We start from the raw sequence: 115,343 nt of genomic DNA, 5'->3' as shown, positions 1-115,343 counted from the left end.
GGTGTTAGATTTATCTAGTGCTGTAGAGCATAAGGTGATGATGCTTAGCAAGCCCGACCGCATCGTGGTGGATATCAGCGATACGGTTTTAAAATCACAAACCCAGCTCTCGGCCCTAGATTTAGCGAATACCCCCATCACCCGTGTACGCAGCGGGGTACAAGATAAAACAAACCTGCGAGTGGTGTTAGACGTTAAGCACGGGGTTAAGCCACGTAGTTTTATGTTAAAAGCCAGCGGCGAATATGGTGACCGCTTGGTGATTGATTTGTTGGACGTCAATCAGCAGCAGGCTACCGTTAAACGGGTTAATAACAGCGGTAAAAAGCGCGACATTATTATTGCTATAGATGCCGGCCATGGCGGTGAAGACCCCGGTGCCACCGGCCCCACTAAAGTGCGTGAAAAACATGTGGTGTTAGCTATAGCCAAAGAGTTGAATAGCTTGTTTGAGAAAGAGCTGGGTTATGAGCCGGTGATGATACGCAGTGGCGATTACTATGTGGGGCTAGAGAAGCGTCGCAAGTTGGCACGCAGCGCTCAGGCCGATTTATTTGTTTCCATACACGCCGATGCATTTAAAAATCACCGCGCCAAAGGCTCCTCGGTGTACGCGCTATCCAGCCGAGGCGCTTCCAGCACCACTGCACAATTTCTAGCGAATGAGGCTAACAGTTCTGATTTGGTGGGCGGCGTTAACCTAGGCGAAAAAGATGAGTTGTTGGCTGGCGTATTAGCTGATCTCTCCATGACGGCCACGCTGGATTCCAGCTTGCAGGTAGGCAGCAAGGTGGTGGGTCAAATGGGGCGCATCTCGCATTTACATAGTAAGCGTGTGGAGCAGGCGGCGTTTGCGGTATTAAAGTCGCCGGACATTCCTTCTATCTTGGTGGAGACAGGTTTTATCTCTAACCCCACCGAAGAGCGCAATTTAAAAAGTAGCAGCTACCAGCGTAAAATGGCCGCTGCTATTTTTAATGGTATAAAAACATTTTTTGCCGCTAGCCCGCCTTCAGAGACTTTGATCGCCTGGCAAAAAAATCAGCGCAATAAAACAGTGGCCTACACCATTAGCCGCGGCGATACCCTGTCCGATATTGCCAAGCGCTTTAGAGTGAGTGTGGCCGATATACAAAAAACTAATGGTTTGGCGTCTTCGTCTATACGGGTAGGCCAAAAAATTATTATCCCTTCTTCATAAATAGAATATTTAATGTCACGAATAAAATTATTAAGCCCTCGTTTGGCTAACCAAATTGCCGCCGGTGAAGTGGTAGAGCGTCCCGCCTCTGTTATTAAAGAGTTGGTGGAAAATAGTTTAGATGCCGGTGCTAGTCGCATCGATGTTGATATAGAAAGCGGCGGCGTCAAACTCATGCGAGTGCGTGATAACGGCGGCGGTATCGCACAAGATGATATGCCGCTGGCGCTAAGCCGCCATGCCACCAGCAAAATATATGAGCTGGATGATTTAGAAAATGTCACCAGTATGGGCTTTAGGGGCGAGGCGCTGGCGAGTATTAGCTCGGTATCGCGGCTGTGTATTTTGTCTAACACGCAAGTGCAGGGCGCGGGCTGGAAAGCCGAAACCGAAGGCCGCGATATGAACGTAGAGGTGGGGCCTGCGCCGCACCCGCAGGGTAGCACGGTAGAAGTGCGCGATTTATTTTTTAATACCCCTGCTAGGCGCAAATTTTTGCGCGCCGAAAAAACCGAATTTAATCACTTAGAAGAAGTGATCAAACGGCAATCACTGGCGCGCTTTGATGTGGGTTTTCATCTGCGCCACAACGGCAAGGTGATACACGCCTTAAAAGCTTGTGACAGTCAGCTAGAGCAAGAGCGCCGGGTGGCCTCGGTATGTGGCCCCGCCTTTATGCAAAATGCCCTGTATATAGACACCGAAGCTATGGGCCTGCGCCTATGGGGTTGGGTGGCGTTGCCTACCTTTTCCCGCAGCCAAGCCGACCTGCAGCACTTTTATGTTAACGGCCGGGTGATACGCGATAAGTTGGTGACCCATGCGGTGCGCCAAGCCTATCGCGATGTATTGTTTCACGGTCGCCACCCCGCCTTTGTTTTATATTTAGAGTGCGACCCCGCCATCGTCGACGTTAACGTACACCCCACCAAGCACGAAGTGCGCTTTCGCGATGGCCGCACCGTACACGACTTTTTATTCCGCAGCTTACATCGCTTGTTAGCGGATGTGCGTCCCGATGCGCAGCACATGCCCACCGGCGACAATAATGCTCAACCCGCTAGTGGTATTGGTGCCGGAGAGTTTGCTGGCCAAGCGGCGATGTCGCTGCGTAATGATGCCCGTCCCAGTATGGGCCAAGTACAAGAACAGCTGACAGGTTATGGCGAATTGTATAGCAGCAATACAGCCGATGCTGGCAACTTGCAGTCACGGCAATCTGGCGCTGGTGATAGAGGCGCTTATTCATCGGCCAATTTTGCCGCGGGCAATGCAACACCTATTAATTTAAGTGATTTAGAAACTGATGAAATTCCGCCCTTGGGTTTTGCCATTGCCCAGTTAAAAGGTATTTATATCTTGGCCGAAAACGCCAACGGCCTAGTGTTGGTTGATATGCACGCCGCTCACGAGCGCATTACTTACGAGCGTATGAAACAGGCCCGTGCCGGCGAGGGTATTAAAGCCCAGCCTTTATTGGTGCCCGAGAGCGTAGCGGTAAGCCAGCGCGAGGCGGATTACGCCGAACAAAATGCTGAGCTATTTTCTCAGTTAGGTTTGGCGGTAGAGCGTGCGGGTCCCGAAACTATAATGATTCGACAAATTCCCATTATTTTACAAAATGGCAATGTTGAACAACTGGTACGCGATGTCTTGGCCGACTTAATCGAACATGGCAGCAGCGATAGAATCGAAGCGCATATTAATGAAATACTAGGCACCATGGCTTGCCACGGTTCGGTGCGCGCTAATCGTCGCTTAAGCATTACCGAAATGAATGCACTGCTACGCGACATGGAAGAAACTGAGCGCAGCGGTCAATGTAATCACGGCAGGCCCACGTGGACGCAAATGAGTTTGGATGAGTTGGATAAATTGTTTTTGCGGGGGCAGTGATCATCAGTCTCTAGTACGTAGTCTATAGTCGCTAGTGTTTGTGATGCGAAATTTTCTTCTTAGTCATGCAGGACTTGATCCGGTATCTAACCTTTTTCTGCTAGTTTAATCGTTACTGAAATATTCATTTCCTTCATGCGAATCAATTAATCCCATGCATTCCAAATACGCCCGTTTAGATCGTTATCTTAGTCAGAAGTTGGGCATTAAGCGCGGCGATGTGCGCTTGATGTTGGCGCGTGGTCGGGTGCGGGTTAATGGTGTGGTGGCGGTGGATATTAACCAGCGGGTGGGTGAGTTTGATCATGTCGTGGTTGATGGTCAGGTGTTGCAGGTGCGGGAGCCTGTATACATCATGATGCATAAACCCATGGGGGTGGTGAGTGCGACTAAGGATGAAAAAAATAAAACGGTTATCGATTTGTTGCAGCGGTCCGATAAAAACGCTTTGCATATCGCTGGCCGATTAGATTTTAATTCCACGGGTTTATTATTGCTTACCAATGATGGTCGTTGGTCGCGGCGTTTATCGGAGCCGGCGACTAAGGTGATGAAATGGTATCGCGTGAGACTGCAAAAGCCAGTAACTCCCGATTACATCGCGGCCTTTGCGGAAGGTATGTACTTTTCCTTTGAAGATATCACCACACTACCTGCCGAGTTAAAGATCGTTAGCGACTATGTGGCTGACGTAGGTTTGATGGAAGGGCGTTATCATCAAATAAAACGCATGTTTGGTCGTTTTCAAAACCCGGTGCTGGAGTTGCACAGAATGGCGGTGGGAAATTTGCAGCTTGATGAGACGCTAGCTGCGGGCGAGAGTCGGGAGTTGTCGGCTGATGAGCTTGAGGGTATATAGCTACCGGCGCTAGGCCGGTACGATGACCGGAACGCTGGCCGGTACGACAGACCGGTACTACGGGCTGAAAGCGAGTATTACAGCTCCGTCCCATGCTCAACAAAAACCTTGTTTGCCGCAGGATGGCGGGTCACTTTTTCAAACAATAACTGCAGTCGCGGTAGGCGTGCAAATAAAGCCGCTCTATCTTCCTGCCAGCTGATTAAGGTGGCTAGATATAAATCGCAGGCCTGGATGGTATCACCTAAGCAATAGGGGCCTTGCTCCAGCCAGCTATCAACGATGTTGTAATGCTTGTCTATGGCTTGCTTGGCCATTTCTTTGACTTCATCGCAGGCTTGTTTAGAAACGGCATATTTATTGGGGTAGTACACTCGCAAATAGGCTTCGTGCATAGACGAGTTTAAAAAGTGCATCCATTTCAAATAGTGGCCGCGCTGTGGGGCGTCTAACGCAGGGCTCATGTTTAACTGTGGCCATTTGTCGGCTAGGTAGGTGGTGATGCCTACGCATTGAGTGAACACTTCGCTGTCCTCCACTAAGGTGGGCACTTGGCCGGTGGGGTTGAGCTTGAGGTAGTCCTCGGACAAGCCTTTGTCAAAACTAAGGTAGACATTTTGGTAGGCTTGGCCGCTCATTTCTAAAATGATTTGTGCGGGTATGCTGCATGAGTCTTTAGCGCCGTAATAGGTCAACATGGTATAGGCTCCATTGTTGTTTTATGGTTATTGTTAAAAGCTGTTTATAAGCTGTAGCAGGATAGAGTGACTTTGCAATAGTTTGCTCATTTTGTCACATGATTAAAAGTGATCGGTTACAATGCCGTTATGAGTGAAACGAACCTACCCCCAGCCATTTTTTTAATGGGCCCCACCGCCTCGGGTAAAACCGCTTTGGCGATAGAGTTATGCCAGCGGCTGCCCTGCGACATTATTAGTGTTGATTCCGCTTTAGTGTACAAAGGCTTGGATATAGGCAGTGCCAAGCCCAGCGCTGAAGAGCAGGCCTTAGCGCCACACCGTTTAATTGATATACGCGACCCGGCGCAGGTGTATTCTACCGCTGAATTTAGGGATGACGCCCTGCGTGAAATGGCTGAAATCAGCAGTCGTGGCCGTATTCCATTGTTGGTGGGCGGTAGCATGTTGTATTTTAAAACCTTGCTAGAAGGCATCGCCGATATGCCGGAAACAGACTTGGCCTTGCGTGCACAGATAGAAGCCGAGGCGGCGCAAAAGGGCTGGCCCGCCATGCACGCTGAGCTGGCTGCGGTAGATCCGGCCTCGGCGGCGCGCATACACCCCAATCATACCCAGCGCATAGAGCGGGCCTTAAATATCTATCGCGGCAGTGGCAAAACCATGACGGCGTTGCATCAGGCGCAGGCCGATGAAGCGCAGGCGCAACTCCCTTATCAGCTCACCCAGTTGGCCATTGCGCCCGTCGATAGGGCGGTGTTGCATCAGCGTATTGCGCAACGTTTTCGACAAATGATGGAACAAGGCTTTGTTGATGAGGTCATAGCCTTGCGCTCGCGGGGGGATTTGCATTTGGATTTACCTGCTATGCGTGCGGTAGGGTATAGGCAGGTCTGGGAATACTTAGAGGGGCGTTGGCGTGATGATGAGGTTGTGGAGCGAGGTATAATTGCTACCCGGCAGCTGGCTAAACGCCAGCTTACTTGGTTACGCAATTGGTCTGAGCTTAGCTGGATACACACCGATGCTGACAACCGCTTATTGTCTAGCCCTGAAACGGCTGCGGCAGTGGCGGGTTTGGAAGGAGAAAATCCTATCGCCTTGGCGATAAAATATCTGGACAAAACAGCTCACTTACGGTGATTTGAGTTATACTTACCCTCGTCTGGTATTAGTGGCTGCGCGTTAAGCCACGCCGGACTGCGATATTCGGGTTGCTTTTTGGCAGTCCTAACAATAATAGTTATTGCCATTATTATTTTGGATAACTATCAGGTCTCACACATTATTTTACGGCCCGAGTTGGGCTTAGAAGGAGAGTCACATGTCAAAGGGGCATACGCTACAAGACCCTTACCTAAATGTTTTGCGCAAAGAGCGCATTCCAGTATCAATTTACTTGGTGAATGGCATTAAGCTACAAGGCCAAGTTGAGTCATTTGATCAGTTTGTTATTTTACTTAAAAACACTGTGAGCCAAATGGTTTATAAGCACGCTATTTCTACTGTTGTCCCCTCTCGTGTGGTACGTATGCCACAGCCTGATGCGGATGAAGAATAAGCTGAGGTATTTAATTGTTATTTGAACGTCCAGATTCCGGTGAGCGGGCCGTTTTAGTTCATTTAGATTTGAGACGGGAAGATGAGCGAGAAAATCTCGGTGAGTTTAAAGAGTTAGTTCTATCGGCAGGCGGTGACCCCGTGGCATATGTCAGTGGTCGCCGTGATGCACCCCATTCCAAATTTTTTGTAGGCACTGGTAAGCTGGAAGAAATACGCCAGCACATCATCGATCACGATGCTGAATTAGTGCTGTTTAACCATGCCTTATCCCCCAGTCAAGAACGTAATATAGAAGCCGCACTATCGTGTCGGGTGCTGGATCGCACCGGTTTAATACTGGATATTTTTGCCCAGCGCGCCCGTACCCATGAGGGTAAGCTGCAGGTAGAGCTGGCCCAGTTACACCATATGTCTACCCGCTTAATACGGGGCTGGACCCACCTTGAGCGGCAAAAAGGTGGTATAGGCCTGCGCGGCCCTGGTGAAACCCAGTTGGAATCGGATCGTCGTTTGCTACGCGGCCGTATTAAAACCATTACTAAGCGTTTGGCCAAAGTTCGCAGCCAGCGCGACCAAGGCCGGCGCAGCCGCAACCGTAATGAAATTCCCACCATAGCGTTAGTGGGTTATACCAATGCCGGCAAATCAACCTTATTTAATAAAATGACGGATTCTGCTGTGTATGCGGCTGATCAGTTATTCGCTACCCTAGATCCTACGCTCAGGCGCTTAAAGGTGCCTGATTTGGGGCCTATCGTGTTGGCTGACACCGTGGGCTTTATCCGCCATCTGCCACATAAATTGGTTGAGGCCTTTAGGGCTACCTTAGAAGAGGCGGCGCAAGCGGACTTTTTAGTGCATATTATTGATTGTGCCGATGAAGACCGCGCCGCCAATATTGAGCAGGTAGAGTTGGTATTAAAAGAAATAGGCGCCCATAAAATCCCCCGCTTAGAGGTTTACAACAAGGTGGACATAGTTACTGCCCAGCCGCATATCGATGTTAACGATATAGGCGAGCCGCAGCGGGTATGGCTGTCGGCGCAAACGGGTGAGGGTATAGAGCTATTACTGCAAGCCTTGGCTAAACGCCTGAGTGAAGAGCAGATAACAGGGACGCTGTCGCTAATGCCCAGCCAAGGGCGTTTACGTGCTACGCTCTACGAGTTGAATGTAGTCTCTAGCGAACATTACAGCGAACAGGGTTTATGCGAGTTGCAAATACGCTTACCCAAGAGCGACTTTAATCGTATCGTCGCAGCTGAAAACCTTAACGCCGCCGAGTTATTAGCGACGCAACAACTAAAAGTTTGTTAGACTTCGCGGCAATCATTGACGTATTACTCACGGCGCTCATAAAAGCGCAGTATGATAGGAGAAAATAATGGCCTGGAATGAACCGGGTGGTGGCGATAATAAAAATCCATGGGGCAGTGGTGGTAACAACAACCAAGGTCCCCCGGATTTAGATGAAGCCCTACGCAAATTTCAAGAAAAGCTCAGTGGCATCTTTGGCGGCAAATCTGGCGGTAATGGTGGCCAGTCGCAACAAATCGGTGGTGGCCTTATAGTCGCGGCGGTGGTGGTGTTAGCTATCGTGTGGGGGCTTTTTGGCATTTACCAGGTTGATGAAAAAGACCGCGCCGTAGTGTTGCGCTTTGGTAAATATCTTAATACCAACACCCCTGGCTTACAGTGGAATCCGCCTCTAATTGATAAAGTGCTTACCGTAAGAGTCACCGAAGAGCGTCAATATTCTTCGCGCGGTATGATGCTTACCGAGGACGAAAATATTGTTGAGTTGCCGCTAACCGTGCAATACAACATCTCCGACCCCAAAGCCTTTTTGCTTAATGTCAAAACCCCGGAGCTAAGCTTGCAACAGGCCAGTGACAGTGCGCTGCGTCATGTCGTGGGCGGCACTACTTTGGATGATGTTGTATCCAGTGGCCGTGCTGAAGTGGGTACCCGCGTTAAAGTGCGCCTGCAGCGTTACTTAGATATGTATGGCACCGGCATTAACGTGGTGAAAATTAACATTCAAGAGGCTAAGCCGCCTTCAGAAGTTAAAGAAGCCTACGATGACGTTATTAAGGCTCGCGAAGACCAAGAGCGCTTTATTAATGAGTCGCAAGCCTATGCTAACGGTATTATTCCCGAAGCCCGCGGTGCGGCACAGCGTACATTAGAAGAGGCCACGGCCTATCGCGCTAAAGTTATTGTTGAGGCTCAAGGTGAGGCTGCGCGTTTTGAAAAGCTGTTAACCGAGTATAAAAAAGCACCTAGGGTAACTAGAGAGCGTTTATATATATCCGCGGTTGAAGAGGTCATGAGTAACACCTCTAAGGTCATGGTCGATGTTGCCGGTGGTAACAATATGATGTATCTACCCTTAGATAAGCTCGTGCAGCAGCGCTCCAATGTTAAGGCTGATGATGGCCATAACCCACAAGATATAGACAGCATTGCTGAACAAGTGATTAAAAAGCTACAGCGCCAGCAAGATGCTAGTCGCAGACAGCAGCGGGGGAGTCGCTAATGAATAGATTTATACCTTTACTAATAACTCTACTAGTGGTGATTATCGCCGCTAATAGCACCTTATATGTGGTGGATGAAACCCAAACTGCGGTCAAGCTGCGCTTTGGTAAGTTGGTCCAAACCGGGATTACGCCGGGCATGCATGTAAAAATGCCTTTTGCTGACGATATCCGTAAGTTTGATGCGCGTATCCTCACCTTAGATGCGCCACCAGAAAGCTTTTTTACCGTAAACAAAAAGCGCTTGATCGTTGATGCCTACGCTAAGTGGCGCATTATCGATGTGGACACCTACTACCGGGTAACCGGCGGTATAGAGTCTGTGGGTCATAGCCGCTTAACCAGCCGGGTAACCGACGGCCTGCGCAACCAGTTTGGTACGCGTACTCTGCACGAAGTGGTGTCGGGTGAGCGTGACATGCTGATGACCCATATACGCGACGATCTCAATGAAAACGTGCGCGAAAGTCTGGGTATAGAGGTAGTGGATGTGCGGGTTAAACGCATAGATTTACCGCCCGAGGTGAGCGAGCCGGTATTCCGTCGTATGCAGGCCGAGCGTGAGAAAGAAGCCCGCGAGCTGCGCTCCAAGGGTCGCGAAGAGGCCGAAAAAATCCGCGCCTTAGCTGAGCGTGAACAGACCATACTGTTGGCCGAGGCTTATAGTACGGCTGAGCAAACACGTGGTGAGGGCGATGCTCAAGCCTCTGCGACCTATGCCGCTGCTTATAGCCGCGACCCGGAGTTTTACTCCTTCGTGCGCAGCCTTAATGCCTATAAGTCATCGTTTAACGATAAAAGCGATATCTTGTTGGTAGACCCCAAGGGTGACTTCTTTAAATACCTAAAAAGCAGCGCTGTTCAGTAAGCGGCTGCGCCCTGACCTAGTCGCTCATAGCAACTTATAGCTGCTCATAGTCACTAGGTTTACCGGGTTTTTCTATGGTAGAATGCGCTAACCGGGCAACATTATGCGAGAGCATAGGGTTGCGCGGTTTTTTTATGTGTAGATATTGGGGTATTACACCTCAGCATACCGATAGAGGTGACTATGTGGCAGGATCTGGCCATCGCACTAAGCTTGGTGTTGGTGATCGAGGGAATGTTGCCATTTTTAAGCCCTCGCTCGTGGCGCGATATGGTCATACAAGTGACCCGGCTGAACAATAAGCAGCTACGCATCATGGGTTTAATGAGTATGCTGGCAGGGCTAATCCTGCTAACACTACTAAAATAGCATCTAATTTTTACTATCAAAGGCTTTATCAATGACCATAGCTGATCGCTGGCTGCTGCCCGATGGTGTGGAAGAACTGTTGCCCGAACAGGCCGAGCAGGTAGAGGCCCTACGCCGAAAATTATTAGATTTATACCACGCCTGGGGCTATGAGCTGGTGATGCCGCCGTTGCTGGAGTTTACCGACTCATTATTAGTGGGCTTAGGCACAGACGTAGACCTACAAACCTTTAAAGTGGTGGACCAACTCAGCGGCCGCACCATGGGCATACGCCCAGACATGACCATACAAATTGCTCGTATAGATGCCCATTGCCTAAAGCGCGATGACGCTGTGCGCCTATGCTACGCCGGCAGTGTTTTACATACCCGCCCGAAAACCTTAATGGCTTCACGCTCGCCCATACAATTAGGCGCCGAGCTGTATGGCGACAGCAGCATCAATAGCGATATAGAAATTATCTGCTTAATGCTGGAGACCCTGCGTGCCAGCGGCATACAAAACATCACCCTAGATCTGGGCCATGTCAGCATATACCGCGCCCTGCTCGCCGAAGCGGGTTTAGAGGAAGAGGCCAAACAGGCTTTGTTTGATGCCCTGCAGCGCAAGTCAGGCAGTGAAATTAACGCCCTGATTGCCAAGCATGTTGCGCAGCCGCAGCTGGCAGCCATGATGCAGGCATTAACCCAGTTAAACGGTGGCCGTGAAGTATTATCCGAGGCGGCAGAGTTGCTAGCCCATGCCGGTGAAACTGTGCAGCAGGCTTTAGCCGAATTGGCGAAAGTGGCCGACAGCATCGCCGCCAGAATGCCCGATGTGAATATCTATTTTGATTTAAGCGAGCTACGTGGCTATCACTACCACACCGGCCTAGTGTTTGCTGCCTTAGCGCCAGGCATGGGGCAGGCAGTAGCCAACGGCGGCCGCTACGATGATGTAGGTAAAGTTTTTGGTCGTGCCCGTCCAGCTACCGGTTTTAGCACCGACTTAAAAGCGCTGTTGCAACTGTTGCCGGCACAAGAGCCTAGCGATATCGCGGCGATAGCAGCGCCTAATAGTGATGATGTTGCCCTGTGGCAAGCCATACAGCAGTTGCGCGCCCAAGGTGAGCGCGTGCTACAAGCCTTATCCAAGCAAGCGGCGGTTACCGGATGTGATCGTCAATTAGTGTTAGAGCAGGGTGCATGGGTTGTGAAACCGCTATAGGGTTTAGCAACTGCCTGAGAATTTTGAAAACTTGAGAATTGAACATGAGTAAAAACGTAGTTGTACTAGGTACCCAGTGGGGTGACGAAGGCAAGGGCAAAATCGTTGATTTGCTAACCGATCAAGCGCAGGCCGTGGTCCGCTTCCAAGGTGGCCACAATGCTGGCCACACCTTGGTTATAAGCGGCGAAAAAACCGTTTTGCATTTAATTCCTTCCGGTATTTTACGCGAAAATGTTATCTGCTTAATTGGTAACGGCGTGGTGGTTTGCCCTACTGCCTTATTAAAAGAAATAGCAGAGTTGGAAGAAAAAAGCGTACCGGTGCGTGAGCGCCTACGTTTAAGCCCGGCTTGCCCTATTATTCTTCCCACCCATATCGCGCTAGACCAAGCTCGCGAAATAGCCAAGGGTGAAGAAAAAATCGGCACCACTGGCCGCGGTATAGGCCCTGCCTACGAAGATAAAGTCGCTAGGCGCGGCATACGTTTAGGTGATCTAAAACACCCCGAACGCTTTGCTAAAAAATTAAAAGAAGTGATGGAATACCATAACTTCCAGCTGACCCAATATTACAAAGTCGACGCGATTGATTATCAGCAAGTGTATGACGAGATCATGAAAATGGCCGAGCAAATTGTGCCCATGATTGATGATGTTAACGGCATTTTGCACGCCTACCGCGAAGCCGGCAAAAACATTATGTTTGAAGGCGCGCAGGGTTCACTGCTGGATATAGATCACGGTACCTATCCCTATGTTACCTCATCAAATACCACCGCAGGCGGCACCGCTACTGGCAGTGGTTTTGGCCCCTTGTACTTGGATTATGTATTGGGTATTACCAAGGCTTACACCACCCGTGTGGGTTCTGGCCCTTTCCCCACTGAGCTATTTGACGACGTAGGCAAGCACTTGGCCGAAAAAGGCCATGAGTTTGGTGCTACTACTGGCCGTGCTCGTCGCTGTGGTTGGTTTGATGCCATGGCTTTGCGCCAAGCCGTGCGGGTTAACAGTGTGTCGGGTTTATGCCTAACTAAGCTGGATGTGTTAGATGGCTTAGAGACCATTAAAATTTGTGTGGCTTACAACGATGCTGACGGCAATCCTGCGCCGGCGCCTGTTGATAGTGACGACTACGCCAAACTAGTACCGGTTTACGAAGATGTACCAGGCTGGACTGAATCGACTTTGGGGGCGCAGACTTTAGAGGCTTTGCCGGCAGCGGCACGGGCTTATATTAAGCGTATAGAAGAAGTGGTGGGTGCGCCTATCGATATTATTTCTACCGGCCCCGATCGGGTAGAAACTATCGTCCTGCGTCACGCGTTTGATTAAAGTTTACGTTGCCGCACAAGCGTAAAAAAGCCCTGCATTGCGGGGCTTTTTTTTGCGCAGCTGCCAGTAAATAAATACTAGCGTAGGGGGTTAAATACGTCCAAGTCGCTCTTTACCGAGTTGCGGCCGGTGCGCTTGGCTTCGTACATACAGTTATCGCCACGGTCTAGTAATTCTTCAGCATTGTCTAACAGACGGTATTGGGTGACGCCGGCAGACATCGTCAGCCGGCCAATAAGCTGGCCGTTACGGCCGGTGGATAATTGCTTAGCAGAAATTGCCTTGCGCAAGTGCTCGGCAACTTTTATGGCATTTTCTAGGTCGGTATTGGGCAGTATAATCGTGAATTCTTCACCGCCGTAGCGGGCTAAAAAATCGCTGCTACGCAAATTTTTTTTCATGATAGAGGCAACCAGTTTTAATACTTTGTCACCAGTGCTATGGCCAAACTTGTCATTAATGGTTTTGAAGTGATCAAGATCGACCATAATTAACGATAAATCGCGGTGCTTATCTTTGGCTTCGCTTATGGCTGCTTGTAAGCGTTCATCCAAGCCGCGCCTATTAGCTGCCCCGGTTAAGCTATCCGTGATGGCTTCACTGCCAGCCTGCTCTAAATCTTTGCGCAGCTGTTTAACTTCTCCGTTGAGTGAGCTGAGCATGCTGTTAATATCGTTGCTGGCCGAGCTTATCGTTAAGGTTTCTTGGGTGAGGTCGGTAATGATATCTTTTATTTCGCTAATGCTGGGGTCGTTGTTGAGCCTAGTGGTGCATTTTTCTAAGGCCTGGCAAAAGTCGTTACTGCTGTCGCTCCAGTTAGCAATCTGGCTAATCATGATGTTGAGCAAGTGGCTAAAGGCTAAGCGCGCGGCATCAAAATCTTTTTGTTCGTCGCTAACAAAATACTTCTTTAATAATTTGTGGCAGATTTCTTCACTAATAGCTATTTGCTGAGCAATCAGTGCATCTATTTCGTCGTTAAGTTGGGGGGTGCTGGTACTGGTGTATTCGTACCAGACTTTATAGTTTTCGGGAATGGGGTGCAGCTCGTGCTGCTTGAGGTGCTCAAGAGTGGTGTTAAGAAAACTCTGTAATTGGTACTGGTTATACATTCTAGCGTTGGCTCTGCGGTTATAAATTGGCTAAAGCTAATGATAGCTTATATTACGGATATATCGGCCTGACCTTTTTATCTTACTGTAAAAGCTGTATGACGACAGCTTGCGCAGACGCTAATGTCAGCTAAGGACTAGGGTTGTTCACAGGTAGCTAGTGACTCTGCTACAATTAGCCGCTTTTCTGAGCCCCTGCGTATAATGCTGAGGGCCACACCTACAAGGCCTAGCCTTGATGCTTATTGAGAGAAGCAATTATGACTGATGCAGTCGTCGCCGTTGTTATGGGTTCACGCAGTGACTGGGAAACCATGTCTGCAGCCTGTGAAATGCTAGATACCTTTGGCGTGCCGTATACCGTTGAAGTGGTATCGGCTCACCGCACCCCTGAAAAACTGTTTTCGTTTGCTAGCAGCGCCAGGGATAAGGGTCTTAAGGTGATTATCGCCGGTGCCGGTGGCGCTGCCCATTTACCGGGTATGATTGCGGCCAGCACACCCTTGCCCGTGCTGGGCGTGCCAGTGCAAAGCAAAGCCCTCAATGGTATGGACAGCTTGTTATCTATCGCACAAATGCCCAAAGGTGTTGCCGTAGGCACCTTGGCCATAGGTGCCAGCGGTGCGGCCAATGCCGGTTTATTAGCCTCACAAATTATTGCCTTGGGCGATGCCGAAGTGGCGGCCAAAATCGATGCCTTCCGCCAGCAGCAAACCGATACCGTATTGGCTAATGCCGACCCTCGCTTACCCGCATAAATAGAGTTAACTACATGAAGTCACTGCTGATATTAGGCCATGGCCAATTAGGTTTAATGATGGCTGCCGAAGCTGCCCGCCTAGGCTTGGTAGTTGATAGGCTGGATATGCAAACCGGCGAGTTGCTGTGCGGCACGACTGCGCAAAGGCTGAAAGTGGATGCTGCCGCGTTAATCGCGGACTACGATGTTATCACCGCCGAGATAGAGCACCTACCCCACAGCGAGTGGCTAGATCGTATCTATGCCTCAGATAAGTGGGCCAACCGTTTGGCCTTTGAGTTATTGCCTAACCGCTATAGCCAAAAAACCTTGCTGGATCAGCTGCAAGTGCCCACCGCCCCTTGGTGCGTGTTAGAGAGCCGTGCTGATGTGGCTAAAGCCCATCAGCAATTGGGTGAAGCGCTAATCGTTAAATCCACCACTGGTGGTTACGATGGCAAAGGCCAATGGCGCGTTAGCCCTGACAATGGCGAGCAATTGCCCGAGGCCATGTTTGGCCAATTAATTGCCGAACAAAAAATCCCCTTTCAGCGCGAAGTGTCAGTTATCGGTGCCCGCGATGTCAGCGGCCACAGCTACTTTTTACCCATGGCTGAAAACATACACCGCGAAGGTATTTTACGTTATAGCCTAGCCAATGTGGCGGTGGATGACGTGCTGCAACAGCAGGCCGAAGCGGCCTTGGGCAACATACTCGACCATCTTGATTTTGTGGGTATTATGGCCATGGAGTGTTTTGTCACCGAGCAGGGCTTATTAGTGAATGAGCTAGCTCCGCGAGTACACAACACCGGCCACTGGACCCAAATGGGTGCGGTGACTAATCAGTTCGCCATGCAGGTATTGCCTTTAGTTGGCTTGCCTTTGCCACAAAGCCAAAACTGTAAGCCAACGCTGATGCTGAATTTAATAGGCTGTGAATTTTCCCCCGCCTGTATCAGCCTGCCCTGCGTAAGCTACCACTGGTATGGCAAAGAGGTGCGCCCTGGCCGCAAGCTGGGCCATATCAATATTGATGCCTCCTGTTCTGCGGCTTTGAAAAAGGCGGTGACTGTACTCAGCCCCCACTTAGACGCTGAGCATCAAGACCTGCTGGCCGAAGCGGTAGAGCTGCATAGGCAGCGCAGCGCTGCATAACAACAGCTAAGGCCGGTAGTGCTGGCCTTTTTTATGTGTTTTTATGGTAGTGTTGCCATTGCTAACTTTACTGTATTTATATACAGTAAGTGGCGCTTATGTAAAAAGATTCAATACCGCGTTTTATTAACAACTAACTATAAACATAGAAGGTGAGCTTATGGCCGTTGTGGCAATGTGGAAATGTGACCGGGATGACAGTATGTTTGATAACAAAAAAGACGCCGATGCCTACGATAAAATGCTGGAGCTGGCTGAGAGCTTTACCCAGTTTTTAGAAAAGCATGCAGAAGGTATTAGCGAAAAAGATGCCGAAACTATAGGCTTGTTATTAGCCCACAATAAAGAGCAAGTCATCACTGCCTGCAAGGGCAAGCCAGAAGTGTTACTTAGCTTGGGTGAAGGTGAAGGCGAGTCTAATATTACTGAACTATCGGCAGCCAGCTAATATCTAGGCACTAATCCCTAGCTTCTAGCTGCCGGATACCTGATTCATCAATAAAATGCCGGACTAGCGTCGGCATTTTGCTTTTTTACTAATCATTAAACGCTGGTTGTGATTAAATGCACCTTTATTCTTTTTAGGTGAATTTGTAAAACCATGGATGCACCCGCGCAGCAACGCCAGCATGAAATTCAAAAAGTCACCCTGATAGGCGCAGTGCTAGATGCCTTATTAGGTTTCGCCAAAGTTATTGTAGGGGTATTGGCCAACTCCCATGCCTTGATTGCCGATGGCATACACTCCTTCTCGGATCTACTTACCGATGCCATGGTGATCGTGGTGTCAAAATTTTCTCATCACGGCCCCGATGAAGATCACCCTTACGGCCACGGCCGCTTTGAAACTTTTGCCACCGTGGTCTTAGGCGCATTACTCATTGCCGTGGCTGGTGCCATGGCTTACGACAGCGTTTACCGGCTGTTATATAGCGAACAATTATCCATCCCCGCCTGGCCTGCGTTAGTGGTTGCGGGCATCTCTATTGTCAGCAAAGAGTGGATATATCACTACACCAAGGCCGTAGGCGAAAAATATAATTCCAAAATGCTCGTCGCCAACGCTTGGCATAGTCGCAGCGATGCTATCTCATCGATCGTCGTGTTAGTGGGTGTGGCCGGGGCCATGCTGGGCATTAGTTGGTTGGATAATGTGGCCGCCTTAGTAGTTGCCATTATGATAGCTAAAATCGGCTGGGACTTGGCCTGGGAGAGTGTGCAGGAGTTAGTCGACACCGCCCTATCGGCAGAAGAAGTGGACGGGATGAAAGGCATCATCATGCAAATTGAGGGAGTAGTCGGCGTGCATGAGTTGCGTAGCCGAAAAATGGGTGCCGATGCCTTGCTCGATATACACATACAAGTAGGCTCAAAAGTCAGCGTATCCGAAGGCCATAATATAGGCGTGTGGGTTACCGATAGCCTATTAAAAAATGTGAAGAGCATTACCGATGTGACTGTGCATATAGACCCAGAAGATGATGACAACGACGACGCTCGTATAGAGGGCAAGGTAGTGTTACTGCCCCTGCGTGGCGATGTCATGGCCGCCCTTAATGAAACCTGGGAAGGCATAGCCTACACCGAAAGCATCAAAAAAATTAACCTACATTACCTGCGCGACAGCGTGCAGGCAGAAGTATTTATGCCTGCCGACGTGTTAAATGGTGAAGCCTTTGATAGGGCTCAGTTTCAAGCTGAGCTGCAAAAAGGCACTAGCCATTTACCTTGGCTGAGCCATATTAGTGTGTGGTTTGGGTGATTTTTTATAGCTGCTTAGTGGTTAAACGCTTGAGCAAAGGCGCAGACAATATCAAGAGTAAGCTTAAGCAGCTCAAGCCTATCGCTAAATAGATGGCTGAGTTGTAATTGGCGCTACCTACTAAAAATGCAGCGAGTGCCGCCCCGGCTGAGTTGCCTACCAAATTACTAAATTGCCCGGCTACGACGACGGTGCCGGTATGATCCAAGTTGGCTTGTATGCTTAAAAAGTAAGGCCAAGAGAAAGCCCAATCCATAGTGAATACCGCTATGCCTAGATAATAACTCAATGCCGTTTGTTTGCTGAGTAAAATCACCAAGCCACAAATTTGTAAGGCAACGCCAAAGCTTAATGGCTTGTTATAACCCCATCGATCACCTAAAAAATCACCGCTAAAGCGCCAGATATTGAGATGGCGGTGATATAAGACAGGGCATTACCCGTGTCTAGTGAGCTTAGCCCCGCAGCTAATCCCATACGGTCCGCGTAGGCCCAAATGGCCGCTGTGGCTGCGCCATAAATGCATAAGCTCAATAAAGATAGAAGGGCGGGTGGTTGTAAAATAATACTGCTTTCTAGTCGGTCAATTTCTGCAATATTATGGTTAAGTGGATACTGGGTGAAAACAGAGCTGGCGCAAAGTGCAACCACCTCTAGCAGAATGATGATGTACATCATGCCGTTAAATCCTAGGCTTGGAAGGTGTTGTGCTAAGTAATAAATGGCAATAGCAGGTAATAAAAATTGAAAGCCAATGTAAATTCCATAACCTTTTTCAGGTTTTTCTAGGTGGGCAATAGCCGCAGCGGTAGCGGCGCCAGCAAGGCCCGATAAAAAACGAATAAAACTAAAAGCTGTCAGAGAGTGAAAGTAAAGGCTGGCAATGTCTAAAAAAATCATTGCTGCCAAGCCTATGCGGGCTACCTTTTCTAAAGGCCAGTGTTTAGTTTTTAACGAGACGATCAAGGTGATTATCGCAATGCCCGCTAAGTTAGCGGAAGACACCCAGCCAGCACTGCCTTCATCAAAACCTAAATAATCAATATACGCCCCTACAATAATGGGCATAACCATTAGTGGCCATAAACTGATGGTGGCAACAAAGCTAATTAGGCAAAGGCTGAGGTTGTTACCTGATGCTAAGGTCGTCGTTGGGGCTTTATTCATAGCTTATGGTCGCCTGAAAGTTTGGTGAATGACGGTAGGCGATTTAAGTGAGTGTTATCGCATGTAGTGCTTGCTTAATAATTTCAAAATCTACACAGCCTTTTTTGGCAATCATAATCAGTGAGCTGTTGCGTGTTTGCTTGTTGTTCGCTTGTGTTGACGCAATCTATGCGTTTACCTACCATTTGCATTACATGACTTTGCTCTGGTGCTTCATGGTTGATAAAAACACCTTTTGCTCTATAAATAGCTGTGGGTAGGTCTTTGATCAGCGCTTTTAGCGCGGTTATATTAATAGGCTGGTCACTTTGCCAGGCTATGCTTTCAAACAAGTCACCGTGATTGTCATCGCTATGATCATCTTGGCAATCGTGTGTTTGGCTGTCATGCTCATGCGGCTGGTGCAAATCTACATTAAGCATTAATGATAGCGGCACATCGGCGTGGCTGGTTGCAAATACGCGAGCATGTTCAGGTAGCCATTGTTGTTTGAGTTCCGCTATGGTTTCTGCATCGCAGAGATCGATTTTGTTAATCACGACCAAGTCAGCCTGCTTGAGCTGCCAGGCCGCCAAGTCGCGGTATTCTTCGAGGGTGTGATTAAATTGTGCGGCATCAATAATATTAATAATGGCGTCTATTCTGGCTCTGTCGCGAAATAGCCGGTAGTTTAAGATGCGGGCAATGCGGCCAGGGTCGGATACGCCGCTGCATTCAATTAAAAAACATTCCGGTGGGTTTTCTTGTGAGATCAGTTCGTCTAGTTGGCCGATTAAATCGTCAGAAATATTGCAGCATATACAGCCATTGGCCAGACTCATTACATTACCATCGTGATTGCTGATGAGTTGGCTGTCTATATTAATGCTGCCAAAATCATTGACTAGCACCGCCGCGCGCAGGCCTAAGTCTGCACGCAGTATGCGGTTCAATAATGTTGTTTTCCCCGAGCCTAAAAAACCACTGATAATGGTGGCAGGGATTCGATGTGTATTTACATGCTTTGGCTTATTCATTGCCATGCCCTTTAGGGTAACGATAATCTTGTTTACGGCTTAGCGTTGGTAGACGTTTTTACCGTTCATTACGGTTAATTGCACTTGGGTTTTAGCAATATCTGCTGCGGGTATTTCAAACAGGTTTTTATCCATGACTATCAGGTCGGCGACTTTCCCTACTTCTAAGCTGCCCAAAATATCCTCTTTGAAGTTCACGTAAGCGCCATTGATGGTGTAGGCCGCTATCATACTGGCTAGCTCCACACGCTCGCTGTCGTTATAGATGGGCGCTGCGCCGTCGGGCAGCTGTGGGTCCATGCGGCGTACCGCTACGGCGATAGCTTCTAGCGGATTTAAGGTGGTGACAAACCAGTCACTGCCGCCTACCAAGCGGCCGCCAGCGCGATGCACGCTGCCTATCACCAAACTTCTTTCGCGCACTCTGTCGTCACCTACGGCCTTGCGTAAAAAGTTTTTATACTGGTCTTCAAAAGCCCAAAAGGATTGGAAGGTAGCACTAATATTGAGTTCGGCAAAACGTTTGCAGTCATCGGGGTGTATCATTTCCAAGTGACAAATTTGGTGACGGTTATCGGTATTGCCGTTGGCCTCTGTTGCCGCTGCAAATGCATTTAAAGCCATGCGTACGCCTTTGTCGCCTATGGCATGTAAGTGGACCTGTATGCCTTGGCTGTCTAGCCAACACACATATTTATTTAAGCGTTCTTGGCTGTGGAAGGGCTTACTTTTTTTGTTGAGGTCATCCAGCAGGTAGGGCTCTAGCATGGCAGCAGAGCCGTATTCAATGACACCGTCTATGTAAATTTTTATGGAGTTAACGGTAATATCGTCGCGCTGATATTGGCTAATATTATTTACAAAGTCATAAATCTCGTCACCAAAGGCGCCGGGCTGCCAGTTAATCGGTGACATGGCTGCGCGCAGACGTATGTTTAATTCGCCCCGGTCGGACAAGTAGTGATAGGGGGCCATCATGTCACCATCTAAGCCGGGCTCGGTGATGGTGGTGATGCCAAATTGATGAGCGAGTTTAATGCCGGTTTGTAAGCCTGCGACTTTTTCCTCTAGGGTTTCAACGGGCATGGCGTCTTTAACGATTTGCCCGGCAAAGTCGAATAATAAACCCGTAGCTTCACCTGTTGCTGGGTCGCGTTGAATTTCGCCAGCTAGTGGGTCTTGGGTGTCTTTATCGATACCAGCCAGCTCTAGTGCTTTGGAATTTACCCATAAGGAGTGGCCGTCATTGCAGTTGAGGTAGATGGGGCGGTGAGGGCAAATTTCATCTAACCATTCTTTTCGGGGTTCGGGTATATAGCCTATGCTCCAGCCCGAGCCTTTTACCCAGCCGCTGGCGTCGGGGCCTTGTTTATCTATATAGCTTTTTACTGCGGCCAGTATCTCATCCTTGCTTTTTAAATCATCCATGCTGCATTCGTTCTCCTGTATGCCGCCTGAGGTTAAATGCACATGGCTGTCGATAAAGGCAGGTAGCACCAACTTGACGCCTAGGTTGTCTACCTGGGTGTGCTCCCCCCAAAAAGCCTCGGCGCCATTGTTGTCGCCCACATAAATAATTTTTCCGTTTTTGATGGCTATAGCCTCGGCCCAGCTGCGGTCAGGGTCTACGGTATAGATAGAGGCATTGGAGAAGATGCGATCGGCGATAATGGCGCTCATAGTGAATATCCTGCAATGGAAGGTTATTAATACAATGCGCCCAGCTTAGTGCGATGGTCGTTGCGGTAAAATCAATTTGTTCTTATCATGCCATTACCTCAGCTTATGACAGGGCCTCTAGGCCTGAGAATAAACATGACCCTACGCAACCCCAAACTTGACCTACTCAACACCTTTGCCCGCGCCGCCTACCACGGCAACTTTACCCGTGCCGCTAACGAGCTGTGTATTACTCAGGCGGCTGTTAGTAGGCAAATAGGGATATTGGAAGAGCAATTAGGCATAGCGTTGTTTGTGCGTAGCAATAGGGGGATTAGCCTCACCGAAGCTGCCAAACCGCTGTATGCGATTTTGCAGCAGTCACTGGCGGATATAGGGCAGGAGGTTAACCGCATCCACCAGATGAGCAACCAAGAGACTATGCGTTTGAGTTTGGCGATAGACTGCGCCTTTGCCGACACTTGGTTTAAAAAACGCTTTGCCCAATTTCGCCAGCAGCACGCCAATATGCAAATTGAGTTGCAGTTAATCACCGATAGCAGGCCTAAGCCCAATGTTGATGTGCAAATTATTTATGCGATAGACGATAAACCGCTGCAGGGGCCGGGTTTTGTTAGTGAGGGTATTTATCAGCCCATGGACTTTGTAGTGTGCAGCCCCAATATCATTAGTAAGGCCACGCCTTTACAGGCACTGAGTGATTTAAAGCAACACAGCTTATTGCATGAATTTACCACCGAGCTTTGGCCTAATTGGTTGCAGCATATGGGGGTGAGCGATATAGAGACTAGCCAAGGCGCTATCGTGCATGACGCCTTATTGTGTTTAGAAATGGCCGCCAATGGCGAGGCGGTAATACTCAGTGATGATTTGGTAGCGGCTGATTACTTAGCCGATGGCCGTTTAATCAAACCGCTGCCCCATGTACGCGCCAATGAAGCCAAAATTTATTTAGTGCAAAACACCCAGCAAGCTCACAACCCTGCAGCTTTTGCTTTTAGGCAATGGTTGCTGGCGGAACTGGCTAAACACCAGCAGGTGTTTGCCGAACTACGGCAACAGGCGGTTTACACTTAGTCTAGTCTTAGTCTTAGTGTTAGTGTTAGTGCAAGGGCAAGGGGGCGCAGAACTTAGTCTTTATTCATCTTTGCTAAAGCTCGTAATGTCACCAAGGGCTTAGAGTGAAACTCGCGGTGATAGAGCACCGCAACAACTAGCGCGGTAGCGCCCATAAATAACCACTGGCTGATAAACCAAGGGAAGATGGCCATGGCAAAATAATAAGCGCGCAAACCGTAGTTATAGGTATGGCTGGCTTGGTCTATCAGTTTGGCAGTATAGCGTGCGTATTGGTTGCGATGTTGTTCTGAGATGGCTTCATCTTTACGCAGCGGGGCGGCACCCATCAGTACGCTAGAAAATCCAAACTGGCGCATGGCCCAGGTAAAGGTGAAAAAGGCGTACACAAAAATACAGCACAGCACCATCACGCGCAGTTGTATTTCGGATTCGCTAGTCTGCTCAAAAAAAGGCACTTGCGCCAGCAGTTGGTAAATGGTGCTGATATTGGGGATAACCGCTAATAAACCTGCCAACACCAGTATGGTAGTCGAGGCAAAAAAACTCACCTGCCGCTCTATATTTGAAATTAACGCGGCATCGGCTACCAGGGATTCGCGGTTGAGCAGGGTTTTCATCCAGCTTACCCGGTGGTCGTGTAATACCGACGACAAGCTATGGCTGCGCTTAGCCATATAGTGGGCAAAATAGCTGTAACCTACCCAGCACAATAAAAACCAGCCCAAGCTTAGGGCATTACTCCAATGAAAGGTTTGTAAGAAGCTTAACGTCATTTTGCACCCTGTTTTTGTGTCGCGTTAGTGTATCAGCTCCACTTATTATGCCAATAGACTGTGAAGGTTTTATGTATGGCCCCGGCCTGTGGGTGTTAGGGCGAGTAACGAAATGGTGTTATATAGCGCCAGCACAATCTTCTATATCGTTTTTGTTTTAATCATAGTGGCATATTGCCTAAGTGCAGCTGCCAAATAATAAAACGAATAGGGGAATAAGCATGGCTCAGTCTATCCTTAAGCGCTCGGTATTAGCTACGGCTGTGGGTGTCATTAGTGCTGCCAGCGCAATGCCTGCGTACAGCGCAAATTTACTAGAAGAAGTCACCGTTACGGCCACGCGCCGTGCCGAAAGTACTATGGATGTGCCCTACAATATTTCTGCCACCACCTCCGATGCCTTAGAGCAGCAAGGCATTACCGACTTTAGCAAACTGGCGCGCAGCGTGGCCGGCCTAACCTATGTGGACTCCGGCCCTAGGGAAGCCGGTATAAACAGCGGCTTAATTATTCGCGGCCTAAGCAGCGGCGGTGATCCCTCCAGCGATACCGCCTCCTTAGCATCACCTACCGTATCGGTATACATAGGCGAAACGCCTTTATTTGTGAACCTGCATTTAAAAGATATAGAGCGGGTAGAAGTGTTGCGCGGGCCGCAGGGTACCTTATATGGCTCTGGCTCTTTGGGCGGCACGATACGCCATATTCCGGTAAAGCCAGACCCCAGTGAGTTTAGTGCCGAAGTAGGCACGCGGCTATCGACTACCGATGAAGCCAGCGGTGTTAACTCAGACACTTACGCCATCGTCAATCTGCCGTTAGGGGATAGCGTTGCCCTGCGTGCGGTAGCGGGTTATGTAGAAAATCAAGGTTATATAGACGCCAATAATTTGCAGCGCTTAGATGCGAATGGCCAGCCGCTGTTACAAGGCGGTTTTTTTAACCCCGCCGCGGCCACACAAAACAGCCGTAAAAAAGACAGCAATGGCGATAATGTTAAACACGTGAGACTGTCTGCACTGTGGGATGTTAGTGATACCGTACAGCTATTGTTAACCCATCAACAGCAAGAAGATGAAGCCGATGGCCGCGCTGCTGCCGGGGCAGAGGCTTTTGGTGGTGGTGACTTGGCTCATGCCAACCGTTACTTAGAACCCTTAGAGCGCGAACTCAGCCTAACGGCCTTAGACGTGGAATGGGATATGGGTTTTGCGACCCTAAGCTCTAGCAGCTCTAGCTACACCAATGAAAGCAGCGTGCTTAGCGATCAAAGCGGGCTGTATTTAAATGCTGATTTTTGGGCGGCTTACTACGCCATAGGGCCGCGCGATTCGGTGTATGGTGATTACCCGCAAAAAACTGAAGCCTTTGCCCAAGAGTTGCGCATGGTGTCTAACAGCGACGGCCCAATCAACTGGGTGGCCGGTGCGTTTTATCAAAAGCAAAAACAAAATAACGAAACCAATGATATATCCCCCGGCTTTTGGGATTACATGGGTTTTCCTGGGGACTGGGGGCCGGGTTATGCCAGCACCGTCGAGCTAGCTGCCGTGGGCATAGTGAAAGATCAAATTTATAAGCAAATACAAAAAACCGAGTTTACCGACCAAGCGCTGTTTGGCGAGCTCAGCTATCAGTTTAACGATGCCTGGCAGGCCACCTTAGGTATGCGTGCCTTTGAGCAAGAGTACCTATCTACCGGTACTATTTATTTGCCTCAATGCGGTGTGGCTTGCTCTAACGATAATGCCAGCCCCTTGGGTTTAACCGGTGGTAGCATTAAAAAAACCTTTAACGATCAAATTTTTAAATTTAATGTTTCTTATAATATTAACGAAGATATGATGGCCTACGCTACTTGGGCGGAAGGTTTTCGCCACGGTGGCACCAATGGTATACCGACCTCGGACGTTACCCCTAACGCGCCTTTTGCTGAAGCGGCGGCCTTGGCCGGTTATGAATCAGACTTAGCCACCAACTGGGAGGCCGGTATTAAAGGCACCTTAATGGATGGCAGTGTGCGCTTTTCGGCGGCGGGATTTTTCATCGAGTGGCAAGATATACAGATTGATGCCGCCTCACCGGTGGGTGCCTTTCCGGTAATTGTTAACGGCGAAACCGCTGAATCTAAAGGAGTGGAGCTGGAGTTAATAATGGCCGTTACCGAGTCATTAACGGCGACAGTGGGCTATGCCTATACCGACGCACAGCTTAGCGATGATTTTGCCGCGGGTGGCGTGGCCGGTTTTGATGGTGATAGCTTGCCGGGCGTGCCCGACCATGCTGGATCCTTATCGTTTAATTATTTGCAGCCTATCAATCAAAATCTGGAGTTGAGTTATAACCTCAATGGCTCGTTTATTAGCAGCACCAAAACCGCGCTTAATAAACAAGACCCTAACTACAGTGAAACAGCCGGTTATGCGCTATGGGATGCTTCTGTTATTTTGCAGGCGGAGCAATGGTCGGCGACCTTGTTTGTAGATAACCTAGCCAACAAGCAAAACTACAGTTATGGCCGCGGTGCGTTTTACAATAATACGGCCGATAACGCGCAAGCAGGCCGCGACCTGTATAGCTTTGTCAATCGCCCGCGCACAATAGGCTTAGGTTTTAAATATAAGTTTTGAAATACCAGTTTTAAAATATAAGTTTTAAACAATTAGTTTTAAAGTAATAATTTTAAGATATGCAAAGTAAAAAGGGAGGCTGATCAGCCTCCCTTTTTTTATGCCAGATTAACCGTGCTGTTAAATATAATCTTTCAAAGGGTCTACCCCTAATTGTTTTTCGCCGGAGGCCAGTGAGCCTATAAATAAGGAAAATAATTCTGGCTGCGAACTGATGTCCAGTTTTTGATAGAGATGGCGCCTATGCACCTTCACGGTTTCCATAGAGATGAGTAATTTGCTAGCCATAGCCTTGGTGGAATAGCCATGCAGTATATGTTGGGCAACTTCACATTCTCTGGCGGTGAGCACGCTGCTACCAAAGTGAGTAAACGCCGAGGCGATATTTTGGTGAAAACCGGGTTTGCCCTGGGGCTGCGGCTGGGCGCTAAAGTGCTGTGCTATTACGCTAGTCACCCAAGGGGCGATGACGTGGAGTACTTCTGCCTGCTCATCACTAAAAGGGGTTTTGCTGGCCAGCGACAGCGAGGCGGTTTGCTGCTGTGGCAATTGCACTAAGTAGTTGAACTCATCCACTAATTGGCAGTGCTGATAATAATTAAAATAATATTCACTTTTGTGAAATAAGTCGGGCACCACCTCGCTCAAACGATACAGCTTAGTGGCGCAGCCGCTGCGGCTGGCTTGGTAAAACGGGTCTAGCAAATAAGCCCCTTCGTAATAATTATCTAGGCTGGCGGATGGCGCCCAAGGGCCATCGTTATCGGGCAGGTAAACCGTGCTGGGTGCACTATTATGGGGGTAGATGATTAATACCGGCGCATCGGCCGTCACCAAAAATCCTATGGCGTCTAATAGCTGCTTACCCCATAGCTCGCTGCCTATGGCCTGCGTGGTGCTGGCTATCTGTTGGTACCACTGGGGGCTACAGAGCTTATCGCGTATCAGTTGGCTCATGGTTAGGGGCTCGGGTTAAGGCTCAGAGTTAAATCTACATAGGGGAGCTAGGTATGGATGATAGCACTGCCCTAAGCCTAGGCTAAAGGCTGCTACCTCACCCTAAGGGGTTATACCCACGGGTTGGCGCTATCCCTACATTAGCTCTACATTGGCGGGCTAGCCTGTTATTGCGAACCGTCACTCTATAGATGTTGAATTTAATAATGAAAAAAAATACTACTCTGTTTGATAACCCCAAGGCCATTACTGCTGCCATAGTCTTTAGTTTTATAGGCAATGCCGTATTTATGGGTATGCCCATGTTGGTGGGGGCGCTGTCGGATAATTTAGGATTTAGTGCTCAGCAGGTGGGGTGGTTGGCCTCGGCGGATTTAGGCGGTATGTGCGCCTCATCCATACTTACCTCACTGCTGGTGGCTAGGGTTAATCGCCGTTACTTAGTGGCGCTGGGGGTGGTGATAGCGGTATTGGCTAATTATGCCGCCAGCCTGTTTCACGATTTTGAAACTTTATTTTCTTTGCGTGTATTGGCGGGATTTGGCAGCGGTATTTGCTATGCCACGGGAGTGGCTAGCTTAGCGGGTAGCCATAATACCGGCCGCAATTTTAGTATTTTGATGTTTGCCCTAGTGGCGATTAATGCCATAGAGCTGTATTCCTTTCCTATCTTGTCGGCGCGCTGGGGGGTGAATGGTATATTCTTGGCTTTTGCTGGTTCGTTTGTGTTGGCGCTGTGCTTCATCGGCTGGTTACCTGCGCGTGCAGCTGAGCAGGCTTTGGTTGAGAAAGGTACTAAGCAAGCCCCGGCAGTGCCCGCCTATTTACCCTGGTTATGCTTGTTAGCCGTAGCCTGTTTTTATATCACCATAGGTTCTTATTGGTCGTTTATAGAAAGGGCGGGGGTAGATGCAGGTTTGAGTGATAGCTTTATCGCTAATGTGCTAACAGCCGGTACGATTTGCACCTTATTAGGTTGTTTTGCGGCTACTGCATTAAGCACCAGGTTGGGGCAGTCCAAGCCTTTAATTGCGGCCCTAGCGGGCATGACCTTAACCTTGCTGATGCTATCCACGGGTATAAACGCATTAAGCTATATAGCTGGCACCATGTTGTTTAATTTTATGTGGTTGTTTACCGACATATATCAACTGGGCACCTTGAGTAATATGGACCACAGTGGCCGCTATGTCGCCTTGGTACCCGCCGCTCAAGGGTTTGCCCAAACCTTAGGCCCCAGCATGGCTGGCGGCATGTTAGCGGCCAATATGGGTTATGGATCAGTGATGATTATGGGGGCTTTGGGTAGCTTTGCGGCGTTTTTACTTTATATTTTTGTTTATTCCATTTTGAAGCGGACCACCCCCGCGATTGCCGATGCACAATAAGCTATGCGGCGAATAATAGGCCACGTTGCAGCTATTAATTGCTTGGTGGGCAATATATCTATGTAACAAATTAGGCTAAGCTAATAGGCATTAATCATCATTTACAGCACACAAAGGGTGAGCTGTTCATAGTTTGAGCGCTCCCTACACACTTTATGCCGAATTCAGATACTGTTCATATTAATTACCTCAGCCATGCCCTGCGAGCTTTACGTTTGTCGGTACCGATGAGTGTTGCTGAGCTGTCAGCATGTATTGATATTGCTGAAACCAAGATAAAAGACTTTGAGAGTGGTAAGCCTTCTCTTAGTGATATTGAGTTAAAGAGAATGAGCCAGTTTTTAGAGTTACAAAGCCATAAACCTGCGCTGCCAGAGTGTGGTGTGCCGCAGCAATCCTTACAGCAAAGAGTGGTAAAGCAAAATGAGGCTTTGCGATTTTTAGGCAAGCATGACGATATAAATAAAGGGCATGTAAATGCCGCTATTGAGCTGATTTGTGTAACTGCGGCAAAAGTTTTTCAAAACGAATATACCGGTATTTGGTTGCTAAACGATAACAGGGATTATTTAGAAGCCATCGATGAATATGTGCTTAGTAAAGATAATCACGAACCAGAAGATCACTATAACCAAGAGCAGTTTCCCGAATGGTTTGCCAAATTTGATGGCCAGCGTAGTGTTATTAGTGACTCTTCTGTTAATGACGACGAGCAAGAATTTGATGAAGAGCGCGAGAGATGGCAGATAGAAGCCACCATAGATACGCATATTTCTTTTGAAGGCGAAATAGTTGGAATTATTTCTAGTGAGGATATTAAGCCCAGGCAATGGCAAACAGACGAGATTAGTTTTCATACGCAGCTAGCAGATCTGGTGTCGCGGGTGTTAACTAACAATAATAATAGAGAATTAAAGCAGCAGATTCTAGATCAAAAGAAAAGAGTGGCCGAGCAACAAAAAGCAATTATGGCTATTATTGGGAATCCTTCTATTGTGGCCGGCAAGGTAGAGCCGGCTTTTGATTTTATTTGTACGCAAGTTGGCCGTTTGTTGAATTGTAGCGTGTATATAGGCTTGATTGATGAACAGACGGATATTTTGGTTAACCGATCCTCTTATGGCTATAAGGAAAATAGCATTCTAGATAAGAGTGGTAATTTTGATTTATCGTTAAAAGACGTACCTGTTTATAGAAATGCCTTGGTTAGAGATAGAACAATTACCTCTAGTAATGTGAAGGAGGACTCGCGTTACAATGAGCTGGCAACAATAGCCATGATTGATCAAACTGTTGTTTCATCGGTGGACGCTGGTATACGCATAGAAGGATTATTAGTCGGCGTTTTGACTGTAGACTCTCACGTATATAAAGAGTGGCAGAAAGATGAAGAGGCTTTTATTGGTGAAGTTACTGAGCAAATATCACAGTGCTTGATTAACCAAAAAACTCGACAGGCCGGCTATCAGCTTAAGAGGTTGTCGCGTGCGGTAGAAAGCTCAAGTTCAGCGCTGTTAGTCGTTAATGACACCCTAGATATAGTCTACGCCAATCACAAGGCGGGTGATTTGTTCTCTGCTGAAGGTCCTACTTTGCAGGGTGTTAGTTTAAGGGATATGGCGGTGGCTAGTGAGTCATCGGCAGAGCTTTTTCACTTATTAACGGCTATTAATAAGAAAAAATACTGGCGCGGCGAGTTAGAGATAGTTAGCGAGAAAGGTGAAAAGCAATGGGTGTCCGCCACTGTTTCACCGGTAAAAATTGCCGATAGTACCACTAGTGAATATGTCGTGGTCTGCGATGATGTCAGTGAGCTAAAAGCCGCCCATAAAGAGATGGAGCGCATGGCTTTTTATGATGCGTTAACCGGTTTAGTCAATAGGCGTTTATACAAAGAGCGCTTAGAGCAGAGCTTGTTAGCAGCGCAGCGTCATGACAATCAATTGGCGGTATTATTTTTAGATTTAGATAGATTTAAACTTATTAATGACACACTGGGTCATGAGGTAGGCGATAAACTACTTAAGATTGTCGCTAAGCGCTTGGAAAGTTGCGTGGGCGAGGGTGATACAGTTGCGAGATTAGGTGGTGATGAATTCACGATATTGCTAAACGATGTGCTTGATAAAAATACTGTGTCCAGCATAGCTAAAAAATTGATAACAGCCATACGTGCGCCCATTATTATTGAGGGTGAAACCATTAGTGTTACCACCAGTATTGGTGTGAGTTTGTTTCCTGCCGATGGCGAAGAAGGCTCGCAGTTGATGAAAATGGCTGATATGGCCATGTATAACGCAAAAACAAAAGGTAGAAACTCCTACGAGTTTTACCATAAAAACTTGGATATCTTTAGTAAAGAGCGCTTGGGTTTAGAGCATGATTTGCGACAGGCATTAGCGCAAGATCAGTTTTTTATAGAGTACCAACCCATTATTAACGCCAAAACCCAAGCCATTAACTCGGTAGAGGCATTAATACGTTGGCAGCATCCCGAGAAGGGTTTAATAGAGCCCTTAGCGTTTATCCCTATTGCTGAAGATATAGGGCTTATTAATGATATCGGTGCTTGGGTATTGTTGGTAGCCTGTAAAGATTTAAAAAGAATGCAGCAACAGCAGCCGCATTTAAAAATGTCTGTGAATATCTCCGCCAATCAATTCAATGCCCTTAATTTTGTGGAGAAGGTTTCAGGGGCGCTAGCGACAGCGGATGTTGAGGGTAAGTATTTGGTGTTAGAAATTACTGAAAGTATGTTAATTAACGATATAGACAGATCGGTAGAGTTACTGGAAAAAATCCGCACACTAGGGGTGACGATATCGATTGATGACTTTGGTACCGGCTATTCCTCGTTAGGGTACTTAAAGCGTTTGCCCATTGATAATATAAAAATTGACCGATCTTTCGTTGAGCATATACATACCGATAGCCATGACTGTGATTTAGCGACAGCAGTTATCGACATGGCCCATAGCCTGAGCCTTGATGTAATTGCGGAAGGTGTAGAGGATAAACAGCAGGAAGATATATTAAAGAGCCACGGCTGCGAATATTACCAAGGGTTTTTGTACGCTAAGCCCTGTAGTTTTGAATCGCTGAGTGAGTTTTTGAGCCTAAACCCTGCAGAGCACGTTAAAAAAACTGCAGGTTAAGCTAGGTTTATATCTGAAAATTAGCCTTGCAGAAATCCAAGAATACTTCTGAACGCTTAGGCAGGCGCACATTGGCTGCTCTGGCTACCACCAACGATAAGGGTCTAGCATCTTCAGCCAAAGGAATGGTGACTATGCTAGAGCCGTCGTAACAAATATTGGTTTGCGGCGATAGGTTTACTATCGAATAACCGTAGCCATTACCCACTAAACTTCGCACTAATTCAAAGCTGCCAGTGCGGTGGCGAATCAGCGGTTTAAAACCGTGGCCGTCAAACAGCGATTGAAAGTATTCGCGGCTGTGAGGCAGGTCCAGCAGCACCATGGGTTCGTGTTCTAAGTCTTTAAACGTTAAGGTTTTTTTCTTGGCGAGCCTATGGTCTGAAGGCAGTATCACCTTGGGGGTGAGCTGCGCTAACTCGTGTATTGCTATCCTATCGCTAAGCCCTAAGTCATACACAAAAGCCAGTTCGGTTTTACCCGAGAGCAGGGATTGGCTGATTTCTTCTATATTACCTTCATTCAGTGCAAAACTAACATCGGGATAAATTTCATTAAACCGGTTGATCAGCTTGGGAATATACAGCGGTGCCAAGGTGACAAAACAACCTAAATTGATGGCCCCGATTAACGACTCGCTGTGTTCCTTAATATGGCTTTGCACTTCTTCTGCGTGGCGTATCAGTTGGCCGGCCTCAATTAATAAATCACTGCCGGCTTGGGTGAGTGATACCCCTTTGGCGTGGTGACGTATTAGCAACTGCACGCCGAAATATTCTTCCAACTGATTGATAGCGTTAGAGATGGCGGGTTGGGATACAAACAGATGCTCACTGGCGACAGTGACGTTGCCGTGTTCCGCAACAGCGAGGAAATAACGTAATTGTTTTAGGGTAAATTTCATAATATTTAGTTATTTCTTAGGCGAATATGATCAAAGAATATTATCTATTGAAGGATTTAGCTAGTCGGCCTGCATAATAAAAAGTTATCTATCGTAATGATATTTAATATTTTACAGATTTAGCGGCAGTATTCACACTCGAGCATAAACCTTACTTCCATACTGTGAAATAAGGGCGACAGATGATGATTAACCCATACTAGGTGACACAATTGAAAGACTTCTCTAAGTATCAAACCAGCGAGCTGCATGCCAAAGACATAAAACACAATATGCACCCCTTTACCGACTTTTCCACCTTTAAAGACGAAGGCTCTTTAATTATGGCGGAGTCAGAAGGCGCCTATGTGTATGATACCGAAGGTAATAAGTATCTAGACGGCATCGCTGGGCTTTGGTGTGTAAACATAGGTTACGCCAATGCGGAAATGGGCGAGGCCATGGCCGAGCAAACACGCCGCATCCCCTATTACTCCAGCTTTGGTCACCTGACCACACCGCCTGCTGCTGAGTTGGCAGAAAAGTTAGTCTCATTAGCTCCCAGTAATCTAAATCATGTATTTTTTGGTACCGGCGGCTCTATGTCTAATGACACCGCCGTGCGCATGATCCATTTTTACTTTAACCGCCTAGGTAAAAAAGACAAAAAACAAATTATTACCCGCACCGATGGCTATCACGGTAGCACCTATTTGGCGATGAGCTTAACCGGCGTTGAGTTCGATCACATAGGCTTTGATTTAGCCCCTGACTTAGTACACCGGGTATCGGCGCCCGACGTTTACCGTCGCCCCGATGGTATGACAGAGGCTGAGTTCTGTGACTTTTTGGTGGATGAGCTAGAGCAAAAAATCCTAGCCATAGGCCCCGAGCGGGTTGCCGCTTTCTTCGCCGAGCCTATAGCGGGTGCCGGTGGTGTATTAGTGCCACCCGAGGGCTACCACAAACGCATTGCCGACGTGTGTAAAAAGTATCAAGTGTTTTTGGTGTCGGATGAGGTGGTTACCGCCTTTGGTCGCTTGGGCGAAATGTTTAGCTCTGAGACTATATTTGGTTTTCAGCCAGACATTATTACCTGTGCCAAGGGTTTAACCTCGGGTTATATTCCACTATCTGCCAATTTAATCTCTGATGAAATTTACGATGTCATTAGTGTGCCACAAGCTAAGGGAGCCATGTTTACCCACGGCTTTACCTACTCTGGTCACCCGGTTAGCTGCGCAGTCGGTTTAAAAAATATAGAGATTATGGAACGCATGGATTTATGCGGCCATGTTAAAAAAGTCGGTAAGTATTTTGAAAACCAACTGAAAGAAAAGATATCTACCCTGCCTATAGTGGGTGATGTGCGCGGTAGCCACTTTATGATGTGCGTAGAAAACGTTGCTAATAAAGAAACTAAAGAGCTACTACCTGCCGAAGCCGAGATAGGTAACCGCATAGCCGCCAAGTGTGAACAAGCCGGTGTGTTAATACGCCCCTTGGCCCATAAAAACATTATGTCACCGCCGTTAATCTTAAGTGTGCAAGAGGTGGATACCATAGTGAATACCTTACACAAAGGAATTTGTGATGTGCAGGATGAGCTGATCAGCGAAGGTTTGTGGAAGGGCTAGAAAAGATTAAGGTCCGTTAGGCTCATAAGTACATTGTGCTTATGGGCCTTTTTTTATTTGGCTTCAACGGGCTAACAGGGGGAGTAGTTTTTTATTGTATGTGCGTAAGGCGCTTTCTTGCCAGAAAACGCCTTACGCACTGAGATATCACGCTTTCTATATAAAGTTTTAACTCAGTTGTTTTAGTGCGTTATTGATTCTTCAAAAAAATTCGCTAAAGGCGTTAGCTCTTTTTCGTAATGCCGCCAGTGTTGCTGGCTGCTGCGATATATTTTTTGTTTTACCTGCGCTGCACTGGGGGTAGAGACCGCCTGCTTGGATAGATGAAAGTCTAGTAATTCGGGGTGCCACTCTAAGCCTAAAAATTGCATTAAGGCCTGGCTTTGCGTTACAGGATCACTAACTAAGTCATCGTAGCTTAGGGTGTAAAAACTATTGGGTAGGCATTGCTGCCAGTGGTCGGTGAGCGCTTGATAGCCTAGGTAGTAGCGCCCTAAGTCCTCTAGTGAGTAACTGTAGTTAGCCGAGTTAAAACGAAACAGATGTTTGAAGTTGCTAAAGCAGGCGTCCATAGGGTTACGCTGTATATGTACAAATTTAGCCTGCGGTATAGCTTTGGCAATAGCGCCTACGAGCATAAAGTTAAAGGGGTATTTGTCTATAAAGTAGGGTGTGTCGCCCGTTAAAGGCGCACAGCTTTGTAAATATAATTGGCCTAATTGGTCGTAGTCTAGCGACTCTAAATGCTGGTATCGCGCTAGGCCAGTTTGGCTGGGGTTGCGTTGGCTGCAGGCAGCTTCAAAGAAACGGTTAAAGTGTAGTAGCTCGCCGGCGCTGCTCACTTGCGGGCTGCCATTAATAATTTGCTCTACCAACGTAGTGCCGGTGCGAGGTAGGCCGACAATAAAGATAGGGCAAGCTGCTGGCGTATCACCGGCGCTGCTGTGGGCTAAAAAATCTTGTGTATAACTGTGTGCCAGTTGTTTGAAATAGGCTAAGTCTTCATCAACCTTATAAGGGTGTATTTTTTTATAGGCTAGGCTGCCTTGCTGTAAGTGCTTGAAGCTAGCGGCATAGTCTTGTTGCTTTTCTTTAATTCTGGCAAGGGCGTAATGTAAGTAGATTTGTGCATTAGTGTCGTCACTATAACGATCTAGTACTTTATTTATGTGTGTGATGGTTTTCTCAGGCTGCTCAAGTGTTAGTTGGCTAAGCTGCCAAAAAGCCATGTAATCCTGCGTATTATTCGAGATAGCAGCATTAAAATGCTCAAGCGCCCGTTGGTTGTGATTGTAGAGCTGGTACACCACGGCTAAGTCGTTGTGTATGTTTTTGATAGGCTTTTGCTGGTTACTGTGACTAAGGGCTTTTTCATAGCACGTTAAGGCGCGATCAAAGTCTTTTAACTTGCGGTATACCGTAGCGATAATCACTAGGGTTTCTGGCGTGTCTATCTGTGCGATCTCGAGTTTGTCGACTATCTCTTTTGCCATGCTTAATGCGTGGCATGAAATAGCAATAATACCGTTGCCATGGCTGAGTAGTTTCGCTTGGTAGGCTAGGTAGTGTGTGTTGTTGGCTTGTAAGGCTAGGGCTGACTCTAGGCAAAAATAAGCCTTGCTCAGGTCATTCATTCTTTCATACACAATAGTGGTTAAAAACCACAGGCCGTCATTGCCGGGGTTATTTTTCAGGGCAACTTGTAGCTGGCTTAGGGCTTCCTCTAATAGGCCTTGATCAATAAGTTTTATGATTTTATTACTCATATGTATGCCATGCTGTCGCTGTTATTTTATTATTGATTGTAGGCCAGTATAAACACAGGATGTTATTTAAAGGCAATAATATTGAAGGTCAGCGTTTCGGTTATGTAAATTGTTGCATACATAAGATTAATGTATGCAGACTCCAATAAAATAGTATTTTAAAAAACTCTATTCTCTCCGTAGTCTAAAAATATTGCAGAACAATTAGTAATCAGTTTGTTGATGTTGTTTTGCATCACTTAAAAATATTCCCGCTAGATGTTTTTTTATGTCTAGAGGTGGTTTTTATATAAAAAATAAGATGGGATAGATGATGAAAAAAACGATGACTTTTAAAAAGCTGTCACTGGCAGTTTCTATGGTGGCGGCACAAGCAGCGTTAATACCCGCTGCGTATGCTTTACAAATGGAAGAAGTGGCAGTAACTGCTCGTAAACAAACCGAGTCAGCCCAAGATGTACCTATTGCTATTAGCGCGTTTTCTGGCGCTTTAATGTCGGATTTAGGTGTGTCAGAGTCAGGCGATATCGCTTTGTTTACTCCTAACTTTACTTGGCATACTGAGTTTGGCCGCGCTTCGCCACAGCCTTATATGCGCGGTATAGGTACCAATAACTTCTCGCCTATTAACAATGGCCCTATCGCTATTTATCAAGATAATGTGTTTATAGGCCCCAACGTAGCGCAGGGTTTTGCGACCTTTGATGTAGAGCGCGTAGAAGTGTTAAAAGGCCCTCAGGGTACGCTGTATGGCCGTAACTCTACTGGTGGTTTAATCAACTTTATCTCTGTTAAACCGCAGTTGGGTGCTGGCACGGTAGGTTATTTAAATGCTGAAGTGGGTAGTCATAACACCCGTAACCTTGAAGGTGCGGTAGGTTTTGATTTAGGTGAGTCGGCTGCAGGTAGGTTCTCGTTCTTACGCGCTACCAATGATGGTTATACTGAAAACGTTAACCCAGAAAGCAATGGCGATGCTGGCATAGTTGACGACATAGCCTTGCGTGCCCAGGTGTTAGTAGAGGCGGCTGATGGCCTAAGCATATTAACCAATGTGCACTACGGTAAAGCGGAGCCCGATACGGCGCCGTTTAAAAACGTAGGCCTACAAGATCCCAATAGCTACAACCCAGCTACATATTCTTATGAAGATGCCTGCGCTAATCCTGGGCTAGGTAGCGGTTGTACCGATTTGTATACCGGCTTTGTTGATAATAAAGACTTATACAAAACCTCTAAGGCCGATGACTCTGAAAAAGTAAAAACCATCGGTATTTTTGTTAACGTGGATTACGACATTGATGGCGAAAAATCGCTGCACTCGATTACCTCCTATGATGAGGCCGAGTTACGCCGTTTTGATGATGTAGACGATGGAGCCGTAGGTTTAGAGAATGATTACTACGCCGATGACTTTACCTGGTATAGCCAAGAGCTACGTTTATCTAGCAATACCGATGAAAGCATCTGGCATGCCGGCGCTTACTACTACCATGAAACCGCCGAAGGCACACAAATTTGGACCAATCCTATCTTTGGTGCTGGCGAAGGTAATGAGCATGAAATCGAAACCACTAGCTACGCATTCTTTGGTCAGTACGGCCAAGACCTAAGCGAACGCTGGAGTGTTACCGGTGGCCTGCGTTGGACCTACGAAGAAAAGGACATCAAAAAGTATAATGGCTTTATGCCCTTGGTTAACAACCCCGGTAACTACGGTGACGGCACCTTGTATTCCATGAGTGATGTTTTGGCTGCCGGTGGCATTGATGAGTCTTACGGTATTACCGTAGGTACACCACGGGCAAAAGACTGGGACGAGATTACCGGTAGGCTTTCTTTTGATTACCGCACCGATAACGACAACTTAATCTATGTCTCATTGTCGCGCGGCTTTAAAGGTGGCGATGTTAATGGCGCAGCCTTTTTAGATGACTATATCCCCACTACTGCAGGTGATAATGGCCTAAACCCGGGTTGTGAATTGGCAGCAGGCTCAACTCGCTGTGCTGACTCTGTAACAGCTTTTAATGCCAAGTTAGACCCAGTAGATCCCGAGCTATTAGATGCCTTTGAGGTAGGTTTTAAGGGTGACTTCTTAGACGGCAACCTGCGTGTTAACGGTGCGGTGTTTTACTACGATTATCAAGATCAGCAAAACACTATCTTGTCTCAAATACCCGGTGTGACAGGCCCGCAAGGCAGCACTACCGTGTTGGCCAATGCTGCTAGCACGCAAATGCCAGGTCTGGAATTTGAAATTATTGCAACGCCATCTGAGTCTTGGTACCTGCAATTTAATGGTGGTTGGTTGGATGCGGAATATGATGACTTTGGTGATAATACCGGTAATCAAATTTCACTAACGCCTAAAACCCAGTTCTCAGGTTTAGTACGCTATGACTTTAATCTAGAAGGCGGCGCTATAGTGGCTGTGCAAACCGATGTGTCATGGCAGAGTAAGACCTACTTCCAGCCGACTAATGCCGAGCATTTAGAGCAGGATGCTTATGCCCTGTGGGGAGCAAGAGTATCGTATACCTCATCGGATGATCGCTGGACTACAGCATTATTTGCCAAAAACTTAGGTGGTAAAGAGTATTTTGGTTCAGGTTTCGATGTTAGCTCACTAGGTTACCTTGCTCTTAAACCAGGCGCGCCTCGCTATATTGGTTTAAGTGTTGACTATCAGTTTGGGGGGTAATACGTAGGTATTAGCTGAACGATAGTTAGCAACAAAATGTAAGGTTTTGGGCCAAGGTTAATTTGCTGTGAGGGTAAATGCCTTGGCCCTTTTTTATTCAGGTTTATGTCGATTAAAGTCCGAAAAACTATAGGAATAAGATAAATTAAAGTTATCTTATTCCTATGTATTTTGTATTTTACCTATCTCTTGAACTGATGCACCCTCATAAGGGTACACATGGGGTTAAGCGTATTCTTAATGTCAATAACAGCTCATAAAGAAGCCGCTATAACCACCAAATAATAAGTAAAGGGTGGGGATATGATGAAGACAGTATTCAATAAGCAATTACCGTTAGTTATGGCCATAGGTTTGGCGTCACAAGCCTTGATCGCGCCTCTGGGTCATGCACTAGCATTAGAAGAATTAATAGTTTCTGCGCGTAAGCAGGTTGAAACATCACAGAGCGTTCCAATCGCTATAACGGCTATTTCAGGTGAGATGATGACTAGCCTGGGTGTTAATGAGGCTGGTGATATCGCCTTATACACCCCTAACTTTACCTGGCACACTGAATTTGGTCGTGCGTCGCCCCAGCCGTATATGCGCGGTATAGGCACCAATAACTTTGCGCCTATCAACAACGGCCCTATCGCTATTTATCAAGATGGCGTGTTTATAGGCCCCAATATCGCGCAAGGTTTTGCCACTTTTGATGTAGAGCGTGTTGAGGTATTAAAAGGCCCGCAGGGTACGTTGTATGGTCGTAACTCCACCGGTGGTTTAATTAACTTCATTTCCGTTAAGCCAGAAATTGGTCAAGAAGCTTCGGGTTATATCAATGTAGAGGTGGGCAGCCACGATACTAGAAATTTTGAAGGTGCCTTTGGTTTTAGCATGGGCGATAAATTCGCTGGCCGCTTATCTTTACTGCGTGCCACCAGTGATGGTCCTTTTGATAATATTAACCCCGAGAGCAACGGCAAGGCCGGCATAATTGACGACTTTGCAGCGCGTGCTCAATTGTTATTTGATAATGGTGAAGGCCTAAGTATATTAACCAACTACCACTATGGTAAAGCTGAGCCCGATACCGCGCCCTTCAAGCAAGTAGGCCTGCAAGATCCTAATAGCTATAACCCTGCTAGTTATTCTTATGAAGACGCTTGCGCCAACCCAGGTATAGGCAGCGGTTGTACCGATTTATATACGGGTTTTGTCGAAGATGATGATATTTATAAAACTCAAAAAGCAGATGACTTTGAGCACGTAGATACCGAAGGCGTACTGGTACGGGTAGACTATGAACTGACTTACGATATGTCACTGTATTCAGCGTCTTCATATGATGAGGCTTCTTTGCGTCGTTATGACGATGTCGATGACGGCCCATTTGGTTTAGAGAATGATTACTATGCTGATGATTTTCGTTGGTATAGCCAAGAGTTGGGTATAGCCAACCAAAGTGATGTTTCCATGTGGCACTTAGGTGTCTATTACTACAACGAAAAAGTAGATGGCGCCCAGTTATGGACTAACCCCTTGTTTGGTACCGGTGAGGGTAATGAGCATGCGGTAGAAACCACCAGCTATGCCTTATTTGGTCAATACGATTACGACTTCAATGAAACCTGGGGAGCCACTATAGGTTTACGCTGGAGTTACGAAGAGAAAGATGTTCAGAAGTACAATGGCTTTTTGCCATTTATCAGTAATCCAGGTAACGAAGGCGATGGCCCAATATTTTCTTTAGCGGACGCTAGAGCAGCCGGTGGCATAGATGAGGCGCACGGTGTAACCGTGGGTACACCTAATAAGAAAGACTGGGATCAAATTACCGGCCGTTTCTCAGTGGATTACAATACCGAACAAGGTCACTTAATTTATGCTTCTATAGCTAGAGGCTTTAAAGGTGGTGATGTTAATGGTGCCGCATTCATGGATGAATACGTGCCCGCAGGTGCTAATGGCTGTAGCGCAGGCGATGCCACTAACCCTACGGCAGCGGGGTCAACGCGTTGTCAAAGTTCAGTAGACGCCTTCAATGCCAAATTAGAGCCGGTAGATCCCGAGTTACTTGATGCCTTAGAAATAGGCTTCAAAGGCGACTTTATGGATGGTTCCTTACGGGTAAACGGTGCGGTGTTTTATTATCAATACACCGATCAGCAGAATACCAACTTAATACCTGTGCCGGGCGCGTCTGGGGCTGCTGGTAATACCGCTTCATTAACCAATGCGGGCGAAACTAATATGCCTGGTGTTGAAATAGAAGTGATTGCTACCCCTACTGATGAATGGTATTTGCAGTTTAATGCAGGTTGGGTAGATGCTGAGTACGATAAATTTGAGCCAGATAATTCAGGTAATCAAATTTCTCTTACACCTAAAACACAATTCTCGGGCTTAGTTCGTTACGACTTTGAACTAGAAAGTGGTGCCATTATTGCTGTGCAGGGTGATGTGTCTTGGCAGGGTAAAACCTACTTTCAGCCTACTAATGAGAAGTACTTAGAAGAAGATGCCTATGCAATTTGGGGCAGTAGAGTATCGTATGCCTCTGCCGATGGCCGTTGGACTACGGCGTTGTTCGCTAAAAACCTAACTGATAAAGAGTACTATGGCTCAGGTTTTCAGCTGGACTTCTTAGGCTCTAAGCAGCTTAAACCAGGTTCGCCACGCTATGTAGGTTTAAGCGTTAACTATCAGTTTGGTGGCTAGTTAAGTTTATAATATAAGTGTTAGTAAATAACCAACGGTGACTGATAAAATCGCCGTTGGTTTTTTATTTTTAATAATTTGAGGAAAAGGTGTTAAAGGAAATGGAAAGTTATTTGTTTTTTATAATAACTAAAGTGTCAGATAATACTATTCTAGTTATTGCTCTGATGCTTATATTATTAGGCCTGTATAGTTTTTAATAGTTCTTTCGGTGTCACACTTTCATCGGCTAGCAACTTCGATGGTAAAGATAGTTGTTGGTTAATTAATTTCTTAGCTACCATAAATTCTTGTGGCCTATTAATACAGTCAGCAGCAATTAATGTACCTTCTTTTAAGTAAAATGCTGCAAAGCTTCGACCTCTATTTGGGTTCCCTCGTAAAACCACTTCATCATAGCCTTGATTAAGTCCAACAATTTGCAGTTTTAAATCATATTGGTCTGACCAAAACCAAGGTGCGGTATTATATATTTTGTTTTTTCCGCAGATAGTTGCAGCTGCTGTTTTGGCTTGTTCATTCGCGTTGGCTACCGATTCTAAGCGTAGGTGTTTCTGAAAAAAAGGGTTGAAGTAATTGGCGCAGTCGCCGGCAGAAACAATATCAGGGTCTATGGTTTGACAGTGTTCATTAACGGCCATCCCATTCATTATCTCTAGGCCTGCCTCATTGGCTAGTTCTATGTTCGGTGTTACACCTACACCTATTATAACTAGGTCGGCATCAAATGATTGACCATCTTCGCATATGACCTTACTTACACTCTCCGTTCCTATTAACGCTGAAACAGTCACATCTGTTTTAATTGTTACGCCCTGTTCCTCATGTATGCGAGTATAAAAATCGGATAAAGCAGGTGCGGCAATGCGGGCCAGTATGCGGGGTGCCATTTCTAGCACGGTAACATTAAGTTGCATTTTATGCAGCATAGCGGCGGTCTCTAGGCCTATATATCCACCACCTACAATAACAATATTCTTGGATTTATTGATTTTACTTTTAATGTCGTTAACGTCATCTATTGTACGTAGATACTGTACGCCTTCTAATTGAGCGCCTGGTATTGTAATTTTTCTTACCCTTGCTCCTGTGCAAATAGCAAGTTTATCATAGCTTAGTGTTTCATCGTTTTCTAATTTTAAGATTTTATTTGATCGATCAATAGATTTGACGGTGGTTTCTAATTTGAGATCAATGTTGCTGCTTTCGTAGAACTCTTGTGGTCGTATAAATAATTCATGCGCCGTCTTTTTGCCTGAAAGAAAATCTTTAGAGAGTGGGGGTCTATGATAGGGGGGGATAGATTCATTGCTAATAATTATAATTTTCCCCTCCCAGCCTTCCTGCCTAAGGCTAGGTGCTAGTTGCGCGGCGGTATGACTGCCGCCAATAATTATGCATGTTTTAGGCATCGTGTGTCCTTGTCGTTAATGTTGTAAGGTGGGTTTTATGATAGATACTATCTATGTAAAATAATGCTAGTCTGCGTGATATTTATGTTCTTGTATAATATTAAATTACATGTGTAGCGATAACTTTTTATTATTGTTTTTTCTGTTTTTTATTATAAAAACTTATTATGACAAGTAGAATAAAATAGTATTTTACAGCTTCGTTATGAGTGACGATACTGGTACTTATCATTAGTTTGGCTTCTTAAAATTCTTGTAAAAATATTTTATGTTTAGATATTAAATAATTTTAAAGTGACGTTAAGCTGCTGATAAAATTATAAATTATTGAGGTTGTAATTATGGTCGCTGTTAAATACATTCAAGCTGACGGGGTTGAATATAATGTGAGTGTTCCGGTAGGCAGTACGCTTATGCAAGGGGCTGTATCAAATATGGTAGAAGGTATACTTGCAGAATGTGGAGGCAGCTGTGCATGTGCAACATGCCATTGCTATGTGGGCGATGAATGGTTAAGTAAGCTTAGCGAGGCTGATGAGTTAGAGAAAGAGACGTTGGAAATGGTTGATAATGTAATGCGTGGGAGTCGGTTAAGCTGTCAAATAACAGTTACAGAGGCTATGGACGGAATTACAGTCAATATACCTGAGTCACAATGTTAGTGATTGATTGTTATTAAATCTATCTCGATACTATGCTGGCATGATGGATAGATTTATATGGTGTAAGGCCTATCTGATAGTCAGGAATGTGTTAGCGTGCACTAAAGTTATTGTTATTTGGGGCTGCAACATGTTATTTAAAGTCCATTAAGAGGAGGGTAAGATGAACCTCTTAATGGACTGCACGTATTAGTCTTTTGCTAATGCCTCAAGTACTTGCATATGAAGCCAGTGTAGCTGGGCTTCGGTAAACCATGACTGCTCAGCGTCACAAATATAGCGACCTTGATCATAGCCTAAGCTAGACAGGCCCCTTTGCACGCTTTCTACAATGGCAATATCTTCCTGATTAAACATGTTCATAAATAAATCCCTAACGGCTAATAGCTTAGGATCATTTTCTGCATCACCTTTTGGGGTATACACATCCACACGTTCAGAACATTTGCCAACGCCATTTGGACTCATGCGTAAAACAATCAAATTCTCAGAACCTGGCAAGCTCAACATGCAGATGTTTGGCCATGCTTGCCACGCGCAATAAGGTAACCCGGGCTCTAGCTCTAGCCCCTCAAATCCCGTACGACTGCGAAAGCCATTAAAGGTCCAGCGGTCCTCTAACATGATATCTGCCGCTTCCTGCTCTAATACCTTCGCTAGCTGTGGGTGGGCAATCGGGATATGGTAAGCTTCAGAAAAGTTATCAACCACCACTTTCCAATTAGCATTTATATCGTAGCTTAGGCGGTGGGCAGCCACAAAATTTTCAATATTGGGTAAGTATTTTTGAAGGGAAGGGCCAAATCCGCTCATAGACTTATCAAACGGTTCACAATCCTTATCAAGATTGACAAAAATTAAGCCTGCACTGAATGCGATAGATATCTCACGCAGAGAGTACTCAGATGTATCGAAGTCCTTAATATGCTCGGTAAGGCGTGCCCGCTGTAAAGTACCGTCGGTTTTATAAAACCAAGCATGATAAGGGCAAACAATTCCCTTGCCTTTAAGTTTTCCTTTACCGGTTAAAAGCTCATGGCCGCGGTGCGCACATACGTTAAAAAAAGCACGAATAATATCATCTTGCCCTTTCACGATAACTATAGGTTGCCCAGCGACTGTGTCTGTAAAGTATGATCCTCGTTCAACCACGTCGGTGACATGACCTGTATAATTCCAAGCACGCTGGTGTACTTTTTTTAGCTCATCGTCGTAGATATTATTGTCAGTATAATATCTTGATGGTAAGGTCGGTGAGTTCAGAGAGTCAGTGCTAAACTTTCCTCTGTCTCCTGAAGGTAAATCGATAATTTGGATAGTGTTACTCATAATTAATCCTATTGCTAATGTGATAAGTAAAGCGATTTTGTTTTGTATATTTTAATGGTTTTAAAAATAATGTATAAAAAGTGAATTTTTAGAGTCCACCTCCTTATGTTAATGTGTTGATGTTTTCAACAATTTTATAAATATAAAAATTGAATATTATTTTTTATACTACAAGTAATGTTTACTATTGCTATTGACTATATTCATTTTGAAATAGGCATGATTAAAGCTTCGAGGCTGAGGTGTTCTTTAACCGGTTCAACACGGGTGCAATGCTCAGGGTAGAGGCGGTCAGTAGCAACATACCAAAAATTAGTACGGGGTAATAGGATTGGCTGATGAGTTGTTGTCCGTTATTGTCGCCGATAATAAGTGCAGCTATAAAAGGCCCTGATACTAGGGCTATACCTATGGCACAATTGCCTAAAGCTAGTGCTCTGCCGCTGGCGTCTAACTCTGAAAGTACGCCTAAAAGATAAGGCAATACACAGTTCCATACGCCAAATAATAAGAAAATAGCGACAGCATAATTATAAAAATTTTGCTGTTCTACTTTAAGCATGAATAGTGAAATTATTAATACTGCATTACCTATTAAAATAGGAATTATGCGGCCGTATTTAGTGCTTAGCTTGGCCGTAACTAGGCCACCTAATATGCCGCCTATCATAGATAATGATAGGCTAAAGCTTGTTTCCTCTAGGCTTAGCCCGCTTGCTCTACCTAACAGCTCTGCATAGGTATATGGTGCCATTAAGCCACACTCAAATAAGAATAGCGCTAGCACGCCGCAAACTGTCATTTTGAAACTGACAGTCATTGTTGATAGAGGCTTTTCTGTTATTGGTTGAGGCTTATCGCTAGGCACATAATTCATAAAAAATAGTCCGACTATGCATAAAAAACTAAATAAGAAAAAAACACCTGCGATGCCGAAATGCTGGCTAATGCTAGGGAATAAATAAAAACAAATGCCAGAAATTACACTCTGGGCCACTAGCCACCAGCCATATGCCGAATCGGCATCGCGCATGCGCCCGATAGTGGCTAGCAAAATAGCAGTTGTAGTACCTGCGCCTAAGCCAGAGAGTAGCCTAGTAGCCATTAAGGGATAATAATCATTACAAATCACCGACAAGGCATTGGCTACGACCATTAATGTTAGGGCTGCGGTACACATGGATCGCCAGGTAATCTTAGGCATTAAAAAGAAAGATAAAAATGTACCTAAGGTATAGCCGGCCATATCTGCACTGGCTACAAAGCCTGCTTTTTGTGGGCTCACGTTGTATGATTCAACAATGCCAGAAACCAGCACCGGCACCATAATAATAATGACGAAGGGTATAGAGCATAGCGTGGTAATGATTAATATTGCCGTCTTGCTGTTAAGGTCGTGGTTGTTAATGTTATTCATTCGCTTAAACCTTGTGATTTATTATAATAGTTATCGTCATGTTTTTTCTGGCGATAGCCGATATACCTTAGTTGTTATCTAGCGAGCTTCAATTTTCTTGCCAAGTATTGGTAAAATTCTAGGTTGGATTCCTCTAGTCGGCATAGCGGTCCGCCGCTAGCCATTATGCCTTTGGCTCCTCTAAAAATACCTTCTACCACAACTCGATCTTCTTCATTAACGGATTCGAAAAAAGCTATTGTTTTTGCTATAAACTCTTTTTGTTCTTGTACATTCTTTGTGGCCAATACTTCAGGCGCAATGCTCACGCCATAACGTACTTGTACTTCACTTATCCCTTTGGGCTGCAAAGATAAGTACCAAAAATAATCGGGTGCAACGGCAATTAAGTGAGAAGGGTAAATACTGGCCAATACGGTGGTGTTACGCCAAGGGTCTAATAGGGAGGTGTTGTCGGGATGGGCAATGCCAGCAATCCCTTCTTTTTTTCTGATTAGGTGATAGTTAAAGTGTTCCGTGCCTGGTGTCATTTCCATATCTGCTAAGGGTGATATGGGGCCTATGGTGCCCCTGTGAGCTTTAGGCAAGTGATAACTTTCCATAAAGTTCTCAGCTAAGCATTTCCAATTGGTAGACCAAACGCTGTCGGATTGGGTTATTTGTATATAATCTTCCATATGGTAGGGGGCTAATATTTCGCGTAAAGGCTTTAGCTGTTCGCTAATAGACGGGGCATTGGCATTCAAAGTGACATAAATCCAGCCTTCCCATAATTCAGTTTTTATTTCGGGTAGACGATGCTCACTGGGGTCAAATCCCTCACGACAGTGCATCTCGGGGCCTCGAACTAATTGGCCATCAGTTTGATAGGTCCAAGCATGATAAGGGCAAATAATAGGGCGAGTTTGCTTGCCTTTTCCTTCTAACAAAACCATCAGTCTATGTAAGCATACATTCGAATAGCTGCGTATTTCGTTGTCAGCATTTCGCATGGTGTAAATAGGCTGCTCTGCAATTTCAGAGGTTAGGTAATCGCCGGCTTCGGGTAGCTCGCAACTGCGGCCTACGCAGACCCAGTCTTGTTGAAATATGTTTTTTACCTCTAGCTTGTTCAATGCCTGCGAGGTATAAGCCTGTGGGCTTAAAGAGTGCGCTTCTTGTATGCTTTTACTGGCGTTTTTACTAATTTCATCAAGTAGCTTCTGTAGTGCGTTGTTAGCTTCATTGGTGGTTTTCATTGTGGCAGTACCTTCATCTTCGTTAACATAAAAGCCGTGATGTATGTTTTTAGCTTGGGGCCAGTAAAAACTTAGTTTGCTGATTGCCTAGTCATTTGTATAATATTAAATACTCACCTCATCGATAACTTTTAATTATGACTATAAATTTAAAGCAGTTACGGTATTTTTTGGCGGTAGTTGAAGCGGAAAATGTTACTAAGGCGAGCCAAAAGCTTTATATCTCCCAGCCTGCTATATCCAATGCAATCAAGCAGTTAGAGGAGTATTTGGCCGTACAGTTGCTGATTCGATCCCATGCGAAAGGTGTGTCTTTAACCGAAGCAGGTAAAGATCTTGCTGTAAAAGCAAAAGCTTTACTCAGTTATGCAGAAGATATTGAAAATCAGGTGCGTGACTTAGGTCAATCGCTGGCCGGGGAGCTATCTATAGGCTGTTTTGTTACCTTGGCGCCCTTTGTATTACCTATTTTAATGAAGCGTTTAAAAGAGCTCCATCCTGGGGTTAGTCTGAAAGTTGTTGAGGGCAATGCCGAACAGTTACAAGCTGCATTGATGAATGGTGATATAGAGCTAGCGATAATGTATGACCTAGCCCTAAACTCCAGGCTGGATGTCAAAGTCAAAAAAAGCATACCGCCCTATGTGCTGCTGCCTCAAAACCACCGCTTAGCCAATAATCAGGTAGTGTCTTTAGATGAGCTCAAGGATATGCCGTATATCTTATTAGATTTACCCTTGAGCCGAGATTATTTTTTATCCATTTTTAGTGATGCTGGTATTACCCCCAACATTATTATGCGCACAGGTAGTTATGAGTTGGTGCGCTCTATGGTAGCTGCTGAGCAAGGTTATTCTATTTTGGCTATGAGGCCTAAGCATGCAACGACTTACTATGGCGAAGGGCAGGTGGCGTGTATAGAGCTGCAAGATGCCTGTCCTAACATATCTATAGTGTTAGTGGGGGTAGATGGCTTGCGCTTATCTCGCAAGGCTGAAGGATTTAAGGATGTCTGCATTAGTTTTCTAACATCTTAATTATCTACTTCTATTAATTAAGCTCAGTTATTGAAAGAACTAGGCGTTATTATATTTTTGATAATCTATCAATTAATAGAGAAAATAACTCAGATTGGCTGGAAATATTTAATTTTTTATAGGCATTTTTTTTATGCATGTTAACGGTATCTAGCGATAGACTAAGGTGCGATGCCATAGATTTAGAAGAATTACCTTTAAATACTAGCTGCACAATTTCTTGTTCACGCTTTGTTAATAATTTCTCACCAAAACTATCAAGCTTCTCTTTTAGGTGTTGGTGAATCAGGCGTTGGCTATCATCTATTTGGCTCTCCATTCTTTCACTTTGTTGTTTTATCAACGATATAACTAAGGGCTTTATAGTCTCAAATATCGATAGCTCTAGCGCTGTAAATAAGGGCAACTCACCGACTCTAGCTAAGGCTAAGCTAACCACAAGGTCGGTATTGATGTGGGCTAGATAGCAAACTTCATCAATACAGCCAGTGTCACGATAGTAAGATTTATAATATTGGGATTCGGCAAAGCCATCAGGTGCTGCGTCCGTTAAGTGGTATAGGCCTTCGGGTGAGCCATCAAAGCTTTTTATATAGAAAGGATCCAGTAGATAAGGGCCGGATAACCATTGTTTAGTGGCGATACGTAGTTCTGACGGGTAATTTTCATAGAGTAGCGCAGGAGCATGTTGTCTGGGCATGATATACATGACTGCACTTAAGTTAGTGATTTTTTGTTCTATAGATTTAACTAATAGTCGAAAAAAATTATCGTTGCCAAGCTCTGTGATAGTTTCTGACAAATTAAGATACCAGCTCATGCTTACCCTATTGATTCTATGTGATATTGCGTCAATTTTTTATGCTTATTCATTTATTAGATAAATACTTTCTTTATAGCATAGCTATCTTATCAGCTAGCTGAAAAAAAGTTAGTCCTTGGCCTCAATTAACAAAGTTCTTAAGCTCTTTTCTTCTGTTAGTTTATTCATGTTTAGATTTCAGGCTAAATAAACAATACACAGTTTTTGGTAATACATCTTGTCTGTGAAGGGGGGTAAATTAGTAACTATGCGCAAGAACAATAGTTAAGAAGTTTTTAAGGCGTATTTAAAGCTAAGTCATTAATAAGTAAGAATAATTATTAATTAATATAATGATAATGATAAGGATAATATCCATGAGAATGAAAACGCTCCCTAAGCAGATTGCTACCGCCATAGTTATTAGTAGTGCAGCCCATAACCTATGGGCTTCGACGTTGGAGGAGGTGGTTGTTACTGCCCAAAAACGAAGCCAGAGTGTTCAAGATATTGGTATCACCATGAGTGCATTTAATGGTGATACCCTGAAAGAGCTAGGTGTGCAAAGCAGCCAAGATATAGCCGCTTACACACCCAATGTAAGGATTATTAATCAATTTCCTACTAGTGTACCTACCTTTACCATCCGCGGTGTAGGGCTTAATGACTTTAACTCGAACAATAATAGTGCTGTGGGTGTGTATGTAGACGGCGTCTATCAAACCTCACCCGCCATGTTGGGCTTTCAGTTATTTGATACCGAGCGGGTGGAGGTGCTGAAAGGCCCGCAGGGCACTTTATATGGTAAAAACACGACGGCAGGGGCCATAAATTTTATCGCCAAGCGCCCCAGTCAAGAAACCGAGGGTAATGTCAGTGTTACCTATGGCCGTTTCAATGCCGGTCGTATAGAAGCTGCGGTAGGTGGCGGTATCACTGAGACCGTTGCTGTGAGGGCTGCTATTTCTCACGACTTTAGTGACGGTAATGTTAAAAATCGTGTTACAGGCAACGATTTACACGATGTAGATAAGCTAGCGGGGCGTTTCTTGATAAATTGGCAACCTAGCCAGGATGTCGATGTGCTATTAAACCTACATGCGGGTAAAGATCGTTCAGGTGGGCCAGTTTACTACCATAGGGGCTTACAAGACCCCAACGATGTCTCGCAAGAGTGTGCCCCTGTGCAGGCGGGCAAATACGATCCTAGCCAATGTGTTGATGTGTATGGTTACTCGGATACTGATGGTGACTTACACAAGGTGGATATAGACCACGAGCCTAAACAAAAAGATGATTTTTATGGTATGGCGTTATCGGTCAACTGGGACTTGGGTTGGGCCACGGTAGATTCTATTACCGCATATGAGAATTATGACCGTTTTATGTCCGAGGATGCTGATGCCTCACCTAATGCGTTAGTACATGACCAGTTCGACGATGAAATCACCCAGTTTTCTCAGGAGCTAAGACTAACCTCAAATTCAGAAGAGGATTTTACTTGGATTACCGGTTTGTACTACGGTAAAGACGAAGTTAATACGGTGCAAGATGATAACTGTACCACAGAGTTTGGCCCGCCTTGTGCTTTTGCTTACTACCGCTTGGACTTAGAGCAAACCAGCGAGGTTATGGCGGCCTTTCTCCATACTGAATGGCAATTTAAAGATAATCTGAAATTAACTGCAGGTACGCGTTACTCCTATGAGGAGAAAAAAGATTTCCATTCAAGTACGGCATTTTCGTTAACGGAGGCAGACTTTTATGCTGGAAACTTATTTATTCCCGCATATGAAAATACAGATGATAATGTAACTTTTAGCAATGTTTCATGGAGGCTAGGCCTAGATTGGAATGTTAATGAAGATACTTTGGCCTATGCCAGTGTCAGTACTGGTTTTAAAAGTGGCGGTTTCCCTGGTGGTTGGGCATTTTCAGGTCCGCAGCAGCTAGAGCCTTTTGATGATGAGCAAATACTTGCCTATGAAGTGGGTGTTAAGTCGACATTGTTGGAACAAACGCTGCGTTTAAATGCGGCAGCTTTTTACTACGACTATGACGACCTACAGGTGTTCGGTGTGGTTGAAGTGGCAGGTTTGCCTCCAGTACAGACGTTAACTAATTCAGGTAATGCCAAAATTAAAGGCTTTGAAGCTGATGTTAATTGGTTGGTCAGCGATGGTTGGGAGATTATTGGTGGCATAGGTGTACTTTCCACCGAGCTGCAAGACTATCAAGGTTTTGGTGGTACAGACGCTAGCGGCAACAATCTGGCCAATGCGCCCGAGCTAACCTTAAATGCTACGATAAAAAGGACTTGGCATCTCGATAGCGGAAAAATAGCGGCAAATGTGAGTGCCAACTATCAAGATAAAGTTTACTTCGATGTGTTTAACGACGAGTTGCTTTCCGAAGATAGTTACACCCTTTACAACGCGCGTATTGCCTATAGCTCTAGCGAGCATAATTATACTGTTGGTTTGTGGGGTAAAAATATAACTGACGAAGAATATACAGGTATGGGCTTTCACTTTCGTGGTTTTCCAGGCAACAGCTTTCTTAATGCCGGTATGCAGCGTACTTACGGTGTAAGTTTCGATTACAACTTTTAATGTTTGTCTAGCTAGGCCTGCGTTACAGCGCAAGGCCTAGCGCAATCTTAGTTTAGCTGAGATATTAATTATAAAATAAATGGCACTGTGCCTAGTGTCCAGCTAGTGGTGTCTAAGTAGTGGAGTAAAGTTATGAGTAAGCGCACAGGATATGTTTTTCACGAATTATGCATGTGGCACGATACCGGTAATCACGGCCTTTACCTGCCCTATGGCTACCCAGTGCAGCCCTATATGCATGCTGAAAATCCAGAAACCAAGCGGCGTATGCATAATTTAATTGTTGCCAGCGGTTTAGTTGATAAGTTGGTGGATATTAAAGCTAGAGAGGCGCAGGACGAAGAGTTACTAAGGCTGCATACTCAAGAGTACTTAGATAGCTTCAAAGAGCAGAGCAAAACGGGTGGTGGCGATTATGGTGGCGCGCCCTTCGGCAATGGCAGCTATGATATTGCAAAATTATCTACCGGCGGCGTATTAGAAGCAGTTGATGCGGTGATGGAAGGGCGTGTCGATAATGCTTATGCCTTAGTACGCCCACCTGGCCATCATGCCTTAGCAGACAAGGGCATGGGCTTTTGTTTTTTTGCCAATGCCGTATTAGCGGGCCTACATGCTATGGAAAAACATGGACTAGAACGTGTTGCTTACATTGATTGGGATGTACATCATGGTAATGGTACCCAGTCAGCTTTTTGGCATCGTTGCGATGCCTTAACCATCTCTCTACATCAAGATAATTGTTTTCCTATAGATTCTGGTCATATCAGTGAAGTCGGTGAGGGCGAAGGTGAGGGTTATAATATTAATATTCCTTTACCCCCAGGCTCAGGTTCAGGTGCGTATTACCAAGCCTTTGATGAAGTCGTTACTCCTGCACTGCAAAAGTTTAAACCCGATATAATTTTTGTTGCCTGTGGCTACGATGCCGGTGCCCACGACCCCTTAGGCAGAATGTTATTACACAGCGAGGCCTATCGCACGCTTACCCAAAAGACTATGGCCTTGGCTGATGAGCTCTGTAATGGCCGATTAGTGATGTGCCATGAAGGCGGCTATAACGCGGTGACAGTACCGTTTTATGGTTTGGCGGTTATTGAACAATTATCAGGCTATCGTACCGATGTGGTAGACCCTTTTTGTAAAGACGTAATGGCTATGGCAGGGCATGATTTAAAACCGCAAGAAGATGTGGTTATTCAAGCGGCTAAAGCGTTAATAAAAAATATAAAATAGCCTATTGAAAGTTATATCGATAACTAGGTCGATAGCTACTGATATAACTACAACAATAATAACTTTGCACTTGGAGCCAATATGTCTGATGCAGCGATTAAAAGTAACGCTTGGTTTAAAGTTGCCTTTAGCTATATAGGGGCGATCCCTTTTTCAGTGGTCGTTTTTTTACCCATTATATTAGGTGGCATAGTTAAGGATTTGGGCTTTAGCAGCCAAATGGCGGGCTATATAGTCGCTGCTGACATGGCCGGTTTCGCCTTGGCTTCAGTGATAGCTTATTTGTGGATGCCAAGCTTCAATTGGCGTATTGCCAGTGTAATAGCGACTCTGCTTTATATCCTAAGTAATATATTGTCTATGTATTTGGATAGTAGTACTGCATTGCTGGCGGTGAGGCTGTTAGCGGGTTTCGCTGCGGGAACAGTGTCGGCCTGTGTGGTGTCGACAATTGCTAAAACCGACAACCCCAGCCAGTTGTTCGGTTTTTGGCTTATTGCACAGTTCGTTTACGGTATTGTTGGATTTAAATATCTTCCTTTACTAAGTCTGCAAGATTGTTTTTTTGCGTTTGCAGTGCTGAGTCTTACCTCTCTAGCCTTTATAAAAACTATCTATGCTGGTGGGGAAGAGCAAGCCGATAGTGTGACAAGAGCTACCCCTTCGAAGTGGAGCTTAACAGCACTTTTTTATGTGCTGGGTGTATTTATATTTTATATAGGTTTAAACGCTGTTTGGGCTTATTTCGAAAGAGTGGGTGACTATCACCGCTTATCGGTTGACGCTATGGGTAGCGGGTTTTCAATTGCTAACGTTGTTGCTGTGGTAGGGGCATTTTTAGTACTGTTAATCGATACCAAGAAATACCAAATATCTATTTTATATACGTTAATCGTAGTCATTATATTTTCAGTGGCAATATTACTGGATAATGTTACTTATATTGTTTTTACAGTTTCGGCCTCACTATTTTTATTCGCCTGGTGTGTGTTGGTACCTATTATGTTGGCCGCTATAGCTGCTGTAGATCATTCGGGTCGCTATATGATTATGGGAAATGCTGCGCTTAGTTGGGGTTTGGCTTGCGGGCCTGCTCTTGGGGCGTATATACAAATATCAGAGGGCTATAATCAAGTGTTATGGCTGGGGATTTTAAGCTTTTTTATTACTTTATTGTTATTTTTTGCGGCTAATCTTCTTTTGAATAGATCAAGCCGGTAGCCTAGCGAGAATACTTTAGCTTGTAACGTAGTTCTACAATAAAAAATAATCCCTTACTGATAATAGTGAGGGCAGTGTGAGTGTATTAAATATGAGTGGTAAAAATTTATACCCGGTTCCCGATAGCTGGAAAGATAATGCTTTAATTAATGATGATGAGTATAGCGCAATGTATGAGCGCTCTATTAATGATAGTGAAGGTTATTGGAGTGAGGCTGGACAGCGACTAGATTGGATAAAGCCTTTTAGTAAAGTAAAAGATGTTTCTTTTAAAAAAGAAGACTTACACATTAAATGGTTTGATGATGGTGATCTCAATGTTTCGGCTAATTGTCTGGATAGGCACTTAGCGTTACGAGGGGACGCCACAGCCATATTGTGGCAGCCGGAAAGCGTGGATGAACCACACCGTGAGATTAGCTATCGACAATTACACGGCGAAGTGTGCAAACTGGCCAATGGATTGAAAGAGCTGGGTGTTGTTAAAGGTGACGTGATCACTATCTATATGCCTATGATACCTGAGGCAGTGGTTTCTATGTTAGCTTGCGCCGGAATAGGTGCTGTACATTCGGTTGTTTTTGCGGGTTTTTCACCCGAGGCCTTAGCTGGGCGTGTTACTGATGGTGGTTCAAAAATTATTATTACCGCTGATGCGGGTAATCGAGTCGGTCGTGAAGTAAGCTTAAAAAATAATGTCGATAAGGCGGTTGCTATACTTCCCGCTGGTGCCCTAGACCATGTGCTAGTGGTTAAAAATACCGGTAGAAATATTGAATGGAATGACACTATAGATAAAGATTATCACTCGTTGCTGAGTCGCCAGAGTAATAGTTGTGCTGCACAAGCCATGGCGGCTGAAGATCCCTTATTTATTCTTTATACCTCTGGGTCTACGGGTAAGCCTAAAGGTGTGGTGCATACTTCTGGAGGCTATCTCGTCTATGCCTCGCTAACCCATGAGTATGTTTTTGATTATAAAAAGGGTGATGTCTATTGGTGTGCTGCGGACATAGGCTGGATTACTGGCCATAGTTATATTGTTTATGGTCCGTTGGCTAATGGTGCAACAACGCTGATGTACGAAGGTGTGCCTAATTATCCAGATGTAAGAAGGGTAGCCCAGATAATAGATCAGCATCAGGTGAGTACTTTATATATAGCACCAACAGCCATTAGAGCGTTAATGGCCGAAGGTGATGCGGCGACGCAATCCGCAGATCTATCCAGCTTGCGATTATTAGGCACTGTTGGCGAGCCTATAAACCCAGAGGCTTGGCGCTGGTTTCACCAAAGCTTCGGCCGGGGCCGCTGCCCAATTGTTGATACTTGGTGGCAAACCGAAACGGGAGGCGCCATGTTAACACCTTTGCCTGGGGCGACAGCACTTAAGCCGGGTTCTGCCACACAGCCATTTTTTGGCGTTTTGCCTGCGGTGGTTGATGGCGATGGCAACATACTAGAAGGTGAGTGTGAAGGTAACTTAGTGTTACTTAATAGTTGGCCGGGGCAGATGCGTACTATTTATAAGGATCATCAGCGTTTTATTGATACCTACTTTTCGACATTTGAAAATATGTATTTTAGTGGTGATGGGGTGCGTCGTGATAGTGATGGTTATTATTGGATTTCTGGCCGTGTTGATGATGTGTTAAATGTCAGTGGCCATCGTATGGGCACTGCAGAAATTGAAAGTGCATTAGTACTGCATCCATGTGTGGCCGAGGCTGCTGTGGTAGGGTGTCCGCACGATATTAAAGGACAGGGTATATATGTCTACGTGACTTTAATTAAAGGTGAGCAAGGCGGTGAAGAGTTAAGGCGTGAACTCATTAATTGGGTGCGTAAAGAAATAGGGCCTATTGCTGCCTCCGACGTTATCCAATGGGCGCCAAGCCTACCTAAAACACGCTCAGGTAAAATAATGCGGAGAATATTACGAAAAATTGCAGCTGATGAAGGTCATCAATTAGGTGATATATCTACCTTAGCTGACCCTGATGTAGTGGCAATGTTGGTTAATAACAAAATAAGTTGTTAGGCAGGTAGCAGCATATTTACAGTCTATCACCCGATAGCATGAAGATGTTATCTTTACTCCTCACGTTGTGGGGAGTTTTTTTATATTCAAAGAATGGTTATTTCACTACTCGCTTATTACAGAGCAATGAGCGAGTAGTGAAATAACTCTATTAGGCGTCTTCTTGCTCTAGCTCTTGCCAAATATCTTCTGCCCAAGACTTAATCGTTAAAGCCTCTTGCCAGCGGTCTGACAGCTCCAGTTGATTGGCATCAGTAATCGCATAAGGTGGTGGCCCTAACTCGCAGAGGAAGATTAAGGTGGCGTCATTAGGGTTACGCTTACGCCATTCCCGCATGCCATCTTTCCACCAGCCTTTAAAGATCTCTACCCATTGTTGGTGCTGGGGGAAATCAATTTGCACTTGAATTTGCTCACGGCTGGCTATTCGGCCCTGAAAGCTATCGGCTCTATCCATCACGCGATTGATATAGCCTTGATCTCTACTGCTAATAGGCGCAACAAACTCACGGTCTAGTACAAAGTGTGAAAGGTCGGCGCAAATACGTAGCTCAGGAATGGCGTCTATTACTTCAAGGGTGTAATAGAGGTCGTTGAGTATGCCTTCGCGATGGGTTTCAAAGGTGAGTGGCATGCCGGCTTGTTCGGCCTCTTCCATCCAGCGATAAATAACAGGTATAGCGCCGGCAACGCTTACCGGCATAACCCCACTAATGATATTTAGCGTAACACAGTTAAATTCTTTGGCTGTCGCTATTATCGTTTTCATGTCTTTCATTTTTGAAGGGAAGCCATTGGCCATGGCTTTTAAGTTGTATTTATCAAACAAGGGTTTTGACTGTAGGGCATCGTCTATGCCTTCAGCGTCTAAGTCTAGGCATACTCCGTGATAGCCTGCTTCAGCAATCATGGCAAAGCTTTCTTCTAGGCTACGCTCGGGTTTTTCTGGATGGCGCTGCTCCATGGCCCATAAGGATTGGAAAACTTCTAGTTTTTGCATGATGATCCCGCTCATTACTTAAAAGTAAATTTTTACAGTTTAAACAGTGAGTCACAATAGTCCCACTCGTGACTGTAGCTATGCTGAGAGGGAAAAAAACAGGGGTGTTTTATTATTAGGTGATAACGCTTCTTGCATAGCTAAGTGGTAGATAAATGCTCTAGAAATTGTAAAAAAATCTCACGTTCAGTGGTGATATCCATTTTTACGTAAATTCGTTTCCGGTGATTTTTAACATTGCCTATGCTAATGGCTAGCTTTTCCGCTATTTTTGATGAGGGGTATCCTGCAAGTATGAGCTCAATAATTTGCCTTTCTCTGGGGGTTAACAGGCCGCTGAGGAAATCGTTCATAGCTTCATTAAAGCTGATGGGGGGGAGGGCTTTTTCTTCGTGGTGCAGTGAGCATATCCAGCCACCAGGGGCAAAAGGGAAGTCATCGGCTAGCTTGTCTATATACAGTTCACCGGCGGGCATGGTTAAGGATTGCTGCTTTTCTTGGCTTAGCAGTAGCTTTGCGTTTTCATCTAGCTGATTAGATTCGGCTTTTTTATTGTGCCAGTCCTCATTTTCAAATAAGGCTACGCCACTTTGGTCGTATATTTTATAGGCGTGATTAGCCATGTGGAAATGATGGGTTTGCTTATGTTGCTCGGTATCAGCTGATAACGATAGTTTTTGATGAGCCATATGTAAGCCTAAAAATAGAGGGAATATCTCCCGAATTTTTTCTTTTTCAGCTTCCGTAAAGCTGTTATGGCGCTCTAAAAATAAGCCTACCGCTGAATTTCCTATGGTGGGGAGTAAAATACCTATCTCATCATTAATGCCCGCGCTAGGTAAAAAAGTTAAAAAATGATTGCGGGTTAATTCTTTGCTAGGGCTGGCTTCTCTGGCGCTGAGTACCGCCGGTATGCCTCGCTCACGCCAGTAGTGGTAAAACGGGTCAAAGCGATAATAGCCGGAGTTATACATTTCGACTACAGGCTCAGGCACCGTTTCGCAATTGATATAAATAGGAGCTGAGCGATGTGAGTACAGCATGATGATATTCATTTCTGACTCAACGATAGAAGTAGCTATATTCATCATAGCGGTATAAAACGCTGGGCTTCCTATAAGGCGTGCGAGTTCACCTAGCGGCTCATACATATTGTTATCTGCTTTTTTCAAACTAATGCTCACATTGATTTATATCATCTAGTGTAGCCTAATTTATTTTTTTATATCAAAGGTTTATTAGCAGGCTGAATGATATTTGTGGTGCTGTCAGCCTAGGAGATAGTCACGATAGTGACCATTGTTAATTGCCATTGTAGCCAAGATAATGGTGTTGTCTGTATTTTGCCAAGCATTACATGTGAAAAATATTATTGGAGTAGAGTAGTGAACACTACAAGCCTAGATCAATCAAAAGAAGTCAGTATTAACCAAGCACCTGCTATGCCTATCAATAGTACGTATTCTGAAAATGACTGGCAGTTACTAGCCAGTTTTTGGCACCCCGTTGCATTAAGCCAAGAGTTAACGGATAAGCCCCTAGCGGTTACCTTATTAGATAAAAAGTTAGTGCTGTTCCGCACTGCTAGCGGCGTGACTACATCAGATAATAATTGCCCGCACCGTGGCGCATCGCTCAGTGATGGCTGGATAAGTGATGGCCATTTAACCTGCCCATACCACGCCTTTCAATTCGATGGCACTGGCAAGTGCACGAAAGTGCCCGCTCATGGCGAGGACTATAAAATATCAGCGCGCATACGCCTAACAACATATATGGCTGCTGAAAAATACGGCTTGATATGGGTGTGTTTGAATAATACACCACGCCAAGCGTTACCTGTACACAAGCGCTTTGATGAGGCTGATGGTGAAACGTTTAAAATGTTTCACCTAGAGTCTGCGGTATGGAATTGCTCGACATTTCGACATGCTGAAAACTTTAATGATTTAGCTCACATCCATACTGTGCATGACGCGTCTTTTGGTGATAGACGTTATTCCCTAGTGCCGGATTACGAGGTTGTTGATACCGATGTAGGCTTTCGCCGTGAAGTCACCATGCCAGCAAGAGCTAGGGCAGACTTTAACGACCCCTTAGAGGAGGCCGTACCTTGCCAGTTTATTTATAACTTCACCTTCCCCTTTACCTCAATGTTGGAGATATACCCTCCGGGAGGCGATGAAGAGCATGTGATGGATGTTGTTTCACCCATGTCGGCTACGCAAACTCGGGTGTTTATGGTGAAAGGCCGCACCTATAAATTAGACGATAAATTCTTGGGCGATATATTGGAGTATCAGCACGCTACCAATGATGAAGATAGAGCCATAGTAGAGGGCCAATACCCACAGCTAGTGCCATTAGACATGAGTGCTGAATGCCATATCCCCGCCGACCGTTGGTCAGCGCATTTACGCCGCCGTTGGCGTGCAATGGGTTTAGAAAACAAGGTTATTGCTAGGCAGTAATAAGCTAGGTTTGCCAGTGTTAGCACGGCACAGATATTAGTTATTAAAATTTATATAGAGGTAAGGTTGTGCAGCAGTGGGTGTGTATTGTTTGTGGTTGGATTTATGATGAAAGCGTTGGCGACCCTGATTCTGGTGTTGCCCCTGGCACAAGGTTTGAAGACATTGCTGATGATTGGCAATGTGTAGATTGTGGTGTTGGTAAAGACGACTTTGAGTTAATCACCCTTAGTGCTGACACTGCTGTTACTCACTTGGCTGTTGATCATACTGAGCAGGCTATAGAGCCCGTTGTTATTCTGGGTACCGGCATGGCTGGGTATGGCCTGGCAAAGGAGTTTCGTAAGCAAGATAATAAAACACCTCTTATCATTATTACCGCTGATGATGGTCGAGCTTATGCTAAACCTATGCTCTCGACAGGATATACCCGTAATACTGAGGCTGAAGACTTGGTGCAGGCAGATGCTGGGACTATGGCTAGAGAGTTGCGTGCCAGTGTCTGGACCAATACACAGGTTAATCGTATTGATACCGAGAATAAACTATTGCATTTAAGTGAAGCAAAGGTACAGCTACGTTATGGCAAACTGGTGCTAGCGCTAGGCGCAGAAACCATCATGCCGCCTATACAAGGGAGTGGCTTAGATCATGTCTATTCGGTTAATGATCTATTGGATTTTGATAACTTCCGCAAAGCGATAAAACGAACCGGCGCGAAGAAAATCTGCTTACTAGGGGCAGGCTTAATAGGCTGCGAGTTTGCTAATGATTTACTTAACGGCGGCTTTGATGTTGAAGTGGTCGACCCTATGGCGTATTGCCTGCCGACACTATTGCCAGCCCCGGCGGGTAAATCAGTGCAGCGGGCTTTGGAGTCTTTAGGCGCTGTATTTCATTTTGGTAATCTAGTGACGGAAGTTAATCGTTGTGACAGTGGCAGTAGCGGTGTTGAAGTAAGGTTTCAAAATGGCGGTAAAACCTATGCCGATTTAGTAGTGTCAGCGGTAGGTGTTAGGCCTCGTACTACGCTGGCAGCAGAGGCTGGCCTAGCGATAAACCGAGGCATAGTCACCGACCGCAGCCTGCAAACCTCAGCGGCGAATGTATATGCTCTGGGTGACTGTGCAGAAGTCGACGGCCATCATTTGGTTTATATAGCGCCTCTTAATGCGGCAGCTAAGGCTTTGGCCAAAACCTTGGCGGGCACGTACAGCTTGGTAAGTTATCCCGCTATGCCCGTGGTTGTTAAAACCCCCGCCTGCCCTGTGGTATTAAGCCCCGCTCCTAGAGATGCAGAAGGCTCATGGATGATTGTGCAAAATGACAAGGGGACGACGGCTGAGTTTCGTAATTCTCAGGGTAAGTTGTTAGGCTTTGCTTTAACCGGCGAAGCTATTAAGAGTAGGCAGCGTTTGCAAAAACAGCTGCCAGATATTTTGGCATAGCTTAGATTCTGACATGGGATCAATATTCGGTGCGAATAATAAGTGACAGTGAATCAACTTTATAATAAAAATAGCGATAACTTGATTGTGACGACAGGTACTGTAGTCGGTTTTCTACTAGCGTTTCGCTATGAGCGCATATCGACAGCCGCTTAAAATAGGTTTTTATTGGCGGCAGCTGTTATTAGCGATTGATATAGCTATTTTTTGTTACTGATTTTTCACTGTCGCCTAATTTATAGGGTACTACCCGCGTCATTCTTATTATTTCTTATATTTTAAATAATCATACTTGTTATTTTTAGTTCTAACTAATTAGGATTGACGAGTTAGTTTTTGTTTTTATTTTAGGTAGATAAAAAAGAGGGCTGTTTTTCACCAGCCCTTAAATACCCACATAGGTGGGTGGGGACAGAAAATTTACTGTCTCATTATTACTCTTAACCAGCAATAGTCCCTGTAGAGATCATTTCTTGCGCATTAATGCATGTTATTTTTACTGCTGTTAGTTTTTGTCTTCGAATAGTTTTATTGATAATTAAAATAAGAAGGGTGATATTCATGAATAGAACAATGCGCAAAAGCCTTTATGGCTTGTCTTTTCCTCTACTAATTTCAGGAGTGGTGCAGGCATCGCTATTGGAAGAGGTAGTTGTATCTTCACAAAAAAGGGATCAAACCTTACAGGATGTAGGTATGTCGGTGACGGCGTTCACCGGTGATCAGTTAAAGGAGCTAGGCCTAACCAATAGTGCAGATCTTCAAAATATGACCCCTGGCCTCGTTGTGATGGAATTGGGTGCGGCTTCGCCAGTCAGTATTTTTTCGCTGCGCGGGGTAAGCCAAAATGATTTTGGTGATCACCATGAGGCGCCCAACGCCGTCTACGTGGATGACGTGTATGTGAGTAACATGGCCGCCGTAGGTGCGCAGATGTTTGATGTTGAGCGTGTTGAGGTGCTGCGTGGCCCACAGGGCACTATTTTTGGACGCAACGCAACGGGCGGCTTAATACATATTATTAGTAAAAAACCCACAGAGCAGTTTGAAGCTTATACGGACCTTACATTAGCGGATAATAAGCAAGTGAAATTCGAAGGGGCTATTAGTGGCCCGCTAACAGATAATTTGGCGGCTAGGTTGGCTGTGGCAACTAACCATCACGACCCCTATATGAAAAATAATGGATCCGCTGATGATGGTGCAGAATCAGCGAGTACCAATATGAGATTGCAATTTGATTACAGTGGTGACAATTTATCGGTGGGGTTAAATTTACGTCACCTGGTAATAGATGATGTGTCGGGTGGTGTTTACGATAGCGAAACAGCGTTGACCAACGCCAATGGCGAAGTTATAGCTGAACCTTTATTGGCAGACTACCAAGCTTTCTGTGGTGCGAACTATGGTACAACACCAGCGGCGGGGAAAAATTGCTTAGAAACCTCCATGTCGAATGACCCCTATAAAGTTGCCACCAATGCCGATGCAGGCTTGGATAGAACGCATGACGGTATAAGCCTTAAAGTTATTAAGTATTTTGATGATGTTTCGTTTACGTCTATTACGGATTACCAAGATATCAATAAAGATTACTTAGAAGACTCTGACAGTACCACGTTCACTGCAGGGCACTTTCGCCAAGATCAAGATACTGAGCAGTTCTCTCAAGAGTTTCAAATTCAAGGTGATAGCGATAAGTTGGAATGGACCGCTGGGCTGTATTATTTGAAAATTGATGGTGAGTACCGCACGGGCTTTGACGCTCCCTATGTCTACGGCTATTCAACCGATAACACCTTTGCATTAGAGACAGAGTCTTATGCGGCATTTGGGCAAGTAGAGCGTGTGCTTAGCGATACCTTAACCGCTACGGTTGGCCTACGCTGGACCCATGATAAAAAAGAAATTGAGTTTAATACTAGCTGTACAGACGATCCATCAGCCTATTTTTTCTTAGGTTGTGATTTCTTTTTTGGCCCCGATTCGGTGCAGGCAACAGGTTTTGATAAAAACTCGGTGGGCGACTTAGCCACACTTGAAGACGATGACTATTCCTATAAGCTACAGCTCGATTGGCGGCCTACAGACGATGTGTTGATGTACGGTACCATTAGCCGTGGTAATAAAGCCGGTGGCTACTCGGCCTCATCTTTTGCAACCTTATCGGCAGATCAGTTTTCCTATGATCCGGAAGTTCTGACTAATTATGAAGTGGGTGTTAAATATACCTTATCTGAAACTACACGTTTAAATACTAGTGTGTTTTATTATGATTATAAAGACTACCAAGCTTTCACTTTTGAGAATATTGCCACGGTACTGATTAACCTCGATGCGGTAGTTACCGGCATGGATATAGAGCTAATTTCTAACCCTGCAGAGGGTTGGGATGTGCTGCTAGGTGCTTCGATTTTAGATGCTACGGCTAAAGATGTGCCTTTACCATCAGGCGAAATGAAAGATCAAAATATGGGCCTGGCACCCGATTTAACATTGAACGCCATGGTGCGTAAAGCTTGGCAAGCATTTGATGGTGAAATGTCTGTGCAGATCGATGGAAATTATGTTGACGAGAGAGATCTTTCAACCATAAACCATCCTGGCCAGGTTATGGACTCTTACGTAGTGGGTAATCTGAGAGCGGGTTATAGCAGTGGTGATGGCTCGTGGTCGATGGCGCTATTTGTCAACAATTTCACCGATGAAGAGATTGAACAGTATCGCTTTGATGAAACCTTTGTTAGCGGCACTATTCTAAGAGGTGTTGCTCCACCCCGCTGGGTAGGTATCAGCGGTTCTTATTATTGGCAGTGATTTTTCTGGTATGTGGCTGGTTATGTCCAGACTATACCGCTGTTAATAGGTTATAGGTTTTAATCGTAGCGGCTGCCATCGGTAGCCGCTTTTTTATGGGCGTATGATTACTATGTTTATGCAGGGTTATAACGATGTTGTAGTTCTGCCTAGTAAACTGATATGTAGGTCGGCGACTCACTTTTTTCATTACACTTTATGTTAAGTGCTTTTATTAGGTATTTGTAGCTAAGAGTTGCTAGCTACACGACAAATAAGCCTATGCAGTGACTTCGTTAATGATTGCTTAAATTCAATTTCTGTTATACCTCGCCATGACAGCATTGCTGCAGTCATACTGGGCTCAGACCCAGCATCCATATAAACTGAAATATCTGACTCAATCTTATTGATAATTTATTTACGTTTAAAGATAGTTATTCTAAATAAAAAAACTTCCAAGATCATGCTGTGTGCTTCGTAAGCCCTTGGGTACTGGCTCAAGGCAGGAACGAGGTATGATCATTATAGCTGTGGCAGGATGGTGCGCGAGTTAAGTAATAAACCCTAAATGGGGAAGTAGGGTTACGTAGGTATCAGGGTATAACGTTAACAGGCCGCCAGGCAGCATGCAGTGTTAGTGTGCTCTACGCCACTTAATAAGATAAGAAAACGATTGCTCATCTGCAGTGAATAAAAATTTATTTTAATGAGTCTGTTTAAAAACAGCCAACAAAAAGGGTAGGCCAATCGGCTTACCATTTTTGTTGGATCTTAATATCTACCTAGCGTTGCGATGGATCAGTATAGGCAAGATAAGTACGTTGCGTGGCGATATGGCCAGCAATATGTTTCGCGTCGTGCCATACGCCCCAGATAAAGGCGGAGCCACGGCGAGATAGCCAAGCCTGCCCTACAAAGTATACGCCAGGCTCGGAGGATACACCGCGTTGATGCTTAGGCTTGCCTTGCTCGTCGAAGGCGTCTACATCCAGCCACCTGTAATCTAAGGCGAAACCGGTGGCCCAAACAATAGACGTAATGCCAGCTTCGGCTAGGTCTAACTCAAGTATAGGGTTAGTCATGCAATCCGGGTCAGGTAGTACTTTTCTAGCTTCAGGCTCTTCTGGCAACTCAATGCCATTGCGCTCTATGTAGGCGTCAGCGGCATCGAGGAAGTCCATGTAATTTTTATTACCGCGTTCAACGTTCTCTATAAGATCTTCTTGAAACGTGACTTTGCCGTTTTTAAATTCTTTTGTCATACCCAGTAGGGTAATGCCCTGATGAGCAAGGGCGCGAAAATCAACGGTACCATGGCTGCCATGCGCTCCGGTTACCGCAATGGTGACATGCTCTGTGCCTGGCTCCATAGCTTCTCTATCCCACTCGCCCAGTACTCCCAGCCACCAGCAGAAGTCACGGTTACGATAAGAGCGGGGTGGACGGTCGTGTGGACCTGCCGATAAGTAAACTTTTTTGCCCGAACGCTGAATCTCATCGGCAATCTGTACACCAGAGGAGCCAGCGCCAACCACTAATACAGCACCTTCTGGCAATTGCTGAGGGTTACGGTATTCAGCGGAATGTATTTGTACAATCTTTTCGTTTTTAGCGATAGGTGGAATAACCGGTGTCTGGAACGGCCCGGTGGCGGCAACCACTCGGTTGGCCTCAATTACACCTTCAGAGGTTTCGATAATAAAGCCTGGGCCACCCGTGTTACGTGTAACTTTCTTCACTTCTACACCCGTGCGTATGGGGGCGTTAAATTTTTTGGCATAGGCTTCCAAATAATCGGCAACCTGTTCTTTGGGCACAAAGTCGTCAGGTTTATGGCCTTCAAATTCCATACCGGGGAACCTATCATGCCAGGCTGGGCCATTGGCAACTAATGAGTCCCAGCGAGCTGTGCGCCATTGCTCGGCGATACGATTACGCTCAAGAACTATGTGGGGCACATCAAGGCTGCTTAGGTGTTCGCTCATGGCGACACCGGCTTGGCCGGCGCCTATAACCAGCGTATCTATTTTTTCAACGGTCATGTCTGTGTCCTTTATATCTATCTTTTCTCTTTATAGAGATGATGCTTAGCTCAGCGTATGTATACATCTAGCGCCTGTTAGTTGCGTCAGATGTGGTGAGTAATTGTTGCAATCGGCAGTTGTAATCTATTGATATAAGCGCCTAGAGAATATTGTATGGCCGCTGTGCTGGTGGTTTATAGACACACGGGCTAAGCGGTAGTGGCAGTATTCTCGATTGCTGAGTGAGCTTATGGGGAAATGCTGCATTGGTAAAATATCATTAACTTTGTAAGTGTATTAAAAAAAATTATGTAAGGGTGTTGGTGTATTACGGCATTGGAAAGCGCTGGTTACAGGTGGGGATGCTGCTGTTTATCCGTTGTTTATATGTGAGTTTTCCTTCAAGCAGGTTGTGCTATATAGATGCCGATAACGGCATTTACCTAAATAAGTAAATGTTATCTAGATCCACGTCTTTTTATATTTTAAATATCCCAGCAAAACGCGCAGACTCGATCGCACTGTAATAGGTCTAGGCTTCCACTGCCCAATAGGCCCTAGCAAAGAGCGAATATAACAATGACTGACCATAGCTACGCATTTTGGCAAGCCAAAGCAAAAACGATCACCCTAAAAAACCTAGCCTTTATTAATGGCGAATACCGTGCGGCCCAATCGGCTGCGACTTATGAGGTGATTAACCCTGCTACTGAACAGTTGCTAGCAGAGGTGAGCGCCTGTGATGAGGCCGATGTAGATGCGGCAGTAAGCTGTGCTCGCAGCAGCTTTGATAGCGGTGTATGGGCGGGTAAAACACCCTCCGAGCGCAAAGCCATCGTGTTAAAACTGGCGCAATTAATTATTGATAATAAAGAAGAGCTAGCGCTGCTGGAAACCCTGGATATGGGTAAGCCGGTTATGGATGCCCTCAATGTTGATGTGATGGGTGCCTCGGCTATATTGACCTGGTATGCGGAAGCAGCCGATAAAATTTATGATGAAATTGCCCCCACCGGTGATGGCGCTTTAGCCACCATGACCCGTGAGCCTATAGGCGTGATAGCGGCGATAGTGCCTTGGAACTTCCCCCTAGATATAGCAATCTGGAAACTGGCACCGGCATTGATGGCGGGTAACAGTGTTATCGTCAAGCCTGCTGAGCAATCGCCGCACTCGGTGTTGCGTTTAGCTGAGTTAGCGATAGACGCTGGTGTGCCCAAGGGCGTATTTAATGTTGTGACAGGTTATGGCCATGTGGCGGGTAAAGCCTTGGGCTTACATAACGATGTTGATGTGGCGACGTTTACCGGGTCAACGGCAGTGGGTAAGTTATTCTTGCGCTATAGCAGCGAGTCGAATATGAAGCCCGTGTGGCTGGAGACAGGCGGCAAGAGCCCTAATGTTATTTTTGCCGATTGCGAAAATTTAGAGAAGGCGGCCGATAAAGCAGCCTTTGGTATTTTCTTTAATCAAGGTGAGGTGTGCTCGGCCAATTCACGTTTATTAGTAGAAAATTCTATTAAAGATGAATTTGTAGAAAAGATGATAGCCCGCGCCAAGGCGGTAGTGTTAGGCGATCCGCTAAACCCAGAAACCACCATGGGGCCTATCGTTAATCGCAAGCAGGTCGATAGCATCATCTCCTTAATTGAACGCGCTAAGACTGAGGGTTGTGTAGCTGTTGCTGGCGGTAGTGGTGCGACTATCGATGGCTCTAGCCTTTATGTGCAGCCTACAATTTTTAACGATGTTACCAATCAAATGACTATAGCCCGCGAAGAAGTGTTTGGGCCGGTATTATCAGTAATAGGCTTTGACAGCGAGGAGGAGGCTATAGCCATCGCCAATGACACGCCCTATGGTTTGGCAGCCTCGGTGTGGACAGATAGCCTCAATAGAGCCCATAGAGTTGCCCGCAAAATTAAGGCAGGTACTGTATCGGTGAATACCGTTGATGCGCTAAGCCCGATGACACCTTTTGGTGGTTATAAACAATCGGGTATAGGTAGGGATTTATCCATACATGCGTTTGATAAATTCACCCAAGTAAAAACCACTTGGATAGACTTTAGCTAAGCGCATTAATGCCAGAACTTAATGTCAGAATTTAATGCCAGGGTATAACAATGAAACAAGAAACCATAATAAAAAAAGACAGCTTTAAGCGCACTTTAGGCTTTAAGTCGTTACTGGCTGTGGCCATAGGTTTGGTGGTGTCACAGGGTGTGATGGTTATCATGCTACAAGGGGCTGGCTTTGCTGGGCTGGGTTTTTTTATTGCTATGGGCTTGGGCTACTTATTAGCAGTGTCCTATGTGTTTTCATTTTCTGAGCTGGCGTTGATGTTTCCTAGGGCGGGTACCTTAAGTACCTATACCGAGGTGGCGATAGGGCACTTCCCCGCGATTGTGGCGGTGTTCTCCGGTTATGTGGTGGTGGCTATGTTTGCCACCTCTGCCGAATTAGTGCTTATAGACTTGTTGCTGGAGCATTTATTCCCCGGTTTATTCCCGCCTTTTGTGGTGGCCTTTGGTTTGTTGTTTGCCTTCATGCTGTTAAATATTAAAGGTGTGGATATATTTGCCAGCCTGCAATCGGTGTTGGCCTATACCATGATTACGTTTTTATTATTAATAGGTGGCTTATCGGTATACGGTGGTATTGCCGAGCCACAGCCGGGTATTGATTTGACCACAGAAATTAACCCCATGGGTTGGGGCGTGCTGTCCTTAGTTGCTTTAGCGGTGTGGGGGTTTGTGGGGGCCGAGTTTGTTTGTCCGTTAGTAGAAGAAACCAAGCAGCCTGAAAAAAATATACCGCGAGCCATGTTAGCCGGTGTCACCATTATTTTTGTGATTTATATATTGTATTGCTTAGGCGCGATGCTGTATGTGCCTGCAGAAACATTAACCACTGCCGCTCTGCCACACTTAGAATTTGTAAAAGCGGTATTTGGTGAAAAAGGTTTAGTGTTTTTAACGGTGGCGGCAATTACTGCAACCTGCAGCACCGTTAATACCTCTTTAGCTGCAGTGCCACGCATGATTTATGGCATGGCACATAATGGACAAACTTTTTCGGTATTTAAACGCCTGCATAAAAAACATCAAACGCCCTGGGCTGCCATCGTGTTTATTGCTGCGGTCACCGGCCTGCCCATATTGATTTACGGCCGCAATGCCGATGCTATTTTATTATTGCTTACCGGGGCGGCTATAGCCTGGTTGGTGGCTTATATTATTGCTCATGTCGACGTAATGGTGTTGCGCCACCGTTTACCGAATATGGCGCGCCCTTTTAAAACCCCTTTCTACCCTTTACCACAGTTGCTAGGCATAGCGGGCATGATCTACGGCATTATCCACGCCGCGCCTTCTGAAGAGTTAGAATTTCAGGTGATGTTAATCGCCGGTTCAGTGCTGTTAGTGGGCTGTATCTTAGCGGCCCTATGGGTGAAACTGGTGATGAAGCGAGGGTTGTTTGAGCCCAGCACAGTTAGTGAAGCCATGAACGACTAAGCTTATTTTTCTTGAGGCGGGCCCTGCGTTGATGGATTGGTTGCAGTGCTAGGCCTCTTTCTATTTATTTCTTTATTTTTATTATTGCGTCTATCGTAAGAGGTGCCCTGTGTCTAAAAAAAAATCCAACATCCGTATTGAATCCGATCTGATCGGTGAACGTCAACTGCCCTGGGATGTTTACTATGGCGTGCAAACCCTGCGCGCGGTAGAAAATTTTGCCATTAGCAATATCAAAGTAGGTGACTTCCCACACTTTGTTAAAGCCTTGGCGATGGTAAAAAAAGCCTGCGTTAAAGCCAATATCAAACTGGGTTTAATTGATTTAACAATTGCCAACGCTATCGCTAGTGCCTGTGATGACGTAATAGCCGGGCATTACAACGATCAGTTTGTAGTGGATATGATACAGGGCGGGGCAGGCACCTCTACCAATATGAATGCCAATGAGGTGATAGCCAATAGAGCGTTAGAAATACTAGGCTATGAAAAAGGCCGCTACGATATAGTAAACCCCAATAACCATGTTAACTTATCGCAATCGACTAATGATGTTTACCCCACTGCTATACGCTTGTGTTTAATCTTGTCGGCCCCTGAATTGTATGAAGCCATTGCCGGTTTAGGCTACCAATGCAAGCAGAAGGCGGTTGATTTTTCGGATGTGATAAAAATGGGCCGTACCCAATTGCAAGACGCGGTGCCTATTACCTTGGGGCAAGAGTTTGAAGCCTATTATGCCAACCTCAAAGAAGACTTAGAAAAACTTAAAGAAACGGCCTCCAGTTTTAGGGAAATAAACTTGGGTGCTACGGCCATAGGTACGGGTATTAATACGGACCCCGAATACTCCAGCCTAGCCATAGAAGAATTGTGCTGGATAGCCGATATGCACTTTATTAAAGCCAGTAACTTGATCGAAGCAACCAGTGATATGGGTGATTTTGTGCTGCTTTCTAGCTTGTTAAAGCGCACGGCTATTAAAGTGTCGAAAATGTGTAACGACTTGCGCTTAATGAGCAGCGGCCCGCGAGCAGGCTTTAATGAAATTAATCTGCCAGCCATGCAGCCCGGCTCCTCTATTATGCCTGGCAAGGTCAACCCGGTTATCCCCGAGGTGGTTAATCAGGTAGCCTATCAAGTGATAGGTAACGACTTAACGGTGACCATGGCGGCAGAGGCAGGTCAGTTAGAGCTGAATGTAATGGAGCCTGTTATTGTGTTTAATATTTTGCGCTCTATGCAATTTTTAACCAATGCCTTAAACACCTTATCAACAAAGTGTATAGCGGGTATTACCGCTAATAAAGAACACTGCAAAAATATGGTGTATAACAGTATAGGTATAGTAACGGCGGTGAACCCCTACTTGGGCTACCAAGCCTCAACCCGCATAGCGAAAGAGGCCTTGGATACCGGTGCCAATATTATTGATTTGATTAGGCGCGATGGCCTACTAACCGATCAGCAGTTGGCGGAAATTTTAAAGCCAGAAAATATGACCCAGCCCAGACGGCATAATAAGCTTATCGTTGTAGGCGATAGCGCATAGTGGCGATTTCTAGCGTTGTTCAGCATCGATTAGCATTGATTAAATTGATCTTATTAATCAAATAATAATATTTTATTAATCAAACGAGGATGCTTATTCTTGCCTGCAAGCAGCATGCTACGCTGCAAGCGCTAATACATAGAGGAAATATAGCAATGCCCACACACGAACGGATAAGAATGTTCAATACTAAAGAAACCTATCCCAACCAAAAGTTGGATAATGATCTTTGTCAGGCTGTTAGGGCGGGAAATACCGTTTACGTCCGCGGCCAAGTAGGAACAGACTTTGAAGGAAACTTGGTTGGCTTGGGCGATCCTGCCGCCCAGGCCGAACAAGCCATGAAAAATGTTAAACAGCTATTGAAAGAGGCAGGCTCTGATATGAGCCATATTGTCAAAACGACCACGTATATCACTGACCCTCGTTTTCGTGAAGACGTCTATGCTGAAGTGGGCAAATGGCTGAAAGGGGTATTCCCCATCTCCACGGGCTTAGTGGTGTCGGGCCTAGCACAGCCGCAGTGGTTAATGGAAATAGACATTATTGCCGTCATTCCAGATTAAATAGCAGCCAGATTAAATAGCAACCGGGTTAAATAGAAGCCGGATTACATGGCAGCCTGAGTAATACTGCCACTCATAGTTGTTAAGGCTTTGGCTTTGTTACGGTAAATTTATAACCGGGCTATTATCGCGAGCCTGGTTTTGTGTTTTAAAAGAATAGGATTAATCTATGACTTTCTCTTTAGTAGCAAGATGCCCAGAGAGCGGCATGATGGGCACGGTAGTCACTTCATCTAGTATTTGTGTTGCCAGCCGCTGTTCTTTTGTAAGGCCTGCGGTAGGTGCGGCGCAAAGCCAAAATATTACTGACCCCGAATTAGGCCCAAGGTTGCTTGATTTATGTGAGCAGGGTTTGTCGGCGCAAGAGGCCATGGCGCAAGTGGTCAATGAAACAGAGAAAGTACAATGGCGTCAGCTGGGCCTTATTGATAAAAACGGCGGCACGGCTTGCTTTAGCGGCAACGAAACCTTAGGCATTAACGCTATGGCAGAAGGTAAAGACTGTGTAGCCATGGGCAATATGCTAGCCAATACTGAAATACCCGCTGCCATGGTCGCCGCTTTTGAGCAGGCTGTAGGTAGCTTGCCAGAACGTTTATTGGCTGGCATAGCAGCGGGTTTAGACGCTGGTGGTGAAGCTGGCCCCATCCACTCTGCGGGTTTATTGGTAGCCGCAGCAGATACTAGCTGGCCAGTAGTCAACTTGCGTGTTGATTGGGAAGACGAGCCCGACTACGCCATCAACAAGCTACACAGTGTTTGGTTAAATTATCTGCCGCAAATGCAAGCCTATATCACCCGTTCAGTAACACCTGAAAATTCGGACCCTTATGGCGTGCCCGGTGACCCAGCTTAATAGCGCTGTATTGAAACCCTTTAGTAAACAAGCTAAACCACAAACCTAAGAGCAAACATGGCTGATATAGAAAGTTTAGAACTAATAGAAAAGCTGATTCAATTCGATACCACTAGCTATAAATCCAATTTAGAGCTCATTGAATTTGTGCGTGACTATTTATTAAGCTTTGGTGTGGAGTCGCAACTGGTTTATAACCCCGAGCAAAGCAAAGCCAACTTATATGCCACCATAGGGCCGAAAGATGTGCCGGGTGTGATGCTGTCTGGCCATACTGATGTGGTGCCTGTTACCGGCCAAAATTGGCATACTGATCCTTTCTCTGTGGTAGAAAAGGATGGCTTGCTCTACGGCCGTGGCACTGCTGATATGAAAAGCTTTATTGCCATAGCTTTGGCTTTTGTACCAGAAATGTTGCGTGCGAATTTAACAACGCCGGTGCATTTAGCGTTTTCTTTTGATGAGGAAATAGGCTGTGTAGGGGTAAGGCATTTATTAAAAATGATGGCCGACATGCCTATCAAACCCGCCATGTGCATAGTGGGTGAACCCACCAGCATGCAAGTAGTGAATGCCCACAAAGGTAAATTAGCACAGCGGGTTACGGTAAAAGGCTTAGAGGCGCATTCAAGCCTGCCGCATACTGGTGTTAATGCAGTGGACTATGCCGCTGAGTTGGTGGTGTATATACGCAAGCTCGGCAAGCAATTAGCCGATCAAGGCCCCCATGAAGAAGGCTTTGAGGTGACGTACACCACCTTGCATACCGGAAAAATTAACGGCGGCACCGCCTTAAATATTGTACCTAAAGAATGCACTTTCGATTTTGAAATTCGTAACATTCCCGGGCAGGATCCAGTGCCTTTATTAGAAGACATTAAAAATTACGCTTTTAATACCTTGCAGCCAGAAATGACGGCGGTGGATAAAGACAGTGGTTTTGAATTTAATCAATTATCTGGTTACCCCGGCATGTTTACCCCAGCCGATGAAGAAGTGGTTAACTTTGTTAAAGGCCTAACCGATGTGCAGGGGCTTAAAAAAATTACTTTTGGTACTGAGGGCGGTTTGTTTACCGAGCGTCTAGGCATACCCACCGTGGTGTGCGGCCCTGGTAATATAGAGCAGGCGCATAAGCCCAATGAGTTTATTGCCCTAGAGCAAGTCGCTGCTATGAATAGCTTTATTCGTCGATTGATTGCGGCGTTAACCTAGCTTTAGTTTTTGCATTACTGATATTTTATTCTTGAAATACGCCTATCATTTAACGGTTATAAATATAACAGGCAAAAAAAAACCCCTTGCATGCAAGGGGTTTTTTTTGTGGCTAGCTTAGCTAATTAAAAGCTGCGCCTTACCGTTAAGGTTAGGTTTCTCGGTTTGTTAATCGAGACCCTCTTCGCGGTACCCCAGCGCTCGTTAAAGAATTGCTGAGCGCGTTCGTCAAACATATTCTCTAGTTTAAGGCTGCCGCTCCACTCTTCATTAGACATGCCTACAGCAAAGTCCATGGTTTCGTAGTGATCCTGCTCGACAACGGAACCTTCAAGTGCCGTGGCTCCTAGGCCAGCAACAGAGTTGACGGAGTTACCCACATAGCTGTAATCAAACTTCACGTAGGGGTCCATGCCCAGCCACTGCTCTTGGAAGTTATACTCCAAACCTAAGCTGCCTTTTTGATCGGGCGATATAGGTAGCCGAGTACCATCAGTTATAACAACTGGGGTAGCACTGTCACCAAAGGCAATCTCATCTTTGGATAAAGCGGCGTCTAGGTAGGCATAGGTTAAGCTGAGTTCTAGGCCTTCGGTAGCGGCGAAAACAACCTCTAGTTCAAGGCCGTCAATTGTCGCTTCAGCAAAGTTAATCACCCCTGTTGAGAATACTGCCGGTTGCGGATCATTGACCTGTATTTGGATATCCTCCCATATCATATGGTATGCCACGGCATTAACCCGCAGTCGATTATCCATCCACGAGGTTTTGAAGCCCGCCTCATAATTAATTAAGAAATCTGAGTCAAAGCTTCTATCGATTATTGAATTGGATTTTAATGCGTTACCACCACCACTACGGAAGCCCTCCGAGTAAGTGGCAAATATCATTTTGTCGTAGTCAATGTTATAGCGAATGCCTAATTTACCGACAAAGCCATCTTCTTTAACTTTGGTTGCACCTATATTGCTAATGTAATCGCGGTTAACGTCGGGGTCTAATCCGGTAGGGGTTAAGCCACCTTGAAATAAGGTTCTATCACGCTCATTTTCATACCAGCGGCCACCGGCGGTGATAGTGATGTTTTCAGTGATGTCAAAATTGCCTTCGCCGAATAGGGCGGTGTCTTTGACTGTACCTTCATACACGCCAAAGAACCAACTGTCACTGTCTACCCCATACCAGCTGCCGTCAGGCTTACCGTTAAGCGAATCGTCAGCATAGTAATTAAAGTAATAGGCATTCTTGCTTTCACCAAAATCAGCAGTGCCCGACCTGAAAGTCGTTTTGCTATCAGTTTTATTGTAAAACACGCCAACAATAGCGTCCCAGTCACCGTCTTCACCATTAAACTGCAGGCGGGCTTCTAGGCTAAAGCGATCTTCTTCAGAGTCTTCAGAGGCTTTGGCTCTGGGTCTACCGTTATAGTTGCCAGGTGCTGAGCCAGCTAGGGCGCCAAAGTCGTAGAATTTAAAGTCAGCATCTACCTCGTAATGCCCGTAATAAGGGTTTGGGTGGGTTGCATTATAAAGGGCTTCGGCATCATCCGATTCGTTTTGGAAGTCTGTGAAATAATCTGTAGCATCGGCTTGGTAAAAGCTTTCACGCTCAAAGTAGGCTGCACTCACAACAGCGGTGGCAAAGCCTAAATCACCCTCTAAGGTGAGGCCTACTTGATACCATTCGTCTTCTGAGTACTCATCGTTGTAGCGTACCTGCTCCAGCCCACCTACATCTAAGTTGGTATCACTAAAGCCATCGTTTTCGGTTTTTTGGTATACCACCATGGAGTCCATTAACCAATCGTCGTTAATATCCCAGTGTAAAGCTACTCTGCCGCCGCTTTCGGTGGCTGAGTTGATGTTGTCTTTGGCGTTGGCGCTGTTATCAAAGCCTAATGGTCCGCCACTAGCGAATTGGCTACCAGCTGGGTTGGCTTGCAGTACGTTGTCTATATAGCCCGCTTCTTCATAGGAAAAGCCAACTAAGCGTATCGCCATATTATCGTTAATGGGGATGTTAACCATGGCGCTAATGCCGCCTTCGGCTTCGCCATGCTCTACATAGCCTAAGTCACCTTCTACCCAAGCGCTAAATCCGGAGGGGTCAGCCTTATTGGTGATTATACGCAAGGCACCAGATTGCGACGAGTCACCAAACAGCGTGCCCTGTGGGCCGCTCAAGGCTTCTAAGCGCTCTATGTCTATCATACGTGGGTTGGCATTGGCGCCATCAGAGGTGATGGGCTGCTCATCCAAATACACGGAGCTGGAAGAGTTGGTGCCATATGAGATGGCCGAGGCCACTACGCCACGGAACACTACCGAGGTGCCACCGGGCTCACGTCGTGAAAAAGCTAGGCCTGGGATTTTTTTGGCATATTCATCGATGCCAACAAAGCCTTGTTTTTCAATGTCGGACGTTGTGAAGGCGGTGATGGACTGCGGTACATCTTGCAGGTTTTGCATCTCTTTGGTTGAGGTCACAATGACCTCTTCGAGTACCGGAGCTGCATGGGCGGATTGTAACGCCAATACCGTGCTGGAAATGAGCGCGGCTAAGGCCTTACGGCGATAGGGTAGGTTATTCGTAGGGGGGAGCTTCTTTTTCATTCTGTCTCCAGTGTTTATTTTATTGTTATAGGTGTTATAGGATCATACCTTCACTCACCTTAGTCGATTAAATTTTGATTGCCAATAGGGGGTTGATTAAAAAACCCATGAATAAGCGTTCAGTCAGTAAATACGTCGGAAACACTGTATTTACCCTAGTAGATAGTGCTTAAACTGGCGTTATAAAAATATTTTCATATAGTTATCAGGGGTTTTTATAGCGCTTAGTAATTTCCTGTTGACCTAGCTGCTTGCGGTGATTATGGTTTCAGCAGTGAAAATAATAATGCATGAGGGTTAGGGAATGGATATAGGCGTTCCGCTGCGGGATTTGGGCGAGGTAGATAGCACTGCGTTAATTGAGCGCGTGCTGGGTTTTGAGGACCAGGTCTGGGTTGAAAATTCCTATAGGCAAAAGCAGTATGATGTACATACGCTTACCGAATCGGTGGTCATGATTTTTACCGATGGCAAGGGCTGGCCTAATATCGAGGTGTCGAAAGAATCGGGCTGGGACTTGTTGGCCGATGTAGCCATGCCGTTAATGCATAGCATCATAGAAGAATTTTACCCGCCAGGCGGCACCATTATTCGTGCCATGGCCGCTAAGTTATTGGTGGGTGGTGTTATCAAGCCTCATGTTGATGCGCACCCCTCCTTTCATGTAGGCCACAGAATACACATACCCATCACCACTAATTCGCGGGTGCGCTTTATGATAGACGGCAAACCCAATCGCCTCGCTGTTGGCCGCGCCTACGAAATTAATAACCAAAACCAACACAGCGTTATGAACAAGGGCAAAGAGGATAGAATTACTTTTATTTTCGACTATGTCCCGCCAGAGCAATTGCAAAGAATGCAGCAAATGCAGGCTCAACAATCATAATAACTAGCCAGAATTTGAGAGCTTTATGACCAAATTAATTGCTACCTCCGTAGTGCGAGGTAGCCACCAAGGTGAGAGCCATGGTGGTGTTTATTTAGTAGATTTTGAGCATGAGAAAACCTTACAGGTGGTTGATTGGAACACTTCCGATATAGACTGGCAGGGCCGTGGTTGGGATAGGGGCTTACGAGGTATAGCCTTTGATGGCGATAGAGTGTTTATTGCCGCTAGTAATGAGTTGTTTGAATACACCCCAGATTTTAAGCAGGTAGCCTCCTATAAATGCCCGGGCTTAATGCACTGCCATGAAATTTCTGTGTACAAACGTCGCTTGTATTTAACGTCTACGGGCTTCGATGCCATCTTGGCGTTTGATTTAGATAACAATCAGTTTTGTTTTGGTTTACAAATTAAAGAGCTGGCTAATGGTGCGGGCTATGGCGGCGGCACTTTTAATCCCAATTTACAGAAAGCGGTTTCGCAAAGTAATGAGCTGCATATAAATAATGTGTTTTGTGATGCCAAAGGTTTATATATTAGCGGCTTAAAAACCCGTGGCTTGCTACGCTTTGATGGTAGGCGAGTAGAAAAACTAATCTCTCTGCCTAAAGGTATGCACAATGCTAGGCCGTATCGCGATGGCGTTATTTTTAACGACACCGCCTCTGATGTGGTGCGCTATGTGATAGAAGATGATGAGCATCTTTGTTTTAACGTGCCACAGTATGCCCCCGAGCAATTATTAAATACCGAGATGGACGACACCCGTATAGCTAGGTCCGGTTTTGGTCGCGGTTTATGTGACGTAGGCAATGGCGTTATCGCCGGTGGCTCTTCACCGTCGACCATAGCTTTACATAACGTCGACACGCGAAAGACTTTTGCGCAGGTGAATTTAACCATGGATATACGTAATGCAATTCATGGTTTAGAGCTGTGGCCTTTTTGAAAATCATCAGCTTAGGCTGATGATTTTAGCTATAAGCTATAAGCTATAAGCTATAAGCTACAAGAGGTAAGAGGCGAATGGCACTTATTTAAGCAAAAAGTGTGAGTCATACCCAAAGCACTCGCTACGCTCACGGGGCAGGCTCTTCCGGCCTCCGAGTCGGAATCCAGCTGTTAAATATGGATACCGGCTTTCGCCGGTATGACGAAGCAGTGAAGAAATATGGCTTAAGTAAGTATCATTCAGGTAAGCGGCAAGATGGTTGCTGTTTTCCTTGTAGCTTACAGCTTATAGCTCAGCCACTAAGTGGCTGACAAATATTTCTCATATCTAGGCAACACATCTTCTAAAACTTCTTTGAGCTCTTCCAGCTCTGATTCATAACGACGCCATTTGCCTATGCTGCGGGTGTATATGGGTTGCCGTACTTGCTCTGAGCTGGGTGTGCGTACGGCTCTGTCGTTGTCGTGAAAGTTTACGCAGCTGTCTTCCCAAGGTAGTTCTAGGTATTCCAGAATACGTTTTACCTGGCCTTCTAAGTCAGCCACGGTTTCTTCATATTGGCAGGTCAGAATTTTACCGGGCATCACTTCATGCCAGTGGTCCATTAGACGTTGGTATTGCAAATAATATTCGCCTATATCGGTTTGGTCGTAGGCGAAGTTTTGCCCTTTGGCATAAAGTTGGCGCAGGTTACCGACACAGGCATCCATAGGGTTGCGTCTGGCATCAATGATTTTTGCATTGGGTAAGATGCAGTGTAAAAAACCTAGGTGAGGAAAGTTGTTAGGCATTTTGTCAATAAAGTAGGGGGTTTTTTCTACTCTATGAATTTCTGCCGCATCAAGATAATCCTGCCCTAGCTGTTTTAAATGGCGTTCTTTTAGTTCTAGTACCGCTTCGGGGTAATTAACGCCATCAACACGATTTTTGCTCAGTGAGGTCGACACCCTGGTTAAATAGGGCAGCTCAGAGGTGCCTTCAACCTGGCTGTGGCTGGCGATAATTTGCTCTAATAAGGTGGAGCCGGAGCGGGGTAGGCCGACGATAAAAATGGGTGCCTTGTCGCTGTTGCCTAGGCCTGCATACTTTGCAATTAAGTCTGCGGTGAAAGTGGCAATGACTTTGTCGTTAGTGACTTCGGTGTGTACCGGGTCATAGTTGATTTCTGCGCGCTGTTCATTATTGCCTAGTTGATAATAGTGCCAAGCTTTTTGATAGTCTTTTCTATCATCAAAGGCTTTGCCTAGGGCAAATAAGAAGTTAATACGTGAACTGGCGGGTATGTCTTGTTGCGCTGAGCGGCTTTCCATTTCAGCAATTTGTGTATCATTAAATTTATAGGTTTTTAAATTGGCTAAGCTCCAATAGGTTTCACCATTGTCGGGCCGGGACTGTATGCAATCTTCATAGGCCTTAATGCCTTCGTCTAAGCGGCCAGCGGTTTTTAGTTGGTGTGCCATGCTCAGTAGGGCGCCGGGGTGGCCGGGGGCTATCTCTAGGCAGCGTTGATATATAGCGATGGCTTCCTTTGGATCGGACGCTGGGGCCAGTGTGCTGGCTAGTTGTAAATAGGCTTTGGGGCGGTTGGGGGCAATGGCAATGGCTTTTTTGAAGGTGTCTACCGCTTCATGATAACGGTTTTGATTTTTATAGATTTCCCCTAGGTCTAGCAAAGCTAATAAAAAATCGGGGGCTTTAGCTACTGCACGCTTTAAGAATCGCTCGGCATCATCATAATGCGCTGCTGCAGAGGCTAGTTGCGCTAGCATGCGTAGGGCGTCAACATTATCGGGGTTGCTTTTTAGTACTTCGCGGTAGCCTTTTTCAGCATCCTCTAAGCGACCTTCTTTTTGGGCCTTGGCAGCCATGGCCATGGCTTTTCTTTCGGGGGATAAGTTAAATGCTGCTTCATACGCTTGGTCGGCTTCTTTACCCCGGCCTACAGCGGCTAAAGCTTTGCCTAAGTTAAAAAATGCCACGTCTAATTGTGAGTCCAAGTGCACCGCTTTTTGCAATAAGGGTATAGCCTCTTCGTAGCGATCATCATTAACTAGTAATAAACCTAGGTCTTCATGGGGCTTGGCAAAAGTAGGTGCCAAGTCTATAGCTTTGTTAAGTTGTTGTTCTGCGGCGCTTATGTCATTGGTTTGTAAATAGCATGCGCCTAATAAAGCAACCATATTTACATCATTGCTATTGCGTACCAAGGCACTTTGGCAAATTTCTATGGCTCTTGGTGCCTGGCCATTGTTGAGATGGTGTATGGCTTCATTAAAAATTTCTTGGGAGGCGGTGGTTGGCATAAGCTACTTCTCGATTTGTTGCAGGGTGTATTGTTATCATTATTATCTTGCATCATCTAGGTGATGGCTAAGCCCGATAATAAAACGATGGGCTATGAATAGCTAGGGCGCTAAGCCGGGCTAGCGTTGCAGGCTTCGCCTTAGCGGTTATCTGCTGTAGGCAGTTTGCAGCGATACATTAGGGCTATGGCTAATAGGCAGGTCATGCCTTCTGCCAAGGGAATGGCCAGGTATATCCCTTTGTTGCCAAACCATAGCGGCAGAGTAAATACAAATAGTAACGGAAAAATTAGGCTGCGGGTCAGTGCCAGTATGGCCGAGGGGATGGGTTGATGTATGGCGGTAAAGTAGGAGGTGAAGGCAATATTGGCACCCAGAAATAAGAAGGTGGGCCAAAAATAACTGATAAAGGTTTTAGCTATGGCAATGGTGTGGGTTTCTTCCGCTTTTAAAAACAACTGAATAATGGGTTCGGGGATAAGTAGTAGTACTAGGCAAAAAGCGGCTCCCACAATAATAGATGAGGAGATGGCGATAGTTAAATATTTGCGTATATTGCCATAGTTTTTGGCCCCTAAGTTTTTGCTGATGGTGGGCTGTAGGGCTTCGCTAATGCCGTAAGAAATCATTACCCCTAAGAACAGCAGGTAAATGATGACGGTAAAGGCGGCGATGCCTTCGGTGCCTAGCTCGGTGATGATAATCCAGTTAAAAAGCAGAGTGACTATGCCTACCGAAATTTCATTGGTGAACTCAGAGATGCCATTGATGGCCGCTTTTAATACCGGTAGCCAAGAGCCTTGCAGCTTAACAAATTTGAGTTTAGCTTTTTTAGAAAAGGGGTGGGGAAGCAGAATCAAAATAATCACGCAGCCCGATAGCCCTGTGGCGAGTGCCGCGCCGGCTAGTCCTTTATCCATTACTACTATAAACAGCCAGTCCAGTATTACGTTGAGTGCGGCGCTAGTCATAAACGCTATGGAGCTGAGTATAGGGCGGCCATCAGCGACGACAAAATAGCTTAAAGCTGCACCTACCATAATCATAGGGGTAAATAATAATTGCAGGTATAAGTAGGTATGCACATTTGCCTGCAGCTCGGCGGTGGCCCCTAGGGCTTTGGCGACCTGTTCGATAAAAACCATGCCAGGTATGCAGAGCAATAGACTAAAAAAAAGTACCGTGAGCATGATTTTAGTGAAACTATCAGCGGCGGCCAGGGGCTTGTTTTCGCCTAAGAATTTGCCCGCGACTACCGATCCGCCTACGGCCAGCATAAACACAATGGCATAAACAAGGGTAATGGCCGGTATGGTTAAGTTTATGGCGGCCAGTGCCTCCTTGCCGACATAGTTGCCCACAAACATAGCATCTATCATTTGGGCTGATGAAATAGAGAGTAGGCCTAGTACTGAAGGTATCGCGTAACGAAAAAAAACGGCGCTGGGGTTGCCCGTAATCGGGTCAAATTTATCTGTCATGGTTACGGTCTGTGCTGGCTACCTGCCTGGTCAAAACACTGGGCAAGGTTATAAAAATAATTAAGACTATTAGTCTCGTTCGCACCGGCTTTTAATAACGGTTGTTGGTCGTGGGCGAAATTCATCGTCATGATGCAATGGCATGCCTATTTATGGCCGACAACTAAAGGCTAATATGCTTGGGGAACATGACGGCCAAATAGGTTCTGGCTACCTGGTTGGCATTTTTGCGGTTAAAGGCGCCAGGGGCGATAAGTAAGTCTAACCACAGGCCTTCAACAATGGCGGTATAGCCCTTGGTGATGATGGCGGCATCGGCTAGAGAGTACTTGCCCTCGTGGATAACCTCCTCAAACAGTGCGGTGATGGATAGTTCGGTAGCGTTATCTGATTCGGTACAGATTTTTTGGTAGGTGGGGCGGGTTTTGGCCTCGCCCCAAAAGCCAAACCATACCGCCAGCTTGTCTTTTTGGCAGACCTTGGCGCTAAAATCGAAGGCCAGATGATCCTCTAAAATCTCCTGCGTGGTTTTACTGCTACGCTTCTTAAGTATCTTGGCTTGGCCCTCATTGTATTCATCCACCACAAAGCGCAGGGTTTCCACCAATAGATTGTTTTTGCTCTGAAAATGTAAGTTGACTATACCTAAACTCAATCCGGCCTCGGTGGTAATGTCGGCCATGGTGATATTAGACAGGCCCTTGTTGGCGATACAGCTAATAGTGGCTTTAATGAGCTGTATGCGACGGTCTTGTTTGGGCATGGCGCGGCGCTTGCGGGCAGGGGTAGCGGTGGTTTTAGTCATTGTGGCTGGTCCGAATCCAGTTGTTATTTTGTAAAAAAATGTAGGCCAAATGTATAAAATTAGCAGGCATTATAGCCGAACATCTTGCTAAAGGGTGTAACCATTGGCAGAAACAATACTATGTATAGCGAATCAATGGCTATTTTACAATGAATGAACATTCATTAATTTGTAGACAGCTAAAAAATCTCGTGGCATGCTTCATGGCGATCCAAGCGATAAACAAAAAATAGTCAGTAATCGGAAATAACCGTACATAAATGACCATAAATAAAAGACCCGAATTAAAAGGAGTCAAAGAGTGAAAAAATACGATGCCATAGTCATCGGTGCGGGGCATAACGGCCTCACCAATGCAGCGTATCTGGCCAAAGCAGGGCTAGATGTCTTAGTGGTGGAGATGAACTCCTATATTGGTGGTGCCACGGTTAGCCGTGAATTGCATACTGATTGGAAATACACCAACTGTTCCTATGTCTGTGGTCTATTAAGGCCCGAAATTAACCGCGATTTAGAGTTGCCTAGACACGGCTTACAAGTTGTACCCTATGGTGGCGGTGTAACCTTTATGCAGAATGGCGATTACTACGGTAATTACTCCGACCACAACCGCCAGCATCGCGAAATGGCCCGCCACTCTGTGCGCGATGCCAATGCCTATGAGCGCTATGGCGCTGATGTAACCAAGCAAACGCGTTTGATTCGTAAATTTTTGCTGCGTACGCCGCCCGATCCAGCGTCTTGGAAAATGCGCGACATTAAAGAAATGATGGTTTTGGCCAAAACCGTTACGGATATGAAAACCGATGTTAACTTTGCAGATACTTTAAAGTATTGGACTAAGTCGGTCGGTGAATTCTTAGATGAATACTTTGAGTCCGACATTATTAAAGCCCACTTAGGCGGCACCGGCATTATCGGTACGGCTTTGGGTGTGTACTCTCCTGGTACGGCCTACGTGTTGTTGCATCACTATATGGGTGATGTCGATGGTACTGCCGGCGCTTGGGGCTTTACCCGCGGTGGCATGGGTGCCGTTGCGGATGCTTTAGCCAGCTCTTTTAAATCTTTTGGTGGTGAGATTGTTTGCGACGCCAAAGTTAAACAGATCATGGTTAAAAATGGCAAAACTACCGGTGTAGCGCTAGAAAACGGCACTGAGTATTACTCTGATATCGTGGTATCTAACTTAGAAGCTAAGCGTACCTTCTTAGGCATTATGGATGAGGCTGATTTACCCGAGTACGTAATTGAGCGCGCGAAAAACTTTAAGTCTCGCGGTTCATCGGGCAAGGTGAATATTGCACTCGATGGCTTGCCCACCTTTCCTGCGTTGCCAAAAGGTAGCTCACTGATGGCGGGTGACTTTCACTTTACCGATTCCTTAGAGCGTATGGAAAAAGCCTACGACGATTGGAAGGATGGTATGTTCTCTCGCGATCCTTACGTCGACACCCTAATTCCCACTTTAACAGATCCCACCATGGCGCCTCCGGGCAAACATATGATGACCTGTTTTGTGCAGTACTGCCCGCCAAAAATTAAGGGTAAAGAATGGACGGATGCTGATAGGGATGCATTCGGGCAAACCGTTATCGATCAGGTTGCTAACTACAGCCCTGACTTTAAAGACCTTATTTTGCACGCGGAAGTCCGTACCCCGCGTGAAATTGAAGCAGAGATTGGCTTAACCGACGGTAACATCTTCCAAGGTGAATTATCCTTCGATCAGCTGTTCTCTAACCGCCCCTTCCCAGGGTATGGCCAGTACCGTGGCCCAGTGCAAGGTATGTACATGTGTGGCTCCAGCACTCACCCTGGTGGTGGAGTTATGGCGGCGCCAGGCGCCAACGCCGCGCGTGAAATACTGATGGATTTAAAACGTACTAACACTGTTCCCGAGGGCTATGCAGATGACTAAATCTTATGACGTGGTTATGGTCGGTGGTGGCCATAATGGATTAATTTGTGCGAGCTATTTGGCGAAAGCCGGCCGCAGCGTGTTGGTATTAGAGGCCAACGAAAAATTAGGTGGTGGTGCTTCTACCCGTGAGTTTAGCCCAGGCTTTTCTGTGTCTGGCTGCGCGCAGTGGATGTATGCCCTAAACCCAGAAATCGCTAAAGAGTTAAACCTAGCAAGTAATGGCCTGCAGTATGCAGCTAGAAACTTAAACTCCATTGCGCTAGCGAAAGATGGCAAACACGTCACTATCACACCTAACGGTGTGGAAGGGGCTGATGTTTCTGCAGAGGATAAAGCGGCTTACCAAGAGTTTCGCCGAAAAATGGGTAAGTATTCTAAATTACTCGACAAATTATTCACGGTTAGGCCGCCAAAAGTTATTGAAAACAGCCTGGCTGACCGACTCAATCTATTAAAGCTTGGTTTGGGTATTAAGATGTTAGGCAAAGCCGATATGTATGAATTGCTGCGCCTAGGCTTAATCAATATGTTTGACGTTATGGAGGAGTATTTCGATAATGAGTTGTTGCAATCATTAATCAGTTTCGATGGTGTGCTAGGTGCTCATATGGGGCCACGTTCACCTGGCACTGTTTATGGTTACTTGTATCGCCACATGGGTGATGTCTATGGCTTTAACGGCCCGGCCCTAGTGAAAGGTGGTATGGGTGCTGTTGGTGAAGCCTTAGCAAACTCAGCTCGTGCTGCCGGTGTTGAAATTCGCACAGCGGCTCGCGTTAAGAGCATTGACCTAACCGACAACCGCGCAACCGGTGTAACCTTACAGAGTGGTGAAATCATCACAGCTGGTATTACCGTTTCTAACGCTGACGTAAAAACAACGCTTAATAATCTAGTGGGTAGGCCTAATCTAGAAACCAATACGGTACGCCGTGTTAAAAACTTCCGTACCCGAGCGAGCGCTGCGAAACTGCATATCGCTTTAAACGGTTTACCAGAGTTTAACGGCTTAACCGGTGATCAAGTTGGCGGGCGTTTAGTGATAGCCCCTGATATGCATCACATAGAACGCGCTTTTAATGCCGCTAAATACGGTGAGTGTTCAGAGGCGCCAGTGCTGGATATCAGCATTGCTACAGTACACGACAAAGGTTTAGCGCCTGAAGGTCAGCATGTGCTGTCAGCTATCGTGCAATTTGCACCAGGCCAGTTAAAAGCAGGCTGGACTGATGAATCCAAACAAGCCTTTAAGCAATTGTTGATTGATACCATCGCCGAATACGCGCCCGGTATTAAAGCGCAAATTGTAGCCAGTGAGTTGTTAACCCCTGCTGATTTAGAGGTGGAATACAATATGACTGATGGCCATTGGCATCACGGCGATATTAGCCTTGATCAGATCATCATGATGCGTCCATTCCCGGGTTCTGAACAGTACGGTTCACCAGTTGATGGTTTATATCTCTGTGGCGCCAGTGCTCACCCCGGCGGCAACGTCATGGGCTTAGCGGGACGTAACGCTGCCAAAGAAATTATAAAAAGAGGAGATGCCGCATGAGCGAAACCAATGCTAAAGAAGTGAATGGCAGGGGGGCGATGTTATTACAGACGCCTTTTCATTCACGTACCTCGGCGCTTAACGAATTAAACTCTTGGGAAAACTGGAAAGGTTATATGGTTTCCCATGAGTATAATGATTATGAATTGGAGTATTTTTCCATACGCAGCCAGACCGGTGTGATGGATTTAACCCCGATGTCAAAATACCGTATCACCGGCCCTGATTCAGAAGCCTATTTGAATCGCTTGGTGACACGTGATATTGCCAAAATAAAAATCGGCCGAGTAGCTTACACCGTTTGGTGCAACTCTGATGGCATGATTATGGATGATGGCACTATCTTTCATTTAGCCGAAAATCATTACCGCCTATGTTCTTATACCCAGTGTATTGATTGGTTGATGTGGTCTGCAGAAGGCTTTGACGTTGAGATCGTTGATGAAACTAAGCATGTCGCGGCGTTATCGGTACAGGGCCCAACCTCATGTTCATGTTTAAAAAATATGGGCTTAACAGGCATAGAAAACCTCAAGTCATTCGGCATTATGAGCTTCCCCTTTGAAGGTGGTGAGTTAACGGTAAGCCGCACCGGTTTTACTGGTGACTTAGGTTATGAACTTTGGGTTGAACCATCGCTTGCTGAAGCACTGTGGGATAAATTGTTTGCGGCAGGTAAAGAGTATCTTATTCGCCCCTTCGGTTTGTACGCCTTAGATATGGCACGTAAAGAAGCGGGCTTTGTGCAAGCAGCAGTTGATTTTGTGCCTGCAGAAGACACGGTTCGTGTTGGGCGTGCGCGTACACCGTTTGAGCTAGGCTTAGATTGGTTAATTGATTTTAATAAACCTTTCTTTAATGGCCGCAAAGCGCTGCTAAAAGAAAAAGCCAACGGTTCGCGTTATCGTTTTGTGATGCTAGATGTTGAAGGTAACAAACCAGCCAATAATTCGTTTATTCTCAACAAGCAGGGTAAGCAAATTGGCACGGTGACTTCAGCGGGTTGGTGCCCAACGGCAAAAGCCAATGTTGCCTTTGCGCAAGTTGATCCTAAATACGGTCAGCTGGGTGACGAGCTGATTGCTGAGATTTACTATGAGCGCGAGCTAACGTGGACTAAAGTGTTAGCAAAGAGTGTCGTTATTAAAGGCCCTATGTTTGACCCTGCAAGAAAACGTTTAACGCCGCCGGCAAAATTTTAATAGCGGCGGACTTTTGTAGGGCTGTGAGTGGGCTGTCATAACGCATGTTCCAGCCAGCCCTACCGTAATTTAGAGAAGATGGTTAATTGATATGAGTGATGATGTGAAAGCCGAGTTAGATGCCTTTTTAAAGCAATACCCCGATATACAAATGCTAGAAGTGTTAGCGCCCGATATGAACGGCATGTTTCGCGCGAAGCGCATTCCACGCTCAGAGTTTGACTCCTTCTGCGAAGGCAAAGTCACTACCACGGCGTCTATGCCTTTAGTGAACTCTATGGGCGACTATAATTTATCTATAGGTGCTGATACCTTAGGTGGCGATCCAGACAAACGTTTAATTCCCATCCCCGGTACTTTCGCACCGATACCTTGGTTAAAATCACCCACCGGCCAAGTCATGGTTAAGTTTGCCAATTTAGATGGCAGCCCAGGCCTATACGACTCAAGAAATATTTTAGATAAAGTCTTGCAAGAGTGTTACTACAACAAAGGCCTTAAGCCCGTAGTAGCTACTGAAATGGAATTTTATTTATTAGAGCAGGGTGAGGGTAATACGCCTAAAGTGAGATTAGGCCGTATACACGGCACCGGTTTACGTCAACAGGGTGTGCAATATGCTTCACCCGATGAGTTGTGGGAAAACGATGCCTTTTTAAACGATGTACGTATTGCCTGTGAATTGCAGGGCGTACCCATGACCACGATACACTCAGAGTTTTCGCCCGGCCAGTTAGAAATTAATGTACACCACGTAGACGACCCCCGAGTGGCTTGTGACCACGCTATGTTGTTAAAACGCATCATTAAAGGTGTGGCATTACAGCACGGCATGGTGGCCTGCTTTATGGCCAAGCCTTTTGCCGAGCTTGCCGGTAATGGCCTGCATGTACACGCCAGTGTTTACGATAAAGACGGCAATAATATTTTTGCTGATCCTAAATCAACGGCAGTGCCGCCACTCAACGACACCATGCGTCATGCTATTGGTGGCTTGGCGGATACCATGGCACAGTGCATGGCTATTTTTGCGCCTAATGCTAATTCCTATAGACGTTTAATCCCCGGCTCTTATGCGCCAGTATCTACTATTTGGGGTTATAACCATCGTGATGTTTCATTGCGCATACCCACTTCAGGGGTAAAAGATTTACGCATAGAGCACCGCGTAGCCGGCGCCGATGCCAACCCTTATTTGGTGATGGCAGCGATCTTAATGGGTATGGATTACGGTATCGCTAATCAATGCCCACCACACGGCGATATGATTACCGAAGGTGCTGAGATAGGTGAGCAGAAAACCGACATTCCCATTACGTGGGAGGCCGCCTTAGATACCTTTGATGCTGGTAAGGTGATAGAACCTTATATAGGCACTGAGTATTATCAATTGTTTTCACAGATACGCCGCGATGAATGTGACTCATTCCGCTCGGTAGTGTCGAATGTGGATTATGAGTGGTATTTGCGTTCGGTATAAATTGACGTAGCGTGGTCATGCCGGGTCGAAACCCGGCAGAGCCTGCCCCATAAGCGAAGTGAATGTTTTGGGCATGACCGGAGTTAAAGTCTTTGTTATTTTCTTGCCACTTGAAGCTTAACACTTACCGCTCAGTCTCAAAGAGGCTGCCCCCCCAATGAACTCGTTAACCGAAAAAACCCGCAAAGTCGTCCAGCAATACCGTAAGTATTGGCAGCAGGGCGACCTAAACGGCATACTTTCCATACTCCACCCCAAAGCCGAGTACATTACTTTCTTTGGCGCTAAAGAAGTGCGCGCTAAAGATATAGCCAATTACGTTAAGGTCGCGCTACCTTCTTCCCAGTTAGACTATATTTACCACGATGATTTGCGGGTGGATGGTGATGTGGCGATTTCCACCTATAGCTTTGTGCATACCTCAGCGATTACCGGCAAGGAGAGCAGTTGCCGAGGTTGTGATGTAATGACCATTAGTCAGGGAAAAATTATACGCATACACGAGTACAGCTCTTTTTCAGAAGTGGGCCGCACTGAGGATTATAGTGGTCGTGAAAAAATTGCCTTGGATGAGTTGCGCATCAGTCAGGTAGTCGATGATGTCAGCGAGTACTTAAACCAGCAGCAACCTTATTTAAATGCCTTGCTCAGTTTGGATGATGTGGTTGACGCTACTGGCTATAGCCGCAATCAGCTATCCTATGTGTTTAATCATGTGTTTAAACTATCTTTTTACGCGTATATCAACCTAGCTAGGGTGGATTATTTTTTAGCAAACGTAAACGAGCATAGTCATATTGCGGCGCTATCCAGTGATTCAGGTTTTAACTCACTTACCACTTTTTATAAGTTTTTTAAGAAAAAAACCGGCCTTACCCCTAAGGCTTATATCAAAAAAGAATTAACTGACAAAAATTAAATTCCACCCGCTCCCGCGCACAAGAAAACCTTAGCTGTAATGTATACACTATCTGTCATAAGCTACCCATCGGTAGCAAGCATAACGGTAACAAGCAGTTGATAAGGGTGCAGAGATGAGCGATACAATATTAAAGTACAACGGCTTAACCGAGCATAAAGAAACGCTGCCCGTTGAGTGGTATCTGGACGAGCAGCACTACCAACGTGAGATGGCGGCCATTTGGTATAAAAACTGGGTTTACGTCTGTCGCGCTGATGCCTTGGCTCAGCCCCGCGCTTTTCGCACCCAACAAATTGGCAGTCAAAATATCTTAGTGTTGCGTACAGAGGAAAGCGGTTTACAAGCCTTTCACAATACCTGTCGCCACCGAGGTTCTGTGTTAGTCACAGAAACGGAAGGGGTGATGCGTTCAAAAAACATTATGTGCCCCTACCACAATTGGACTTACTCGCAGCAGGGCGAATTAATACGCACATCCTCTAAACAGTGCCCCGCTAGTTTTGATATGGCAGAGCATTCGCTTTATGACGTTGCCGTGGTGGATTGGAATGGCTTTGTTTTTGTTAATTTAGCGGGCCAAGATGCCAAACCTATAGAGCAGTGTATAGGTGCAGATGCGAATGCCTTTGCCAACTGGCCAGCGGCTGCGCTAAAAGTGGGGGCATCCTATAGCAAAACCATGGACTGCAACTGGAAAGTGTTTTGGGAAAACTACAACGAATGCTTACACTGCCCCGGCGTGCATAAAGACTTGAGTAAGCTGGTTCCCATTTATCGCCGTAATTATATGACCGCTTGTGACGACCCTAACTGGCAAGAAAACCTCAAAAGTGATGATCCCGCCTTGCGTGGCGGCATGCGTGCAGGGGCGCAAACTTGGACTACCGATGGCCAGCCTATAGGGGCAGTGTTTCCCAACTTGAGTGATGCAGAAAGAACGCAAGCCTTTACCTATGTAGACGTACACCCAACCGCCTTTATTGTCGGCCACGTCGATTATATGCGTATCGTGCGCATTATGCCTTTAGGCCCTGAGAAAACCGAGATACAGGCCGAGTGGCTGTTTATGGAAGAAACCTTAAACGACCCCGCGGTGGATATTGCGCCTGCGGTAGACTTTGTGAAACAGGTGATGGCAGAGGATGCCCATGTGTCGGAGTTGAATCAAGCGGGTATGCACTCTATACGCCATAAAAAAGGCAGCTTAATGCCCGAGGAATATGCGGTGCACGACTTTCACAACTGGGTTAGAGCGCAGCTGGCTGCTAGTGAAAGCTAAAACTAAAGCCACTATTTTGTCAGTATAAGGAATACTAGCGGTTTTAGGCTGGACCAGTCTCATTCAATAAAAGGCAGGGTGCGTTAACGTACCCTGCCTTTTTACTTGGGGCTTGGGCTATTTAAAGATAAAGGTAAAAGTTGTGGCGGTAACGGCTAAAGTTTGTAGGCGAATCAACCTAGCGCTGTATAAGTGTTATGGGCATTATTGTGCGGGTGGTTGGCGCTGTATGCCTTGGTTATATTATGCTGTGGCTATTATTGTATAAAATCAATGCTATGATAAGTACGTTAACTAGTCTAGTTAACGGCTATAAAGTGCTAGGTTAAAGGGCGTTAGCCTAGTCTGTGCTTATTATGCATATATACTAAAAAATAAAAATTTGCTTGGTGCACAGTGTGTGTGCGGTGAGAGTGAATAGCTTTATACAGTCGCTGTTATTAAGGTCTTAGCAAATCATGCGCCAGCCCCGTGAGAACTTTTCCAAATATATCGTCGATATCTGTGCTGCTCAGCGTATAACTCGGCGTCTTAGCCAGGGCCAGCTAGCGCATATGTGTGGCCTAGATATCAAACTTTTACAGGATTTTGAGCGCGGTGTAGCTAGCTTGTCATTAGAGCAGCTAGAGCTATTGTTGCGCACGCTAGAGTTACAATTTGCACTCAATGAAGGTAGCAGTGGTCCCGATGATGATTTAAGGCGGCAGCGCGAGGCTGTACAAAAAAAAGCGCTGAGGGCTCTATCTAAATCTGATGCCATAATTAATGGCCATATAGAGCAAGCGGTACAGTTAATTTGTAAGACTGCCTCAGAGGTTTTACAAGCTGAGTTTACCGGCGTATGGCTACTCAATGAGGCCAGAGATTACCTAAACTGTATTGATGAATATGTGTTAAGCGAAGATTTACACGAGCCAGAATATGAATACTCTGCCGATGAATTTCCCGCTTGGTTTGCCGGATTCGAAGGGCGACGTAGCCTGATACATGACACTGTTACCGAAGATAACTATAACAGCCAAGAGGAATTTGCAGCAGAGCGCGAGCGTTTTAATATCAAATCTTCTATAGAGAGCACGGTTATAGAAAATGGCGAAATAATAGGCGTTATTACCAGTGAGGATGTGGTAGAGCGCCGCTGGAATCTAGATGAAATTAGTTTTCATAACCAAGTTGCAGACATGGTGATGTTAACGGTAAGAAATAGTAATTACCGTAAAATGCAGGAAAACATCGATAAAAAGAACAATCTTATACAGTTACACCAACAAGCCATTTTATCCTTAATGCATGATGAGGCTATAGCTGAAGGCTTTATACAGCAGGCCTGCGATAATATTACGCGAGTTGTAGGTGATAAAGCCGCGCCTCTAGCTAATTCAGTGACTATTTGGCTGAGCATAGATGACGACAGTCATATGAAGTGCCTCAGCATTTATTATCCCGTGCATAAAAAGCACGAGGACAGTAGCGAAAACTTTAGCTATAAGATTTCTGATTATCCTAACTATATAAAATCTATAGAAGAAAAAAGGATTATCTGCAGCTCCAATGTTTACGAGAATAATTCCTTTGGTGAGATCGTTGATGCAATTTTAAAACCTGAGGGTATTGTTTCTGCAGCAGATGTGGCTGTTTATATTTATGGAAAACTAAGTGGCATAGTTAGTGTTGATTATGGCTTTGTTCATAACTGGGTTTCTGAGGAAGAAAGTTTTTTGGCGGACTTGAGTAATCAGATTTCCTTAGCAGTACTTAACCATGAGCGTAAAAAGTCTGAGCATCAGCTGCAAATGTTGTCGCGCGCTGTTGAGAATAGCTCTAGTGCAGTATTTGTTGCTCAGTCCGATAGGCGTATAAATTATTGCAATAGTCAGTTCTTAAAGTTACTCGATAAAAAAACGGTGCAAGTCTTAGGCTGCGCTATTAACGAACTGCCATTCTCGACAAATTCTGTAGAAGAAAGTTGCGCGATGCTAAACGCGATTGCCAATCATGAAGTTTGGCGCGGTGAAATAGAGCTGAGAAAAAATGATGGTCACGCCATATGGGTACTTTTTTCTATTACCCCGGTCGTCAATGAAGAGCGCGGTGGCATAGAGTATGTTGGCGTTTGTGAGGATATTAGTAGCTTAAAGCTGGCCCATCAAGAGATGGAGCAATTAGCTTTTTACGATCCATTAACGGGGTTAGTTAATAGGCGATTGTTTAAAGAGCGATTAAATCAGCATATAAGTTTTGCTAAGCGGCATGGCACTCAAGCGGCTGTTTTATACTTGGATTTAGATAGATTTAAAATAGTTAATGATACGCTAGGCCATGATGTGGGTGATCAGTTATTGGTGGCGATTGCTGAAAAGCTTCGGTCGTCAGTTAGAGAGCAAGATACTGTTGCTAGGTTGGGTGGTGATGAGTTTGCTGTGTTAGTTCCGGATATCAAAAATTTATCTGATGTGGAATTGCTGGCTAAAAAAATTATAGCGGTTGTTCAAAAGCCACTAGAAATCATGGGTAAAAAACTCTCTACTACTACAAGTGTGGGTATTAGTTTATATCCCGATCACGAGAGTGACCCAACTGAATTAATGAAAATGGCTGATATGGCTATGTATCACGCCAAGAGCGAAGGGCGCAACAATTACCAGCTGTATAATGAGCGCATTAATATGTTTAGCGCTGATTATTTGGATATGGAGCATGACTTGCGGCAAGCTTTGGCCAATAAAGAATTTGTGCTTTATTACCAGCCTATAATCGACGCCAAAACACATACAATACATAAGTTAGAAGCGTTAATCCGCTGGCAGCACCCCAGCAAGGGAATGCAGTCGCCACTGTCGTTTATTCCCATTGCAGAAGATTTAGGGCTAATAGAAGACATTGGCGACTGGGTGTTGCAACAAACTTGTGCGGACTTAGTTGAGCTACATAAAACCCATCCTGAAGTCCAAATGGCCATTAATTTAACGGCAGGCCAGTTTTCTAGCCCTGGGCTAGTGGATAAAGTTACTGCGGTGTTAAAAGCGGCTGGACTAGCTGGGCGGTTTTTAACGCTGGAAATTACTGAGTCTATGTTGATATCGCATTTAGATAGAGCCATCAGCACCCTGAAAGGTCTAAAAAGCATGGGGGTGGTCATTGCTATAGACGATTTTGGTACCGGTTATTCATCCTTGAGTTATTTAAAACGGTTGCCATTAGATTTTTTAAAGGTGGATAGGTCTTTTGTTAAAGATATACCAGAAGACAATAACGATATGGAAATTACCGCTGCGGTTATCTCCATGGCGCAAAAGTTAAATTTGCAAGTGGTAGCTGAAGGTGTTGAAACAGTACAGCAGCTAGATTTTTTAAAAGCTAATAGCTGTAATTATTACCAAGGTTATTTCTTTTCTAAGCCTAAGCCTTATGCGGAACTGGAGGATGTTTTTAATATCATAGCGGATAATTTTGCTGATGAAGTATGTCTATAAAATTGATTTTTATAATGCGTGGTTCTGTGCTGTTGGTGCTAGTATAATCGTTATTGGTTGTCGTTAAGCTGATACTTTTTTAACAGCTGCTGTAGCTCACCACTTGCTCTTAGTTCATCAATGGCTTGGCTAATCAGTTTTACATAATCATATGAGCTAGGCAGTTTGGGTGAACAAGCTATATATATATTTTCGGTGGGTCCGGCATTACCGGCAAAGCTTACTTGATCTTGCCAGTGATGTTTTTTAAGGGTGGCTGTTAATACTGCTTTTGACCCCACCACGACATCAATTTCGCCTTTAATCAATGCGGATAAATTATGCTCTATAGCAAACTTGCCTTTGGTGTTGGTAATAGCTGTAGGGTTGTTGAGCGTGGCAATATAAAGGCTTATCTCTTCGGAGTAGCTGTAACCGTAGATAGTGCCTAAGATGATTTCTTTAAGAGAGTTAATGCCGCTGAATTGCCAGTCTATAGTATTGCGGCGTATAAATATTTTTTGATCATTGGCTATAGCTACTGCGGGCGAAATAATCTCATCAATATGTTTTCTATTATGGCTGACCAGGCAGTTCTTTTTACCTACTTTGACTAGGCGAGTGGCCTTCTTTATTGACCATAATTGATGTTTTAGATTGTGCCCATTTTTTTCAAAAGCGTATTGCGCTATTTCTATGGCATAGCCTGGCATGGGGCTACGTGGGATGCCGCTGTAGGGATACCAGCGATCTGAAACGATGACGATGTCATCCGCATTAGGCGCATTGCATAGCAACAGCCAGAGAAAGGTAAAGTATAGCAATGCTTTAAGAGCCATAAATTTTCCAATAGATTTGGAAATGTAATCCTAACACTATGACTAAGTTTCTTCTATAAGGGTATGTACGTTCACTACTGGGCGCTTATGCCTATAGCCAAATGCAAAAAAGCCCGCATAGTGCAAACTAATGCGGGCAAAGAGTGATTGTAGCGGGCTTGTAGCTTAGGTGTCCGCAGGTGGGGTTTGCTTGGCACGGGCGGGAGCCCAAAAAGGTTTGGTCTGCTTAGTGCATTTACATACTTTACGAACCCAACGTAATTCTCTTTGGTGATATACCTCGGCATAGATAGGGCCGTCGGCGTACTTGCCTTCTACCAGCCCCAACGCGATATTGGCTTTCACTACTGGCGACCACATGGCCGATGTGACATAACCAATCTGTTTTTGGCAAGCTTCATCTCTATATAAAATGGCGCTTTCGGCAGCCTTGTTTCCTTCTATATCCAGCTTTAATAAGCGGCGATGTTTGCCCGCTTGTTTCTCTTTTAATAAAGCGGCTCTGCCGGTGAAGTGGCCTTTTTTAAAGTTCACTATCCAGCTTAATGCCATTTCAAAAGGCGAGTGATCATTGCCTTTATCCATGGTGTGTAAGGCGGGATGAAAATCCACGTAGGGGCTTAAGAACCCCGCCTCTAAACGCGCTTTTTCCAGCGACTCTAAACCTAAGGGTTGTACGCCGAAGATACTGCCAGTTGAGAAAATATGATCCCACAATGCGATAGCATCTTTGGGGTCTACCCACAGTTCATAACCCAAGTCACCGGTAAAGCCGGTGCGAGAAATCATGATTTCACCCTCAAGATAAGGAAATTTCACGATATCAAAAGGTTTGGCATTTTCAACGCCGGTAAAGCCCATGGCTTTTAATAGCGCGCAAGAGGTAGGGCCTTGAATAGCTAAGGCGGCAAGCTCGGGTGACATGTCGGTGATTTCAACATTGTTGAAACCTATAGCCGCCAATTGAAACCAGTCCATGCCCGGCTCGGCGCAGGTTAGCATGAAGTCGTCATCGGCTAAGCGGAACAAGGTGCCGTCGTCGACGATGCGGCCAGCATCCGTACACCAGATATTGTATTGCACACTGTTAATCGGATGCTTAGTTACATCACGGGTTACCATGCGGTTAAGCATGGCTTCAGCATCGGGCCCTTTAAAGCGGTACTTGCACATAGGTGATACATCTAATAACCCACAGGTGTTGCGGGTAGAGAAGTACTCTAAGTGTTCGTCCATATAATAATTGGCCGATAAAAAACCGTTCCAATCTTGCCATGACTGGCTGAAGTTAATCTTGCTGCTGCGCTCGTGAAACGGTGAGCCAAGGCAGCCATTAGGTACGTGAGCAATTTGCTCGGGTTTTAATAAATTCGCTATGGTTAGAGGCATACTTATTTCTCCTCTTTGAGTATGTGATTAGCAGCGTTGGCACCCGCTGCGCCCATGATGCCGCCACCCGGATGGGAGCCTGCACCGCAATTATAAAAGCCCGCAACTGGCGACTTATATTGTGACGCCCCGTAAGCTGGGCGGTTCATCCACCAAGCATCAATAGCAAATTCGCCGTGGTGCCAGTGGCCACCGGTAACGCGAAATTGCTGCTCTAAATCTACCGGTGTGAGTAATTCGCTAGCCACAATTTGTGAACGTATATCGGGTGCGTATTGCTCTAAGGTTTTGATGACGTTTTCTAGTAGGGTGTCGCGCTGCGCATCCCAACCGCCTTCTATGTCGTAGGGGGTGTATTGCACTTGTATAGACACCACGTGCTTGCCTGCGTCGGCTAAACTGTTGTCGTGCAGTGAGGGCACAATAACTTCTAGTGTTGGCTGTTCGCTTAAACCTTTGTACTTAGCATGATCAAAAGCGTTTTCTATGTACTGCATCGTGGGCGCAATAATCATGCGGCCATCAGCTTTGTTTAAGCCGGTAAATTTAGGCTCACTGTTTAACGCTAAATGCACTTTTGAAACCAAGCCGTTCATGCGCAAACGGTTAATGCGTTGGGTAAACTCTACATCTAGGTGCTGAGCGCCTAGCAGCTTAAAGAAGCTGGTTTTAGGGTCGGCGTTAGAAATGATATGGGTAGCACGGATGCTGTCCCCATTTTCTAGCAGCACGCCGGTGGCTTGCATATCGTCAACCACCACGCTAGCGACAGGGCTGCTGGTGCGTATCTCTGCGCCATGGGCTTTAGCGGATTTTTCTAAGGCGTTAATTAAACCGCCTACGCCACCTTTAGGTAAGGGCAATGAACCATTACCAGATATGTCGCCAGACATTTTTAATAGCTGGTTAAGCACCGCATTATTCGGTGAGCGTGGCGCCAGCTTATTGCCCACGTTGTAATCCCAGCTTAAGGCTGCTTTTAACAAAGGGGTTTCAAAAAACTCGTCCATCATGTCTTGCGCGGGTAAGAAAATCATACGCATAAATTCGCGCATATCGGTTTTGCCCAAGGTGCGCACTTTAAGGCCAAACATGCCCAGTGTGGATGCATCTTTAAAACCGCCATCAGTCATTACCGGTGGTGTTTTATGCCAAGTGGCATCCATAGTGTCGGCAAAGCGGCCTAATAAACGCTTATACGCTTTATAGGATTCAGCATCTGCTGCGCTGGCGCCTTGTACTTCACCATTGGCGATGGTGATGTGCTGGCCTGCAGGCGAGAGCGCCACCGTGGCTAAAGAGCTGGCGGCTAATTCAAAGCCGTGTTTACGTAGCTGTAAGTCATTAACCAGTTTATTAGTGAGTTGCGGTAGTGTGTGTGCCACCGAGGCTTTAAAGCCGGGGGCAAACTCCCTAGTGGCACCTAAGCCACCTAGCTGCTCAGCCGCTTCTAATACCAATACTCTTTTACCCGCTTTGGCTAAATAGCCCGCGCAAGCAAGACCGTTGTGGCCGCCACCAATGATGATGGCGTCATAATGTTTATTATTCATCGACGTCGTCCTTAGGAACTGTGTTGGGGCGTTTTAAATCCAGTAAAATTTCACGGGCCGCATTAGCGCCACAGGCTGAGGACACGCCGCCGCCGGGGTGGCTGCCTGAGCCGCACATATACATACCTTTGGCGGGGCCGCGGTATTGTGAGTAGCCCGGAAAGGGGCGGTTAAACATGAGCTGGTCTAAGGTGAGTTCGCCCTGGAAAATATTACCCTCAGTTAGCCCTACCTCGTTTTCAATTTCAAAAGGCGTGCGTACTTCTTTATGCACAATAAAGTCGCGGAAGTTGGGGCTGTATTGGCTGATTTGGTTAATGACGGTTTCACCAAAGGCCTCGCGTTTTTCCGGGGTCCAGCCGCCTTCAATTTCTGCCGGGCAGTATTGAATAAAGCAGGACACAAAATAATTGCCCGGTGCCGCGTGAGTGGGGTCCCAAATAGATGACTGGGTCATTTCAATAAAGGGGTCTTCTGACCAGCGCCCGTGCTTCCAATCATCGTAGGCTCTTTCCATGCGGTCGCGGGTGTCTAAAAACTGCATAGAGCCGTTACGTAATAAGTGATCTTTAGGCAGTGATGGCCAATCGGGCATGCCGTTTAAGGCAATGTTGACCTTGCCCGATGAACCACGAATCTTAAAGTTAGTGGCTTTTTTGTATAGATCTTCGGGTATGTCTTGCCTGTTCATGATCTTGGTAAAGGTACGCTTAGGGTCTAGGTTAGACACCACAATATCCGCGTAAAGCTCGTCGCCGTTTTCTAAGGTGACACCGCGGGCTTTGTTATTTTTAACAATGATTTTATCGACCGGCGCGTTAGTCATAATCTCACCGCCGTGTTCTTTAAGTGCGCTGGCGATAGCGTTAGAGATGGCACCCATACCGCCGCGGGCTAAACCCCATGCGCCTACCGCGCCATCTACGTCACCCATAACATGGTGTAGTAACACATAGGCGGTGCCAGGTGAGTAAACACCTAGCGCGGTGCCTATGATGCTGGAGGTAGCTAAGGTAGTTTTGATTAATTCGTTCTCGAAGTATTCATCCAAAAAGTCACCGCAGCTCATGGTCATAAAGCGGATAAATTCGCAGATATCTTTTTCGCTCATATCCAAAAACTTTTTCGCCATAAACGCCATTTCGCTGATGTCGCGCGGTTTAAACGAGGTGGGGTCGGCGGGGGTGCGCAACATAAAATGGCGAATAAATTTCGCATAGCGCATGAGGTCTGAATAGAAACGGTTAGAGGCATCTGCATCGCGCTGAGAGTGACGCGCGAGCTCGCGGTATTGCATAGCGTGATCGTGGTACTCAGCTATATAGTCACCGTTGCGAGCAAAGTTGGTATTGCCAGAGTAGGGCACTACCATCAAGCCGTGGCGAGTTAAGTCCAAGTCGCGGTGTATGGATTGGCGCAACAAGCTACACACATAAGAGCAGTTTGAATAAACCCAGCCCGGGTGTAGCTCGCGGCTGACCGCAGCACCGCCTATGTAGTCATTTTTTTCTACCACCAGCACGTTCAAGCCAGACTTGGCGAGATACGCGGCATTGGTTAAGCCGTTGTGGCCAGCCCCAATAACAATGGCATCGTATTTTTTAGCCATGGGATATTAACTTCCTCTTTATTGTTTGATGTCTTTTTTGATGTATGAACAAAGCTTACGCAATGAGCTCTAGCTTATGCAGAGCCTATAGCGGACAATAAGGGGATAATAAAGGACATAAAGGAGGCCGAAAATGCCCCGCACTAATCCGCAACTTGCTGATACTGATCAAAAGCAGCTGCTGCACAGTCATGAAATTCAGCTAATGATACGTGAGTTGGTAGAGCAACAAGCGATGCCACTAGAGTTGATACTAGAAGATACTGGGGTAAGTGCCAGATCCTTGGAAAACCCCTCGTTGCGGCTGACCTTGGAACAGGAGCTGGCGTTGTATAAACGCATTGCTAGCCTCAACAAAGACCCCCTGCTGGCCCATAAAATCGGCGTTAAGTTAGGCCTGCCCAACTACGGTATTTTGGGCTATGCCATGGTGGCATCATCCACGTTACGGGATGCTTTGCAGCTAATGGTGGAGTTTGCTCCTTTGGTGAGTTGGGCCTCACACAGCGTGCTAACGCAGGAAGTGTATGGCGGCCAGGCCTGTCTCTGCCTCACCATACACCCCACCCCCTCCGATAAGCTTACCTCGGAGTTGGAGGTGGAAAGCACCTTTGCCTCGCTGCAAACGGTGTTTAATGAGCTGGTGGCTGAACCGGTTACGTTTGCCCGGGTGACCTATAGCCATCCCTGTCGCCTGCCCGATAGTCAGCCCTACGATGCCTTGTTTCAATGCCCGGTAGATTTTTCTGAATCTAGAAACTGCCTGTACTTTTCCAAGGCAGCTTTAGCTCAGCGCTTACCCCACGCGCAGCCAGAGCACGCCAGTTTATTAAAAGATCTCTGTGCTGAAACCTTAATCAGCCTGCGTCAAGACAGAGGGCTAGTGGCTGCCATCAAGGCCTATATAGATGGCTACGAACCCGGTATGCCCAGCCTAGACGAAACGGCAGACTATTTTCACCAATCCTCTCGTACCTTGCGCCGCCATCTACAGGCGCAGGGCCTATCCTTTAGGTCGTTGATAGATGAAAGCCGTTACAGTGCGGCTAAACGCTACCTCAGTGCCACCAACTTAACGGTAGAAATTATAGGAAAAACATTAGGCTATGCTGATGTGCGCAGTTTTCGCACAGCCTTTAAGCGCTGGTCGGGCATGCCACCGGCCGCCTATCGTGGTAGCCATTAGGGGTAGTTAGTAGTCACTGGAAACAGTGTTGTGACATAAGGCTCTAAATGCCTGTACAGAAAACTATATACGCATTTAGTTGCTTGTAGTATAGTTTTTCATCAGCTGCAGCACATAACGAGAAATAGCCGATAAACACAGGTGATGAGTGATGAAATTTATAGCGACAGACGTAACCGACTCTAAAGATACAATGAAAGCTATGGTGGCCGAGCAATTAAAAAAGAAAGGCTTTGCTATTAACCCCTATTTTTATCGCTCCCATGTTACCTACCAAACCGAGCTGGAAAATATATTGTTTAAAAGCTGGCTGTATGCCGGCCATATCAGCCAAATCCCTAACAATGGCGATTACTTTTTATTTGAGCTGGCGGAAGACTCCATCATTATCAGCCGCGACCAAAATGGTGAAGTGCAAGCACTAATGAATATTTGCCGCCACCGCGGCGCGCGGGTATGTGAAGAGCATTCAGGCAATCGTAATACCTTTGTTTGCCCTTACCACGGCTGGGTATATAACACCGACGGCTCCTTAAAAATGGCCAGAGCTATGGAGATGAAAGAGGGGTTTGAGCCTAAAGATTACGGCCTAAAAAAAGCCCGTCTAGAAGTGTTTGAAGGTATGATTTTAGTTAATACCGATCCCGATGCCGCGGATTTTAAGGCGCCACTAGCAACCATTAAAACGCCCTTAGCGGCCTATGACTTAGCTAATGCAAAAATAGCCCATAGCCATACGTATAGAATCAATGCTAACTGGAAGTTGGCGCTTGAGAACTATCAAGAGTGCTATCATTGTGCAACCTCACATCGCCAGTATGCCAAAATGCATACACTAAAAGATTTAGAGGTTAACTCGGCGCCGTTGAATGAAGCACTGCACGCACGCAGCGAGGCAATGACTGGCGTTTCAGGTTTAACAAAAGAAATTTACCATGCCAATAATGAATCCATTGGTTTTGGTACGGATGTTTACCATAACCGTTATGCTTTATATGAAGGCATAGTAACCGGTAGTAAAGATGGCCAGCCAGTGGCGCCATTAATGGGGAGCTTTAAAGGTTACGATGGCGGCACCGCTGACTTTCAGTTTGGCCCATTATGCTTCATGTTGAATTACCCCGATCACTGCGTGCTTTACCGTTTTACACCCCGTAGCCTTACCGCTACTGATCTAGAAATTGTGTGGTTTGTTAGAGGTGATGCGGTTGAAGGTGAAGACTACAGCAAAGAAGACGTCACTTACCTATGGCACCACACAACGCAGGAGGATGACTACATCATTACCCGTAATAGCGAAGGTGTTAATTCCCATTTCTTTGAGCCCGGGCCTTATCATCCAGAGTTTGAAGAGCCCTGTATTTTATTTATCGAGTGGTATTTAACAAGAATGCATCAAACCGCTTAAGCTATAAATACGGCTTGTTTATATAGAGCCCCGTGATCGAGAAACCCGCGCTTGCGCGGGTTGTTGTTTTTGTACCACGTAATGCAATAGCTTAGAAAACGGTTGTGAAAAAATAGCCAGCAGTTAGGCTGTACATAGTGTGCAATTGTTAAGGTAATTATTGAGGTAAGTTTTGACTAAAGAAGTACTCATTTTTTTACATATGAATGACAAGTCTCCCGGTTATATCGCTGACTTTCTTGCGGAGAAGGCCGTTCCCTACCGAGTGATACGTAGCTATAACAACGAACCTATCCCGCAGTTGGACGACAGCATAGCGGGTTTGGTGTTTATGGGCGGGGTAATGAGCGCCAATGATGATTTGCCTTGGCTGAAGGAAGAGCTGCGTTTAATACAACAGGCACTAGCTGCCGATGTGCCAATATTGGGGCATTGTTTAGGTGGCCAGTTAATTAGTAAGGTACTGGGACAAAGCATTAGTAAAAATCCTGTGGCCGAAGTGGGCTGGCACCGTTGCCAAACTCAAAATAATGCCGTAGCTAAAGAGTGGTTAGGCGATTTAGATGATTTTCAAATGTTTCATTGGCATTACGAAACCTTTGCGATACCGGTGCAGGCAACACATATATTTTCGTCACCGAATTGCACGAACCAAGCCTATGTTGTTAACGATAATGTGTTGGCCATGCAATGCCATGTGGAAATGACAGAACCTCTAGTTACGCATTGGGTTGATAGTTGGCCAGATCATTTAGTGAATTCTAATAATAGCGAACAAAACGTTGCCGAAATAAAAGCAGGGCTACCCGCCAAAGTGGCAGAGTTAAATAGGGTGGCAGAGCAGCTCTATAGCCGTTGGATACAGTCTTTAAAATATAACTGATGCTGTATTTTGTCGTATTTAAGGGTGCTATAGCATTAAAAAATTTAACATAAAGAGAATGATTATGAGTGAAAATAGAGATTTATTTAACAAACATTTACTACACCCTTGGGGTAACTTGCCCGAGCTAGGTGAGGATAAAACTATTTCGGTCATCGTAAGAGGCGAGGGTGCCTATATATTCGATGAAGATGGCAATAAGTTACTAGATGGCCCTGCCGGCATGTGGTGTATGCAAACAGGTTACGGACGCAAAGAAATCGCCGATGCCGTTGCTAAGCAAATTATGGAATTGGGTTATGCCACATCGTTTACGGTAACTAACCCGGTAGAGGCTCAGCTGGCAAAACGCATAGCCTCAGAAACCCCCGGCGATTTAAACCGTATCTTTTTCACTACTGGAGGCTCTACGGCAGTCGACTCGGCATTACGATTGTGTCAGTTAGCTAACAATATTAAAGGCCTGCCTGATCGCAAGCATATTATTACCCGCGACAAGGCCTATCACGGCAGCACCTTTTTAGGGGCCTCGGTAACCGGTAAAGAGCGCGATAAATCGGCGATGGATGTGTATCAAGATTATGTACATTTTTTAAGCGTACCTTGCCAATACCATCACCCTGATTTTGACTCTGAAGAAGCCTTTTGTGATTTCTTAATCAAAGAGTTGGAAGATAAAATTGCCGAGCTAGGTCCAGAAAATGTCATGTGTATGATTGCTGAGCCCGTGCTGGGGTCAGGTGGTGTGGTTGTGCCGCCAGCAGACTATAACCGTCGCTGCTGCGAAACCGTACAAAAGCATGGCATATATTATATTGCCGATGAGGTGGTTACCGCCTTTGGTCGTTTGGGTCACTGGTTTGCTTCTGAAAAAGTATTTAATACCACGCCCGATATTATTACCTTTGCCAAGGGTGTTACTTCCGGTTATGTGCCATTAGGTGGTTACGCGGTGTCTGATAAATTTATGGCCGAGATTAGTGGTGATAATGCCAAGGGCCGTATTTACTCTAATGGTTATACTTGGTCAGGCGCGCCGGTGCCTTGTGCGGCAGCATTAGCGAGTTGGGATATTATAGAAAATGAGAAAATTCTCGATAACGTGCATGAAGTCGGCCCTTATTTTCAAGAGCAATTGCGTACGCTAAAGGATATACCTTTAGTCGGTGATGTGCGTGGTATAGGAATGATGGCAGCCGTAGAAATGACCTTGCAAGGCCACACGGGTAGCCGCCAAGATTTATTGGAAAAAGATTATGCCATAGGCGCTATGGTCGATAATTACTGCCATCAGTTTGGTTTATTGGTGCGTCCTTTCATTAACGTATGCATTATGTCGCCGCCATTAATCTTAACCAAGTCGCAAGTGGATGATTTAGTGTCGGCTATGCGTAAAGCGTTAGAGCTAACCTTAAATGATTTACGCGAACAAGGTGTTTGGGTTGATTAAAATTTAATAGCTTGTAGGTCGATCTAGATATTGATGTTGCCGGAACTTTCTAACGATGAAATGTCCGGCATTTTTTTGATCGCTAAGCCTAGCTTAGCGTTTTTCTGCTTGAACCTATGATGCTTATAGGTGCATCTCACCAGCGCGCTCGGGCTGGTATATAACTTCTATAATTTCTACCTGCAGTTGGCCACCATCGGGTTTTGGCCACTCTATTTGTTCTCCCTCTGATAAGCCTAGCAAAGCACTGCCTACGGGCGCCAATATGGATATTTTGTCGGGTGAGCCATCACTATCCTGCGGATAAACCAACGTTAGCGAAAACTCTTTATTGGACGAGGTAACTTTAAACTTCACGGTAGAGTTCATAGTCACTACATTGCTAGGTATATCCTTGGGGGCAAGAATATCTGCGCGTGCCAGCTCGTTAACTAAGTCATCTAGGCTGGGGGGAGGGTTGTATTGCAGATTGCCTATCATTTTTTCTAACCGTGCTAAATCTAGTGAAGACACAGTAATTTTCGGTTTTGTATTCATTATCTATCTACCTTATTGGGGGCTTATATTTACCCCGGTTTATACGATTTTGGCTGTGTGAGCCGTTTAATAGTGACTTATAGCTGGAAGTTGACTAGGGACTAAACATTAACTGCCTAGCTACAACTTAAGGGCTGAATGTAGCATGTTAGTTACCGTTTATTAAGATGATTTTTAGCCGTGTTGAAGAATGTCTTGGCTTGTGTGTGTCAGAGTCGATAAAGGCGGTAGCTTGGCTTTAATAACAGCCAAAAAAATACCGGGCTAGCCCGGTATCGTTGTTTTTGTGGCTGTATAAAGTTAACCGCTCATTTTGCTTTGCTGGTAGTTTTCTAGGCCTACTTTTTCGATTAAGCCTAGCTGTGTTTCCAGCCAGTCTACATGCTCTTCTTCTGACTCTAGTATGCTTTGCAGCAAGTCGCGAGTTACATAATCGCGTACTGATTCGCAGTACTCTATACCGTCACGTAAATCAGGTATGGCTTTTAACTCTAATTTTAAATCACACTCCAGCATTTCTTTGGTATTTTCGCCTATCAGTAATTTACCCAGGTCTTGTAAGTTGGGCAGGCCTTCCAAAAATAAAATGCGCTCGGTTAATTGATCGGCGTGTTTCATTTCGTCTATAGATTCTGCGTACTCATGGTCGGCCAGCTCTTTTAAGCCCCAGTCTTTATACATGCGTGAGTGTAAGAAATATTGGTTGATAGCAATAAGCTCGTTGCCTAAGGCTTTATTGAGATAAGTAATGACTTTGGGGTCGCCCTTCATGGTGGCATCCTGTTGGCTGATAAAAGAGAGTGAAGATCTTAGCAAAAGTCTGGGCGCAAAGTGCGGGGCTGTCAAACTGAGTTTGGCAAATAGCCTATGCGTGGTTGTGTGTGTAGTGGTGGCTAATGCGAGTTAAAATACGAATGCACAGCATTTGTTTTTGACGGGGGATGTAGCGGGCGCTTGCTCTTAGCTAACCGCGTAGAAAAGCTGCTCGTTCTCCACATGATGCTGTAGGCTTTCGTTGAAAATCTCGCGGGCGATCATGCCGCATTTACCACACTGTGAGGCGAGGTTTAGCTGTTTGCGTACCTGGCCAAAGCTCTTGCCGCCATTGGCTACGGCTTCGCGGATCTGGCTATCGGTAACGGATTTGCAAAGGCAGATGTACATGGCAGTGTTTCTCTCTAATGTTTCTATCTATCTATCTATCTAATTAACTATGCTGGCTAAAAGGGCTGAGGCTAGCCAGTGATGCGGTAAAGTTAATCTAAATGAGAATCATTGTCAATAGCGTTTAGCTATTTTGTTTAATAAGTAACCATAGCAAGAGTCATGGGTGTCGATAGCTACAGGCTATTACGTTTATTTAAAAAATTGGGTGGGCTTGGGCTGGCGTGCTGTGTACTATCACAAGCCCTTAGCTAGGTTTGGTATAGGCGTAACGCCTGTTGCTAGGCACAAACTAGCCGCTATAGTGATGTAGCGTAATGAAAGGCTGTTACGGTTATTCAGGGGCTTTTTAAGCGTAGTCTTACAAGGGCAGGAATAACCGCAAATACTGTAAACATAACTTTTTGGAGGCTCGAACAATGAGTGTACTCGTTGGCAAACCCGCACCGGATTTCACCTGTAGCGCTGTTTTAGGTAATGGCGAATTGGTTGATGGTTTTAACCTAACCGAAACCATAAAAGGCAAAATAGGCTTGGTGTTTTTCTACCCGTTAGATTTCACTTTTGTCTGCCCTTCAGAGCTATTAGCGGTAGATCACCGTATGGCCAAGTTTAAAGAGCTGGGCGTAGAGGTTATTGGTGTTTCTATAGATTCACACTTTACCCACAATGCATGGCGTAATACCCCTGTTAATAAAGGCGGCATAGGCCCTGTGGGTTACACCTTGGCAGCCGACATTAACCACGATGTGTGTCGTGCCTATGATGTTGAATCTGCTGATGGCGTAGCTTTCCGCGGTGCCTTCATCATCGATAAAGAAGGTATTGTGCGTTCACAAACCGTTAACGATCTGCCTTTAGGCCGTAACTTTGACGACTTTATCCGTGTTATCGAAGCCCTACAATTCCACGAAGAGCATGGTGAAGTTTGCCCCGCTGGCTGGAACAAAGGCGACAAAGGTATGGACGCATCACCAGAAGGTGTTGCTGCTTACCTAAGCGAGAATGCTGATAAGCTTTAATTAAGTAAGCTACAAGCTACAAGTTGTAAAATTTAAGTAGTAAGAAAAAAGGGCCGATCATGTCGGCCCTTTTTTTGTGGAAAAGGTAATAAGGGCAATCAATAGTTACCTACGCTTTAATCTAATCACTTTAAAACCTGAGAGCTAGGTTTGCCCGATGAGAGGATTTCCTAAAAAAGAGCATCCCCAATTCTTCATTAAAAGTTATCTTTTTCCCAGCCTTGCGCTGGAGGGCATGATCCTGAGCGTTCAAGTATTTTGGCCCTGTGGTAGAGCGCGCTTAATTGCTTTTCAGCGACATCAGGATGCTTATTTGATAGGGCTGATATTTTGTTAAGTTTCACAATCAGTGAGTGGCCGTGCTTATCACACATCATTTCTGCTATGCGGCGTATTTCACTTTCTAGGCTTGTGTTACAGCCGGCAAATTGCTCGCAAGTATAAGTGTTCGTGATCCCAGCATTTTTTTCAATTTTTGCGAGTTTGTCACTGGCAGAGAACAGCGGGTAGACCAATACATTAGTGACTTCATAGGGCCCATCTTGGCCTCCTGAACCAATATCGCTACCTAAAAAAGTAAATCTGGCAATTTGATCCGTAGATGATAAATAGATAGAGCTATTATAAGAGCTGCTGAGCAACTGACCATCTGGCGCACTAAGGTCGAGAGTGATGCCGTATCTTCCTGGTTGCTGGACATCTATTTTCAATACCACTTGAAGAGCATCAAAAATCGCATCGCCGTCATTATCTACACCTTGGTCACTAACGACGCCGATAATATTGATAGGGGGCTTTTCTAGTTCTGAGTCAGTAATTTCAAGAGCTTGGTTAATTGGCCATAATCCAAGTGGCTTAGCTTCTTTCCAAGCATTAACAGAGGCTACTGTCCATGGTTGACTGCCTAAGCCTTTTAGTTCGTTAGCTGTTAATTTAAATACTATAGCTGCTGACGGGTTATTAATAGTAACGCTTTTAGTTAAGGTTTGATCTTTTCCCCCTTTGATTTCTAAGATGACTTGATAGCTATTAGGCTGTCGTGGTATGGATTCAACAGGGGTGACGTTTATGATGTCAATTAAACCGTTGTTATTGGTGTCAGTTTTTTCAATATTAATAGAGCCGTTAAATGCGATTTCTTGAGGGGTCACTTCAAATGATTGATAAGAGTGGCCTTTGGAATCACCATAAGACGTTCTGAAAATGGCTTCATATTGACCTGCGTTATCTACAGATGTGGCAGCGGTATAAACACCATCATTAGCTGTTGAATCCGGTGAAATTCCATTGTCTTGAAGGGTGATTGGTGAATTAACCACCGTGCCTGATGCATCAATGACTTGCATGTCGATATGTGCATTTTGAGCAGGTAACCGACCATCAAGTAAAACAGTTGTTACAGAAAATAATTTAGTCGGCTCAATAGGGTGCCCTGGCGCACTTATCATAGACCTGGTTTGCAGTGTTGAACGGTCAATTGTACTTAAACGAGCAATCTCACCAGGTTGAGGTGATAGTATAAACGGGTAATTACCAAGTGTTGCTCCATGTCCCTCCAAAACAATGAGTGTTTTGTTAGGGTCTACAACGGCAGGTACTTCTTTCCAAGTAAAGCCATGGTTAACTGCATTAATTTCCGTTAATGCTTCACCATTAGGTAGTGAAATGCTTAATTCTGAATTGGTTAAACCAGCTACGGTAATTATTGATGATGTTCCTGTTAGCGAAAAATAATTACTAACTTGTGTGCCGTCGAGTGTTTTGTAGTCCTGTGTTAAGGGGAGTAAGGGAAGTGTCAGAGGTTCGGCAATAGACACAGTTGATAAAAATAAAAATATTGGTAGCAATTTAATTATATATTTCATTATTTATCTCCCCATCCTAGAGTCGACTTACCAATATTAATGGCGGTGTTTTGAGCGTTGGTATTAATTATGGTTCCATGATTGGTGCTGTTTAATATGGTGCTGCTAATTGAACCAGTTGCTCCTAGCGCGCTGTTTACAGTTACCATGATGTCATTAGGATTATGCGACGCACCTCCAGAAAGTTTAAAATCCGGTACCGGAATTAAAATCCCACCTATATTATTATAAGTTATTGTCCATTCGCCTTTGTCATAATAATAAAGCATATAATAAAGGTTGTTAGGGTTAAGTCCGAGTGTGTTTTGTAACCCGGTAGCTTCAGCGGCAGAGATTTGTTGATCATTGTTACCATCAGCATCGGATCCGATTGCGGCAATTTTGGTCCCAAAGGGTAATAACTGAGAGTTTGCCATTGCCCATGTTTCAGTTTTTAGATCGCATAAGTCAGTTATGGCTGAAGTTAAAACTCCAGCAATGTCAGCCAATAAAGTACCTTTATGCGGTGCCCCGTGAGTCATTAAACTTTTTACTTTAAGATTCTGGTATACAGGGCTGCCATCCATAGTTGTAACTTGGACGGGAATATCATTTGTAGCAGCCTTGTTAATGATCATACGTCCATCTAGGCCACTCATAGAATGACCAATTAGATGAACTTCACTCGCTCCCTGTTGGCCTGCATCAGCGATGATTATGTCAATGAAAGAATTGGCATTGTCGCTTATAGCATTTAAAGATCCAGGGCTGCAGGAAGAAGATAAACTTGCTATGCCGTGGTCGATAACTTTTGCTGAAATACCAATGTTATTTTCTATATTATCGGCATATCCCGATTGCTCAAGTGCATATGGATTTCCGCCAAAGCCCGTCATAAGATAAGCTGGATCTGCGGCATCAAACTTAATTCCTACCCAGTCGACTGAAGTTGCCCAAACAGGGCATCCTACAGCGCCACTTGATAAGACGGTATTTTTGTTTTTTACATCGATAGCGATTTCTACTGTATTATTAGCAGCCGTGCCTGGTGCGGAGGGGAAATTAACTTTTTCTATTGGTACTGTTAATCGATCATTGAACTTCCATATATTATTTTCGCCTTTTAAAGTTCCAATTAATTCACCATTAAAGTAAACTTCATTAACTTCTTCAAATAAAGTGTCATCGATATCATCATTATCGCAATCAAATACAGGTGTTGTAGATGAGTCCACATCGTAAGCAGGAATAATGATTGTTGCTTCCTTAGATAAAGTGCCATTAGAGACTGCTGCGGCAACGTCTCCCACGTAACGCTTAATCGGTAAGCTTACAGATATTTGATAGTCACGAGAATCGGAAGGCTGGTATCTGTCTAAGTTGCCAGAACTTTTATCAGAAATTTGATATTCAGCGCTAGGATCACCAATAATAGTGAAGTCAAATGGTGAGTTACCGGAATGTGGAGGGTATAAGTTGTTTGAAGTAGCCGTTATAGACGTGAATATAGTTGCAATTCCGACTATTGACTTATAATTAGTAGTTATTTTCATTTAATAATCCTTTATAAAAACAATCCATCCATTAAAAATTATTTGAAGAGAGTAGGGGTTTAGAATTAATCCGTACACGATCAAGGCTAATGTAAAAATATATTTTGGGATATGGTGATTTCGGTTAATTACATGAAATAGTTACATTTAAAAAGTGATCTTCTTCACAAAACAAAAAATATTTTCCCGTTAGTTATGTATTTAGGAAAGGTGATGCAGCCCTACAATTCCACGAAGAGCATGGCGAAGTTTGCCCCGCTGGCTGGAACAAAGGCGACAAAGGTATGGACGCATCACCAGAAGGTGTTGCTGCTTACCTAAGCGAGAATGCTGATAAGCTCTAATTAAGAAAGCTATAAGTTACAAGCTACAAGTTGTAAGCTTTAAGTAGTAAGAAAAAAGGGCCGATCATGTCGGCCCTTTTTTTGTGCTTGATTTTGTGTCTGGGTAGGCTGCTCGGCGAATAGGCGTCGTAAACCTTTTAAGCTATCGTGAATTGTGCCCCCTTTAATCTTCTGCAAGGGTTACGTTATATTTCTTGAGGAATATTTTCTCTTTTGTGCCCTTCAGCGATATGCGACCTTCATCCCAAATTCTTATAAGTTCCTGCCTTTTTGCAAGAGGAATCTTTACTGAGAAGATGGGCATTTCAACTAACTTTTTTTCTAAACCTGGCCGCACAATCTTAAGGTCGTAGTTGAAATTTAACCGCTGCAAAGCATGCTGTAGCACCAGTTCGTTATCCACATATAAGTCGATTCTGTTTTCTTTAATCATGCGCAGGATTCGGTCAACCACATCATCGGAGCCGGCGATCACATTAACGAAGTTCGCGTTTTTTGGGTCATCGATATAACGCTGATAGTCGACACTCATTGAACTGTAATCCCAGCCTGGGCCAGTGGCGATGCGCTTACCTTTTATGGATTGGATGCCCTTATAGCGCCATGGATTATCTCGTCTCACGACAAAAGCTGTTGCGTATGAAAATGTTGCTTGGTTTGCATACACGAAGCCTTTTTCTGCATTCTTAGAGAAAAGGTATTCCGGTAATATATCGCAAAGACCTTCGGCCACCATATCTAGTCCTCTTGCTAAAGGAACTTCATAATATTCCAGTGTATAGCCCTTTGAACTGTATATTTGTTCCACCATATCGATAATAAAACCACGCGAGGATGACTCTGCTGATGGAAAAATAGTCATTGGCACCCATTGGTCGTAGCATACTTTTAATGTGGTAGCATGAGCCATGTTGGCCGTGCCGTATACTGCCAACAATAGCATTAGCAGCAATGGCCTAAGTAATAGATTACTAATTGGTTTTTGATTATTCGTTTTTTTAATACCCAGCACCTTGTTATTCGACACGATCGCGGCCCTTATCTTTTGCCCCATAGAGCCTTGAATCGGCGCGTTTAAAGAGTTCGTCAATTGAATGGTCTTGTGATTCAGAGGATTCCACACCAAGGCTAACAGTATAATTAACTGTTTTTCCGTCTATATCCAGTGTTGCATTGGCAATGGTTTTTCTTATTTTTTCGGCAATCCTGCGTGCATCATTAATGCCAATGTCAGGGAGAAATACGGCAAACTCTTCGCCACCAACTCGTCCAATCAGGTCAGACTTTCTCAATAAAGCTTCAATGGTATGGCTGAAATGAATAAGCACCTGGTCACCGATGAAATGACCATAGGTATCGTTAATGGTTTTAAAGTGATCTAAATCCATCAAAATAAATGACGCGGTCGATTTTTGGCGCTTGCAGAGAGCAAGCAGATGTTGCGCTGTTGCAAAGAAACTGCCTCGATTCAATATACCTGTCAACGAGTCCCTTGCAGCTAATTCTTTCAATTTTTCATTAGAGCTTTGTAGCTCTTCTGTGCGCTTGATGACGGCATCCTCAAGCCAATTTCTCTTGGCTTGTTCGTCGTCCAATAATTGTTGCCTATCGCGCTCCATCGTAGTCAGCATATTATTCATATGCTCTTGCAGTTGGCTGAGTTCGTTATTATCAATATTTGAAAGGTGAATTCGCTTAGTTATATCTTGGCTCAATTGCACATCATCGACTTGAGACATCAGTTCTTTTAAGGGACTTGCTAAATAGCGATTAAAGGCCCAAATAAATAGCCAGTAAAAGATAGAAACCTTGATGATTGCGGTAATTGCAATCAAAGAAAAGCCGAATAAAACGCGATCTAAAACAACTTCTGAGGATGAATAAAGTACCAGCGTTCCAAGAAAGACTTCTTCCTCGTTTAGCTCCCAATTCAATTCTGATTTAGTCTCAAAAATTGCCAAAGGGGCTGCGGCTTGAGTATAGGACCTTTTCGAGACCGTGTTTTTGGAATGCTTATCGAAAATGTCTACACCTTCGATAATAGGCATTTTTACCAAGCCGTCAACCAGTACATCCAGCTGCGTTTGGTTGTATTGCCACAAGCTAGTGGCAATGGGGCCGCGGACGGTTTCTTCCAGTTGTCTAAGCTCATTTGAGATAGAGTTCTGCGTTTTTAAATACTCAGTCAAAAACTGCATGCTTGTAATTAGGCAGGTTACAGCCAAATAGATGGAAAAAATAACCCGTAGCATTTTTTGGGATAAATTGTTTGGGCTAAGAAAACGTGCAAACATCAAATACGACTCTTCCGGATAATCACTCTATTGTAGTTAATCCTAGAGTAATCACACCCTCAATGGAATAAATTTCGAGCATTGACCGGCCAAACTTGCTAGCCTAACACTTAATAACAGGGGCGTAGCTCTGCTCTACTGGGGAATGGGTTGGGGGAGAGGTCTTTGATTGTTTTTTATACAGATCCGTCGTGAACTATCTCTATCCTGGTACCATATTCACGGTTTGTTATGCCCTAATCCGGAGTCTGTAAATGACTGCGTAGCGTTTCAATCCTCCGTTAACAATACTGATAATCAGCATCACTAAAAAAACAAGTATTTCTGTTATTGCCGCGCTGAACGATATGGGATTGGATGCCTGGTATAGATATCCGTGTTTTCCTTGGCAGCGCAAATTCTTTTTGCAATTGTTATTAGAGTTTAAGAGCTATAGCACGATGAGGCTGTATGAAAATACTTGTTACGCCTCCTTTAATTTCGCCCCCTTTAATTTTGTAGTCTTTCTAGGCGCACTAACCCAAGCAAGAACACTGTGCCTATGATCATTACAGCCGCAGACAGGTATAATCCAAGGTCATAACTACCAAACGTTTCGGTAAGATACCCAGTAAAGACAGGCGCGATGATTTGAGCCGCTCCATAAGCCAATGTCATTACTCCCATAAACCTAGCCGGGTTGCTTGGAAAAAACTTACCCGCCATCGTGAGTACTAGGCTAACGCAGGCAATAAAGGTTCCACCAAATAACAATGCACTTAACAAAACAATCGGTAAGGTATCATTGATGGCCGGGAGAATAATACCGACCACTTGCAGAATATAAGCCGCCAACAGAGCATAAAGATACCCAATTTTTATCGCGATTCTATCCCACACAAGTGCGGCGGGCATGGCTGCAAACCCGATCAATAAAAACGCAAGTGTCCCCTGGCCTTCTAGCCCTTGTGTTCTCTCTACAATATCCACAATAAAGGTGGAGCTGACAGCGTATCCATAACCCGCACAAAAATAGGCAAGCATTAAAAGAGAGGTAAACATTCGGCTTGGCGGCTTATCTTTTGTGGTCGTTACGCCTTGCCCGTCCACAAAAGGATGTGGAATCCATAACCATGCGGGAATAGCGAAAACCGCTGCCATCACGGCTAACGCCAGCCATTGTTGCTGCCAATTAGCCGACAGCGTTAGCATCACTTCAACTAACACGGATGTGATTATAATACTGACGCCGGCACCCGCGAAATGAATGCCTAACTCAGCGCGATGATTATTTTTAAGCAACCATTTTAAAATCAAACCAGAGGCGATGATAAATCCCCCGGAGGCGCAGATCCCCGCAATGAATCGCAATACAGCCCAAATCACAATATCGGTTGTCATCACCATGGCTGCTGAGGTGACTACGCTTAATATAAGATAGGCTCGGTGCAAATTGTATTTGTAGTTGAGGTTGTGCAGTTTAGAAGCAAGCAGTACCCCAGCCATGTATCCCATGAAATTAGAGGTCGCTAGCCACCCGCCGCCCAATTCAGTGAGGCCTGCCCCATCCTGCATGATGGGCAATAACAGGCTGTAGGAAAAACGGGCTACGCCAACGGTCACGATCAAGCTGCAGATTCCTGCAAGATAAACGCGAGCTCGAGTTAGCTCCATTAGCATATTGGCCACCTGATTATTAAAATATTATTAACGAAGTCTACCTTGATCTGATATCGTGGATTCAAATCTGAAGTGCATCAAGGCTTAAGCTGCTAGTGTAGCCCTGTGTGCACGCATTAACTGATCCGGCGTTTTGAATTCCAGATATTTTCTTGGGCGAGAATTAAGCCGCTTTACTGCTCTCCTCACTTCCATCTGCGTTACTGTTTTCAAGTTTGTGTTTTTAGGAAAATACTGCCGTAACAAACCGTTGGTATTTTCATTTAATCCTCGCTCCCACGAACTGTAAGGGTGAGCAAAGTAAACATCAGCTAATAGCGCCTTGCTAATTTTTTCATGGTACGCAAACTCTTTTCCGTTGTCAGCTGTTATGGTGTGAACAACGTCCTTAAATGGTTTGAGTAGTGCTATGGTCGCTTTGGTAACGTCAGCAGCGCTTTTATTGT

86 protein-coding genes and 1 pseudogene (1 of these 87 running past the window's edge) are annotated in these 115,343 nt (G+C 45.4%); 52 read left to right on the top strand and 35 right to left on the bottom strand.

What is annotated here, in order from left to right; all coding sequences use genetic code 11:
- From B067_RS0100455 to B067_RS0100445, 3 genes are all read left to right on the top strand, one after another.
- Window positions 1-1,201, top strand: the 3' portion of a protein-coding gene (locus B067_RS0100455; protein ID WP_019528071.1) for an N-acetylmuramoyl-L-alanine amidase. The gene continues 119 nt to the left of window position 1, outside the view; the window shows 1,201 of its 1,320 coding nt (coding positions 120-1,320); its start codon lies off the left edge, out of view; its stop codon occupies window positions 1,199-1,201.
- A 12-nt stretch (window positions 1,202-1,213) separates the two neighbouring features.
- Window positions 1,214-3,097: a DNA mismatch repair endonuclease MutL gene (mutL, locus tag B067_RS0100450; RefSeq protein ID WP_026244316.1), complete on the top strand. Its 1,884-nt coding sequence runs from the start codon at window positions 1,214-1,216 to the stop codon at window positions 3,095-3,097.
- A 154-nt stretch (window positions 3,098-3,251) separates the two neighbouring features.
- Complete coding sequence (locus B067_RS0100445) at window positions 3,252-3,956, top strand: pseudouridine synthase (RefSeq protein WP_019528069.1); 705 nt, start codon at window positions 3,252-3,254, stop codon at window positions 3,954-3,956.
- A 77-nt stretch (window positions 3,957-4,033) separates the two neighbouring features.
- Here B067_RS0100445 and B067_RS19210 read toward each other — a convergent pair whose 3' ends face one another.
- Window positions 4,034-4,654, bottom strand: coding sequence for a glutathione S-transferase family protein (locus B067_RS19210; protein ID WP_019528068.1), 621 nt, complete (start codon window positions 4,652-4,654; stop codon window positions 4,034-4,036).
- A 129-nt stretch (window positions 4,655-4,783) separates the two neighbouring features.
- Between B067_RS19210 and miaA the strand changes: the two genes are divergently transcribed.
- The 8 genes from miaA (at window position 4,784) to B067_RS0100400 (ending at window position 12,538) form a co-directional block, all read left to right on the top strand.
- Window positions 4,784-5,797 carry a tRNA (adenosine(37)-N6)-dimethylallyltransferase MiaA gene (gene miaA, locus B067_RS0100435; protein WP_035801201.1) on the top strand — a complete coding sequence of 338 codons (1,014 nt, stop codon included), beginning with the start codon at window positions 4,784-4,786 and terminating at the stop codon, window positions 5,795-5,797.
- A gap of 181 nt (window positions 5,798-5,978) precedes the next feature.
- Entirely contained in the window at window positions 5,979-6,215 is a 237-nt protein-coding gene (gene hfq / locus B067_RS0100430) for an RNA chaperone Hfq (protein ID WP_019528066.1), read from the top strand.
- 14 nt (window positions 6,216-6,229) lie between these two features.
- The gene (gene hflX, locus B067_RS0100425) at window positions 6,230-7,534 is read left to right on the top strand and encodes a ribosome rescue GTPase HflX (RefSeq protein ID WP_019528065.1); all 1,305 of its coding nucleotides are present in this window, start codon (window positions 6,230-6,232) and stop codon (window positions 7,532-7,534) included.
- Window positions 7,535-7,601: 67 nt separating this feature from the next.
- A complete protein-coding gene (gene hflK / locus B067_RS0100420; RefSeq protein ID WP_019528064.1) occupies window positions 7,602-8,756 on the top strand; it encodes an FtsH protease activity modulator HflK in 1,155 nt (384 codons plus the stop codon).
- Window positions 8,756-9,625: a protease modulator HflC gene (gene hflC, locus B067_RS0100415; protein ID WP_019528063.1), complete on the top strand. Its 870-nt coding sequence runs from the start codon at window positions 8,756-8,758 to the stop codon at window positions 9,623-9,625. The genes hflK and hflC overlap by 1 nt, the downstream gene beginning before the upstream one ends.
- A 183-nt stretch (window positions 9,626-9,808) precedes the next feature.
- Window positions 9,809-9,994, top strand: a complete 186-nt coding sequence (locus tag B067_RS0100410) for a DUF2065 domain-containing protein (RefSeq protein ID WP_019528062.1) — start codon at window positions 9,809-9,811, stop codon at window positions 9,992-9,994.
- A gap of 31 nt (window positions 9,995-10,025) precedes the next feature.
- Entirely contained in the window at window positions 10,026-11,201 is a 1,176-nt protein-coding gene (locus tag B067_RS0100405; RefSeq protein WP_019528061.1) for an ATP phosphoribosyltransferase regulatory subunit, read from the top strand.
- Between the two features lie 44 nt (window positions 11,202-11,245).
- Window positions 11,246-12,538, top strand: a complete 1,293-nt coding sequence (locus tag B067_RS0100400) for an adenylosuccinate synthase (RefSeq protein ID WP_019528060.1) — start codon at window positions 11,246-11,248, stop codon at window positions 12,536-12,538.
- A 77-nt stretch (window positions 12,539-12,615) separates the two neighbouring features.
- Here B067_RS0100400 and B067_RS0100395 read toward each other — a convergent pair whose 3' ends face one another.
- The gene (locus B067_RS0100395) at window positions 12,616-13,650 is read right to left on the bottom strand and encodes a GGDEF domain-containing protein (RefSeq protein ID WP_019528059.1); all 1,035 of its coding nucleotides are present in this window, start codon (window positions 13,648-13,650) and stop codon (window positions 12,616-12,618) included.
- Window positions 13,651-13,910: 260 nt separating this feature from the next.
- On the opposite strand from B067_RS0100395, the gene purE reads away from it, so the two are divergent.
- From purE to B067_RS0100375, 4 genes are all read left to right on the top strand, one after another.
- Window positions 13,911-14,408, top strand: coding sequence for a 5-(carboxyamino)imidazole ribonucleotide mutase (gene purE / locus B067_RS0100390; protein WP_019528058.1), 498 nt, complete (start codon window positions 13,911-13,913; stop codon window positions 14,406-14,408).
- Between the two features lie 14 nt (window positions 14,409-14,422).
- On the top strand, window positions 14,423-15,547 hold the full coding sequence (gene purK / locus B067_RS0100385) for a 5-(carboxyamino)imidazole ribonucleotide synthase (protein WP_019528057.1): 1,125 nt from the start codon (window positions 14,423-14,425) through the stop codon (window positions 15,545-15,547).
- A 160-nt stretch (window positions 15,548-15,707) separates the two neighbouring features.
- A complete protein-coding gene (locus B067_RS0100380; protein ID WP_019528056.1) occupies window positions 15,708-15,995 on the top strand; it encodes a YebG family protein in 288 nt (95 codons plus the stop codon).
- Window positions 15,996-16,148: 153 nt separating this feature from the next.
- On the top strand, window positions 16,149-17,309 hold the full coding sequence (locus B067_RS0100375) for a cation diffusion facilitator family transporter (protein WP_019528055.1): 1,161 nt from the start codon (window positions 16,149-16,151) through the stop codon (window positions 17,307-17,309).
- 4 nt (window positions 17,310-17,313) lie between these two features.
- Here B067_RS0100375 and B067_RS0100370 read toward each other — a convergent pair whose 3' ends face one another.
- From B067_RS0100370 to B067_RS0100355, 4 genes are all read right to left on the bottom strand, one after another.
- Window positions 17,314-17,625 (bottom strand): hypothetical protein, encoded by a 312-nt coding sequence (locus B067_RS0100370; protein ID WP_019528054.1) that lies wholly within the window; start codon window positions 17,623-17,625, stop codon window positions 17,314-17,316.
- A gap of 62 nt (window positions 17,626-17,687) precedes the next feature.
- Complete coding sequence (locus B067_RS0100365) at window positions 17,688-18,476, bottom strand: MFS transporter (protein WP_019528053.1); 789 nt, start codon at window positions 18,474-18,476, stop codon at window positions 17,688-17,690.
- Between the two features lie 83 nt (window positions 18,477-18,559).
- A complete protein-coding gene (locus B067_RS19205; protein ID WP_019528052.1) occupies window positions 18,560-19,492 on the bottom strand; it encodes a CobW family GTP-binding protein in 933 nt (310 codons plus the stop codon).
- A 39-nt stretch (window positions 19,493-19,531) separates the two neighbouring features.
- Window positions 19,532-21,172 (bottom strand): amidohydrolase, encoded by a 1,641-nt coding sequence (locus B067_RS0100355; protein ID WP_019528051.1) that lies wholly within the window; start codon window positions 21,170-21,172, stop codon window positions 19,532-19,534.
- A gap of 135 nt (window positions 21,173-21,307) precedes the next feature.
- Between B067_RS0100355 and B067_RS0100350 the strand changes: the two genes are divergently transcribed.
- A complete protein-coding gene (locus tag B067_RS0100350; RefSeq protein ID WP_019528050.1) occupies window positions 21,308-22,249 on the top strand; it encodes a LysR substrate-binding domain-containing protein in 942 nt (313 codons plus the stop codon).
- Window positions 22,250-22,302: 53 nt separating this feature from the next.
- Here the strand turns inward: B067_RS0100350 and B067_RS0100345 are convergent, their stop codons facing one another.
- On the bottom strand, window positions 22,303-23,025 hold the full coding sequence (locus B067_RS0100345; RefSeq protein WP_019528049.1) for a DUF599 domain-containing protein: 723 nt from the start codon (window positions 23,023-23,025) through the stop codon (window positions 22,303-22,305).
- A 221-nt stretch (window positions 23,026-23,246) separates the two neighbouring features.
- On the opposite strand from B067_RS0100345, the gene B067_RS0100340 reads away from it, so the two are divergent.
- The gene (locus B067_RS0100340; protein WP_019528048.1) at window positions 23,247-25,655 is read left to right on the top strand and encodes a TonB-dependent receptor; all 2,409 of its coding nucleotides are present in this window, start codon (window positions 23,247-23,249) and stop codon (window positions 25,653-25,655) included.
- Between the two features lie 120 nt (window positions 25,656-25,775).
- On the opposite strand, the gene B067_RS0100335 is transcribed toward B067_RS0100340, so the two are convergent.
- Window positions 25,776-26,612, bottom strand: a complete 837-nt coding sequence (locus B067_RS0100335; protein WP_019528047.1) for a LuxR family transcriptional regulator — start codon at window positions 26,610-26,612, stop codon at window positions 25,776-25,778.
- A 206-nt stretch (window positions 26,613-26,818) separates the two neighbouring features.
- Between B067_RS0100335 and B067_RS0100330 the strand changes: the two genes are divergently transcribed.
- Window positions 26,819-28,000 (top strand): MFS transporter, encoded by a 1,182-nt coding sequence (locus B067_RS0100330; RefSeq protein ID WP_026244314.1) that lies wholly within the window; start codon window positions 26,819-26,821, stop codon window positions 27,998-28,000.
- A gap of 155 nt (window positions 28,001-28,155) precedes the next feature.
- Window positions 28,156-31,155 carry an EAL domain-containing protein gene (locus tag B067_RS21060; RefSeq protein ID WP_083921327.1) on the top strand — a complete coding sequence of 1,000 codons (3,000 nt, stop codon included), beginning with the start codon at window positions 28,156-28,158 and terminating at the stop codon, window positions 31,153-31,155.
- Between the two features lie 7 nt (window positions 31,156-31,162).
- On the opposite strand, the gene B067_RS0100320 is transcribed toward B067_RS21060, so the two are convergent.
- Window positions 31,163-32,059, bottom strand: coding sequence for a LysR family transcriptional regulator (locus B067_RS0100320; RefSeq protein WP_019528044.1), 897 nt, complete (start codon window positions 32,057-32,059; stop codon window positions 31,163-31,165).
- Between the two features lie 203 nt (window positions 32,060-32,262).
- On the opposite strand from B067_RS0100320, the gene B067_RS0100315 reads away from it, so the two are divergent.
- Window positions 32,263-33,675, top strand: coding sequence for an aminotransferase (locus tag B067_RS0100315; protein ID WP_019528043.1), 1,413 nt, complete (start codon window positions 32,263-32,265; stop codon window positions 33,673-33,675).
- 182 nt (window positions 33,676-33,857) lie between these two features.
- Here the strand turns inward: B067_RS0100315 and B067_RS0100310 are convergent, their stop codons facing one another.
- A complete protein-coding gene (locus B067_RS0100310; protein ID WP_019528042.1) occupies window positions 33,858-35,441 on the bottom strand; it encodes a tetratricopeptide repeat-containing sulfotransferase family protein in 1,584 nt (527 codons plus the stop codon).
- Window positions 35,442-35,751: 310 nt separating this feature from the next.
- Between B067_RS0100310 and B067_RS0100305 the strand changes: the two genes are divergently transcribed.
- Together B067_RS0100305 and B067_RS0100300 are read left to right on the top strand one after the other, a co-directional pair.
- Window positions 35,752-38,145 carry a TonB-dependent receptor gene (locus B067_RS0100305; RefSeq protein WP_019528041.1) on the top strand — a complete coding sequence of 798 codons (2,394 nt, stop codon included), beginning with the start codon at window positions 35,752-35,754 and terminating at the stop codon, window positions 38,143-38,145.
- 303 nt (window positions 38,146-38,448) lie between these two features.
- The gene (locus B067_RS0100300) at window positions 38,449-40,848 is read left to right on the top strand and encodes a TonB-dependent receptor (RefSeq protein ID WP_156820717.1); all 2,400 of its coding nucleotides are present in this window, start codon (window positions 38,449-38,451) and stop codon (window positions 40,846-40,848) included.
- 179 nt (window positions 40,849-41,027) lie between these two features.
- Here the strand turns inward: B067_RS0100300 and B067_RS0100295 are convergent, their stop codons facing one another.
- Window positions 41,028-42,260: an NAD(P)/FAD-dependent oxidoreductase gene (locus B067_RS0100295; protein ID WP_019528039.1), complete on the bottom strand. Its 1,233-nt coding sequence runs from the start codon at window positions 42,258-42,260 to the stop codon at window positions 41,028-41,030.
- Window positions 42,261-42,601: 341 nt separating this feature from the next.
- Here B067_RS0100295 and B067_RS0100290 point away from each other — a divergent pair, with 341 nt between their 5' ends.
- Entirely contained in the window at window positions 42,602-42,922 is a 321-nt protein-coding gene (locus B067_RS0100290; RefSeq protein WP_019528038.1) for a 2Fe-2S iron-sulfur cluster-binding protein, read from the top strand.
- Between the two features lie 189 nt (window positions 42,923-43,111).
- Here the strand turns inward: B067_RS0100290 and B067_RS0100285 are convergent, their stop codons facing one another.
- From B067_RS0100285 to B067_RS0100275, 3 genes are all read right to left on the bottom strand, one after another.
- Complete coding sequence (locus B067_RS0100285) at window positions 43,112-44,251, bottom strand: aromatic ring-hydroxylating oxygenase subunit alpha (protein ID WP_083921326.1); 1,140 nt, start codon at window positions 44,249-44,251, stop codon at window positions 43,112-43,114.
- A gap of 223 nt (window positions 44,252-44,474) precedes the next feature.
- A complete protein-coding gene (locus B067_RS0100280) occupies window positions 44,475-45,668 on the bottom strand; it encodes an MFS transporter (RefSeq protein ID WP_019528036.1) in 1,194 nt (397 codons plus the stop codon).
- A 74-nt stretch (window positions 45,669-45,742) separates the two neighbouring features.
- A complete protein-coding gene (locus B067_RS0100275; protein WP_019528035.1) occupies window positions 45,743-46,906 on the bottom strand; it encodes an aromatic ring-hydroxylating oxygenase subunit alpha in 1,164 nt (387 codons plus the stop codon).
- Between the two features lie 137 nt (window positions 46,907-47,043).
- Here B067_RS0100275 and B067_RS0100270 point away from each other — a divergent pair, with 137 nt between their 5' ends.
- Window positions 47,044-47,943: a LysR family transcriptional regulator gene (locus B067_RS0100270; protein ID WP_019528034.1), complete on the top strand. Its 900-nt coding sequence runs from the start codon at window positions 47,044-47,046 to the stop codon at window positions 47,941-47,943.
- 49 nt (window positions 47,944-47,992) lie between these two features.
- Here B067_RS0100270 and B067_RS0100265 read toward each other — a convergent pair whose 3' ends face one another.
- The gene (locus tag B067_RS0100265) at window positions 47,993-48,763 is read right to left on the bottom strand and encodes a helix-turn-helix transcriptional regulator (protein WP_019528033.1); all 771 of its coding nucleotides are present in this window, start codon (window positions 48,761-48,763) and stop codon (window positions 47,993-47,995) included.
- A gap of 359 nt (window positions 48,764-49,122) precedes the next feature.
- On the opposite strand from B067_RS0100265, the gene B067_RS0100260 reads away from it, so the two are divergent.
- The 4 genes from B067_RS0100260 (at window position 49,123) to acs (ending at window position 55,855) form a co-directional block, all read left to right on the top strand.
- Window positions 49,123-51,357, top strand: a complete 2,235-nt coding sequence (locus B067_RS0100260; RefSeq protein WP_169335529.1) for a TonB-dependent receptor — start codon at window positions 49,123-49,125, stop codon at window positions 51,355-51,357.
- Window positions 51,358-51,489: 132 nt separating this feature from the next.
- Entirely contained in the window at window positions 51,490-52,593 is a 1,104-nt protein-coding gene (locus B067_RS0100255; protein ID WP_026244311.1) for a class II histone deacetylase, read from the top strand.
- Between the two features lie 81 nt (window positions 52,594-52,674).
- Window positions 52,675-53,814, top strand: a complete 1,140-nt coding sequence (locus tag B067_RS0100250) for an MFS transporter (RefSeq protein WP_019528030.1) — start codon at window positions 52,675-52,677, stop codon at window positions 53,812-53,814.
- 91 nt (window positions 53,815-53,905) lie between these two features.
- Entirely contained in the window at window positions 53,906-55,855 is a 1,950-nt protein-coding gene (acs, locus tag B067_RS0100245; protein WP_019528029.1) for an acetate--CoA ligase, read from the top strand.
- Between the two features lie 151 nt (window positions 55,856-56,006).
- On the opposite strand, the gene B067_RS0100240 is transcribed toward acs, so the two are convergent.
- Window positions 56,007-56,855, bottom strand: coding sequence for a sugar phosphate isomerase/epimerase family protein (locus B067_RS0100240; protein WP_019528028.1), 849 nt, complete (start codon window positions 56,853-56,855; stop codon window positions 56,007-56,009).
- A 140-nt stretch (window positions 56,856-56,995) separates the two neighbouring features.
- Window positions 56,996-58,027 carry a response regulator transcription factor gene (locus B067_RS21990; protein WP_205619928.1) on the bottom strand — a complete coding sequence of 344 codons (1,032 nt, stop codon included), beginning with the start codon at window positions 58,025-58,027 and terminating at the stop codon, window positions 56,996-56,998.
- 213 nt (window positions 58,028-58,240) lie between these two features.
- Between B067_RS21990 and B067_RS0100230 the strand changes: the two genes are divergently transcribed.
- The 3 genes from B067_RS0100230 to B067_RS0100215 all read left to right on the top strand — a co-directional run bounded on the left by B067_RS0100230 (window position 58,241) and on the right by B067_RS0100215 (window position 63,591).
- Entirely contained in the window at window positions 58,241-59,326 is a 1,086-nt protein-coding gene (locus tag B067_RS0100230; RefSeq protein WP_019528026.1) for an aromatic ring-hydroxylating oxygenase subunit alpha, read from the top strand.
- A 68-nt stretch (window positions 59,327-59,394) separates the two neighbouring features.
- Window positions 59,395-60,774: an FAD-dependent oxidoreductase gene (locus B067_RS0100225; RefSeq protein ID WP_019528025.1), complete on the top strand. Its 1,380-nt coding sequence runs from the start codon at window positions 59,395-59,397 to the stop codon at window positions 60,772-60,774.
- Window positions 60,775-61,335: 561 nt separating this feature from the next.
- Window positions 61,336-63,591: a TonB-dependent receptor gene (locus B067_RS0100215; RefSeq protein ID WP_169335528.1), complete on the top strand. Its 2,256-nt coding sequence runs from the start codon at window positions 61,336-61,338 to the stop codon at window positions 63,589-63,591.
- Between the two features lie 764 nt (window positions 63,592-64,355).
- Here B067_RS0100215 and B067_RS0100210 read toward each other — a convergent pair.
- On the bottom strand, window positions 64,356-65,615 hold the full coding sequence (locus B067_RS0100210; RefSeq protein ID WP_019528023.1) for a flavin-containing monooxygenase: 1,260 nt from the start codon (window positions 65,613-65,615) through the stop codon (window positions 64,356-64,358).
- A gap of 561 nt (window positions 65,616-66,176) precedes the next feature.
- Here B067_RS0100210 and B067_RS0100205 point away from each other — a divergent pair.
- From B067_RS0100205 to argE, 6 genes are all read left to right on the top strand, one after another.
- Window positions 66,177-67,673: an aldehyde dehydrogenase gene (locus B067_RS0100205; RefSeq protein WP_019528022.1), complete on the top strand. Its 1,497-nt coding sequence runs from the start codon at window positions 66,177-66,179 to the stop codon at window positions 67,671-67,673.
- Window positions 67,674-67,723: 50 nt separating this feature from the next.
- Window positions 67,724-69,115: an APC family permease gene (locus B067_RS0100200; RefSeq protein ID WP_019528021.1), complete on the top strand. Its 1,392-nt coding sequence runs from the start codon at window positions 67,724-67,726 to the stop codon at window positions 69,113-69,115.
- A gap of 109 nt (window positions 69,116-69,224) precedes the next feature.
- The gene (gene aspA / locus B067_RS0100195) at window positions 69,225-70,667 is read left to right on the top strand and encodes an aspartate ammonia-lyase (protein ID WP_019528020.1); all 1,443 of its coding nucleotides are present in this window, start codon (window positions 69,225-69,227) and stop codon (window positions 70,665-70,667) included.
- A 155-nt stretch (window positions 70,668-70,822) separates the two neighbouring features.
- Complete coding sequence (locus tag B067_RS0100190; protein ID WP_026244309.1) at window positions 70,823-71,233, top strand: RidA family protein; 411 nt, start codon at window positions 70,823-70,825, stop codon at window positions 71,231-71,233.
- 169 nt (window positions 71,234-71,402) lie between these two features.
- Window positions 71,403-72,089 (top strand): DUF1028 domain-containing protein, encoded by a 687-nt coding sequence (locus tag B067_RS0100185; RefSeq protein ID WP_026244308.1) that lies wholly within the window; start codon window positions 71,403-71,405, stop codon window positions 72,087-72,089.
- 57 nt (window positions 72,090-72,146) lie between these two features.
- Window positions 72,147-73,304 (top strand): acetylornithine deacetylase, encoded by a 1,158-nt coding sequence (argE, locus tag B067_RS0100180; protein ID WP_019528017.1) that lies wholly within the window; start codon window positions 72,147-72,149, stop codon window positions 73,302-73,304.
- A 125-nt stretch (window positions 73,305-73,429) separates the two neighbouring features.
- Here the strand turns inward: argE and B067_RS0100175 are convergent, their stop codons facing one another.
- Window positions 73,430-75,916, bottom strand: coding sequence for a TonB-dependent receptor (locus tag B067_RS0100175; RefSeq protein WP_019528016.1), 2,487 nt, complete (start codon window positions 75,914-75,916; stop codon window positions 73,430-73,432).
- 304 nt (window positions 75,917-76,220) lie between these two features.
- Between B067_RS0100175 and B067_RS0100170 the strand changes: the two genes are divergently transcribed.
- A complete protein-coding gene (locus B067_RS0100170; protein WP_019528015.1) occupies window positions 76,221-76,805 on the top strand; it encodes an aspartyl/asparaginyl beta-hydroxylase domain-containing protein in 585 nt (194 codons plus the stop codon).
- A gap of 25 nt (window positions 76,806-76,830) precedes the next feature.
- Window positions 76,831-77,754 carry a hypothetical protein gene (locus tag B067_RS0100165; protein ID WP_019528014.1) on the top strand — a complete coding sequence of 308 codons (924 nt, stop codon included), beginning with the start codon at window positions 76,831-76,833 and terminating at the stop codon, window positions 77,752-77,754.
- A gap of 302 nt (window positions 77,755-78,056) precedes the next feature.
- On the opposite strand, the gene B067_RS0100160 is transcribed toward B067_RS0100165, so the two are convergent.
- The 3 genes from B067_RS0100160 to B067_RS0100145 form a co-directional block, all read right to left on the bottom strand.
- On the bottom strand, window positions 78,057-80,060 hold the full coding sequence (locus B067_RS0100160; RefSeq protein ID WP_019528013.1) for a tetratricopeptide repeat-containing sulfotransferase family protein: 2,004 nt from the start codon (window positions 80,058-80,060) through the stop codon (window positions 78,057-78,059).
- A 140-nt stretch (window positions 80,061-80,200) separates the two neighbouring features.
- A complete protein-coding gene (locus B067_RS19195; protein ID WP_019528012.1) occupies window positions 80,201-81,541 on the bottom strand; it encodes an MATE family efflux transporter in 1,341 nt (446 codons plus the stop codon).
- Between the two features lie 163 nt (window positions 81,542-81,704).
- A complete protein-coding gene (locus tag B067_RS0100145; RefSeq protein WP_019528010.1) occupies window positions 81,705-82,346 on the bottom strand; it encodes a TetR family transcriptional regulator C-terminal domain-containing protein in 642 nt (213 codons plus the stop codon).
- Between the two features lie 301 nt (window positions 82,347-82,647).
- Between B067_RS0100145 and B067_RS0100140 the strand changes: the two genes are divergently transcribed.
- From B067_RS0100140 to B067_RS21055, 7 genes are all read left to right on the top strand, one after another.
- A complete protein-coding gene (locus B067_RS0100140) occupies window positions 82,648-84,267 on the top strand; it encodes a phytoene desaturase family protein (RefSeq protein WP_019528009.1) in 1,620 nt (539 codons plus the stop codon).
- A complete protein-coding gene (locus B067_RS0100135; protein ID WP_019528008.1) occupies window positions 84,260-85,828 on the top strand; it encodes a phytoene desaturase family protein in 1,569 nt (522 codons plus the stop codon). Before B067_RS0100140 ends, B067_RS0100135 begins: the two co-directional genes overlap by 8 nt.
- Window positions 85,825-87,030, top strand: coding sequence for an aminomethyl transferase family protein (locus B067_RS0100130; RefSeq protein WP_019528007.1), 1,206 nt, complete (start codon window positions 85,825-85,827; stop codon window positions 87,028-87,030). The genes B067_RS0100135 and B067_RS0100130 overlap by 4 nt, the downstream gene beginning before the upstream one ends.
- A gap of 91 nt (window positions 87,031-87,121) precedes the next feature.
- Window positions 87,122-88,510: a glutamine synthetase family protein gene (locus B067_RS0100125; protein WP_019528006.1), complete on the top strand. Its 1,389-nt coding sequence runs from the start codon at window positions 87,122-87,124 to the stop codon at window positions 88,508-88,510.
- A gap of 157 nt (window positions 88,511-88,667) precedes the next feature.
- Window positions 88,668-89,429 (top strand): nuclear transport factor 2 family protein, encoded by a 762-nt coding sequence (locus tag B067_RS0100120; RefSeq protein WP_019528005.1) that lies wholly within the window; start codon window positions 88,668-88,670, stop codon window positions 89,427-89,429.
- A 115-nt stretch (window positions 89,430-89,544) separates the two neighbouring features.
- Window positions 89,545-90,711 (top strand): aromatic ring-hydroxylating oxygenase subunit alpha, encoded by a 1,167-nt coding sequence (locus tag B067_RS0100115; protein ID WP_019528004.1) that lies wholly within the window; start codon window positions 89,545-89,547, stop codon window positions 90,709-90,711.
- Window positions 90,712-91,169: 458 nt separating this feature from the next.
- Complete coding sequence (locus B067_RS21055; RefSeq protein WP_019528002.1) at window positions 91,170-94,184, top strand: bifunctional diguanylate cyclase/phosphodiesterase; 3,015 nt, start codon at window positions 91,170-91,172, stop codon at window positions 94,182-94,184.
- 50 nt (window positions 94,185-94,234) lie between these two features.
- On the opposite strand, the gene B067_RS0100100 is transcribed toward B067_RS21055, so the two are convergent.
- The 4 genes from B067_RS0100100 to B067_RS0100080 form a co-directional block, all read right to left on the bottom strand.
- On the bottom strand, window positions 94,235-95,002 hold the full coding sequence (locus B067_RS0100100; RefSeq protein WP_019528001.1) for a substrate-binding periplasmic protein: 768 nt from the start codon (window positions 95,000-95,002) through the stop codon (window positions 94,235-94,237).
- 165 nt (window positions 95,003-95,167) lie between these two features.
- The gene (locus B067_RS0100090; RefSeq protein ID WP_019528000.1) at window positions 95,168-96,391 is read right to left on the bottom strand and encodes an aminomethyl transferase family protein; all 1,224 of its coding nucleotides are present in this window, start codon (window positions 96,389-96,391) and stop codon (window positions 95,168-95,170) included.
- A gap of 2 nt (window positions 96,392-96,393) precedes the next feature.
- Complete coding sequence (locus B067_RS0100085) at window positions 96,394-97,944, bottom strand: phytoene desaturase family protein (RefSeq protein ID WP_019527999.1); 1,551 nt, start codon at window positions 97,942-97,944, stop codon at window positions 96,394-96,396.
- On the bottom strand, window positions 97,937-99,553 hold the full coding sequence (locus B067_RS0100080) for a phytoene desaturase family protein (protein WP_019527998.1): 1,617 nt from the start codon (window positions 99,551-99,553) through the stop codon (window positions 97,937-97,939). The genes B067_RS0100085 and B067_RS0100080 overlap by 8 nt, the downstream gene beginning before the upstream one ends.
- 133 nt (window positions 99,554-99,686) lie before the next feature.
- On the opposite strand from B067_RS0100080, the gene B067_RS0100075 reads away from it, so the two are divergent.
- The 4 genes from B067_RS0100075 (at window position 99,687) to B067_RS0100060 (ending at window position 104,480) form a co-directional block, all read left to right on the top strand.
- Window positions 99,687-100,739 (top strand): AraC family transcriptional regulator, encoded by a 1,053-nt coding sequence (locus B067_RS0100075; RefSeq protein WP_019527997.1) that lies wholly within the window; start codon window positions 99,687-99,689, stop codon window positions 100,737-100,739.
- Window positions 100,740-100,890: 151 nt separating this feature from the next.
- The gene (locus B067_RS0100070; protein ID WP_019527996.1) at window positions 100,891-102,147 is read left to right on the top strand and encodes an aromatic ring-hydroxylating oxygenase subunit alpha; all 1,257 of its coding nucleotides are present in this window, start codon (window positions 100,891-100,893) and stop codon (window positions 102,145-102,147) included.
- A 172-nt stretch (window positions 102,148-102,319) separates the two neighbouring features.
- Window positions 102,320-103,030, top strand: a complete 711-nt coding sequence (locus B067_RS0100065; protein ID WP_019527995.1) for a type 1 glutamine amidotransferase — start codon at window positions 102,320-102,322, stop codon at window positions 103,028-103,030.
- Window positions 103,031-103,094: 64 nt separating this feature from the next.
- Complete coding sequence (locus B067_RS0100060) at window positions 103,095-104,480, top strand: aminotransferase (protein ID WP_205619927.1); 1,386 nt, start codon at window positions 103,095-103,097, stop codon at window positions 104,478-104,480.
- Between the two features lie 123 nt (window positions 104,481-104,603).
- On the opposite strand, the gene rnk is transcribed toward B067_RS0100060, so the two are convergent.
- The 3 genes from rnk to B067_RS0100045 all read right to left on the bottom strand — a co-directional run bounded on the left by rnk (window position 104,604) and on the right by B067_RS0100045 (window position 106,181).
- Window positions 104,604-105,017 (bottom strand): nucleoside diphosphate kinase regulator, encoded by a 414-nt coding sequence (gene rnk / locus B067_RS0100055; protein WP_019527993.1) that lies wholly within the window; start codon window positions 105,015-105,017, stop codon window positions 104,604-104,606.
- 300 nt (window positions 105,018-105,317) lie between these two features.
- The gene (bfr, locus tag B067_RS0100050) at window positions 105,318-105,788 is read right to left on the bottom strand and encodes a bacterioferritin (protein WP_019527992.1); all 471 of its coding nucleotides are present in this window, start codon (window positions 105,786-105,788) and stop codon (window positions 105,318-105,320) included.
- Between the two features lie 189 nt (window positions 105,789-105,977).
- Window positions 105,978-106,181, bottom strand: coding sequence for a bacterioferritin-associated ferredoxin (locus tag B067_RS0100045; protein WP_019527991.1), 204 nt, complete (start codon window positions 106,179-106,181; stop codon window positions 105,978-105,980).
- Window positions 106,182-106,600: 419 nt separating this feature from the next.
- On the opposite strand from B067_RS0100045, the gene B067_RS0100035 reads away from it, so the two are divergent.
- Entirely contained in the window at window positions 106,601-107,203 is a 603-nt protein-coding gene (locus B067_RS0100035; RefSeq protein WP_019527989.1) for a peroxiredoxin, read from the top strand.
- 197 nt (window positions 107,204-107,400) lie between these two features.
- Here B067_RS0100035 and B067_RS0100030 read toward each other — a convergent pair whose 3' ends face one another.
- Both B067_RS0100030 and B067_RS0100025 read right to left on the bottom strand, forming a co-directional pair.
- Complete coding sequence (locus B067_RS0100030; protein ID WP_019527988.1) at window positions 107,401-109,068, bottom strand: choice-of-anchor X domain-containing protein; 1,668 nt, start codon at window positions 109,066-109,068, stop codon at window positions 107,401-107,403.
- Window positions 109,068-110,600 carry a lipase family protein gene (locus B067_RS0100025; protein ID WP_019527987.1) on the bottom strand — a complete coding sequence of 511 codons (1,533 nt, stop codon included), beginning with the start codon at window positions 110,598-110,600 and terminating at the stop codon, window positions 109,068-109,070. The genes B067_RS0100030 and B067_RS0100025 overlap by 1 nt, the downstream gene beginning before the upstream one ends.
- 218 nt (window positions 110,601-110,818) lie before the next feature.
- Between B067_RS0100025 and B067_RS21550 the strand changes: the two are divergent.
- Window positions 110,819-110,944 (top strand): annotated as a pseudogene (locus B067_RS21550) (peroxiredoxin); the annotation flags it as partial.
- Window positions 110,945-111,107: 163 nt separating this feature from the next.
- Here the strand turns inward: B067_RS21550 and B067_RS0100020 are convergent.
- The 4 genes from B067_RS0100020 to B067_RS0100005 form a co-directional block, all read right to left on the bottom strand.
- Entirely contained in the window at window positions 111,108-111,971 is an 864-nt protein-coding gene (locus B067_RS0100020) for a substrate-binding periplasmic protein (RefSeq protein WP_205619926.1), read from the bottom strand.
- Window positions 111,961-113,238, bottom strand: coding sequence for a GGDEF domain-containing protein (locus B067_RS0100015; protein ID WP_026244307.1), 1,278 nt, complete (start codon window positions 113,236-113,238; stop codon window positions 111,961-111,963). The genes B067_RS0100020 and B067_RS0100015 overlap by 11 nt, the downstream gene beginning before the upstream one ends.
- Window positions 113,239-113,727: 489 nt before the next feature.
- Window positions 113,728-114,897: a YbfB/YjiJ family MFS transporter gene (locus tag B067_RS0100010; RefSeq protein WP_026244306.1), complete on the bottom strand. Its 1,170-nt coding sequence runs from the start codon at window positions 114,895-114,897 to the stop codon at window positions 113,728-113,730.
- A gap of 84 nt (window positions 114,898-114,981) precedes the next feature.
- The coding region (locus B067_RS0100005) for an IS30 family transposase (RefSeq protein WP_019527983.1) at window positions 114,982-115,343 on the bottom strand (362 nt) is incomplete at its 5' end.

The sequence above is a fragment of the Dasania marina DSM 21967 genome, from assembly GCF_000373485.1.
GTDB lineage: Bacteria > Pseudomonadota > Gammaproteobacteria > Pseudomonadales > Dasaniaceae > Dasania > Dasania marina.
This window is presented reverse-complemented; position numbering and strand designations above follow the sequence as displayed.

Bases quoted from the DNA above. Each gene is read 5' to 3' on its own strand.
- mutL (WP_026244316.1), top strand. From the start codon at position 1,214: ATGTCACGAATAAAATTATTAAGCCCTCGTTTGGCTAACCAAATTGCC.
- B067_RS0100445 (WP_019528069.1), top strand. From the start codon at position 3,252: ATGCATTCCAAATACGCCCGTTTAGATCGTTATCTTAGTCAGAAGTTG.
- B067_RS19210 (WP_019528068.1), bottom strand. From the start codon at position 4,654: ATGTTGACCTATTACGGCGCTAAAGACTCATGCAGCATACCCGCACAA.
- miaA (WP_035801201.1), top strand. From the start codon at position 4,784: ATGAGTGAAACGAACCTACCCCCAGCCATTTTTTTAATGGGCCCCACC.
- hfq (WP_019528066.1), top strand. From the start codon at position 5,979: ATGTCAAAGGGGCATACGCTACAAGACCCTTACCTAAATGTTTTGCGC.
- hflK (WP_019528064.1), top strand. From the start codon at position 7,602: ATGGCCTGGAATGAACCGGGTGGTGGCGATAATAAAAATCCATGGGGC.
- hflC (WP_019528063.1), top strand. From the start codon at position 8,756: ATGAATAGATTTATACCTTTACTAATAACTCTACTAGTGGTGATTATC.
- B067_RS0100410 (WP_019528062.1), top strand. From the start codon at position 9,809: ATGTGGCAGGATCTGGCCATCGCACTAAGCTTGGTGTTGGTGATCGAG.
- B067_RS0100405 (WP_019528061.1), top strand. From the start codon at position 10,026: ATGACCATAGCTGATCGCTGGCTGCTGCCCGATGGTGTGGAAGAACTG.
- B067_RS0100400 (WP_019528060.1), top strand. From the start codon at position 11,246: ATGAGTAAAAACGTAGTTGTACTAGGTACCCAGTGGGGTGACGAAGGC.
- B067_RS0100395 (WP_019528059.1), bottom strand. From the start codon at position 13,650: ATGTATAACCAGTACCAATTACAGAGTTTTCTTAACACCACTCTTGAG.
- purE (WP_019528058.1), top strand. From the start codon at position 13,911: ATGACTGATGCAGTCGTCGCCGTTGTTATGGGTTCACGCAGTGACTGG.
- purK (WP_019528057.1), top strand. From the start codon at position 14,423: ATGAAGTCACTGCTGATATTAGGCCATGGCCAATTAGGTTTAATGATG.
- B067_RS0100380 (WP_019528056.1), top strand. From the start codon at position 15,708: ATGGCCGTTGTGGCAATGTGGAAATGTGACCGGGATGACAGTATGTTT.
- B067_RS0100375 (WP_019528055.1), top strand. From the start codon at position 16,149: ATGGATGCACCCGCGCAGCAACGCCAGCATGAAATTCAAAAAGTCACC.
- B067_RS0100365 (WP_019528053.1), bottom strand. From the start codon at position 18,476: ATGAATAAAGCCCCAACGACGACCTTAGCATCAGGTAACAACCTCAGC.
- B067_RS19205 (WP_019528052.1), bottom strand. From the start codon at position 19,492: ATGAATAAGCCAAAGCATGTAAATACACATCGAATCCCTGCCACCATT.
- B067_RS0100355 (WP_019528051.1), bottom strand. From the start codon at position 21,172: ATGAGCGCCATTATCGCCGATCGCATCTTCTCCAATGCCTCTATCTAT.
- B067_RS0100350 (WP_019528050.1), top strand. From the start codon at position 21,308: ATGACCCTACGCAACCCCAAACTTGACCTACTCAACACCTTTGCCCGC.
- B067_RS0100345 (WP_019528049.1), bottom strand. From the start codon at position 23,025: ATGACGTTAAGCTTCTTACAAACCTTTCATTGGAGTAATGCCCTAAGC.
- B067_RS0100340 (WP_019528048.1), top strand. From the start codon at position 23,247: ATGGCTCAGTCTATCCTTAAGCGCTCGGTATTAGCTACGGCTGTGGGT.
- B067_RS0100335 (WP_019528047.1), bottom strand. From the start codon at position 26,612: ATGAGCCAACTGATACGCGATAAGCTCTGTAGCCCCCAGTGGTACCAA.
- B067_RS0100330 (WP_026244314.1), top strand. From the start codon at position 26,819: ATGAAAAAAAATACTACTCTGTTTGATAACCCCAAGGCCATTACTGCT.
- B067_RS21060 (WP_083921327.1), top strand. From the start codon at position 28,156: ATGCCGAATTCAGATACTGTTCATATTAATTACCTCAGCCATGCCCTG.
- B067_RS0100320 (WP_019528044.1), bottom strand. From the start codon at position 32,059: ATGAAATTTACCCTAAAACAATTACGTTATTTCCTCGCTGTTGCGGAA.
- B067_RS0100310 (WP_019528042.1), bottom strand. From the start codon at position 35,441: ATGAGTAATAAAATCATAAAACTTATTGATCAAGGCCTATTAGAGGAA.
- B067_RS0100305 (WP_019528041.1), top strand. From the start codon at position 35,752: ATGATGAAAAAAACGATGACTTTTAAAAAGCTGTCACTGGCAGTTTCT.
- B067_RS0100300 (WP_156820717.1), top strand. From the start codon at position 38,449: ATGATGAAGACAGTATTCAATAAGCAATTACCGTTAGTTATGGCCATA.
- B067_RS0100295 (WP_019528039.1), bottom strand. From the start codon at position 42,260: ATGCCTAAAACATGCATAATTATTGGCGGCAGTCATACCGCCGCGCAA.
- B067_RS0100290 (WP_019528038.1), top strand. From the start codon at position 42,602: ATGGTCGCTGTTAAATACATTCAAGCTGACGGGGTTGAATATAATGTG.
- B067_RS0100285 (WP_083921326.1), bottom strand. From the start codon at position 44,251: ATGAGTAACACTATCCAAATTATCGATTTACCTTCAGGAGACAGAGGA.
- B067_RS0100280 (WP_019528036.1), bottom strand. From the start codon at position 45,668: ATGAATAACATTAACAACCACGACCTTAACAGCAAGACGGCAATATTA.
- B067_RS0100275 (WP_019528035.1), bottom strand. From the start codon at position 46,906: ATGAAAACCACCAATGAAGCTAACAACGCACTACAGAAGCTACTTGAT.
- B067_RS0100270 (WP_019528034.1), top strand. From the start codon at position 47,044: ATGACTATAAATTTAAAGCAGTTACGGTATTTTTTGGCGGTAGTTGAA.
- B067_RS0100265 (WP_019528033.1), bottom strand. From the start codon at position 48,763: ATGAGCTGGTATCTTAATTTGTCAGAAACTATCACAGAGCTTGGCAAC.
- B067_RS0100260 (WP_169335529.1), top strand. From the start codon at position 49,123: ATGAGAATGAAAACGCTCCCTAAGCAGATTGCTACCGCCATAGTTATT.
- B067_RS0100255 (WP_026244311.1), top strand. From the start codon at position 51,490: ATGAGTAAGCGCACAGGATATGTTTTTCACGAATTATGCATGTGGCAC.
- B067_RS0100250 (WP_019528030.1), top strand. From the start codon at position 52,675: ATGTCTGATGCAGCGATTAAAAGTAACGCTTGGTTTAAAGTTGCCTTT.
- acs (WP_019528029.1), top strand. From the start codon at position 53,906: ATGAGTGGTAAAAATTTATACCCGGTTCCCGATAGCTGGAAAGATAAT.
- B067_RS0100240 (WP_019528028.1), bottom strand. From the start codon at position 56,855: ATGCAAAAACTAGAAGTTTTCCAATCCTTATGGGCCATGGAGCAGCGC.
- B067_RS0100215 (WP_169335528.1), top strand. From the start codon at position 61,336: ATGAATAGAACAATGCGCAAAAGCCTTTATGGCTTGTCTTTTCCTCTA.
- B067_RS0100210 (WP_019528023.1), bottom strand. From the start codon at position 65,615: ATGACCGTTGAAAAAATAGATACGCTGGTTATAGGCGCCGGCCAAGCC.
- B067_RS0100205 (WP_019528022.1), top strand. From the start codon at position 66,177: ATGACTGACCATAGCTACGCATTTTGGCAAGCCAAAGCAAAAACGATC.
- B067_RS0100200 (WP_019528021.1), top strand. From the start codon at position 67,724: ATGAAACAAGAAACCATAATAAAAAAAGACAGCTTTAAGCGCACTTTA.
- B067_RS0100190 (WP_026244309.1), top strand. From the start codon at position 70,823: ATGCCCACACACGAACGGATAAGAATGTTCAATACTAAAGAAACCTAT.
- B067_RS0100185 (WP_026244308.1), top strand. From the start codon at position 71,403: ATGACTTTCTCTTTAGTAGCAAGATGCCCAGAGAGCGGCATGATGGGC.
- argE (WP_019528017.1), top strand. From the start codon at position 72,147: ATGGCTGATATAGAAAGTTTAGAACTAATAGAAAAGCTGATTCAATTC.
- B067_RS0100175 (WP_019528016.1), bottom strand. From the start codon at position 75,916: ATGAAAAAGAAGCTCCCCCCTACGAATAACCTACCCTATCGCCGTAAG.
- B067_RS0100170 (WP_019528015.1), top strand. From the start codon at position 76,221: ATGGATATAGGCGTTCCGCTGCGGGATTTGGGCGAGGTAGATAGCACT.
- B067_RS0100165 (WP_019528014.1), top strand. From the start codon at position 76,831: ATGACCAAATTAATTGCTACCTCCGTAGTGCGAGGTAGCCACCAAGGT.
- B067_RS0100160 (WP_019528013.1), bottom strand. From the start codon at position 80,060: ATGCCAACCACCGCCTCCCAAGAAATTTTTAATGAAGCCATACACCAT.
- B067_RS19195 (WP_019528012.1), bottom strand. From the start codon at position 81,541: ATGACAGATAAATTTGACCCGATTACGGGCAACCCCAGCGCCGTTTTT.
- B067_RS0100145 (WP_019528010.1), bottom strand. From the start codon at position 82,346: ATGACTAAAACCACCGCTACCCCTGCCCGCAAGCGCCGCGCCATGCCC.
- B067_RS0100135 (WP_019528008.1), top strand. From the start codon at position 84,260: ATGACTAAATCTTATGACGTGGTTATGGTCGGTGGTGGCCATAATGGA.
- B067_RS0100130 (WP_019528007.1), top strand. From the start codon at position 85,825: ATGAGCGAAACCAATGCTAAAGAAGTGAATGGCAGGGGGGCGATGTTA.
- B067_RS0100125 (WP_019528006.1), top strand. From the start codon at position 87,122: ATGAGTGATGATGTGAAAGCCGAGTTAGATGCCTTTTTAAAGCAATAC.
- B067_RS0100120 (WP_019528005.1), top strand. From the start codon at position 88,668: ATGAACTCGTTAACCGAAAAAACCCGCAAAGTCGTCCAGCAATACCGT.
- B067_RS0100115 (WP_019528004.1), top strand. From the start codon at position 89,545: ATGAGCGATACAATATTAAAGTACAACGGCTTAACCGAGCATAAAGAA.
- B067_RS21055 (WP_019528002.1), top strand. From the start codon at position 91,170: ATGCGCCAGCCCCGTGAGAACTTTTCCAAATATATCGTCGATATCTGT.
- B067_RS0100100 (WP_019528001.1), bottom strand. From the start codon at position 95,002: ATGGCTCTTAAAGCATTGCTATACTTTACCTTTCTCTGGCTGTTGCTA.
- B067_RS0100090 (WP_019528000.1), bottom strand. From the start codon at position 96,391: ATGCCTCTAACCATAGCGAATTTATTAAAACCCGAGCAAATTGCTCAC.
- B067_RS0100085 (WP_019527999.1), bottom strand. From the start codon at position 97,944: ATGAATAATAAACATTATGACGCCATCATCATTGGTGGCGGCCACAAC.
- B067_RS0100080 (WP_019527998.1), bottom strand. From the start codon at position 99,553: ATGGCTAAAAAATACGATGCCATTGTTATTGGGGCTGGCCACAACGGC.
- B067_RS0100075 (WP_019527997.1), top strand. From the start codon at position 99,687: ATGCCCCGCACTAATCCGCAACTTGCTGATACTGATCAAAAGCAGCTG.
- B067_RS0100070 (WP_019527996.1), top strand. From the start codon at position 100,891: ATGAAATTTATAGCGACAGACGTAACCGACTCTAAAGATACAATGAAA.
- B067_RS0100060 (WP_205619927.1), top strand. From the start codon at position 103,095: ATGAGTGAAAATAGAGATTTATTTAACAAACATTTACTACACCCTTGG.
- rnk (WP_019527993.1), bottom strand. From the start codon at position 105,017: ATGAATACAAAACCGAAAATTACTGTGTCTTCACTAGATTTAGCACGG.
- bfr (WP_019527992.1), bottom strand. From the start codon at position 105,788: ATGAAGGGCGACCCCAAAGTCATTACTTATCTCAATAAAGCCTTAGGC.
- B067_RS0100045 (WP_019527991.1), bottom strand. From the start codon at position 106,181: ATGTACATCTGCCTTTGCAAATCCGTTACCGATAGCCAGATCCGCGAA.
- B067_RS0100035 (WP_019527989.1), top strand. From the start codon at position 106,601: ATGAGTGTACTCGTTGGCAAACCCGCACCGGATTTCACCTGTAGCGCT.
- B067_RS0100030 (WP_019527988.1), bottom strand. From the start codon at position 109,068: ATGAAATATATAATTAAATTGCTACCAATATTTTTATTTTTATCAACT.
- B067_RS0100025 (WP_019527987.1), bottom strand. From the start codon at position 110,600: ATGAAAATAACTACTAATTATAAGTCAATAGTCGGAATTGCAACTATA.
- B067_RS0100015 (WP_026244307.1), bottom strand. From the start codon at position 113,238: ATGTTTGCACGTTTTCTTAGCCCAAACAATTTATCCCAAAAAATGCTA.
- B067_RS0100010 (WP_026244306.1), bottom strand. From the start codon at position 114,897: ATGCTAATGGAGCTAACTCGAGCTCGCGTTTATCTTGCAGGAATCTGC.